123 protein-coding genes, 2 pseudogenes and 2 riboswitches (2 of these 127 running past the window's edge) are annotated in these 114,296 nt (G+C 40.3%); of the genes and pseudogenes, 106 read left to right on the top strand and 19 right to left on the bottom strand.

Annotated elements, in window-relative coordinates; all coding sequences use genetic code 11:
• The 8 genes from hemW to mtaB form a co-directional block, all read left to right on the top strand.
• Positions 1-747, top strand: the 3' portion of a protein-coding gene (gene hemW, locus ACZ5AE_RS21870; protein ID WP_464566655.1) for a radical SAM family heme chaperone HemW. 396 nt of this gene lie to the left of the window's left edge; only the last 747 of its 1,143 coding nucleotides appear in the window; its start codon lies off the left edge, out of view; its stop codon occupies positions 745-747.
• A 77-nt stretch (positions 748-824) separates the two neighbouring features.
• Positions 825-1,859, top strand: a complete 1,035-nt coding sequence (gene hrcA, locus ACZ5AE_RS21865) for a heat-inducible transcriptional repressor HrcA (RefSeq protein ID WP_464573705.1) — start codon at positions 825-827, stop codon at positions 1,857-1,859.
• A 104-nt stretch (positions 1,860-1,963) separates the two neighbouring features.
• A complete protein-coding gene (grpE, locus tag ACZ5AE_RS21860) occupies positions 1,964-2,587 on the top strand; it encodes a nucleotide exchange factor GrpE (protein ID WP_464573704.1) in 624 nt (207 codons plus the stop codon).
• 34 nt (positions 2,588-2,621) lie between these two features.
• Complete coding sequence (dnaK, locus tag ACZ5AE_RS21855) at positions 2,622-4,457, top strand: molecular chaperone DnaK (protein ID WP_464566654.1); 1,836 nt, start codon at positions 2,622-2,624, stop codon at positions 4,455-4,457.
• A gap of 214 nt (positions 4,458-4,671) precedes the next feature.
• On the top strand, positions 4,672-5,808 hold the full coding sequence (gene dnaJ / locus ACZ5AE_RS21850; protein WP_464566653.1) for a molecular chaperone DnaJ: 1,137 nt from the start codon (positions 4,672-4,674) through the stop codon (positions 5,806-5,808).
• Positions 5,809-5,825: 17 nt separating this feature from the next.
• Positions 5,826-6,767: a 50S ribosomal protein L11 methyltransferase gene (gene prmA, locus ACZ5AE_RS21845; RefSeq protein WP_464566652.1), complete on the top strand. Its 942-nt coding sequence runs from the start codon at positions 5,826-5,828 to the stop codon at positions 6,765-6,767.
• Positions 6,768-6,875: 108 nt separating this feature from the next.
• Positions 6,876-7,625 (top strand): 16S rRNA (uracil(1498)-N(3))-methyltransferase, encoded by a 750-nt coding sequence (locus tag ACZ5AE_RS21840; RefSeq protein WP_464566651.1) that lies wholly within the window; start codon positions 6,876-6,878, stop codon positions 7,623-7,625.
• Positions 7,626-7,632: 7 nt separating this feature from the next.
• On the top strand, positions 7,633-9,006 hold the full coding sequence (gene mtaB / locus ACZ5AE_RS21835) for a tRNA (N(6)-L-threonylcarbamoyladenosine(37)-C(2))-methylthiotransferase MtaB (protein WP_464566650.1): 1,374 nt from the start codon (positions 7,633-7,635) through the stop codon (positions 9,004-9,006).
• 1,135 nt (positions 9,007-10,141) lie between these two features.
• Here the strand turns inward: mtaB and ACZ5AE_RS21830 are convergent.
• A complete protein-coding gene (locus ACZ5AE_RS21830; protein ID WP_464566649.1) occupies positions 10,142-11,086 on the bottom strand; it encodes a Na/Pi symporter in 945 nt (314 codons plus the stop codon).
• A 217-nt stretch (positions 11,087-11,303) separates the two neighbouring features.
• On the opposite strand from ACZ5AE_RS21830, the gene rpsU reads away from it, so the two are divergent.
• From rpsU to ACZ5AE_RS21725, 21 genes are all read left to right on the top strand, one after another.
• Complete coding sequence (gene rpsU, locus ACZ5AE_RS21825) at positions 11,304-11,477, top strand: 30S ribosomal protein S21 (protein ID WP_003152957.1); 174 nt, start codon at positions 11,304-11,306, stop codon at positions 11,475-11,477.
• 13 nt (positions 11,478-11,490) lie between these two features.
• The gene (locus tag ACZ5AE_RS21820) at positions 11,491-11,937 is read left to right on the top strand and encodes a GatB/YqeY domain-containing protein (RefSeq protein ID WP_464566648.1); all 447 of its coding nucleotides are present in this window, start codon (positions 11,491-11,493) and stop codon (positions 11,935-11,937) included.
• Between the two features lie 127 nt (positions 11,938-12,064).
• On the top strand, positions 12,065-12,349 hold the full coding sequence (gene yqfC, locus ACZ5AE_RS21815) for a sporulation protein YqfC (protein WP_464566647.1): 285 nt from the start codon (positions 12,065-12,067) through the stop codon (positions 12,347-12,349).
• Positions 12,350-12,364: 15 nt separating this feature from the next.
• On the top strand, positions 12,365-13,558 hold the full coding sequence (yqfD, locus tag ACZ5AE_RS21810) for a sporulation protein YqfD (RefSeq protein WP_464566646.1): 1,194 nt from the start codon (positions 12,365-12,367) through the stop codon (positions 13,556-13,558).
• Positions 13,555-14,517, top strand: a complete 963-nt coding sequence (locus tag ACZ5AE_RS21805) for a PhoH family protein (RefSeq protein WP_464566645.1) — start codon at positions 13,555-13,557, stop codon at positions 14,515-14,517. Before yqfD ends, ACZ5AE_RS21805 begins: the two co-directional genes overlap by 4 nt.
• 396 nt (positions 14,518-14,913) lie before the next feature.
• Positions 14,914-17,085, top strand: coding sequence for an HD family phosphohydrolase (locus tag ACZ5AE_RS21800; protein WP_464566644.1), 2,172 nt, complete (start codon positions 14,914-14,916; stop codon positions 17,083-17,085).
• Positions 17,082-17,552, top strand: coding sequence for an rRNA maturation RNase YbeY (gene ybeY, locus ACZ5AE_RS21795; protein WP_464566643.1), 471 nt, complete (start codon positions 17,082-17,084; stop codon positions 17,550-17,552). The genes ACZ5AE_RS21800 and ybeY overlap by 4 nt, the downstream gene beginning before the upstream one ends.
• Positions 17,530-17,919: a diacylglycerol kinase family protein gene (locus ACZ5AE_RS21790; protein WP_464566642.1), complete on the top strand. Its 390-nt coding sequence runs from the start codon at positions 17,530-17,532 to the stop codon at positions 17,917-17,919. Before ybeY ends, ACZ5AE_RS21790 begins: the two co-directional genes overlap by 23 nt.
• Positions 17,920-18,118: 199 nt before the next feature.
• Entirely contained in the window at positions 18,119-18,520 is a 402-nt protein-coding gene (locus tag ACZ5AE_RS21785) for a cytidine deaminase (RefSeq protein ID WP_464566641.1), read from the top strand.
• On the top strand, positions 18,510-19,433 hold the full coding sequence (gene era / locus ACZ5AE_RS21780) for a GTPase Era (protein WP_464566640.1): 924 nt from the start codon (positions 18,510-18,512) through the stop codon (positions 19,431-19,433). Before ACZ5AE_RS21785 ends, era begins: the two co-directional genes overlap by 11 nt.
• A 156-nt stretch (positions 19,434-19,589) precedes the next feature.
• On the top strand, positions 19,590-19,733 hold the full coding sequence (locus ACZ5AE_RS21775) for a YqzL family protein (RefSeq protein ID WP_213120142.1): 144 nt from the start codon (positions 19,590-19,592) through the stop codon (positions 19,731-19,733).
• 33 nt (positions 19,734-19,766) lie between these two features.
• Positions 19,767-20,519, top strand: coding sequence for a DNA repair protein RecO (recO, locus tag ACZ5AE_RS21770; protein ID WP_464566639.1), 753 nt, complete (start codon positions 19,767-19,769; stop codon positions 20,517-20,519).
• A 289-nt stretch (positions 20,520-20,808) separates the two neighbouring features.
• Complete coding sequence (locus ACZ5AE_RS21765; RefSeq protein WP_464566638.1) at positions 20,809-22,191, top strand: glycine--tRNA ligase; 1,383 nt, start codon at positions 20,809-20,811, stop codon at positions 22,189-22,191.
• Between the two features lie 236 nt (positions 22,192-22,427).
• Positions 22,428-23,063 carry a helix-turn-helix transcriptional regulator gene (locus tag ACZ5AE_RS21760; protein ID WP_464566637.1) on the top strand — a complete coding sequence of 212 codons (636 nt, stop codon included), beginning with the start codon at positions 22,428-22,430 and terminating at the stop codon, positions 23,061-23,063.
• A gap of 28 nt (positions 23,064-23,091) precedes the next feature.
• Positions 23,092-23,901 carry a pyruvate, water dikinase regulatory protein gene (locus tag ACZ5AE_RS21755; protein ID WP_464566636.1) on the top strand — a complete coding sequence of 270 codons (810 nt, stop codon included), beginning with the start codon at positions 23,092-23,094 and terminating at the stop codon, positions 23,899-23,901.
• 670 nt (positions 23,902-24,571) lie between these two features.
• Positions 24,572-26,380, top strand: coding sequence for a DNA primase (gene dnaG, locus ACZ5AE_RS21750; RefSeq protein ID WP_464566635.1), 1,809 nt, complete (start codon positions 24,572-24,574; stop codon positions 26,378-26,380).
• Positions 26,381-26,423: 43 nt separating this feature from the next.
• Positions 26,424-27,566, top strand: coding sequence for an RNA polymerase sigma factor RpoD (gene rpoD, locus ACZ5AE_RS21745; RefSeq protein WP_464566634.1), 1,143 nt, complete (start codon positions 26,424-26,426; stop codon positions 27,564-27,566).
• Positions 27,567-27,916: 350 nt separating this feature from the next.
• The gene (locus ACZ5AE_RS21740) at positions 27,917-29,056 is read left to right on the top strand and encodes an acyl-CoA dehydrogenase (protein ID WP_464566633.1); all 1,140 of its coding nucleotides are present in this window, start codon (positions 27,917-27,919) and stop codon (positions 29,054-29,056) included.
• A 192-nt stretch (positions 29,057-29,248) separates the two neighbouring features.
• On the top strand, positions 29,249-29,617 hold the full coding sequence (cccA, locus tag ACZ5AE_RS21735; RefSeq protein WP_464566632.1) for a cytochrome c550: 369 nt from the start codon (positions 29,249-29,251) through the stop codon (positions 29,615-29,617).
• 79 nt (positions 29,618-29,696) lie between these two features.
• A complete protein-coding gene (locus tag ACZ5AE_RS21730; RefSeq protein WP_464566631.1) occupies positions 29,697-30,419 on the top strand; it encodes a tRNA (adenine(22)-N(1))-methyltransferase in 723 nt (240 codons plus the stop codon).
• Complete coding sequence (locus tag ACZ5AE_RS21725) at positions 30,406-31,521, top strand: Nif3-like dinuclear metal center hexameric protein (protein WP_464566630.1); 1,116 nt, start codon at positions 30,406-30,408, stop codon at positions 31,519-31,521. The genes ACZ5AE_RS21730 and ACZ5AE_RS21725 overlap by 14 nt, the downstream gene beginning before the upstream one ends.
• 34 nt (positions 31,522-31,555) lie before the next feature.
• On the opposite strand, the gene ACZ5AE_RS21720 is transcribed toward ACZ5AE_RS21725, so the two are convergent.
• Together ACZ5AE_RS21720 and vrrA are read right to left on the bottom strand one after the other, a co-directional pair.
• Positions 31,556-32,500 (bottom strand): 4-hydroxy-3-methylbut-2-enyl diphosphate reductase, encoded by a 945-nt coding sequence (locus ACZ5AE_RS21720; RefSeq protein WP_464566629.1) that lies wholly within the window; start codon positions 32,498-32,500, stop codon positions 31,556-31,558.
• A gap of 209 nt (positions 32,501-32,709) precedes the next feature.
• Positions 32,710-33,438 carry a VrrA/YqfQ family protein gene (vrrA, locus tag ACZ5AE_RS21715; protein WP_464566628.1) on the bottom strand — a complete coding sequence of 243 codons (729 nt, stop codon included), beginning with the start codon at positions 33,436-33,438 and terminating at the stop codon, positions 32,710-32,712.
• Positions 33,439-33,780: 342 nt separating this feature from the next.
• Between vrrA and ACZ5AE_RS21710 the strand changes: the two genes are divergently transcribed.
• Together ACZ5AE_RS21710 and ACZ5AE_RS21705 are read left to right on the top strand one after the other, a co-directional pair.
• Positions 33,781-35,094 carry a DEAD/DEAH box helicase gene (locus tag ACZ5AE_RS21710; protein WP_464566627.1) on the top strand — a complete coding sequence of 438 codons (1,314 nt, stop codon included), beginning with the start codon at positions 33,781-33,783 and terminating at the stop codon, positions 35,092-35,094.
• 17 nt (positions 35,095-35,111) lie between these two features.
• Positions 35,112-36,005 (top strand): deoxyribonuclease IV, encoded by an 894-nt coding sequence (locus ACZ5AE_RS21705; RefSeq protein WP_464573703.1) that lies wholly within the window; start codon positions 35,112-35,114, stop codon positions 36,003-36,005.
• Between the two features lie 610 nt (positions 36,006-36,615).
• Here the strand turns inward: ACZ5AE_RS21705 and ACZ5AE_RS21700 are convergent.
• Entirely contained in the window at positions 36,616-36,873 is a 258-nt protein-coding gene (locus tag ACZ5AE_RS21700; protein ID WP_423799111.1) for a DUF2624 domain-containing protein, read from the bottom strand.
• Positions 36,874-37,053: 180 nt separating this feature from the next.
• Between ACZ5AE_RS21700 and ACZ5AE_RS21695 the strand changes: the two genes are divergently transcribed.
• The 3 genes from ACZ5AE_RS21695 to ACZ5AE_RS21685 are packed head-to-tail and all read left to right on the top strand — an operon-like array spanning position 37,054 to position 39,093.
• Positions 37,054-37,821 (top strand): metal ABC transporter ATP-binding protein, encoded by a 768-nt coding sequence (locus tag ACZ5AE_RS21695; protein WP_464566626.1) that lies wholly within the window; start codon positions 37,054-37,056, stop codon positions 37,819-37,821.
• A 1-nt stretch (position 37,822) separates the two neighbouring features.
• Entirely contained in the window at positions 37,823-38,656 is an 834-nt protein-coding gene (locus tag ACZ5AE_RS21690) for a metal ABC transporter permease (RefSeq protein WP_464566625.1), read from the top strand.
• Between the two features lie 23 nt (positions 38,657-38,679).
• On the top strand, positions 38,680-39,093 hold the full coding sequence (locus ACZ5AE_RS21685; RefSeq protein WP_464573702.1) for a Fur family transcriptional regulator: 414 nt from the start codon (positions 38,680-38,682) through the stop codon (positions 39,091-39,093).
• A 54-nt stretch (positions 39,094-39,147) separates the two neighbouring features.
• On the opposite strand, the gene ACZ5AE_RS21680 is transcribed toward ACZ5AE_RS21685, so the two are convergent.
• Positions 39,148-39,750 (bottom strand): 5' nucleotidase, NT5C type, encoded by a 603-nt coding sequence (locus tag ACZ5AE_RS21680; RefSeq protein WP_464566624.1) that lies wholly within the window; start codon positions 39,748-39,750, stop codon positions 39,148-39,150.
• A 371-nt stretch (positions 39,751-40,121) separates the two neighbouring features.
• Here ACZ5AE_RS21680 and ACZ5AE_RS21675 point away from each other — a divergent pair, with 371 nt between their 5' ends.
• Positions 40,122-40,481, top strand: coding sequence for a DUF4190 domain-containing protein (locus tag ACZ5AE_RS21675; RefSeq protein WP_464573701.1), 360 nt, complete (start codon positions 40,122-40,124; stop codon positions 40,479-40,481).
• A 53-nt stretch (positions 40,482-40,534) separates the two neighbouring features.
• Here ACZ5AE_RS21675 and ispG read toward each other — a convergent pair whose 3' ends face one another.
• The 3 genes from ispG to ACZ5AE_RS21660 form a co-directional block, all read right to left on the bottom strand.
• Positions 40,535-41,635: a flavodoxin-dependent (E)-4-hydroxy-3-methylbut-2-enyl-diphosphate synthase gene (gene ispG, locus ACZ5AE_RS21670; RefSeq protein ID WP_464573700.1), complete on the bottom strand. Its 1,101-nt coding sequence runs from the start codon at positions 41,633-41,635 to the stop codon at positions 40,535-40,537.
• 115 nt (positions 41,636-41,750) lie between these two features.
• A complete protein-coding gene (locus ACZ5AE_RS21665; protein WP_464566623.1) occupies positions 41,751-42,080 on the bottom strand; it encodes a hypothetical protein in 330 nt (109 codons plus the stop codon).
• A gap of 94 nt (positions 42,081-42,174) precedes the next feature.
• On the bottom strand, positions 42,175-42,948 hold the full coding sequence (locus tag ACZ5AE_RS21660; RefSeq protein WP_464566622.1) for a DUF1189 domain-containing protein: 774 nt from the start codon (positions 42,946-42,948) through the stop codon (positions 42,175-42,177).
• 413 nt (positions 42,949-43,361) lie between these two features.
• Here ACZ5AE_RS21660 and ACZ5AE_RS21655 point away from each other — a divergent pair, with 413 nt between their 5' ends.
• The 21 genes from ACZ5AE_RS21655 to ACZ5AE_RS21555 all read left to right on the top strand — a co-directional run bounded on the left by ACZ5AE_RS21655 (position 43,362) and on the right by ACZ5AE_RS21555 (position 63,527).
• Positions 43,362-43,970: a superoxide dismutase gene (locus ACZ5AE_RS21655; RefSeq protein ID WP_464566621.1), complete on the top strand. Its 609-nt coding sequence runs from the start codon at positions 43,362-43,364 to the stop codon at positions 43,968-43,970.
• 114 nt (positions 43,971-44,084) lie between these two features.
• Positions 44,085-45,302 (top strand): MFS transporter, encoded by a 1,218-nt coding sequence (locus tag ACZ5AE_RS21650; protein WP_464566620.1) that lies wholly within the window; start codon positions 44,085-44,087, stop codon positions 45,300-45,302.
• Between the two features lie 304 nt (positions 45,303-45,606).
• On the top strand, positions 45,607-47,667 hold the full coding sequence (locus ACZ5AE_RS21645) for a peptidoglycan D,D-transpeptidase FtsI family protein (RefSeq protein ID WP_464573699.1): 2,061 nt from the start codon (positions 45,607-45,609) through the stop codon (positions 47,665-47,667).
• 191 nt (positions 47,668-47,858) lie between these two features.
• The gene (locus ACZ5AE_RS21640) at positions 47,859-48,767 is read left to right on the top strand and encodes a phosphate ABC transporter substrate-binding protein (protein WP_464566619.1); all 909 of its coding nucleotides are present in this window, start codon (positions 47,859-47,861) and stop codon (positions 48,765-48,767) included.
• Between the two features lie 323 nt (positions 48,768-49,090).
• Positions 49,091-50,014 (top strand): phosphate ABC transporter permease subunit PstC, encoded by a 924-nt coding sequence (gene pstC / locus ACZ5AE_RS21635; protein ID WP_464566618.1) that lies wholly within the window; start codon positions 49,091-49,093, stop codon positions 50,012-50,014.
• Entirely contained in the window at positions 50,011-50,898 is an 888-nt protein-coding gene (gene pstA / locus ACZ5AE_RS21630) for a phosphate ABC transporter permease PstA (protein WP_464566617.1), read from the top strand. Before pstC ends, pstA begins: the two co-directional genes overlap by 4 nt.
• A gap of 14 nt (positions 50,899-50,912) precedes the next feature.
• Positions 50,913-51,734 carry a phosphate ABC transporter ATP-binding protein PstB gene (gene pstB, locus ACZ5AE_RS21625; protein WP_464566616.1) on the top strand — a complete coding sequence of 274 codons (822 nt, stop codon included), beginning with the start codon at positions 50,913-50,915 and terminating at the stop codon, positions 51,732-51,734.
• Between the two features lie 11 nt (positions 51,735-51,745).
• Positions 51,746-52,519 (top strand): phosphate ABC transporter ATP-binding protein PstB, encoded by a 774-nt coding sequence (pstB, locus tag ACZ5AE_RS21620; protein WP_464566615.1) that lies wholly within the window; start codon positions 51,746-51,748, stop codon positions 52,517-52,519.
• A gap of 13 nt (positions 52,520-52,532) precedes the next feature.
• Positions 52,533-53,192 (top strand): phosphate signaling complex protein PhoU, encoded by a 660-nt coding sequence (gene phoU / locus ACZ5AE_RS21615; protein WP_464566614.1) that lies wholly within the window; start codon positions 52,533-52,535, stop codon positions 53,190-53,192.
• A gap of 256 nt (positions 53,193-53,448) precedes the next feature.
• Complete coding sequence (locus ACZ5AE_RS21610) at positions 53,449-54,135, top strand: DUF4912 domain-containing protein (RefSeq protein WP_464566613.1); 687 nt, start codon at positions 53,449-53,451, stop codon at positions 54,133-54,135.
• Positions 54,128-55,372: a glycosyltransferase family 4 protein gene (locus tag ACZ5AE_RS21605; protein ID WP_464566612.1), complete on the top strand. Its 1,245-nt coding sequence runs from the start codon at positions 54,128-54,130 to the stop codon at positions 55,370-55,372. Before ACZ5AE_RS21610 ends, ACZ5AE_RS21605 begins: the two co-directional genes overlap by 8 nt.
• Positions 55,373-55,387: 15 nt before the next feature.
• Positions 55,388-56,008 (top strand): hypothetical protein, encoded by a 621-nt coding sequence (locus ACZ5AE_RS21600; protein ID WP_464566611.1) that lies wholly within the window; start codon positions 55,388-55,390, stop codon positions 56,006-56,008.
• 139 nt (positions 56,009-56,147) lie between these two features.
• Positions 56,148-56,297, top strand: a complete 150-nt coding sequence (gene rpmG, locus ACZ5AE_RS21595) for a 50S ribosomal protein L33 (RefSeq protein WP_082692947.1) — start codon at positions 56,148-56,150, stop codon at positions 56,295-56,297.
• A gap of 58 nt (positions 56,298-56,355) precedes the next feature.
• On the top strand, positions 56,356-56,922 hold the full coding sequence (locus ACZ5AE_RS21590) for a 5-formyltetrahydrofolate cyclo-ligase (RefSeq protein ID WP_464566610.1): 567 nt from the start codon (positions 56,356-56,358) through the stop codon (positions 56,920-56,922).
• Positions 56,919-57,701 carry a DUF92 domain-containing protein gene (locus tag ACZ5AE_RS21585; RefSeq protein WP_464566609.1) on the top strand — a complete coding sequence of 261 codons (783 nt, stop codon included), beginning with the start codon at positions 56,919-56,921 and terminating at the stop codon, positions 57,699-57,701. Before ACZ5AE_RS21590 ends, ACZ5AE_RS21585 begins: the two co-directional genes overlap by 4 nt.
• Before the next feature lie 28 nt (positions 57,702-57,729).
• On the top strand, positions 57,730-58,686 hold the full coding sequence (locus ACZ5AE_RS21580; RefSeq protein WP_464566608.1) for an L-lactate dehydrogenase: 957 nt from the start codon (positions 57,730-57,732) through the stop codon (positions 58,684-58,686).
• 92 nt (positions 58,687-58,778) lie between these two features.
• Positions 58,779-58,973, top strand: a complete 195-nt coding sequence (locus tag ACZ5AE_RS21575) for a hypothetical protein (RefSeq protein WP_464566607.1) — start codon at positions 58,779-58,781, stop codon at positions 58,971-58,973.
• Between the two features lie 564 nt (positions 58,974-59,537).
• On the top strand, positions 59,538-60,920 hold the full coding sequence (locus tag ACZ5AE_RS21570; protein ID WP_464566606.1) for a rhomboid family intramembrane serine protease: 1,383 nt from the start codon (positions 59,538-59,540) through the stop codon (positions 60,918-60,920).
• Between the two features lie 67 nt (positions 60,921-60,987).
• Complete coding sequence (locus ACZ5AE_RS21565; RefSeq protein ID WP_464573698.1) at positions 60,988-61,197, top strand: YqgQ family protein; 210 nt, start codon at positions 60,988-60,990, stop codon at positions 61,195-61,197.
• Positions 61,198-61,206: 9 nt separating this feature from the next.
• Complete coding sequence (locus tag ACZ5AE_RS21560; protein ID WP_464566605.1) at positions 61,207-62,205, top strand: ROK family glucokinase; 999 nt, start codon at positions 61,207-61,209, stop codon at positions 62,203-62,205.
• Between the two features lie 185 nt (positions 62,206-62,390).
• Positions 62,391-63,527, top strand: a complete 1,137-nt coding sequence (locus tag ACZ5AE_RS21555; RefSeq protein ID WP_464566604.1) for a YqgU-like beta propeller domain-containing protein — start codon at positions 62,391-62,393, stop codon at positions 63,525-63,527.
• A 33-nt stretch (positions 63,528-63,560) separates the two neighbouring features.
• On the opposite strand, the gene ACZ5AE_RS21550 is transcribed toward ACZ5AE_RS21555, so the two are convergent.
• Both ACZ5AE_RS21550 and ACZ5AE_RS21545 read right to left on the bottom strand, forming a co-directional pair.
• Positions 63,561-63,737, bottom strand: a complete 177-nt coding sequence (locus ACZ5AE_RS21550) for a DUF2759 domain-containing protein (RefSeq protein ID WP_464566603.1) — start codon at positions 63,735-63,737, stop codon at positions 63,561-63,563.
• 103 nt (positions 63,738-63,840) lie between these two features.
• On the bottom strand, positions 63,841-64,323 hold the full coding sequence (locus tag ACZ5AE_RS21545) for a hypothetical protein (RefSeq protein WP_464566602.1): 483 nt from the start codon (positions 64,321-64,323) through the stop codon (positions 63,841-63,843).
• Positions 64,324-64,411: 88 nt separating this feature from the next.
• On the opposite strand from ACZ5AE_RS21545, the gene ACZ5AE_RS21540 reads away from it, so the two are divergent.
• Both ACZ5AE_RS21540 and ACZ5AE_RS21535 read left to right on the top strand, forming a co-directional pair.
• Positions 64,412-65,047, top strand: coding sequence for an MBL fold metallo-hydrolase (locus ACZ5AE_RS21540; protein ID WP_464566601.1), 636 nt, complete (start codon positions 64,412-64,414; stop codon positions 65,045-65,047).
• 182 nt (positions 65,048-65,229) lie between these two features.
• The gene (locus ACZ5AE_RS21535) at positions 65,230-66,327 is read left to right on the top strand and encodes a class I SAM-dependent methyltransferase (RefSeq protein ID WP_464566600.1); all 1,098 of its coding nucleotides are present in this window, start codon (positions 65,230-65,232) and stop codon (positions 66,325-66,327) included.
• A gap of 33 nt (positions 66,328-66,360) precedes the next feature.
• Here the strand turns inward: ACZ5AE_RS21535 and ACZ5AE_RS21530 are convergent, their stop codons facing one another.
• Together ACZ5AE_RS21530 and ACZ5AE_RS21525 are read right to left on the bottom strand one after the other, a co-directional pair.
• Positions 66,361-66,603, bottom strand: coding sequence for a DUF2626 domain-containing protein (locus ACZ5AE_RS21530; RefSeq protein ID WP_213120184.1), 243 nt, complete (start codon positions 66,601-66,603; stop codon positions 66,361-66,363).
• Positions 66,604-66,688: 85 nt separating this feature from the next.
• Positions 66,689-67,387 carry a helix-turn-helix transcriptional regulator gene (locus ACZ5AE_RS21525; RefSeq protein ID WP_464566599.1) on the bottom strand — a complete coding sequence of 233 codons (699 nt, stop codon included), beginning with the start codon at positions 67,385-67,387 and terminating at the stop codon, positions 66,689-66,691.
• A gap of 258 nt (positions 67,388-67,645) precedes the next feature.
• On the opposite strand from ACZ5AE_RS21525, the gene comGA reads away from it, so the two are divergent.
• Genes comGA through ACZ5AE_RS21485 form a run of 8 tightly spaced genes read left to right on the top strand, consistent with a single transcriptional unit; the run spans position 67,646 to position 71,903 of the window.
• Positions 67,646-68,698: a competence type IV pilus ATPase ComGA gene (gene comGA, locus ACZ5AE_RS21520; protein ID WP_464566598.1), complete on the top strand. Its 1,053-nt coding sequence runs from the start codon at positions 67,646-67,648 to the stop codon at positions 68,696-68,698.
• Positions 68,682-69,716, top strand: coding sequence for a competence type IV pilus assembly protein ComGB (gene comGB / locus ACZ5AE_RS21515; RefSeq protein WP_464566597.1), 1,035 nt, complete (start codon positions 68,682-68,684; stop codon positions 69,714-69,716). Before comGA ends, comGB begins: the two co-directional genes overlap by 17 nt.
• A 7-nt stretch (positions 69,717-69,723) precedes the next feature.
• Positions 69,724-70,095, top strand: a complete 372-nt coding sequence (gene comGC, locus ACZ5AE_RS21510; RefSeq protein ID WP_464573697.1) for a competence type IV pilus major pilin ComGC — start codon at positions 69,724-69,726, stop codon at positions 70,093-70,095.
• Complete coding sequence (gene comGD, locus ACZ5AE_RS21505; protein ID WP_464566596.1) at positions 70,092-70,532, top strand: competence type IV pilus minor pilin ComGD; 441 nt, start codon at positions 70,092-70,094, stop codon at positions 70,530-70,532. Before comGC ends, comGD begins: the two co-directional genes overlap by 4 nt.
• A 40-nt stretch (positions 70,533-70,572) precedes the next feature.
• Entirely contained in the window at positions 70,573-70,848 is a 276-nt protein-coding gene (locus ACZ5AE_RS21500; RefSeq protein WP_464566595.1) for a hypothetical protein, read from the top strand.
• A complete protein-coding gene (gene comGF, locus ACZ5AE_RS21495; protein WP_464566594.1) occupies positions 70,823-71,272 on the top strand; it encodes a competence type IV pilus minor pilin ComGF in 450 nt (149 codons plus the stop codon). The genes ACZ5AE_RS21500 and comGF overlap by 26 nt, the downstream gene beginning before the upstream one ends.
• On the top strand, positions 71,269-71,649 hold the full coding sequence (comGG, locus tag ACZ5AE_RS21490; RefSeq protein ID WP_464566593.1) for a competence type IV pilus minor pilin ComGG: 381 nt from the start codon (positions 71,269-71,271) through the stop codon (positions 71,647-71,649). The genes comGF and comGG overlap by 4 nt, the downstream gene beginning before the upstream one ends.
• Before the next feature lie 56 nt (positions 71,650-71,705).
• The gene (locus ACZ5AE_RS21485; protein WP_464566592.1) at positions 71,706-71,903 is read left to right on the top strand and encodes a YqzE family protein; all 198 of its coding nucleotides are present in this window, start codon (positions 71,706-71,708) and stop codon (positions 71,901-71,903) included.
• A 48-nt stretch (positions 71,904-71,951) separates the two neighbouring features.
• Here the strand turns inward: ACZ5AE_RS21485 and ACZ5AE_RS21480 are convergent, their stop codons facing one another.
• Together ACZ5AE_RS21480 and ACZ5AE_RS21475 are read right to left on the bottom strand one after the other, a co-directional pair.
• A complete protein-coding gene (locus ACZ5AE_RS21480; protein WP_464566591.1) occupies positions 71,952-72,743 on the bottom strand; it encodes a YqhG family protein in 792 nt (263 codons plus the stop codon).
• Positions 72,721-74,409 (bottom strand): DEAD/DEAH box helicase, encoded by a 1,689-nt coding sequence (locus ACZ5AE_RS21475; RefSeq protein WP_464566590.1) that lies wholly within the window; start codon positions 74,407-74,409, stop codon positions 72,721-72,723. The genes ACZ5AE_RS21480 and ACZ5AE_RS21475 overlap by 23 nt, the downstream gene beginning before the upstream one ends.
• Before the next feature lie 161 nt (positions 74,410-74,570).
• Positions 74,571-74,659: riboswitch (glycine riboswitch) on the top strand.
• 3 nt (positions 74,660-74,662) lie between these two features.
• Positions 74,663-74,739: riboswitch (glycine riboswitch) on the top strand.
• Positions 74,740-74,890: 151 nt separating this feature from the next.
• Here ACZ5AE_RS21475 and gcvT point away from each other — a divergent pair.
• Genes gcvT through gcvPB form a run of 3 tightly spaced genes read left to right on the top strand, consistent with a single transcriptional unit; the run spans position 74,891 to position 78,815 of the window.
• A complete protein-coding gene (gcvT, locus tag ACZ5AE_RS21470; RefSeq protein ID WP_464573696.1) occupies positions 74,891-75,997 on the top strand; it encodes a glycine cleavage system aminomethyltransferase GcvT in 1,107 nt (368 codons plus the stop codon).
• A gap of 18 nt (positions 75,998-76,015) precedes the next feature.
• Positions 76,016-77,362 carry an aminomethyl-transferring glycine dehydrogenase subunit GcvPA gene (gcvPA, locus tag ACZ5AE_RS21465; protein WP_464566589.1) on the top strand — a complete coding sequence of 449 codons (1,347 nt, stop codon included), beginning with the start codon at positions 76,016-76,018 and terminating at the stop codon, positions 77,360-77,362.
• Positions 77,355-78,815 (top strand): aminomethyl-transferring glycine dehydrogenase subunit GcvPB, encoded by a 1,461-nt coding sequence (gene gcvPB / locus ACZ5AE_RS21460; RefSeq protein WP_464566588.1) that lies wholly within the window; start codon positions 77,355-77,357, stop codon positions 78,813-78,815. Before gcvPA ends, gcvPB begins: the two co-directional genes overlap by 8 nt.
• Before the next feature lie 142 nt (positions 78,816-78,957).
• Here the strand turns inward: gcvPB and ACZ5AE_RS21455 are convergent, their stop codons facing one another.
• A complete protein-coding gene (locus ACZ5AE_RS21455) occupies positions 78,958-79,341 on the bottom strand; it encodes a rhodanese-like domain-containing protein (protein WP_213144868.1) in 384 nt (127 codons plus the stop codon).
• 180 nt (positions 79,342-79,521) lie between these two features.
• On the opposite strand from ACZ5AE_RS21455, the gene ACZ5AE_RS21450 reads away from it, so the two are divergent.
• The 6 genes and pseudogenes from ACZ5AE_RS21450 to ACZ5AE_RS21425 all read left to right on the top strand — a co-directional run bounded on the left by ACZ5AE_RS21450 (position 79,522) and on the right by ACZ5AE_RS21425 (position 87,421).
• A complete protein-coding gene (locus ACZ5AE_RS21450) occupies positions 79,522-80,358 on the top strand; it encodes a lipoate--protein ligase family protein (RefSeq protein ID WP_464566587.1) in 837 nt (278 codons plus the stop codon).
• Positions 80,359-80,686: 328 nt separating this feature from the next.
• A pseudogene (locus ACZ5AE_RS21445) lies at positions 80,687-82,126 on the top strand (vitamin B12-dependent ribonucleotide reductase); the annotation flags it as partial.
• A gap of 209 nt (positions 82,127-82,335) precedes the next feature.
• Positions 82,336-83,271 carry a restriction endonuclease gene (locus tag ACZ5AE_RS21440; RefSeq protein ID WP_464566586.1) on the top strand — a complete coding sequence of 312 codons (936 nt, stop codon included), beginning with the start codon at positions 82,336-82,338 and terminating at the stop codon, positions 83,269-83,271.
• Positions 83,272-83,330: 59 nt separating this feature from the next.
• Positions 83,331-84,449, top strand: a pseudogene (locus ACZ5AE_RS21435) (vitamin B12-dependent ribonucleotide reductase); the annotation flags it as partial.
• A 310-nt stretch (positions 84,450-84,759) separates the two neighbouring features.
• Positions 84,760-84,966 (top strand): copper chaperone CopZ, encoded by a 207-nt coding sequence (gene copZ / locus ACZ5AE_RS21430; RefSeq protein ID WP_464566585.1) that lies wholly within the window; start codon positions 84,760-84,762, stop codon positions 84,964-84,966.
• Positions 84,967-85,006: 40 nt separating this feature from the next.
• Complete coding sequence (locus ACZ5AE_RS21425; protein ID WP_464566584.1) at positions 85,007-87,421, top strand: heavy metal translocating P-type ATPase; 2,415 nt, start codon at positions 85,007-85,009, stop codon at positions 87,419-87,421.
• 240 nt (positions 87,422-87,661) lie between these two features.
• Here ACZ5AE_RS21425 and efp read toward each other — a convergent pair whose 3' ends face one another.
• The 3 genes from efp to ACZ5AE_RS21410 all read right to left on the bottom strand — a co-directional run bounded on the left by efp (position 87,662) and on the right by ACZ5AE_RS21410 (position 89,877).
• Entirely contained in the window at positions 87,662-88,219 is a 558-nt protein-coding gene (gene efp, locus ACZ5AE_RS21420) for an elongation factor P (protein WP_464566583.1), read from the bottom strand.
• Between the two features lie 21 nt (positions 88,220-88,240).
• Positions 88,241-89,302: a M24 family metallopeptidase gene (locus ACZ5AE_RS21415; RefSeq protein WP_464566582.1), complete on the bottom strand. Its 1,062-nt coding sequence runs from the start codon at positions 89,300-89,302 to the stop codon at positions 88,241-88,243.
• 77 nt (positions 89,303-89,379) lie between these two features.
• The gene (locus tag ACZ5AE_RS21410; protein WP_464566581.1) at positions 89,380-89,877 is read right to left on the bottom strand and encodes a YqhR family membrane protein; all 498 of its coding nucleotides are present in this window, start codon (positions 89,875-89,877) and stop codon (positions 89,380-89,382) included.
• A gap of 236 nt (positions 89,878-90,113) precedes the next feature.
• Here ACZ5AE_RS21410 and ACZ5AE_RS21405 point away from each other — a divergent pair, with 236 nt between their 5' ends.
• Together ACZ5AE_RS21405 and ACZ5AE_RS21400 are read left to right on the top strand one after the other, a co-directional pair.
• Entirely contained in the window at positions 90,114-91,058 is a 945-nt protein-coding gene (locus ACZ5AE_RS21405; RefSeq protein WP_464566580.1) for a DUF1385 domain-containing protein, read from the top strand.
• Positions 91,059-91,115: 57 nt separating this feature from the next.
• On the top strand, positions 91,116-91,505 hold the full coding sequence (locus ACZ5AE_RS21400; protein ID WP_464566579.1) for an SA1362 family protein: 390 nt from the start codon (positions 91,116-91,118) through the stop codon (positions 91,503-91,505).
• A gap of 33 nt (positions 91,506-91,538) precedes the next feature.
• Here the strand turns inward: ACZ5AE_RS21400 and ACZ5AE_RS21395 are convergent, their stop codons facing one another.
• Entirely contained in the window at positions 91,539-92,423 is an 885-nt protein-coding gene (locus tag ACZ5AE_RS21395) for a patatin-like phospholipase family protein (protein ID WP_464573695.1), read from the bottom strand.
• A 243-nt stretch (positions 92,424-92,666) separates the two neighbouring features.
• On the opposite strand from ACZ5AE_RS21395, the gene ACZ5AE_RS21390 reads away from it, so the two are divergent.
• From ACZ5AE_RS21390 to ACZ5AE_RS21250, 29 genes are all read left to right on the top strand, one after another.
• Positions 92,667-93,119, top strand: a complete 453-nt coding sequence (locus ACZ5AE_RS21390; protein WP_464566578.1) for a PCYCGC motif-containing (lipo)protein — start codon at positions 92,667-92,669, stop codon at positions 93,117-93,119.
• Between the two features lie 10 nt (positions 93,120-93,129).
• A complete protein-coding gene (locus ACZ5AE_RS21385) occupies positions 93,130-93,783 on the top strand; it encodes a c-type cytochrome (RefSeq protein WP_464566577.1) in 654 nt (217 codons plus the stop codon).
• A gap of 249 nt (positions 93,784-94,032) precedes the next feature.
• Positions 94,033-95,091: a hypothetical protein gene (locus ACZ5AE_RS21380; protein ID WP_464566576.1), complete on the top strand. Its 1,059-nt coding sequence runs from the start codon at positions 94,033-94,035 to the stop codon at positions 95,089-95,091.
• 13 nt (positions 95,092-95,104) lie between these two features.
• A complete protein-coding gene (locus ACZ5AE_RS21375) occupies positions 95,105-95,557 on the top strand; it encodes a cytochrome c maturation protein CcmE (protein ID WP_464566575.1) in 453 nt (150 codons plus the stop codon).
• Positions 95,558-95,582: 25 nt separating this feature from the next.
• Complete coding sequence (locus tag ACZ5AE_RS21370; RefSeq protein WP_464566574.1) at positions 95,583-97,565, top strand: heme lyase CcmF/NrfE family subunit; 1,983 nt, start codon at positions 95,583-95,585, stop codon at positions 97,563-97,565.
• A gap of 1 nt (position 97,566) precedes the next feature.
• Entirely contained in the window at positions 97,567-98,070 is a 504-nt protein-coding gene (locus tag ACZ5AE_RS21365) for a cytochrome c-type biogenesis protein (protein ID WP_464566573.1), read from the top strand.
• Between the two features lie 13 nt (positions 98,071-98,083).
• Entirely contained in the window at positions 98,084-98,455 is a 372-nt protein-coding gene (locus tag ACZ5AE_RS21360) for a hypothetical protein (protein WP_464566572.1), read from the top strand.
• Complete coding sequence (locus ACZ5AE_RS21355) at positions 98,452-99,447, top strand: hypothetical protein (protein WP_464566571.1); 996 nt, start codon at positions 98,452-98,454, stop codon at positions 99,445-99,447. The genes ACZ5AE_RS21360 and ACZ5AE_RS21355 overlap by 4 nt, the downstream gene beginning before the upstream one ends.
• A gap of 25 nt (positions 99,448-99,472) precedes the next feature.
• Complete coding sequence (locus ACZ5AE_RS21350; RefSeq protein ID WP_464566570.1) at positions 99,473-100,177, top strand: ABC transporter ATP-binding protein; 705 nt, start codon at positions 99,473-99,475, stop codon at positions 100,175-100,177.
• Positions 100,174-100,854 carry a heme exporter protein CcmB gene (locus ACZ5AE_RS21345; RefSeq protein ID WP_464566569.1) on the top strand — a complete coding sequence of 227 codons (681 nt, stop codon included), beginning with the start codon at positions 100,174-100,176 and terminating at the stop codon, positions 100,852-100,854. Before ACZ5AE_RS21350 ends, ACZ5AE_RS21345 begins: the two co-directional genes overlap by 4 nt.
• 3 nt (positions 100,855-100,857) lie before the next feature.
• Positions 100,858-101,619 carry a cytochrome c biogenesis protein gene (locus tag ACZ5AE_RS21340; protein WP_464566568.1) on the top strand — a complete coding sequence of 254 codons (762 nt, stop codon included), beginning with the start codon at positions 100,858-100,860 and terminating at the stop codon, positions 101,617-101,619.
• 12 nt (positions 101,620-101,631) lie between these two features.
• Positions 101,632-101,763: a CcmD family protein gene (locus tag ACZ5AE_RS21335; RefSeq protein WP_464566567.1), complete on the top strand. Its 132-nt coding sequence runs from the start codon at positions 101,632-101,634 to the stop codon at positions 101,761-101,763.
• 43 nt (positions 101,764-101,806) lie between these two features.
• Positions 101,807-102,316 carry a TlpA family protein disulfide reductase gene (locus ACZ5AE_RS21330; protein WP_464566566.1) on the top strand — a complete coding sequence of 170 codons (510 nt, stop codon included), beginning with the start codon at positions 101,807-101,809 and terminating at the stop codon, positions 102,314-102,316.
• Between the two features lie 178 nt (positions 102,317-102,494).
• Complete coding sequence (spoIIIAA, locus tag ACZ5AE_RS21325; RefSeq protein WP_464566565.1) at positions 102,495-103,412, top strand: stage III sporulation protein AA; 918 nt, start codon at positions 102,495-102,497, stop codon at positions 103,410-103,412.
• Entirely contained in the window at positions 103,413-103,928 is a 516-nt protein-coding gene (gene spoIIIAB / locus ACZ5AE_RS21320; RefSeq protein ID WP_464566564.1) for a stage III sporulation protein SpoIIIAB, read from the top strand.
• Positions 103,929-103,939: 11 nt separating this feature from the next.
• Entirely contained in the window at positions 103,940-104,143 is a 204-nt protein-coding gene (gene spoIIIAC, locus ACZ5AE_RS21315) for a stage III sporulation protein AC (protein ID WP_007084610.1), read from the top strand.
• A 25-nt stretch (positions 104,144-104,168) separates the two neighbouring features.
• Positions 104,169-104,549, top strand: coding sequence for a stage III sporulation protein AD (spoIIIAD, locus tag ACZ5AE_RS21310; protein WP_284037974.1), 381 nt, complete (start codon positions 104,169-104,171; stop codon positions 104,547-104,549).
• Between the two features lie 32 nt (positions 104,550-104,581).
• On the top strand, positions 104,582-105,790 hold the full coding sequence (gene spoIIIAE / locus ACZ5AE_RS21305) for a stage III sporulation protein AE (protein WP_464566563.1): 1,209 nt from the start codon (positions 104,582-104,584) through the stop codon (positions 105,788-105,790).
• 16 nt (positions 105,791-105,806) lie between these two features.
• A complete protein-coding gene (gene spoIIIAF, locus ACZ5AE_RS21300) occupies positions 105,807-106,436 on the top strand; it encodes a stage III sporulation protein AF (protein WP_464566562.1) in 630 nt (209 codons plus the stop codon).
• On the top strand, positions 106,429-107,091 hold the full coding sequence (gene spoIIIAG / locus ACZ5AE_RS21295) for a stage III sporulation protein AG (RefSeq protein ID WP_464566561.1): 663 nt from the start codon (positions 106,429-106,431) through the stop codon (positions 107,089-107,091). Before spoIIIAF ends, spoIIIAG begins: the two co-directional genes overlap by 8 nt.
• Positions 107,092-107,107: 16 nt before the next feature.
• Positions 107,108-107,668: a SpoIIIAH-like family protein gene (locus ACZ5AE_RS21290; RefSeq protein WP_464566560.1), complete on the top strand. Its 561-nt coding sequence runs from the start codon at positions 107,108-107,110 to the stop codon at positions 107,666-107,668.
• A gap of 138 nt (positions 107,669-107,806) precedes the next feature.
• Positions 107,807-108,322: an acetyl-CoA carboxylase biotin carboxyl carrier protein gene (gene accB, locus ACZ5AE_RS21285; RefSeq protein ID WP_464566559.1), complete on the top strand. Its 516-nt coding sequence runs from the start codon at positions 107,807-107,809 to the stop codon at positions 108,320-108,322.
• A 13-nt stretch (positions 108,323-108,335) separates the two neighbouring features.
• A complete protein-coding gene (gene accC / locus ACZ5AE_RS21280; RefSeq protein WP_464566558.1) occupies positions 108,336-109,691 on the top strand; it encodes an acetyl-CoA carboxylase biotin carboxylase subunit in 1,356 nt (451 codons plus the stop codon).
• 18 nt (positions 109,692-109,709) lie between these two features.
• The gene (locus ACZ5AE_RS21275; protein ID WP_464566557.1) at positions 109,710-110,117 is read left to right on the top strand and encodes an Asp23/Gls24 family envelope stress response protein; all 408 of its coding nucleotides are present in this window, start codon (positions 109,710-109,712) and stop codon (positions 110,115-110,117) included.
• A 300-nt stretch (positions 110,118-110,417) separates the two neighbouring features.
• Positions 110,418-110,816 (top strand): transcription antitermination factor NusB, encoded by a 399-nt coding sequence (gene nusB / locus ACZ5AE_RS21270; RefSeq protein WP_464566556.1) that lies wholly within the window; start codon positions 110,418-110,420, stop codon positions 110,814-110,816.
• A 32-nt stretch (positions 110,817-110,848) separates the two neighbouring features.
• Entirely contained in the window at positions 110,849-111,706 is an 858-nt protein-coding gene (gene folD / locus ACZ5AE_RS21265) for a bifunctional methylenetetrahydrofolate dehydrogenase/methenyltetrahydrofolate cyclohydrolase FolD (protein ID WP_464566555.1), read from the top strand.
• A 124-nt stretch (positions 111,707-111,830) separates the two neighbouring features.
• Complete coding sequence (xseA, locus tag ACZ5AE_RS21260; protein ID WP_464566554.1) at positions 111,831-113,186, top strand: exodeoxyribonuclease VII large subunit; 1,356 nt, start codon at positions 111,831-111,833, stop codon at positions 113,184-113,186.
• Positions 113,176-113,409 carry an exodeoxyribonuclease VII small subunit gene (locus ACZ5AE_RS21255; RefSeq protein WP_213120240.1) on the top strand — a complete coding sequence of 78 codons (234 nt, stop codon included), beginning with the start codon at positions 113,176-113,178 and terminating at the stop codon, positions 113,407-113,409. Before xseA ends, ACZ5AE_RS21255 begins: the two co-directional genes overlap by 11 nt.
• A gap of 2 nt (positions 113,410-113,411) precedes the next feature.
• Positions 113,412-114,296, top strand: the 5' portion of a protein-coding gene (locus ACZ5AE_RS21250) for a polyprenyl synthetase family protein (protein WP_464566553.1). It continues 9 nt past the right edge of the window; the window shows 885 of its 894 coding nt (coding positions 1-885); the start codon lies at positions 113,412-113,414; the stop codon falls past the right edge of the window.

Genomic DNA, 114,296 nt, shown 5'->3' with positions numbered 1-114,296 from the left:
CGTGTTCATCGGGCCGAAGATGTCTATCGAACCATTGACAATGTGAAGAAGACAGGATTTCAGAATATTAGTATTGACCTGATTTACAGTTTGCCAGAACAAACGCTTGAAGACTTTCAAGCTTCTCTTGATGCGGCCTTTTCATTGGACATTCCGCATTACTCAGCCTACTCGTTAATTATCGAGCCTAAGACCGTTTTTTATAATTTAATGAAAAAAGGCCGCCTTCCAGTCCCGGGTGAGGATATGGAGGCACAAATGTATGAAATGGCAATGGAGGCAATGGAAAAACACGGCTTCAAACAGTATGAAATCAGCAACTTTGCCAAGCCTGGTTTCGAAAGCAGGCATAATTTAACCTATTGGGACAACGAAAACTATTTTGGTTTTGGGGCAGGAGCGCATAGCTATGTAGACGGCTTTCGCCGCTCAAATTATGGACCGTTGAAAAAATATATCGACCAGATTAACAACGGAAAACTTCCCATCATTGAGGAACATCAAGTAACATTAACGGAACAAATGGAGGAAGAAATGTTTTTAGGCCTGCGAAAAACGGAAGGTGTTTCCATCTCACGTTTTAAAATGAAATTTGATCGTGATCCCGAGCAATTATTCAAGCAGGAATTAGCTGATTTAATATCAAGACAATTGTTAAATGTACAGGATGGCAGAATATATTTAACTAAAAAGGGCCGCCTGTTAGGAAATGAAGTTTTTCAGTCGTTTTTGGGAGTATGTAATTGACACCATAATTCCTTTTTGATAATTTATTAGTATAATTAGCACTCGTTAATGCGGAGTGCTAACAGAGGTGATGAATGTTGTTAACAGATCGTCAATTGTTGATTCTTCAGGTAATTGTTGATGACTTTATTCGATCTGCACAACCAGTCGGCTCTAGAAGTTTGTCGAAAAAAGAGGGAATTTCCTTTAGTTCGGCAACGATTCGAAATGAAATGGCCGATCTTGAGGAAATGGGGTTTATCGAAAAAACTCATACCTCATCAGGGCGTGTCCCTTCGGAAAAAGGTTATCGTTACTACGTTGACCATTTGCTTTCACCGCAGACTTTGAATCCTCAGGATATTTCAATTATCCAATCCATCTTTGCGGAGAGGATTTTTGAATTCGAAAAAATTATCCAAAGATCTGCAAAAATTTTGTCAGAGATGACGAATTATACATCAATTGTTCTTGGGCAGGATGTCGGCATCAATAAGCTGAAAAGAATCCAAATCATCCCTTTAAACAAAGAAACAGCTGTTGCGATCTTAGTAACTGATACTGGCCATGTGGAAAATAGGACCTTTTCACTGCCGGCTGCACTTGATATGAGTGAATTGGAGAAAATCGTTAACATCCTAAACGAAAAATTATCTGGTGTTCCGCTTGAAGATTTACATGATAAGATTTTTAAAGAGGTGGCGATGCTTTTAAAACAGCATATTCGCCGCTTCGACCTTTTTCTTCATACCATTGCGGAAACCTTTAAAATGCCAGCAACAAATGAAAAGTTATTTTTCGCAGGGAAAACGAACATGTTAAGTCAGCCGGAATTTCATGATATTGCCAAAATACGTAATCTATTAACCATGATAGATCGAGAAGATTGGATTACGAATTTAATCAAAAGCAATCAAAAGGGCATAAGCGTGAAGATTGGCAGTGAGAATCAAAATAGTATCATGGAAGATTGCAGTCTGATCACGGCTACTTATTCTGCCGGTAAAGAAAAATTGGGGACGATTGCGATTCTTGGTCCGACAAGAATGGAATATTCACGTGTTATCAGCTTAATGCAGTTATTAAGCCATGATTTATCGGCAGTATTAACAAAGCTGTATCAATACAAATAACACTGGTAATATTGAGTAAGGGTGAAATCAACCATTTCACCCTCTTACCATGATTATCAGCCATTGAATAAGTGTGATTTGATTCTTTAAGGGAGGTGAATATGTTGTCAAACGAAAAAAACAAAACCTTGAATGAAGAAATGGAAGATTTAAGCGGCAGCGAAAGCGTTGAATATACTGATAATGAAGTTGTTGGGGCTGGACAATCAATTGAACAAACAATTGAAATGGAGTCAGATGCTGCTGAACAGCCTGAATATGCTGATGCTGAAGCGCAATTGCAGGAAATGCAAATGTTAAAGGAGAAACTGGAGGCGGCAGAGAATCGCTACCTTCGCCTGCAAGCAGACTTTGATAATTTCAAACGCCGTACCCGATTGGATCAAGAAGCGGCCGAAAAATATAGAGCGCAAAAACTTGTTACCGATTTACTTCCGGTACTTGATAACTTTGGAAGAGCTTTGCAGATTGAGGCAGACAACGAACAAACAAAGTCATTGCTGCAGGGAATGGATATGGTTTACCGCAGCTTAATCGATGCTTTGAAAAAAGAAGGTGTTGAGCCAATTGAAGCAGTGGGGAAGGAATTTGACCCTCATCAGCATCATGCTGTAATGCAGGGAGACGATGCTGCTTATGGTTCAAACGTAGTGATTGAGGAATTCCAGAAGGGCTATTTACTAAAGGACCGGGTGATTCGGCCATCAATGGTAAAGGTGAATCAATAAGCCTACATATAATTTTATAAGGAGGATAAATACAATGAGCAAAATTATCGGTATTGACCTTGGTACAACCAACTCATGTGTTGCTGTACTTGAAGGCGGGGAACCAAAAGTAATTCCCAATCCAGAAGGCAACCGCACAACTCCATCTGTTGTAGCCTTCAAAAATGGGGAACGTCAAGTAGGGGAAGTGGCAAAGCGCCAGGCTATCACAAACCCAAATACGATTATTTCCATTAAGCGTCATATGGGTACTGCCCATAAGGAAGAAATTGAAGGAAAGCAATATACACCGCAGGAGATTTCGGCTATCATTCTTCAGTATTTAAAATCCTATGCAGAGGATTATCTTGGTGAACCAGTAACAAAGGCAGTCATTACTGTTCCGGCTTACTTTAACGATGCTGAGCGCCAGGCCACGAAGGATGCGGGGAAAATTGCCGGTCTTGAAGTAGAACGGATTATTAATGAACCGACTGCTGCAGCTCTAGCTTACGGTTTGGATAAAACAGACCAAGATCAAACGATTCTAGTTTATGACCTAGGCGGAGGTACATTTGACGTATCCATTCTTGAACTTGGTGACGGAGTTTTTGAGGTAAAAGCAACTGCTGGTGATAACCGTCTAGGCGGCGATGACTTTGACCAAGTAATTATTGATTATTTAGTCGAGCAATTCAAAAAAGAAAATGGCATTGATCTTTCACAAGATAAAATGGCATTGCAACGTTTGAAGGATGCTGCGGAAAAAGCCAAAAAGGATCTTTCAGGTGTGTCTTCAACCCAAGTTTCTCTGCCATTCATTACGGCAGGTCCTGCAGGCCCGCTTCATTTGGAAGTGACTTTAACAAGAGCAAAGTTTGACGAATTAACAGCTCATCTAGTTGAACGTACGATGGGACCTGTCCGCCAGGCTCTGAGCGATGCAAGCATGACGGCTGCAGAACTTGACAAAGTTATTCTAGTCGGTGGTTCTACTCGTATTCCTGCAGTTCAGGAAGCAATTAAAAAGGCAACTGGGAAGGAGCCGCATCGCGGGGTAAATCCAGATGAAGTAGTAGCGATGGGTGCTGCTATTCAGGGAGGCGTCATTACTGGTGATGTAAAAGACGTTGTATTGCTTGACGTAACGCCATTATCTCTTGGTATTGAAACAATGGGCGGTGTATTTACCAAATTAATCGACCGCAATACAACAATTCCAACATCTAAGTCACAGGTGTTCTCAACTGCTGCTGACAATCAAACAGCCGTGGATATCCATGTTCTTCAAGGGGAACGCCCAATGGCAGCGGATAACAAAACATTAGGCCGTTTCCAACTATCCGATATTCCGCCGGCACCACGGGGAATTCCGCAAATCGAAGTATCTTTCGATATCGATAAGAACGGTATCGTTAATGTTCGCGCTAAAGACCTTGGCACTAACAAAGAGCAGCAAATTACAATTAAATCATCTACAGGACTTTCTGATGATGAAATTCAAAAAATGGTCCGCGAAGCAGAAGAAAACGCTGAAGCCGATAAACAACGTAAAGAAGAAGCAGAACTTCGCAATGAGGCAGATCAGCTAGTCTTTACAACAGAAAAAACCTTAAAAGACCTTGAAGGTAAGGTTGACGCTGCTGAAGTAGCGAAAGCAAATGATGCAAAGGATGCCCTAAAGCAAGCTATCGAGAAAAACGATTTAGCAGAAATGCGTGCAAAAAAGGATGCTCTTCAAGAAATCGTTCAGGCTTTAACTGTAAAGCTTTATGAGCAGGCAGCTGCGGCACAGCAAGCTCAGGCGGGCGGCGCTGATGCAGGTGCCTCTGGCAAAAAAGATGACAATGTAGTTGATGCAGAATTTGAAGAAGTAAAAGATGACAAATAATTGATTTTAAAAAAAAAGTCAAAGTCAGGCTAATGGCTTTGGCTTTTTTAGCTAATCAGAATTTATTCGATAAATTCTGAAAGCATAAATACAACTATGCCTCTGTCTTCGTCCTAGCGGACTTGCCAGTCGGTGAGTTTTTATTTATTGCTATACCTTTCCTAGGGTGTTAGAATAAGCTTTATGTGAAAAGATTCGGGAGTGATGGTAATCAATGAGTAAACGGGATTACTATGAGGTGCTTGGTTTAAGCAAAGGTGCCTCAAAGGATGAAATAAAAAAGGCTTATCGCAAACTATCTAAACAATATCACCCGGATATTAATAAAGAGCCGGATGCAGCGGATAAATTTAAGGAAATAGCAGAAGCCTATGAAGTGTTAAGTGATGATCAAAAACGGGCACACTATGACCAATTTGGACATACAGACCCTAATCAAGGCTTTGGAGGATTTGGCGGCGGTTCCGATTTCGGCGGCGGTTTCGGAGGCTTTGAAGATATTTTTAATACCTTTTTTGGCGGAGGCGGTTCACGGAGAAGGGATCCGAATGCGCCAAGACAGGGAGCAGACCTGCAATATACGATGACCATTTCTTTTGAGGAAGCGGCATTCGGTAAAGAGACGGATATTGAAATTCCTCGTGAAGAAACTTGTGAAACATGTAACGGTTCAGGAGCAAAGCCTGGAACGAAGCCAGAGACCTGTAAACATTGTCAGGGTTCAGGACAAGTAAGTGTGGAGCAGAATACTCCATTCGGCCGAATTGTGAACAGACGTACCTGCCACTACTGTAATGGAACCGGTAAAGAGATTAAAAATAAATGTGCTACTTGCGGCGGCACTGGTAAAGTGAAGAAGCGTAAGAAGATCCATGTTAAAATTCCTGCTGGAATCGACGATGGCCAGCAGATGCGTCTCTCTGGACAAGGTGAAGGTGGTATTAACGGCGGTCCGGCAGGAGATCTTTATGTCGTTTTCCACGTTCGTGACCATGAATTTTTTGAGCGTGATGGCGATGACATTTATTGTGAAATGCCAATCACGTTTGTTCAGGCGACACTTGGTGCCGAGATTGAAGTGCCAACTTTGCATGGTAAAGTAAAATTAAAGGTACCTGCTGGTACACAAACTGGAACAAAATTCCGATTAAGAGGAAAAGGCGTTCCAAATGTCCGTGGTTATGGTACGGGTGATCAGCATATACTTGTTCGGGTTATCACCCCAACAAAATTAAGTGATAAACAAAAACAATTGCTGCGCGAATTCGATGAGGCAAGCGGCAATGCTCCTCTTGGAGAACATGAAGAAAGCTTTTTTTCAAAAGTAAAACGTGCCTTTAAAGGCGAGTAAGGATTGGAGCTGGTAGAATGAAGTGGTCTGAAATTAGTATCCACACAACAAATGAAGCGATTGAGCCAATTTCTCATATTTTACACGAAGCTGGGGCAAGCGGTGTTGTAATTGAGGATCCATTTGAATTGACAAAGGAAAGGGAAGATCAATTCGGTGAAATCTACCAGCTTAATCCAGATGATTACCCTGAGGAAGGCGTCATTGTAAAGGCCTATTTGCCGGTCAATAGTTTCCTGGGCGAAACAGTCGAAGCAATTAAAGACTCTATTAATAATCTTATCCTGTTCAATATCGATATTGGCTTAAATAAGGTTACAATCAGTGAAGTGAATGAGGAAGAATGGGCGACTGCCTGGAAGAAGTATTATAACCCTGTTAAGATCTCTGAAAGGTTCACGATTGTTCCTACCTGGGAAATATATAACCCCGTCAGCAGCGATGAATTAATCATTGAATTAGACCCAGGCATGGCGTTTGGCACGGGAACACATCCGACGACGGTGATGTGTATTCAATCTCTTGAAAGAACGGTCCGTCCGGGTGATCGGGTCATTGATGTTGGAACAGGATCAGGTGTTCTAAGTATTGCTGCTGCCATGCTGGGAGCCGAGGATGTAAGGGCTTTTGACCTTGACGAAGTGGCGGTTACACAGGCAAAATTAAATATTAAGTTAAATAAAGTTCACAATAAGGTGAATGTTTCTCAGAATAACCTCCTTGATGGCGTTGAAGAAGGCTCTGCTGATGTCATTGTAGCCAATATTTTAGCGGAAGTCATATTGCGATTTACCGCTGATGCTGCCCGGATTGTAAAGCCGGGAGGTTATTTCATTACTTCAGGTATTATTCAACAGAAAAAGGATCAAGTAAAAGAGGCACTTGTATCATCCGGTTTTGAAATTACAGAAACCATTTTAATGGAGGATTGGGTTGCCATTATTTCAAAAAGGGTATAATGAAGAAGCTAAGGGGGATTTTCATCCCCTTTTTGTATTTCATTCTTTATTAATGCTTTACATTTTAGTAAAATAAGACGTATTCTGTGTTAGAGAGGGTGCAAAGTTGTGCAGCGCTACTTTGTTAAAAATCGAGCAAGTGAAGATCGTTTTATCATAGATGAAGAAGATCGTCACCATATAGTCAAGGTGATGCGAATGGAACTTGGCGATCAAATCATTTGTGTCGATCCGGAAGGTAATCAGGCCGTTTGCCGGCTTGCAGAAATTACCGATGAAAGAGTGGCTGCAGACGTTGTACAATGGAAAGAAGAGGTTTCTGAGCTGCCGATTTCAGTTACCATTGCAAGCGGACTGCCTAAAGGGGACAAGCTTGAGTGGATTATCCAAAAAGGAACGGAATTAGGAGCTCATCAATTTATCCCTTTCTCAGCCGCACGCTCGGTTGTAAAATGGGATGAGAAAAAGGCTGCAAAAAAAATAGAGAGATGGCAAAAAATTGCTAAAGAGGCAGCCGAGCAATCACATCGTGCCATGCTGCCAACAGTTGAAAGAGCGATGAGTTTTAAAGAATTGCTTGCTAAAAGTAAAGAATTTGATTATAAATTAGCTGCGTATGAGGAGGAAAGTAGAAACGGAGAAACATCCGTTTTTTCTGCTGTCCTGAAACAATTACAGCCTGGTGAATCTCTTCTTCTAGTCTTTGGACCCGAAGGGGGTCTTTCAGAAGAAGAGGTACAGCAGCTTAAGCATAATGGATTTGCCCTTTGCGGACTCGGTCCGCGCATATTAAGGACGGAAACGGCCCCATTGTATTCCCTTGCGGCCATTTCCTATCATTTTGAATTACTGAGGTGAACAGATAATGGCAACAGTTGCTTTTCATACTTTGGGTTGTAAAGTCAACCACTATGAAACAGAAGCCATTTGGCAATTATTTAAGCAAGAAGGCTATGAACGCGTGGATTTCGAATCCATGTCGGATGTTTATGTTATAAATACCTGTACGGTTACGAATACAGGTGATAAAAAAAGCCGTCAAGTCATCCGTCGTGCGGTTAGAAAAAATCCTGATGCCGTTATTTGTGTTACAGGTTGTTATGCGCAAACATCACCGGCAGAAATCATGGCCATCCCGGGCGTAGATGTTGTTGTTGGAACACAGGATCGTGTTAAAATGTTGGGCTATATTGAGCAGTATAAAACAGAGCGGCAGCCAATTAACGGCGTCGGCAATATCATGAAGAACCGCGTCTATGAAGAACTGGATGTACCATCCTTTACAGATAGAACACGTGCCTCTTTGAAAATTCAAGAAGGCTGTAATAATTTCTGTACCTTCTGTATAATTCCATGGGCTCGCGGTCTGATGAGATCACGTGATCCGCAGGAAGTTATTCACCAGGCCCAGCAATTAGTGGATGCCGGCTATAAGGAGATTGTCCTTACAGGTATTCACACAGGCGGTTATGGAGAGGACATGAAGGATTATAATCTTGCGATGCTGCTTCGCGACTTAGAAGCACAGGTTAAAGGAATTGAGCGACTGAGAATTTCTTCGATAGAGGCCAGTCAAATTACCGATGAAGTAATTGAAGTCATCAAGCATTCAAATATTGTTGTCCGCCATTTGCATATTCCGATTCAATCTGGTTCAAATACTGTTTTGAAAAGAATGCGTCGTAAATATACGATGGAGTTTTTCGCAGAAAGATTGGAACGATTGAAGGAAATCCTTCCGGGTCTTGCTGTAACCTCCGACGTTATTGTTGGTTTCCCTGGCGAAACGGAAGAGGAATTTATGGAGACTTATAATTTTATAAAAGAACATAAATTCTCGGAGCTTCATGTTTTCCCTTACTCCAAGCGTACCGGAACACCTGCTGCCAGAATGGAAGATCAAGTGGATGAAGAGGTCAAAAATGACCGCGTTCACCGCTTAATCACTCTTTCTGATCAACTAGCAAAAGAGTATGCTTCAGAATTTGAAGGTGAGGTTCTGGAGGTTATTCCGGAAGAGGAGTTTAAAGAAATGGCTGAATCAGGCCTTTATGTGGGCTACACTGATAACTACTTAAAGGTTGTTTTCCCAGCAACTGAAGATATGGTTGGCAAAATTGTAAAAGTGAAGATTACAAAAGCTGGTTACCCTTATAACAAGGGGCAATTCGTCCGTGTGGTAGAAGATACGGTATCGTTGAAGGAAGATGTTTTTAAAACTGAAGAAGCAGCCATATAATAATAAAGGGTGCCCACGGGGACACCCTTTATTTAATTATTCAGAAAATAACTTGTAACAAAAGTATATTGGCGCCCCAACTCTGTGAATAACCCTGGCTTTCAGGAGCCAAAGGCCCGTATTGTCGCCTCAACTCGAGAAATATTCGGTCTATCTGTAGCCAAAGGCCTTTATTAGTGCCCCAACTCGAGAAAAATTCGGTTTTTTGGTAGCCAATAGCCGGTATTGATGCCCCAACTTGAGAAATATTCGGTCTATCGGTAGCCAAAGGCCCGTATTGATGCCCCAACTCGAGAAATATTCGGTCAATCGGTAGCCAATAGCCCATATTGGCGCCCCAACTCGAGAAGTATTCGGTCAATCGGTAGCCAAAGGCCCGTATTGACGCCCCAACTCGAGAAAAATTCGGTTTTTTGGTAGCCAATAGCCGGTATTGACGCCCCAACTTGAGAAAAATTCAGTCTATCGGTAGCCAATAACCCGTATTGACGCCTCAACTAATGAAATACTCGGTCTATCGGTAGCCAAAGGCCCGTATTGACGCCCCCACTCGAGAAATATTCGGTCAATCGGTAGCCAATAGACCGTATTGACGCCCCAACTTGAGAAAAATTCGGTCTATCGGTAGCCAAAGGCTCGTATTGACGCCCCAACTCGAGAAAAATTCAGACTATCGGTAGCCAATAACCCGTATTGACGCCCCAACTAATGAAATATTCGGTCTATCGGTAGCCAAAGGTTCGTATTGACGCCCCCACTCAAGAAATATTCAGACTATCGGTAGCCAAAGGCTCGTATTGACGCCCCCACTCAAGAAATATTCAGACTATCGGTAGCCAAAGGCTCGAATTGACGCCCCCACTCAAGAAATATTCAGACTATCGGTAGCCAAAGGCCCGTATTGGTGCCCCAACTCGAGAAAAATTCAGTCTATCGGTAGCCAATAACCTGTATTGACGCCCCAACTAATGAAATATTCGGTCTATCGGTAGCCAAAGGCTCGTATTGACACCCCCACTCCTGAAATATTCCATCTTTCGGTAACCAATACCCTGTATTGGAGCTCCGACTTCTAATCAGTCGATTTTTGTGATAGCCAATCTCTGTCTGGAATATAAGGTTAAAGTCCAGCCGATTATTTCACAATAGGCTGCTTTGGTTTCCGATCGTGTAAGAATAAGATCATCTCGCCAAATTTAGTTGCAAATGGCAGCACCAGCAATGAGGACACGACATTAAAAATAACGCTGATATGGGCCAATTGAACATCCTTCCTGGCTGCGAGCAACGGGGCATTTTCGGTCAGCAGGGGAATAAGCGGAATAAATAATAAAACGCCAAAAACATTCAGCCACACGTGCGCGTAGGCCGCCAATTTTGACTCTTTACCGCCGCCAATGGATGCGATAATGGCGGTGATACAGGTTCCAATATTAGCCCCTAGAACAATGGCAATTCCCGCATCAAGCTGCAGGAGCCCTGCTGTTAGAAATCCCATTGTAATCCCAGTCATCGCCGTACTTGATTGAATTATGGCAGTAATGATTGTTCCCGTTAGTAAACTCATCAGAATATTATCATTTATGGAAAGAATGAATTGATGGATCATATTCATCGATGTTAACGGCTCAGCTAACCTTTCAAACCCCTTCATTGCCGTAAAAACAGAAGCAATGCCAAACAGTAACATTCCGATACTTCTAGCTTTTTTATTAGGGAACAAAATTAGAATTGCCCCAATTATCGCAAATGGGACAAGAACAGCATCTATGTCAAACGTAATTAATTCTGTCTTAAAGGTAGTACCAATGTTCGTGCCAAGAATAATCCCAATCGATTGAGGAAAAGTCATGATTCTTGCGGAAATTAAGCCAATTGTAATAACCATTACCGCAGAGCTGCTTTGCAAGAGTGCAGTTATAAATGTCCCGGTCAGCATTCCTTTTAAAGGTGTACGGGTTAGTTTAGTCAGCCAAGTCTTAAGTTTGTTAGCTGATAAGTTAAATAGTCCAAATCTGATAATTGTCATTCCAAAAATAAATATTAAAATGCAAAGTACAAATAATAATATGTAAAGCATGGTCTATCCTCCCCTCCCTTCATTGTATGGTTTGATTGGGGGGGACATGCCATCTTTAAAAGGAAAATTAAGACAAGCAAAAAAATAATTTGCATAAAATGTACATTCCTTGTCACATCACTGTGAAATACAGTTGACCTTGCACCTAGGTTATATTATAATTGCAAGGTACATGGATTGATGTAAGTGTGTTGTGTTTCGGAGGGAGGGAAAGAGGATGTCTAAAACCGTCGTTCGTAAAAACGAATCGCTTGAAGATGCTCTTCGTCGCTTCAAACGTTCTGTATCAAAAACTGGTACTTTGCAAGAGGCAAGAAAGCGCGAATTCTACGAAAAGCCAAGTGTAAAACGTAAGAAAAAGTCTGAAGCAGCAAGAAAACGTAAGTTTTAAGAGGGTGTAATAAATGAGTCTTCTCGAGCGTTTAAATAATGACATGAAACAAGCGATGAAAAACAAGGAAAAAGACAAACTTTCTGTTATTCGGATGATTAAAGCTTCGATTCAAAACGAGGCGATTAAGCTTGGTGCAAGTGAGCTGTCCGAAGCAGATGAGTTAACGGTCCTTTCTCGCGAATTAAAACAACGCAAAGACTCCCTCCATGAGTTTGATAAGGCCGGTCGTGAAGACTTGGTTGAAAAATTGCGTACAGAGATCGCTATAGTCGAACTGTATATGCCGAAACAGCTTTCAGAAGAGGAGCTTTCAGAGATAGTAAAAGAAACTATTGCTGAAGTCGGTGCAAAATCAAAAACGGAAATGGGAAAAGTGATGGCTGCTATAATGCCTAAAGTAAAGGGCAAAGCAGACGGGTCACTTGTTAATAAATTTGTACAACAACACCTTTCATAGTATTCTGACACTAAGGCCATAGGTTAACTCCTATGGCCTTTATTTTTGTCCCTGGTTTCAAAACGAAAAAAATGTGCTATAACCCCCATTCATTTCATAATATGAGATGAAAGGGGGTTCTTTTTTTATGGCAAAAAAATGGGGCCAACGAATTCGCAACTGGATGGCTAATAAAATGGATCTTCCTCAAGACGTTTTAATGGATTTGCCCCGAATTACGATGATCGGACAAATCCATATTTATATAGAAAATCACCGAGGCTTGCTCGCCTTTACCGATAAAGAACTCCGTCTACTATTAAAACAGGGGCAGTTGCTGATAAAAGGAAAATCTTTCGTCATTAAAACCATCTTACCTGAAGAGATATTACTCGAAGGAAAAATAGATCAGGTTCAGTTTATTAATGATTAATCTGGGAGGATCGAAATGAAGAATTTGTGGATGGAATATTTATTTGGAATGGTCACAGTAAAAGTAACAGGTAAAGGGATGGAGCGCTTTATTAATGTCCTGATAAGGAACGGTTTTTATATTTGGAAGGTAAAGCGGCATGGAACGGAAACGATCACGTTTAAAATGAGGCTTGAGGATGCCAAGAAAATTAGGTATTTTGTCCGCAACAGCGGATGCCGGGTATCTTTTTTGCGAAGAACCGGTATGCCCTTTTTATTTAAAAGAATGTTGAAAAACAGCGGCTTTTTGATAGGTGCGGGAGTCTTCCTAATCATAATTTTTGTTTTATCAAATGTCATTTGGGGAATTGAAATTAAAGGGGCTAAGCCGGCAACTGAGTATCAAATTCGCAAGGAATTGGACAAAATGGGCGTTAAGATTGGCAAGCTGCAATTTTCGGTGAAAAATGTTGAGGGAATTCAAAGACAGTTAACTAATAACATTGGTGATCTTACGTGGGTTGGTGTGGAATTAAAAGGGACAACCTATCATCTCCAGGTGGTCGAAAAAAACGAGCCGAAGAAGCCTGAACAACTATCTCCGCAAAATCTCGTCGCCAAAAAGAAGGCGATTATTGTTAAAAGATATATTGAAGAAGGACAACCTGTGGTGGATAAGAATGATCATGTGGAAGAAGGGCAATTACTCGTTTCCGGTGTAATTGGGGAAGGGGAAAATTCCAAAATGGTCGCGGCAAAAGGAGAGGTCTGGGGCGAAACTTGGTATATGAGCCATGTTGAGCTGCCATATGAATCCAGCTTTAAAGTCTATAACGGAAACGAGGAACAAAAGCATTCATTATTATTTGGCAAATTTGAGCTGCCCATCTGGGGCTTTGGTAAACCGGATTTCAAGGAATCTGAAACCGAAACGATTGAACATAAAATTCATTTCTTAAAATGGGAGCTCCCCATCTCTTATGTCCATAAAACCATTCGGGAAAGGGAAGAATATACGAGAAATTACACAGAAAAAGAAGCGGAAGAAAACGCACTTGAATTAGCTAAAAAAGAAATAAAAAGCCTTCTAGATGAGGATGCTATTATTAAAGATGAAAAAATTTTACACAAAGACAATAAAAATGGTAAAGTTATACTGGACGTTCATTTTAAAATAATTGAAAACATTGCAGTCGGACAACCGATTTCCAAGGAGACTCATGAATGACAAAAAAGTTAACAACCATTAAGGTACAGCTTGAAAATCCTACAGAAGCAATGGCGCTGCTCGGAACTTCAGATCAACATTTAAAAATCATTGAGCAGGAGCTTAATGTTTCTATTATTACCAGGGGTGAATCACTCAACCTCTCAGGAGATGAAGAGCAGGTTTCTCTTGCAGGGCAAATACTCGACCGATTAATGTTTGTCATCCGAAAGGGAATTGCTATTAGCGGGCGAGATGTCTTATATGCCGTGCAAATGGCTCAAAAGGGAACCCTTGATTACTTTGTGAATCTATACGAGGAAGAAATCGGCAAAAACGTTAAAGGAAAATCTATCCGTGTTAAAACGCTTGGCCAAAGGCAATATATCACCTCCATTAAGAAACATGATTTAGTGTTTGGAATTGGCCCTGCTGGTACAGGAAAAACGTATTTAGCCGTTGTTATGGCCGTTAACGCCCTAAAAAATGGACAGGTTAATAAAATCATTTTAACTCGCCCTGCTGTTGAGGCTGGAGAAAGTCTTGGTTTTCTTCCCGGCGATTTAAAAGAAAAGGTCGACCCATATTTACGGCCATTGTATGACGCGCTCCATGATATATTAGGGGCAGAACATACAGGAAGGCTTATCGAACGGGGGACAATCGAAATTGCTCCGCTTGCGTATATGAGGGGACGAACGCTAGATGACGCTTTCGTTATTCTGGATGAAGCGCAAAATACAACACATGCACAAATGAAAATGTTCTTGACCAGACTTGGATTCGGCTCAAAAATGGTCATCACAGGCGACCAAACTCAAATAGACTTGCCAAAAGGGGCTAAATCAGGCCTGGTTGAGGCAGAGGAACTCCTACAAAATATTAAGGGCATTTCCTTCGCTTATTTTGAAGCGGTCGATGTCGTACGCCATCCGCTTGTCGGAAGAATCATACTGGCGTACGAAAAAAAGGAAAAATAACATGGACTTGAAAGGGACTCACTGCATTTAATAGTGATTCCTTTTTTTGCTAATAACAAAGGATAAATCTTCATAAATTTCTACTTTCCTAACGAATAAATTCAACTGCGCCTTCTGTCTTCGCTCTATCGGACTCGCCAATCAGCGAGTTTTCATTTAGCTAATAAGAAAGTATAAACTTTGTCGAAAGCTTTATACTTTCATAACGCATAAGTGCAACTGCGCCTATGTCTTCGCCCTTAGGGGCTTGCCAATCGGCGAGTTTTCTTTATTTGAGGATGAAACTTGACGGAAAAACTGTTATCATTTTACATAAAGCAAGCTTTCATCTAAAATCAATAAATAACATAAGTGTAAAGACTAGATTATTCAGGGAACGTGGTTGGAGGGATATAGTTGGAGAAACTGCAGGAGCATTTCATTCGAATTCGCAAACTGCTGGATAATACATTCTTTCGGATTCTTTTTTTCTTGGTATTAGGAATTGTTCTTTTCACAGCTATGTTTAACAACGTAAAGCCGGAAAAGCTGGATATTGAATTGTTTTCAGTAGCAGGAAAAACGATACGGTCTCCAGGGACTGTTGAGGATAAGCAAAGCACTGAGAAGAAAAGAAAAGAGGCGCGCGACCATGTTCAGGCTGTCTATACATTAAAAAACGAATATACACAAAACCGCGTTGACCTAATTACCTCCATTTTTAGCGCTGCGGCTGAAGTAAATGATGAAGTAAAGGATAATAAAAAAAAGCAGGCTGCAGAGGCTTCTGAGGAGCCTCCACCAATCATTGAACCGAGTGTTTCTGAAAAAGTGACGATGCTTAAGTCAAAATTAACCCCGACAGTATCGAAAGATTTATCTGATCAGGTTTTTTCCGCATTAGTTCAGGCTAATAATGAAGACTTGTCCATTGCAAAAGATATAACGGTCACGGCTATAAACAATGTAATGACGAAAAGAATATCTGCCGATGAAGTCGAAAATGCTAAAAAAAGAGTTGAAGAAGAGGTAAAATATTCAGCATTGAGCGAGACTATCCGGATGGCGGCAATTGAGCTTGGCAGGTATGCAGTAATCCAAAATGAATTTTATGACCCATCTGCAACAGAGGAGCTTAGGAGACAGGCGGCAGAAAACGTTGAACCCGTTAAGATTCTACAAGGCCAAATTATTGTAGAAGAAGGGAAACTTATCAACCAGGATATTTACCGCCAATTGAAACTTGTTGGACTGTTACATAATGAAAAATCTTTTAAGCCGTTCATTGGATTAGTTGTTTTGATAAGCATTATACTTACATCGCTTTATTTTTACTTTTACCAAATGAAATCGCTCCCCGAAAAGAGACAAAGCTTTTTGTTATTGTTTGGGATGATCTTCATTCTCTCAATTTTTTTATTGAAAATACTCAGTATGCTGCAAGTATTTAATTATTCTGCGATTGGCTATCTATTTCCTGCAGCCTTAGCAGGGATGTTGATAAAAATTTTAATTGATGAAAAGCTGGCTATTTTGACCTCTATCATCCTTGCAGTTTGCGGCAGTGTATTATTTAATGAAGGAGTATCGGGTACATTAAACTTTTCAGAGGGTATCTTTATTTTATTCAGTGCTTTAGGAGGCATATTATTTTTAAGTAATCAAAACCAGCGGTCAAAAATTCTGCAGGCTGGGATATTTTCTGCAGTAGTGAATCTGTTGACCATTTTGGCTTTAATGTATTTGCCAAACGGGCAATATTCCGGCTTGGAATATGGGTATTATTTTATTACAGCGCTTGTATCAGGTATTGCATCTGCGGTGTTGACTATTGGTTTACTGCCGTTTTTTGAAGCGAGTTTCGGCATTCTTTCCACCATTAGGCTGATCGAATTATCTAATCCAAACCATCCTCTTTTAAGGAAAATCTTAATGGAGGCGCCCGGCACATATCATCATAGCGTGATGGTTGCTAATTTAGCGGAGTCTGCATGCGAAGCTATTGGTGCAAATGGTTTGCTCGCAAGGGTAGGAAGCTATTATCATGACATAGGCAAAACACGGCGTCCAAACTTTTTTATAGAAAATCAAATTCACCAAGATAATCCGCATGACCGTCTGCCGCCGGACAAAAGCGCGAGCATCATTATTGCCCATGTAACAGATGGTTCGAATATGCTAAAGAAGTGCCATATGCCAAAAGAAATAATTGAAATCGCGGAACAGCATCATGGGACCACCTTACTTAAATTTTTCTATCATAAAGAGCTTCAAATCAATCCTGAGGTAAGGGAAGAGGATTTCCGTTATCCCGGTCCAAAGGCACAGTCCAAGGAATCGGCCGTGGTTGGAATTGCGGATAGTGTTGAAGCTGCAGTTAGGTCCTTATCACAGCCTACTCCGGAATTGATTGAATCTCTTGTGAAAAAAATTGTGGCTGACCGTCTTCAAGATGGGCAATTAAATGAATGTGATCTGACTATGAAGGAAATAGAAACTGTCACTTTTACATTGTGTGAAACATTAAAGGGGATTTTTCATTCTAGAATTGAATATCCTGAGCTAACAAAGAAGGTGAAACAAGCATGACATTACTTATTGATTCATTAGATGAAACAGAGCAGCTAACCGACCAACAGATGCTTGATGTTGAAAGGTTACTAAATTTTGCAGCAAATAAGCTAAACATTGAAGAACATAGTGAAGTTTCGGTTACCTTTGTGACAAATCAAAGAATCCAAGAAATTAATCGTGAATACCGCGATAAGGACGCACCAACTGATGTTATTTCTTTTGCCATGGAAGAGTTAGGTGAGGGAGAAATAGAAATCGAGGGTGCTGAGATGCCAAGAGTATTGGGGGATATTATCATTTCCGTTGCTAAGGCGGTGGAGCAGGCAGAAGAATATGGCCATCCTTTTGTAAGGGAACTTGGCTTTTTAGCTGTGCATGGATTTCTCCACTTATTAGGGTATGACCACATGACAGAGGAAGAGGAAAAAGAAATGTTCTCTCTGCAGAAGGAAATTTTAAATGAATATGGACTCACTAGATAAGCCTAAACGCAGGAAATTTTGGCATACTTTTGCCTATGCCACAGAAGGAATTGTAACGGCCTTAAAGCAGGAAAGAAATATGCGGTTTCATGCAATAAGTGCGATTATTGTGATTGCCTTTGGCTTGTTCTTCACTATTACCAAAATAGAATGGCTGTTCATTCTCGTTTCGATCGGCGGCATGTTTTCGTTAGAATTGCTGAATACGGCCATTGAACGAGTAGTAGACCTGGCAACAAATGAGTTTAAACCTCTTGCCAAACAAGCTAAGGACATTGCTGCCGGAGCAGTATTCATTTTTGCAATTATTACACTTGTAATGGGTATAGTCATATTTTTGCCCTATGTTTTGAAATTGTTTTTGTAAGCTTTTGATTACAGGATTTGAAATGGCCGTTTGATTTAGGTAAAATGACTAAACAGCTTCTTCTAGTAAAAAACAATTTTTGTGAATATTTCAACTATTTTAAATTTTATATTTTTTTCTTAACAAATAATGTTTTTTTGGAAAATTTGAGGTAAAATAAAGAAACAGCAGGACTCCTGCTGGAAAGGAAAGAAGACTAGTGAACATCGAACAACTGATCGAAGAAGCTAAAAAAGCAAGAGAAAAAGCTTATGTTCCTTATTCGAAGTTTGGCGTGGGAGCAGCGCTTTTAACGACAGATGGCAAAGTCTATCATGGCTGTAATATTGAGAATGCTGCCTACAGTATGTGTAACTGTGCAGAGAGGACTGCTGTTTTTAAAGCGTTTTCAGAAGGCGACCGGCAATATCAAATGATGGCCGTTGTTGCTGACACTGATCGGCCATGCTCGCCATGCGGGGCATGCAGGCAGGTCATTTCAGAATTATGCCCGAGGGAAATGAAGGTGGTTTTAACAAACCTTAAAGGGGATGTTCTAGAGACCACAGTAGAACAGTTATTGCCGGGTGCTTTTTCACCGGAGGATCTAAATGGTAAATAATACGAGTTCAAGAACAGATTATAAATCAGGGTTTATATCCATTATTGGCCGCCCAAACGTAGGGAAATCAACTTTTTTGAATCGGGTAATCGGCCAAAAAATTGCCATTATGAGCGACAAGCCGCAAACGACGCGCAATAAAATCCAAGGAGTTCTTACCCTTTCAGACGCCCAAATGGTGTTTATCGATACCCCTGGTATCCATAAACCAAAACATAAATTAGGCGACTTCATGATGAAGGTTGCCCAAAATACTCTTAAAGAAGTGGACTTAGTTTTATTTATGGTCAATGCCGAAGAAGGCTTTGGGCGTGGTGAAGAATTTATTCTAGAAAAATTTCAAACCATTAATACACCAGTCTTTCTTGTCATTAATAAAATTGATCAAGTTCACCCTGATGAATTGTTGCAGATTATTGAAAAATATAAAGAAAAGTATGCTTTTCAAGAAATTGTGCCAATTTCTGCACTAGAAGGAAATAATGTTGAAAGACTGCTTGAGCAAATTAAAGCGATTCTTCCCGAAGGTCCGCAATACTATCCTCCTGATCAGGTAACCGATCATCCGGAACGCTTTATCATTACAGAGTTAATCAGGGAAAAAGCTCTTCATTTAACAAGGGAGGAAATCCCTCATTCTTTGGCCGTTGTCCTTGATAAGATGGAACGGCAGGGGAATAAAGACATTATTCATGTCATGGCAACCATTATTGTCGAACGTGATTCACAAAAAGGGATTATCATTGGCAAGCAGGGGAGCATGCTGAAGGAAATAGGCAAGCGTGCCCGCGTTGATATCGAAAACCTTCTAGGTTCCAAAGTCTTTTTGGAACTGTGGGTAAAGGTTCAAAAGGATTGGCGCAATAGAATGTCCCAGCTTCGTGAATATGGCTTTAATGAAAATGAATATTAGTGAATCACTTTAACTAAAGTATTAACACTCGTTCAAGAATATGCATAATCAGTATTAACAAAATTTACGTCTTATGATTAATGCGTAGGCAGGCTATGATAATTGTAAGGTTTGAACTGTAAAACGCTAGTCTAAATATTGAAAGGTGGGGTTTTCATGTTGGATTTTACGTGGAAAATATTTAGCCAAACAGGTAATATTGACACATACCTTCTCTTTAAAGAGCTTGAGAAGGAAAACCAAGAAATACCCGGTAATCTGAATGAAGAGCTAGCACAAATCGATTTTCCAGTTTCATAAGCAAGTCGACGCGCCTTGGAGAAGGTGACATTCATGCTTCAGAAATGTGAAGGCATCGTCATTAGAACAACAGATTATGGTGAAACGAACAAAATCATTACTCTATATACAAGGGAATGGGGAAAGGTTGGCTTTATGGCCCGTGGAGCTAAAAAGCCTAACAGCCGTCTTTCTGCTATTACCCAGTTATTCACTCACGGTTACTTTCTCGTTCAAAAAGGAACAGGCCTAGGTGGCCTGCAGCAGGGTGAAGTCATTTCCTCAATGCGATCGATTGGGGAAGATATTTTTCTAACCGCATATGCAAGTTATATTACAGAACTAACGGATAAATGTACTGAGGAGAAAAAGCCTAATCCTTTTCATTTTGAATTGCTTTATCAGACCCTTTACTATATGAATGAAGGCTATGATCCGGATATTCTTGTGAATATCTATGAGATGAAAATGTTAAATGTATTAGGGTTATATCCTATCTTGAATCAATGTTCCGTTTGTGGAAGCACAGACGGGCATTTTTCTTTTTCTATCCGGGAAGGTGGATTTATCTGTCACCGATGTGTAGACAAGGATCCGTATCATATAAAACTATCACAAGCAGCGGTAAAATTATTAAGGTTGTTTTATTATTTCGATTTGTCAAGATTAGGGAATATCTCTGTTAAAGATGAAACAAAGGCAGAACTGAAGAAAGTTATTTCGGTTTATTATGAGGAATATTCCGGGCTTCATTTGAAGACAAAGAAATTTCTTGACTCGATGGGGCAGTTTCGCAATCTTTTATAAATGGATGTTGACATTGTTGATAGTTTTGGTTAATATTAACTTTAAAATTAATATTTGCGTTGACGGAAAGTAGTACTTAGTTCCCTCTATAAAAGCGAACCTAGGACAGTGAAAGCTAGGGTATAGAGCATTAAGGAAGGCGTTCTTGAGCAAAGTTGTATTAAGGTGGCTGCTATTTTGGCAGCAAATAGGGTGGAACCGCGGGTAACTCTCGTCCCTATGCTTATTATAGGCATAGGGACGAGAGTTTTTTATTATTTATTAAGAATATGAAAAAGGAGTTATTACGATGAGTGTAACAATGGAACAGATTGTCTCACACGCTAAGCACAGAGGTTTTATTTTTCCAGGGTCTGAAATTTACGGCGGACTTGCTAACACCTGGGATTACGGTCCGTTAGGTGTTGAATTTAAAAATAATATAAAAGCTGCCTGGTGGAAAAAGTTTGTTCAGGAGTCACCATATAATGTTGGCTTAGATGCAGCAATCCTCATGAACCCAAGAACATGGGAAGCTTCAGGGCATATCGGCAACTTTAACGATCCAATGATTGACTGTAAAAATTGTAAAGCCCGTCACCGTGCTGATAAATTGATTGAAAATGCGCTTGAAGAAAAAGGCATTGAGATGGTGGTAGACGGTCTTCCATTTGACAAAATGGAAGAGCTGATTAAAGAGCATAATATTGCCTGTCCAGATTGTGGCAGCCACGATTTTACCGGCATCCGCCAATTTAATCTTATGTTTAAAACATTCCAGGGTGTTACGGAAACTAGTACGAATGAAATTTTTCTTCGTCCAGAAACAGCACAGGGTATTTTCGTAAACTTTAAAAATGTACAGCGCACAATGCGTAAGAAACTGCCATTCGGTATTGCTCAAATTGGTAAAAGCTTCCGCAATGAAATTACACCGGGTAACTTTACATTCCGTACAAGGGAATTTGAGCAAATGGAGCTGGAATTCTTCTGCAAACCCGGAGAGGAACTAAAATGGTTTGATTATTGGAAGCAATTTGCGGAAACATGGCTCTTGTCATTAGGCCTTAACAAAGAAAACTTAAGGCTTCGTGATCATTCCGAAGACGAACTGTCCCATTACAGCAATGCTACAACTGATTTTGAATATAAATTCCCGTTTGGATGGGGTGAGCTTTGGGGTGTTGCTTCTAGAACGGATTATGATTTGAAGCAGCATATGCAATATTCCGGTGAGGATTTCAATTATATTGATTCGGAAACAAATGAACGATATATTCCATACTGCATTGAGCCTTCCCTTGGTGCAGACCGCGTAACGTTGGCTTTCTTAATCGATGCATATGATGAAGAGCAGTTAGAAGATGGAACATCCAGAACGGTTATGCGTTTCCATCCTGCCCTCGCGCCGTTTAAGGCAGCAATTCTTCCGCTTTCGAAGAAGCTATCCGACGGAGCACGAGAAGTATTTGAACGATTAGCAAAACATTTTAACGTAGATTATGATGAAGCAGGCTCTATCGGTAAACGATACCGCCGCCATGACGAAATCGGTACTCCATTCTGTATCACATATGATTTTGATTCCCAGGATGATCAAATGGTTACCGTCAGAGACCGCGACACAATGGAACAAACCAGGGTTCCAATCGCGGAGCTTGCTGCATTCTTACAAGAAAAGGTATCGTTCTAAGAAAAAGGTGCGGAAACCCGCACCTTTTCCTATTTGGCTAATAGGAAATTTATAAATTTTCACAAATTTATAATTTCCCAACGCATAAATTCAACTACCTCTCATGAACTTCTATCGGGCTCGCCAATCGGCGAGTTTGCATTTATAGTTCATTAGCCTATTCATTTCAATTAGATAGCATTTAGTATATAATATTGCTAAATAAGAGGTTCTGGATACTTTCAGGAATAATAAGGGTGGTGAGGACAATCGAACTGACAAAACGCCAAGAGCAGATTTTAGATATAGTAAAGGAAAATGGGCCGATCACAGGGGAGCATATTGCTGACCAATTGAACTTAACTAGAGCTACCTTAAGACCTGATCTTGCCATTTTGACAATGGCTGGTTTTTTAGATGCAAGGCCCCGGGTCGGATATTTCTATACAGGAAAATCAGGTGCGCAATTATTAACGGAAAACCTCCAACGAGTATATGTGAGGGACTACCAATCCATCCCGGTTGTCGTAAGTGAAAACGTTTCGGTTTATGATGCTATTTGCACAATGTTCCTTGAGGATGTAGGAACTTTATTTGTGGTCGACCAAAATACTGTTTTAGTTGGTGTTCTATCCAGAAAGGATTTGCTTCGGGCAAGTATTGGGAAACAAGAGTTAACGACCATTCCGGTCAATATCATCATGACAAGAATGCCCAATATAACAATGTGCGAGCGGGATGATCTGCTTATTGAGGTAGCGAAAAAGTTGATTGAAAAACAAATCGATGCACTTCCGATAGTCAGAAAAACGGAAAAAGGCTATGAAGTAATCGGCAGGGTGACGAAGACTAACATTACAAAAGCCTTCGTCGCGTTGGGTGATGATGAATAAAAGTTTGTTAAGGAGTTGATTTGGGAGAATGGTCTCGCCAGTGATTTATGTGGTATCAGATTCAGTAGGTGAAACGGCCGAATTAGTAACAAAAGCGGCAATCAGTCAGTTTAACGGTTCCGGAATGACATTAAAGAGATTCCCCTATGTAGAAGATAAGGAAAATATTGATGAAGTTTTATCACTAGTCTCTTTGGATCATGCAATGGTGGCATATACCCTTGTCAAACCAGAAATGCGTATATATATGAAGGAAAGAACAGAAATAGAGGGTATATCTGCTGTCGATTTAATTGGTCCGATTATCGATCAAATTCAAAGTTTCAGCGGCAAAGAACCTTTGTGTGAACCGGGGCTTGTCCGCAAATTAGATGAGGATTATTTTAAAAAGGTGGAGGCAATTGAATTTGCTGTAAAGTATGATGATGGCCGTGATCCAAGAGGGATTTTAAAGGCAGATATTGTCCTAATAGGTGTATCTCGGACCTCGAAAACTCCTTTATCTCAGTATTTAGCCCACAAACGTCTAAAAGTGGCCAATGTCCCGCTTGTTCCAGAAGTTGATCCGCCGGAAGAACTTTATAAAGTCCCCAAGGAGAAATGCTTTGGCTTAAAAATCAGTCCGGAAAAGTTAAATAACATAAGAAGAGAGAGACTACTTTCTTTAGGATTAAATGATCAGGCTAGCTATGCAAACATCGACAGGATAAAAGAGGAGTTGAATTTTTTTGAAAAGGTTGTAACGAAAATAAATTGTCCTGTTGTTGATGTAACCAATAAAGCGGTTGAAGAAACGGCTAATGTTATTTTAAATTATATTCAAAAAGGCAGGCTATAGCACATAATCTTATGATTATGTGTTTTTTGCTCATTAGGTAAAAAAATAATAAATAAAAAATTATGGCAAAATGATAATGAATATACTATAATAAAAAATTGTGATAAAAATATATATTTTTAGGTTTAGACTTGCATTTGAACGAATAAACTATTTACTGTGAGATGTCAAGGGGACCTACAAAAAAAAATTCGACATAAATCCTTTTTTTTGCTATAAGGAATTTTTTTTATGAAATTCTGATTTTATCGGGGGAACTTCTCTATAGCCCGCTTGCCTGCTCGTAAATCGGCGAGTTTTCCCAATAAAATTAATCTGGAAAGAAGGAATATTCGGAGTGATGTAGAATTAATAAAATGGCGAAATACCACCCGACAATTTTATGTCGATGCTGATTCCTGCCCGGTCAAGGCGGGGATTGTCGAAATTGCAAAGAAATTCGCCATTGACGTATTTTTATCACCTCTTATGACTACTACAGCAAGGAGCAGTTCCTACGGATGTGGAAGTTTGTTAATTTCAGAAAGGAAACTGCAGATGGGTATATCTTGAATCATGCGAGATATGCGGATATACAAAAAATACGGCGGAATTAACAAAAATTTTGTCGAATTTTGCAGGAATTTAAAATGAAGGTGTTGAATACCTGTATACCAATGGAGTTGTTTTCATGGCAGACCGTATTGCCGAAGAAAAAATAGAGCAAATTCGTCAGGCTGTTGATATTGTCGAGGTAATCAGTGATTATGTCGGGTTGAAAAAGCAAGGGCGAAATTACTTCGGATTATGTCCTTTCCATGGAGAGAGCACCCCGTCATTTTCAGTATCGCCTGACAAACAAATCTTCCATTGCTTTGGCTGCGGAGCAGGCGGAAATGTTTTTTCTTTTTTAATGGAACTAGAGGGAATTTCATTTCAGGAAGCGGCAATGAAACTGGCTGCTAGAGGAAATGTAAATCTTGAAATAAATTTATCCTCTTCTCATTCCCAGAAAAAAATTTCTGATGAACTTCAGGCCATGCTTGATGCTCACGAGCTGCTACGTAAATTTTATCATCACTTGTTGGTAAATACAAAAGAAGGACAGCATGCATTGGAGTATCTGCTTGGAAGAGGATTTACACTTGAGTCGATTGAAAAGTTTCAAATTGGTTATTCCTTGAATTCGTGGGATTTTGTTTATAAGTTCCTAACGAAACGGGATTTTTCACCCGAATGGATGGAAAAAGCCGGACTCATCATTAAACGTGAAAAGGATGGAACATTCTTTGATCGATTTAGGGATCGAATTATGTTTCCGATATTCAACAGAAACGGAAATACGATTGCTTTTTCAGGGAGGACACTAGGGGCCGATGAGCCCAAATATTTAAATAGTCCTGAAACAGCAATCTTTAATAAAAGCAAAATTTTATACAATTACAACTTGGCTAAGCCCAGCATAAAAAAAAACCAGCAGGCAGTTTTATTTGAAGGGTTTGCAGATGTGATTGCCGCTGACCGTTCTGGAATTGAAAATGGCATTGCGACAATGGGGACATCGTTGACTGATGATCATATCGCCCTTTTGCGCACTAGCGCGCAAACCATCACTATTTGCTATGATTCAGATAAAGCAGGAATTGAAGCAGCGTTTCGAGCAGGCAACCATTTGAACGATTCAGGCTTTCAAATAAAAGTAGCTTTAATGCCTGATGGTATGGATCCGGACGAATATATAAAAAAGAACAGTCCGGAGAAGTTTCGCAGTGAGGTAATTGGCGCAAGTTTAACTTGGATGGCTTTTAAAATTCTTTATTTTAGAAGAGGAAAAAATCTTCAGAATGAAGGAGATAGGCTTGCTTATATCGAACAAATAGTAAAAGAAATCAGCAAATTAACAAAAGCAGTTGAAAAGGATCATTATTTGCGGCAAATTGCTGCAGAGTTTTCCCTTTCATTAGATTCCTTAAAACAGCAGGAACAGCAGATTTATTTTGCGGAGAAGAAAAAGGAAATTAGTAAGAACGAACCAAAATCTAAGCCGATTCTGGTGCAAAAAAAAGTAAGTGAATTAAAACCTGCGTATTATAGGGCAGAAAGATGTCTCATAGCACATATGCTAAAAAGCAGGGATAACGCCTATAAGGTGCAGGAGTTATTGCAGGGAGATACGTTTAACGAAGATGAACATCAGGCAATCATAACTTATCTTTTGGCATTTTATGAAGAACATATTAACCCTGATTCTAGTGCATTTTTATCATATATTCAGGATGAAAATCTAAGAAGAATAGTCGCCAACATCGAAATGATGTCAATTAATGATGAATTAAGTCATCAGGAATTAACTGATTATATCAAACAGGTGTTGAAACATAAAAAATTGTTAAAAATAAAGGAAAAAGAAGCTGAGTTAAAAGAAGCGGAGCGACACAGTGATTTTAGGCTGGCTGCTGCGATTGGAAATGAAATTAATCAATTGCGTAAATCACTATAGATTAATTTAGTGTGTTTGATTATTTGAAGGAGGGGACCCCCGTATGGCTGCTGAAAAATCAGCACGTGCAAGCGAGGTCGAGAATGAATTGACCCTTGAGCAAGTGAAAGACCAGTTAACCGCATTGGGTAAAAAAGTTGGTGTCCTTGCCTATGATGATATTGCTGAGAAAATGGCAAACTTCGACTTGGAATCCGATCAGATGGATGAGTTTTATGAATTCCTTGGCGATCAGGGAATTGAATTAGTTGGTGATAGTGATGATGAAGACGAGGATGATCCAAGCATTAAGGCACTATCAAAAGATGATGATGACGATGAATTTGATTTAAATGATCTTAGCGTACCACCAGGTGTAAAAATCAATGACCCTGTTCGTATGTACTTAAAGGAAATTGGCCGGGTTGATTTGCTTTCCGCAGAAGAAGAAATTAATTTAGCACACCGCATTGAAGATGGTGATGAAGAAGCAAAGCGGCGCCTAGCTGAAGCAAACCTCCGCCTTGTTGTCAGTATTGCAAAACGCTATGTTGGCCGTGGCATGCTGTTCCTTGATCTTATCCAAGAAGGAAATATGGGTCTTATCAAAGCGGTTGAAAAATTCGATTATCGTAAAGGCTTTAAATTTAGTACATATGCTACATGGTGGATTCGTCAAGCGATTACCCGTGCCATCGCCGACCAGGCGAGAACAATCCGGATCCCAGTGCATATGGTAGAGACGATTAACAAACTCATTCGTGTCCAGCGTCAGTTGCTTCAAGATTTAGGCCGCGAACCAACTCCGGAAGAAATTGCCGAAGATATGGACCTGACACCTGATAAGGTAAGAGAAATTTTAAAAATTGCCCAAGAACCTGTCTCACTTGAAACCCCAATTGGTGAAGAAGATGACTCACATCTTGGAGATTTCATCGAGGATCAGGATGCTACATCCCCTTCAGAGCATGCTGCTTATGAGTTGTTAAAGGAGCAGCTTGAAGATGTTCTCGATACCCTGACGGACCGGGAAGAAAATGTACTGCGCCTTCGTTTTGGGCTGGATGATGGCCGTACTCGCACCCTCGAAGAGGTCGGCAAGGTTTTTGGTGTCACCCGCGAGCGTATCCGGCAGATTGAAGCAAAAGCATTGCGGAAACTTCGTCACCCAAGCCGCAGCAAACGCCTTAAAGATTTCTTGGAATAAGGCTCAAGAGATAGTTTACTTCTTATATGAAGTAAACTATTTTTTTTATTTTTTTGAAAGCACTTTCTCTTTTTTCTCTATTTTACTGAATTGTCTCTCATTTTGCAAATAGGCCAATTGGTGTTTTCTCCCAAATGACAACTTAATTATTATCGTAAAAAAGGTGTTATAAAGTCAATATTACCTATTCAGATAAGGTTTATAGTGCTAATTAGCCTATCTGAAGGAGGGATCATCCAATATTCAGATAATATTATATTTTCTTAAACTTTTAAAAGTTGAGAATTGTTAGGAGAAAAGAATATAATATATTTGTAAGCGTATACATAGATGATTAGGGGGAGATAGACTTGAACTTTGACTTAACATCTGAACAACAAATGATTAAAAAGACAATTCGCCAGTTTGCAGAAGAAGAGGTTGCACCAGATGCAATAGAACGTGACAGAACAAAACAGTTTCCGAAAGATGTATTTAAAAAAATGGCAGAAATGGGATTGATGGGACTGCCCTTTCCGGAGGAATACGGCGGGGGAGGGGCAGACACTGTTAGTTTTGCGATTGTGGTGGAAGAGTTAAGCAGGGTTTGCGGATCAACTGGCATCACCTATTCAGCGCATATTTCCTTAGGGGGCGCTCCTTTAAACTTATTTGGTACTGAAGAGCAAAAGCAAACCTATTTAAGACCCATTTGCACAGGCGAATCGTTAGGTGCCTTTGGATTGACAGAGCCAAATGCCGGATCCGATGCCGGGGGAACCAAAACTACTGCAAAGGAAACGGAAGGCCAGTTTGTCATCAACGGTAATAAATGTTTCATCACCAATGCTAGTTATGCCAAGCATTTGGCACTTACTGCCGTAACGAATGAAACAAACAGCAAAAAAGAAATCAGTGCTATCATTGTTCCAACGAATACAGTTGGATTTACTGTTATTGATAATTACGAAAAAATGGGCTTAAATTCCTCCAATACAACTGAACTTGTCTTAGAGGATGTCAAAGTACCTGTGGAAAACCTGCTAGGAAAACGCGGCGAGGGTTTTAAACAATTTTTAATTACCCTTGATGGCGGCAGAATTGGAATCGGCGCCATGGCTGTTGGGATTGCTCAGGGTGCTTACGAGAAAGCGCTAGCTTATGCTAAGGAAAGAAAACAGTTTGGGAAATCAATTTCATCCTTCCAAGCTATTCAATTTAAGCTGGCAGACATGGCGATGAAAATTGAGCTGGCCCGCAATATGGTCTATAAGGCGGCTTGGTTAAAGGACCAAGGAAGAATGTTTTCAAAGGAAGCAGCAATGTGTAAATTATATGCATCCGAAATATGTATGGAGGTTACCAGTCAAGCAGTCCAAATTCACGGCGGCTATGGTTATATGAGAGAATATCATGTGGAGAGAATGATGCGTGACGCCAAGCTCCTGGAAATAGGCGAAGGAACCTCCGAAGTTCAGCGGATGGTGATTTCAAGATTAATTGGTTGTTAAAAAATATATTGGGAAATATAACAAAGAGGCTGAAATAAAATCATTATTTTAGCCTCTTTGTTCTTTTTTTAAAAGATTATAGTGATAAAATAACTTTAGGGCTTTTCCTTCTGTTCATTTTCAAGTAAAATAGTAGTTGTTTGTAGGCGGTTTTATTTATTTACAGATGTTTATACATAGGGAGGTAAAATTATGAAAAAGAATCCGGTAATTCCTTACATTCTCATCATGGTTTTTGGGATTGTCCTTATGTTCACTTTGTCTTTTAAAGGACTAGGGGATAGTAAGGAGCTTGCTGCTGAGAAAGGTGAAGGCAAAGGCAGTGAGAAAACAGAAGTGGCTGCATCCAAGCCAGAAGACATTTATAAAACAACGTGTATTGGCTGTCACGGCGATCAATACCAGGGCGTTGTAGGTCCTCCGTTAAAAGGTGTTGGCGACAAGCTTTCTAAAGAAGAACTTAAAAACATCGTGACTCACGGTAAAGGCTCCATGCCATCCGGTCTTGTTCCCGAGGATAAAGCTGCTGCAATGGCAGATTGGTTATCAAAACTTAAATAATTTGACAAAAGGTCCTTTGCATCTGTAAAGGACCTTTTATATTATAAGAACATACATATTGAGAAGCAGGTGTGTAAAATTGAATGCAGAAAAATTATCAATGCGCTTAACGGCTGTTGCAAAATACGTTCCAAAAGAGGCAAGATTAGCAGATATTGGTTCTGATCATGCCTATCTGCCTAGTTACTTGGTAAAGAATGCCGGCATTCCGTATGCCGTTGCCGGTGAGGTAGCGAAAGGTCCATACCAATCTGCAAAAAGCAACGTAATGGCAGAAGGACTGTCAGATAGAATTTCAGTCAGGATGGGAGACGGCCTCGAGGTTATTGAAGCTGGTGAAATAGACTGCATTACGATTGCCGGCATGGGTGGCGCTTTAATTGTCAGTATTTTAGAAAATGGAAAAGAAAAGCTGGAAACCGTCAAGAGGCTTGTGTTACAGCCGAACATTAGCGCCATATCCATCCGTTTGTGGCTTTTGGAAAATGGATGGGAGTTGATTGCCGAAGAAATTCTTGAGGAAGACGGCAAAACCTATGAGATTTTAGTTGCTGAAAAAGGTAATGCAAAACAACCTTATCAAAAGAGTAAAATGGAGATGGAACTATTAATGGGACCATTTCTTATTCAGCACCAAAATGAAATTTTTAAGAAAAAATGGCAGTCCGAAAGCAGCAATTGGGAAAGAGTTAAAAAACAATTAGATAACGCTGCAGCGACCCCTGAAACAGTTGAGAAAAGGAAGGAAATAGAGTATAAGCTAAAACTTGTGGAGGAGGCACTTAAAATTGAAGAAAGTTAATGGTCATGAAATAATTCAGCTGTTTGAGAAATTTGCGCCAAAAAATTTAGCAATGGAAGGCGATAAAATCGGCTTGCAAATTGGCCGTCTTAATCAAAAGGTGGAACGGGTAATGATTGCTTTGGACGTTCTTGATTCCGTCATTGATGAGGCCATTGAAAAAAAGGTTCAGCTAATTATCGCCCATCATCCGCCGATTTTTCGACCACTAAAAAATATTATTACTGATACTGTTCAAGGTCAGATGATTGAGAAATTAGTCAAACATGATATTGCTGTATACGCTGCTCATACCAACCTAGATGTGGTCAAGGGCGGGGTAAATGACTGGCTGGCTGAAGCTATAGGTCTGAAGGATGCAGAGGTTTTAGTTCCTACCTTCGATACAAAGCTCAAGAAATTAGTGGTGTTTGCACCCTTAAGTCATGCTGATGAGCTAAGACAGGCGCTTGGGAATGCCGGTGCAGGTTTCATTGGGAGCTATAGTCATTGCTCATTTACGGCAAATGGTACAGGCCGATTTTTGCCGGGGGAGGACACGAATCCTTTTATCGGTAAGCCTGGGGAGCTAGAAACGGTTGAAGAGGTTCGGATTGAAACAATTGTACCTGAGCCAATCCTAAAAAAGGTAATCACCGCTATGATTAAAGCTCATCCATATGAGGAAGTGGCCTACGATGTCTATCCACTTGAAAATAAAGGAGAGGTACTTGGGCTAGGCAGAATTGGAAAGATCCCGGAAATGACGTTAGGGGAGTTTGCTGAAAAGGTAAAAGTGGCTCTTGAGGTGGATAGGGTCCGCGTGGTTGGCGATTTGCAGGCAAGAGTCAAGAAGGCCGCTGTATTAGGTGGAGATGGCAATAAATATTATTCCCATGCGAAATTCAAAGGTGCAGACGTGTACGTGACGGGGGATATTTATTATCATACCGCCCATGATGCGATGATGGACGGCTTAAATTTGATTGACCCGGGACATAATGTGGAAAAAGTCATGAAAAAAGGTCTGGCCTTAACGCTAGAGACATTATGCAAGGATGCAGGGTATGAGGTAGAAATTTTTCCTTCAGAAATTCATACGGATCCATTTCAGTTCCTATAAAAAGAGGCTGACATTTGTCAGCCTCTTTGGCAGCTTAGCTTTCTTTTTTAACTTTCGGTAAGATTTTTGCCAGTGGAACGTTTTTCCTGCGTTCCCATGTAGCTTCATTATTTGGATCGAACTGTTCAAGGAATGCGATGACTTCTTTTGTAATTGGGGTTGGAGTTGATGCACCCGCAGTAACGGCTACAGTTTTGGCATCCTTGATCCAATCAATGTCCAGCTCTGAGATGTCAGCAATCCGATACGCTTTTGTGCCGGCAATTTCTTGTGAAACTTGGGCAAGGCGATTTGAGTTGTTGCTTTTCGGGTCGCCGACAACAATGGTGACATCCGCTTGTTTCGCCTGCTCGGCTACAGCCTCTTGGCGAATTTGGGTGGCATGGCATATTTCATTGAAGACTTCCACATGTGGATATTTTTCTTTGACCTTTTCCATCGTATCGAATACATCCCACTGGCTCATTGTCGTTTGGTTGGTGACAATAAGTTTATCATAATCGAGATTTAAAGCTTCGACATCTTCAGGTGTTTCCACTAGGTGGACCATACCAGGTGCTACTCCAAGTGCCCCTTCAGGCTCAGGATGCCCTTTTTTGCCGATGTAAATCGTTTGGTATCCTTCCCTAGCCTTTTCTTCAATAAGGTCATGTGTCCTGGTTACATCCGGGCAGGTTGCGTCAATGGCGACTAGCCCTTTCTTTTTCGCAAGTTCCCTTACCTCTGGAGAGATGCCGTGTGCTGTAAAAATAACGGTCCCTTTGTCAACTTTTTCTAAGATATCAAGACGATTCTTGCCGTCAAGGGTGATGATTCCTTCTTCTTCAAAGGCATCTGTAACATGTTTATTGTGAACAATCATCCCCAAAATGTAGATGGGACGAGGCAGTGTTTTATCTAATGCAGCATTTCTTGCAATGACCATGGCATCAACAACACCATAACAATAACCACGTGGTGAAATTTTAATGATTTGCATATATAAAGTCCTCCAAAAGGAAAAAATTTTTGCTAAATAGACAAGTATAAATTCAACTACGCCTCATGAACCGTCCTATCGGACTTGCCAATCGGCGAGTTTTCATTTAATAGATTATAAGTCCATTATATAAAACTAATAGATATATTACAAAGAGACATTTTTCCTGCCCATAACAGTAAAGAATGCCGGAGGCCGGCATTCTTATGTTAAATATATAATTTTGGTATCGAGGTTCCTTTTGGGTGCTGTTTTTTTTTCGGGCCACTGGTCATTTGTGTGCTTTTTCTACTGCTTTTCTTGTCAGAACTGGTTTGCTGAGTTCCTTTTCGACTCGTTTTTTTAGATGAAGTTTTGGTTGTTCGATTTGTTGATGTTAAACGGCTGCTAGAGGATTCATCCCCTGTATGCTTTTTCTTTTCACTCGATTCTTCCTTATCCGAATCAGAGCTTTTTAAACCGCGATATAACTTCCATAGGGCTGGCAGGTTTTTTACTAATGGACCATACTGCTGGATCATCGGGCCGATTGTCTGGGCTGTCTTTATGACTTGCTGTGTATTGTTAAGAATATTTGATAGTCCACCTGGGTTAGACAAGGATTGGAGCAATCCGCCGCCTCCTGCGGCTCTGCCGGCACCCTGCATCCCCATCAAGCCGCCTGGTCCACCGCCGCCCATCATTCTGCCTGGTCCGCCCATGCGGTTTCCTCCGCCGAGAAGCCTAGAGAGTAATCCGCCGCCCCTGCCGATTTGTTGTCCCCCCATTCCGCCGAAGGGATTGCCTTGCGGGCCCATCATTGGATTTCCTCCACCGCCAAACAGTCCCCCGCCAGGTCTCATCATTTGATTTCCCCCGCCGAATAAACCGCCCGGTCTGCCCATCATTGGTAACGGTCCCATTCCCCCCGGCATTGGGAATCTAGGTCCTGGTTGCATACCATAAAACCTCCTCTCGTTTTCAGCACATGAAGACACCGTTTTCCCATAAAAAAGAAATTAAAAAAGGAAAAAGTGCGGGTGGGGAAAACTTCTTGAACATGTGCGGAATTTCCACTTTTACCCTCTTGTATTACAATATGCACACACCATGTTTTTGTTTAGGTATTATACTCAGAATCAAATGAAATTTATGGTTTTAAAAGCTGCAGGAAAGTAAAAGATGATAATAACTGGAGATTTACCTTGAACTCTACTATAATTACTTGATGGACGCGAAATTGCACGACTTGCAATTTATTTGACTTAAAAATAAGATATTTTTATATAAGGAGTACGTAGATGAAAGAAACTAAATTTGAACGCTTTGATTTTCAAGGCTTTATTATTGAGGCGCTGAACAAGCTGGGCTTTACGCAGCCAACAGAAATTCAGGAACGAATGATTCCATTGGTATTAAAAGGGGAAAGTGCGATTGGCCAATCTCAAACCGGAACGGGAAAAACATTTGCCTATGTGCTGCCAATTCTTGATAAGGTGGATGCATCAAGACAAGAGGTTCAAGCAGTCATCACAGCCCCTACGAGAGAACTTGCCAGCCAGATTTATCAACAAATTTTAAAAATTACTGAGCATTGTCCTCCTGGGGAAACGATTACCACTAAATTATTTACAGGCGGAACAGACAAGCAGAGGACCATCGAGAAGTTAAAAACACAGCCTCATATTGTCGTCGGAACGCCTAGCAGGATTAACGACCTTGTAAAGGAACAAGCGCTATTAGTTCATACAGCCCGGATTTTTGTCGTCGATGAAGCGGATATGATGCTCGACATGGGCTTTATTGAGGATGTTGACCGTGTTGCGGCAAGGCTGCCGGAAAATCTGCAAATGTATGTTTTTTCTGCCACTATTCCGGAAAAGTTAAAGCCTTTTCTTAAAAAATATATGGAGAATCCAAAAAACATCCAGATTGAACCGGCAAGGAAGGCTGCTGAAAACCTGGAGCATTATTTGCTTCCATCAAGGCACCGCGATAAAAAGGGACTAGTTCATGATGTTCTTATCGCCTATAATCCCTATTTAGCCATTGTGTTTACAAATACGAAAAAAATGGCCGATGAAGTGGCTGATTATTTATACCAAAAAGGCTTGAAGGTAGGACGAGTCCACGGAGACCTAAGCCCAAGAGAACGAAAAAAAATGATGAAGCAGATTCAAGATTTGGAATTTCAATATATTGTTGCCACAGATCTTGCTTCAAGGGGAATTGATATTGAAGGGGTAAGCCATGTCATAAACTACGAACTTCCTTCGGATTTGGACTTTTATATTCACAGGGTTGGCAGAACTGCTAGAGCGGGAAATGCCGGGATTGCCTTGACGATTTATGACTTATCAGATGAAGATGCTCTAATTCGTCTTGAAAAGATGGGCATTCAATTTAAGAATGTTGACTTGAAAAATAACGAATTTGTCGAGCTAGAAGGTCGAAACCGCCGGAAAACACGTGTAAAGCCAGAGGATGAAATGGACCATCGTGTTAAGGCTGTCGTTAAAAAGCCGAAAAAAGTTAAACCAGGGTATAAAAAGAAAATGCAAACAGAAATAGAGAATATCAAGAAGCGGCAGCGCAGATTGAATAAGAAGAAATAAAAGAGGGAGTGGGAATGATGTTAAAAATAGGTTCGCACGTTTCGATGAGCGGCAAAGAAATGCTTCTTGCTTCAAGTAAGGAAGCTGTTTCGTACGGTGCCAATACATTTATGATATACACCGGGGCTCCGCAAAACACTAGAAGAAAAAAAATCGAGGATTTAAATATTGAGGCGGGCAGGAGACATATGGAGGAGAATGGAATTTCTGAAATAGTCGTCCATGCTCCTTATATTATCAATATTGGAAATACCTCGAATCCGGATACATTTGAGTTGGGAGTCCGTTTCCTACGGTCTGAAATCGAGCGGACAGAAGCCATTGGCGCTAAACAAATAGTCCTTCATCCAGGTGCTCATGTTGGTGCTGGCGAGGAGGCTGGAATAAAAAAAATTATTGAGGGACTAAATGAAGTGTTAACCGGAAAGGAACAGGTTCAAATTGCTTTAGAAACAATGGCGGGAAAAGGTTCGGAGTGCGGCAAATCATTCGAGGAACTTGCGACAATTATCAATGGTGTCACCTATAATGATAAACTGTCAGTCTGCTTTGACACCTGCCACACCCACGATGCCGGCTATAATATCATCGAAGATTTTGATGGTGTTTTAAATGAATTTGATAAAATTATTGGGCTGGATAAATTGAAGGTACTTCATATTAATGACAGCAAAAATGCATCAGGTACAAGAAAAGACCGTCATGAAAATATCGGATTTGGCCATATTGGATTTAAGGCGCTAAACTATATTGTTCATCATCCACAATTGATGGACGTACCGAAAATCCTTGAAACCCCTTTTGTCGGTGAAGACAAAAACAATAAAAAGGCGCCATATCGGCACGAAATCGCCATGCTTCGCGAGCAGAAGTTTGATGAGGATTTACTGGCAAAAATAATGCAATCATAAAAAAAGAAGGCTGTGCAGAATTAGTAGCAGATTTACTTATGAGGTGCAATACGGTAAATCACAACCCTAACCACATAGGAAATCACATAACCTTTCACAACACACATCACAGTATATTGCACAGTCCATAAGGCTTTGAGATGAAAATATCTCTAAGTCTTATTTTCTTTATTGGACTAAAGCAACCGTAAGTTGTATAAGTTCATTAGACAGAGTTTGATAAATAAGGGGAGAAAATTCCCTTAATTAGCAATTAAGATCAAGAATAACTTAAATAAGCGGAGAAATTTCCCCTATTGACTCAAAAAACTTCAGTATTGGGGATTGTGTTTTGTTTAAGCGAAAAATCTTCCCTTATTTACGCCGGAATGAGCCCTATTCTACATTTAGCGGAAAAATTTTCGCTTATTTTATTACCACTAGTTACTCAATTAAGGATAAGACTTCTTAAGTTTCAAAAAAATCAAGTGAACCTCGTTTAGATGCGAAGTGTGTTGTGCTGTGTGGTTTAATAATTGCACCCCAATATATTTACATTACTATAACAAACAAAATAAAAGGCTATCGAAAGTTTTTCGACAGCCAGTGCTGTGCAGATCCGCAATGTTTTTCATTTTTTTACTAATTCTGCAAAAAGTTTATTGACCTCCCGGGCTGTTTGAGGGCCGGCAGCTTTGGCAATTTCTCTAACCAATTGAGCACGCTGCAGGTCATCAAAAATATTAATGTTTTTTCCTCTTAAGTACTCGGCTATTTTTTTTGCCTGACTGCGGGTTATAGCTATATTAAATTGGTTTGCATATTTTAGCAGTTCATCGGCAGTGATGGTATTTATTTTATGATTGATGATACTTTCAAAAATCTTCACCTTAATCACTCCTCCATGCTAATTTATGAAAAAGCGGCTGGAGTGTGACAGTGGCTTATAGAGGCGGAAAAATAAGCACATTCGTGAATTGCTGTGCTTTACAAACACAAAATAACTATTGTATACTACATTAAGTTAAATCGGAATGATTCTTAAAATTAAAGAGAGTGTGCAAAATTTATGCAATCAATTATTGATATTAAACAGCTGTCCTATCGATATGAAAAGGACATCGTTCTTGAAAACATCAATTTATCCGTAGAAAAGGGTGCGTTTCTCGCCATAGTCGGCCCCAACGGATCTGGAAAATCAACACTATTAAAGTTAGTTTTGGGATTGTTAAAGTTGCAAAGGGGAGAAATTTACCTGTTTGGCCAAGAAATTAATAAATTTAAAAATTGGGACAAAATCGGCTACGTTTCTCAAAAGGCCAACTCCTTTAACACGGGTTTCCCGGCGACCGTATATGAGGTAGTGGCAAGCGGGTTAACTAAAAAGCTGGGACTGTTGTCCTTTTTCAAAAAGGAGCACTCGGAAAAAGTCTTAGCCTCATTGGATGCAGTAGGGATGAAAAAATTTAAAGACCGAAATATTGGAGAGCTTTCAGGCGGGCAGCAGCAGCGGGTATTCATTGCCAGAGCCTTGGTGAGTGAGCCGGAGCTGTTAATTCTTGACGAACCAACCGTCGGGGTTGATGCAGAGAACATTAAGGCTTTTTATGAAATGCTTGATGTGTTAAATAAAAATAAGGCGATTACACTGGTGATGGTCACACATGACATCGGGACCGTTTCTGATAAGGTATCCCATGTAGCCTGTTTAAATAAGCATTTGCATTTTCACGGACTGACAAATGAATTTGAACAGATGAGAATGGAAGACCTGTCATCATTCTATGGACATGATGTGCAATTGCTGACTCATCATCATGAACACGGAGGCATGTAGTATGATTCAAGGGATTTTACATTATGAATTTTTACAAAACGCCTTCTTTACTGGAATGTTAATTGGCATTCTGGCTCCATTATTAGGAGTATTTATTGTAGTAAGAAGATTGTCTTTGATTGCCGATGCGCTTAGCCATGTAACTTTGGCAGGGATTGCGGCAAGTCTGTTGCTTGAGCGCTATGCAGCCGCTCTTACAGGGTTGAATCCATTGTATATGGGCATGGTTTTTTCGGTTGGCGGGGCCTTATTCATTGAAAAGTTAAGAGGAGTCTACAAGCATTATCAAGAGCTTGCGATTCCGATTATTCTTTCTGGAGGAATTGGGCTGGGGGTCATATTTATATCTCTTGCCAAAGGCTTTAATACAGATTTGTTCAGTTATTTATTTGGTAGTGTATCAGCTGTCAACCGTACCGACCTTTGGGTAATCCTGGTAATCAGTATTGCAGTGGTGCTGGCTGTAGTTCTATTGTATAAAGAGCTGTTTTTATTGTCTTTTGATGAGGAATACGCCAAGGCATCTGGTATCGCAGCAAAAAGTATCCATTTCATTTTCATTATTTTAGTCGCGCTGGTCATAGCAGCTTCAATGAGAATTGTCGGAATCCTGTTGGTTTCTTCGTTAATGACACTTCCTGTTGCAGCAAGTATACGAATTGCCAAAGGGTTTAGGCAGGCTATTATTTTATCGGTTATCTTCGGCGAGGCTTCAGTGCTTGGCGGGCTGAGTCTTGCTTATTATTTGGACTTAGCTCCAGGCGGAACAATTGTTATGCTCTCTGTTTTGATATTAATATTGGCGATATATTTTAAAAAAATCTTGGTGAAATAAAGCAAAAGCGAGGTGTGTAAATGATGAATGTACAAGAAGCACTTCAATATTTAAAGGAAAATGGCTTTAAGCAGACAGGAAAAAGGGAAGACATGCTTCAATTATTTGCTGAAAGCGATAAATATTTAACAGCAAAGGATGTTTTAGATCTATTGAAGGATGATTATCCTGGCTTAAGTTTTGATACTATTTACCGTAACCTTTCCCTTTTTGTTAACATGGGAATACTAGAGATGACAGAGTTGTCAGGTGAAAAACATTTTCGCTTTTCATGCTCGCAAACCCATCATCACCACCATTTTATTTGCTTAAGCTGCGGCAAGTCTAAGGAAATTGAGACATGTCCGATGGAGGGCTTAAGTGCAAATTTAAAAGGCTACGACATCTCCGGGCATAAATTCGAAATATATGGGCGCTGTCCCGATTGTATACAATAAAAAGGCTGTCCTATTAAGCGGCGTGACCGCTCATTTGGGACAGCCTTTTTATTATTATTTTATTGACCCAGCCATTTCTCTAATATTTTCCTGTTTATTGAGCCAGTTCTCCACCCAAATGGCTGCTTCCGTCCAGTTATTTACTCGGATGACACCTTGGGGAATGGGTTCCTGATTATACGGAGTATCAAATAAAATGACCGGAATTCCACATTCTTCATGAAGAGCAACGGCGTTGTCGTGTTTATCTTCAAAAAAGAGATCTACTTTCAGATTTTTAGCCGTTTCTACCTTGTCATGAGAGCCAATCAGTTCGATGTGATGGAAGGTTAATCCATGCGCCGAAAACCAATTTTCGGTCACTTCGAGCAGATGCGGTCCTCTAGCACTAATAAAAAACAATTCATGTTCATTTTTCCATTTATTTAAGACCGGCTTTACTCCTTTAGCAAGTGGAGATCTTTCATATATAATTGGTTCATTTTCGGAAAACCAATGGGCAAATACTTTCTCATCCACATTCACAAAAGGAGTTAAATCGTATTGAGTGATGTCCTCATAGGCAATGTTCATCCCGAATGCCTCGTTTATAAAAGGCAATAACGATGTGGGGCAGCTAACTGTTCCATCAATATCAATTCCAAATCTTTTTTTCATTTTTAAATTCACCTTCAGTAGTTTCCTCTGTTCTATTTTTATTTTACCAAAGACCGTGAACTGTTGGGCATGAAATTTTTTGCGGAATATGAAAGAACCAACTAGTTAAGACAAACATTGTCATAGTAAAAAGGCTTTAATGACAAACAATAATAAATGCTCCTACATTGAAAGTGAGGGATTAAAGGATGGCAGATGAACGCGACACGAAGGTGCAAGAAGCTCTTCGTGGCCCGATTATCGGTGAAGATATACCAAATTCTCCATCGGATTATCGTGAGGCCACAACTTCCGAAATCGCAACACCTGTAACAACCCAAGCTTCCAAATTTGATGAAGAAACGGCAGAGGAATTTGGAGTGTCTGCCCCAATGAGGGTATCATTAAAGAAAGATGATCCGCCAATTGGAGCATCAGTGCCAATCCGCTCTTCCTATAATGAAGAAACTGCTGCCGAAATCGCGGCCCCTGTACCTGTTTTAAGTGGCAGGGAAAAAGGCAATATAGATGATAATGGTCGTGAACGTGCGGTCGGTGGTGCCGGACTTGGAACTGTCGCTTTGGTCCTTTCCATTTTATCTTTGTTCGTAATGCCAATCCTGTTTGGTGCAGCAGGGATTATTTTGGGGTTTGTTGCTAGGCGCCGCGGCTCCGAAGGGCTTGGAGCGTGGGCTATTGGGATTGGAGCGGTATCGATTATCATCGGAATCTTTATTCTTCCGTTCTTTTAACATAGGAGCAAAAAAAGAGGCTGTCTTTCGGGACGGCCTCTTGTAGCGTTTACCTATTTGCTTACCTTTTCTTCTGCTTCCTTCTTACGGAAATATTCTTCGGCAATCTGGTCAATTTCCTTTTTTAGTTCTTCGACCATTTGTGATTCTGGAACCTTCCGGACAATCTCACCTTTTCTAAACAAAAGACCTTCACCACGGGCACCGGCAATTCCGATGTCTGCCTCACGAGCCTCACCGGGACCATTAACCGCACAGCCTAGAACTGAAACCTTGATAGGTGCTTTTATATGGGAGATATATTCCTCTACCTCATTGGCGATGCTAATCAGGTCTATTTCAATGCGGCCGCAGGTAGGGCAGGAAATTAAGGTAGCAGCGTTGGAGGAAAGGTGAAATACCTTCAAAAGCTCACGGGCCACTTTAACCTCTTCAACTGGGTCGGCACTTAATGAAACCCTTACTGTATTACCAATACCTTTGCTGATGATTGCACCTAATCCGGCTGCGCTTTTAATCGTTCCTGAGAAAAGCGTTCCAGATTCTGTTATTCCAAGATGCAAAGGATAATCGAAGGTGCGCGCCGCTTTTTCATAAGCTTCAATAGCAAGATTGACATCAGAAGCCTTCATCGAAACGATAATATCGTAGAAGTCCAAGTCCTCTAAAATTTTGATATGATGCAGGGCGCTTTCAACCATGCCATCAGCAGTTGGGTAGCCGTATTTATCAAGAATTCGTTTTTCCAATGACCCTGCATTTACACCGATCCGGATTGGAATTCCTTTATCTTTAGCGGCTTTTACGACGGCTTCAACCTTTTCTTTTCTGCCGATGTTTCCAGGATTGATCCTGATTTTATCAGCGCCGCCTTCAATTGCCTTTAGTGCCAATTTATAATCGAAGTGGATATCAACAACAAGTGGAATGTTGATTCTTTTTTTGATCTCAGGAATGGCATTTGCAGCCCTTTCGTCTGGGCATGCAACCCGGACAATTTGGCAGCCTGCTTCCTCAAGACGTTTGATTTCGGCAACGGTAGCCTCCACATCATGGGTTTTAGTGGTTGTCATACTTTGAATAATGATTTCATCATTCCCGCCGATGGTTAAATTGCCAACCTTTATCGGCCGTGTTTTCGTGCGATGTATAATTTCACTCACGTGGAATTCGCTCCTTTAGTTGGATTCGAATATAGGATTAAAAACAATTCACCTTTTATTGTATCAGCCTGCATCTGATTTTGACAAGATTAAGGATTATCCCTGCTTAGTTTGAGTAATCCGGAAAATGATATGTAGAACCGATTTGGATTTTTTCGGGTGACTTCCCGGGATTTAATGCCTGAAAATCTTCTACTAAGTCAGAAATAGATACAGGAAGAGATTTTCCTAATTGGTGCTCGACAATGGAAATAACAGTTTCACCTGGTCTTACCTTTTCTGTAAATGAAGGGATGTCAGTAGCAGGTTTTGCATTATGATTAACATTTGCTTCTGCCTGAATGTTTGCTGTAGAAGGCAAAGTGCCGACAGTTAAGTCAAAGTAAATCACATATATGACTAAAATGGCAATTATAACACCAATTAATTTTTTCATTGGACAGCCTCCAAACAAAAGTTTCTACAAACCTATGCTTGTCCAACTTTAAATAGAACTCATAAATGAAAAAAGCATCCGTTGAACGGATGCTTTAGCTACTTTTTTTGGGTTTTGGGATTTCATTTATTGCCAAATATAAAACAATGATAACAACAAACCAATTGATCCAAAAGCTGTTTGGTACGGCTGTTTTCAGTGCGGCCATTATCGTAAAAAATAATGTCGGTAATGTTTCACTGTATGCGGCCATTCTCCATAAATGCCGATAGGTAAGCTTTCTTCCAGCGAGATTTTTTAACACAAGTCCGATTAAGGCAAGAACAGAAACTTCAATGAAACTAGCGGCACTTGAAAACAAATAGATGAATAAGGAGACAATCGGGATAATAATGCCCTTTAACCCACTAATAGAGTCAGTAAAATCAACGAGATCTTTCTTTGAAAGTTTCAACCCTTCCATCATGGAATAGGGGTATGTATCGATTTGACCACCTGCCGTCATAACAAACTCATCTTTTAACAAGGCGAACGTATTTCCTTGATCGCCTGCATCTTGACTAGAAACGGCACCAGTAGGGTCCAAAATAATCGTAAAATCATTCTTTTTAATTGTTACAGGGACCTTAGTATCTGCCTCTAATTGGCCGTTTTTTATTGTAAAATCAGGAGCCTCCTCTTCCAGGAAGGTTTTGGCAGAATCCAATCCAGTTGTTAACGCCGTACTGAAATAAACAATCGATGGAAGGACAGATATAAATGTCAATAAGAAAACAAAGAGAATAGTCTTTCCAATACCTTGGAAACGGAATAAGGCTATATCCTTCGGCGAGTAGATACTTTTAAATAATTGCTTGAAAATATTCATATTAACCACCTCATATAGATTCACCATTCTATTGTAGCTTTTGAAGCTATGATAGACAAGAACAAGGTAGTTATCAGTTTAAAAGGAATAAAAATCAACTAGTCAATATGTGTATTTACAAAATATGCAAAAAAAAAGCAGCTTTGGCATCAATTGTTGACAGCAAACAGATTGCATGATTCATGACAATTTATCGAAAAGTGGATTGTTGTGAAAGCTAAATGTAAAAAAGCTGCATAAACCGCTGAAAAATGGATATTTTATATATGGTGGTTTAAGCAAATTATTTGATACTTGCCACCCAACTTTGGTAATCTAAAATCACAAAGCTTTGGAAATATTTTAAAATTCTTTGCGATGAATTTTAGTGTGCCAAGGCCTTTAAAAAATAAGTACATAGGGAGGAATTTTTCATGGCATTTGAATTACCAAAATTACCTTACGCGGAAGATGCACTTGAGCCACATTTCGATAAGGAAACTATGAACATTCACCACACAAGACATCACAACACTTATGTGACTAACTTAAACAACGCTTTAGCAGGCAACGAAGAATTGCTGTCTAAGTCCGTTGAAGAAGTTATCTCAAACTTGGATGCTGTTCCAGAAGCAGCACGTACTGCTGTTCGTAACAACGGTGGCGGACATGCGAACCACTCTTTATTCTGGCAAATTCTTTCTCCAAATGGCGGCGGTGCTCCAAGCGGAGAATTAGCTGATGCAATCAACAGCAAATTTGGCAGCTTTGAAGCGTTCAAAGAAGAATTTGCAAAAGCAGCAACTACTCGCTTTGGCTCTGGCTGGGCATGGCTATCCGTTAATAACGGCGAATTAGAAGTATCCAGCACACCTAACCAAGACTCCCCATTGATGGAAGGCAAAACTCCAATCCTTGGCCTGGATGTTTGGGAGCATGCTTACTATCTAAAATACCAAAACAAGCGTCCAGACTACATCGCTTCATTCTGGAACGTAGTTAACTGGGACGAAGTTTCAAAGCGTTACAGCGCAGCTAAATAATTAATGTCTATAAAAAAGGCAGCTCTTTTGTAGCTGTCTTTTTTCATGCCCAAATTTGAATAAGAACTTGCTGCTTGTTAAAGACTACCTTTTAAGACAAAGGGGAGTTTTTTTATGGCAAAAAAATTTAAGTTTTTAGGGGATGTTGAATTAACGAAGGATTTAACCCTTTTACTGATTATTGGCGGCTTATATTCCTTAAGCGTTGCCTTATCCAACACATTTGTGAATATTTATTTATGGAAGCAAACTGGCCAATACTCCGATCTCGCCCTGTATAACCTTTCTATCGTCGTTCTGCAGCCGCTTACATTTATCTTGGCAGGCCGATGGGCAAAGAAAATTGACCGCGTGATTGTTCTCCGGATTGGAGTTACTTTTTTAGCGCTCTTCTATTTGGCCGTCTTACTAACCGGGACTAAAGCTTCCACTTATTTGCTGCTCCTTGGGGGATTGTTGGGAGTAGGGTACGGCTTTTATTGGCTAGCCTACAATGTGCTGACGTTTGAAATCACCGAACCGGAAACAAGAGATTTTTTCAATGGTTTTTTGGGAATATTATCTTCCTTCGGCGGGATGATTGGTCCTATCGCAGCAGGGTTGATTATTACCCGATTCGAAAAGTTTACCGGCTATACGATTGTTTTCGGCTTGTCGTTAGGATTATTTGCCCTAGCGGTGTTGTTAAGCTTTTCTTTGAAACCTAGACCAGCGAAAGGGAGATATTGCTTCAAACGAATAATTGAAGAAAGAAAACAAAATGAAAATTGGCGTCTTGTCACGAACGCCCACTTTTTTCAGGGCCTCCGAGAAGGGACGTTTTTATTTGTCATCTCTGTCTTTGTGTATATTTCGACAGGCAGCGAAATGGCTTTGGGGACCTTTGGATTGCTAAATTCGGGAATCTCGTTTGTTGCTTATTTTCTTGCTTCTAGGCTGATTAAAAAAAGTTATCGAAAAAAGGCCATACTAATTGGCGGGTTAATGCTATATGCTGCAGTAATTCTGATAGCCTGGGAAGTAAACTACGCAAAGCTGTTAATTTATGCTGCTATGATCGCGATTGCCTACCCGCTTTTGCTCGTTCCGTATATGTCAACAACGTATGATGTGATTGGATCGGGCTGGAAGGCAGCGGAGATGCGGATTGAATATATTGTAGTAAGAGAAATTTTCTTAAATTTAGGCCGAATTGTTTCCGTCCTTGCCTTTCTTGCAGCAGTCACCTTATTTAATGAAGAAAAGAGCATTCCATATTTATTATTGATTTTGGGGGCAGGGCATACGCTGATTTATCTCTTTATCAAAAGGGTCCGACTGCCAGCTGTATAACGGCGATGAGTGAGAATTTGCTCATCGCTTTTTTATTTTGATTGTCTGACTGAAGTTCCTAGGGGGCTCGCAGGTCTCACAGCCAATCAGTCAAGATGGCTAAAAAACAGCATTCTCACCGGCTCGTCTGCAACCTTGTACCCCTGGTCAAGGACATTCAGCTTTTCTTTTAAAAAATGGTAAGTCTTCTCCATAGAAAAAAACTACACTTTCTTATACAATTAATTAGGTTATTGACTTAGGGAGGTGCGTTTTGACCTTGAAGAAGAAAAAGAAGAAGCCGGCGGTTCCTTTTCGCTTAAACATGCTTTTCTTTGTGGTCTTTTTGCTTTTTTCCATCCTTGTTTTAAGGCTTGGGGAATTACAAATTGTATTCGGAGAAGATTTTAAAAGGGAAATTGAACGAACAGACAATATTACCGTTTCAAATCCCGTACCTAGAGGGAAAATGTATGACCGAAACGGGAACGTTATTGTTGATAATTCACCGCTAAATGCGATCACGTATACTAAATATCAAAATACAACACCGGAGGAAATGCTGGAAACAGCAAGAAAATTAGCAAAATTAATTACTATGGATACCTCGAAGGTCCGTGAACGGGATAAAAAAGATTTTTGGATCTTAATTCATCCGGACATGGCAAAAGAAAAAATCACTGATAAAGAATGGACCGAATTTAAAGACAAAAAGCTGGATGATAAAGATATTTATAAACTACAGCTTAAAAGAATTTCTGACGAGGACTTGAACAGTCTGAGCCCGGATGAGTTAGAAACACTTGCAATCTATAGGGAATTTAATAGCGGCTATGCTATGACACCACAAATCGTTAAAAATAAAGATGTAACTCCGGAGGAATTTGCTGCAGTTAGTGAAAATCTGGAAAATCTTCCGGGGATTGATACAACAACAGACTGGGCAAGAAATTATGTCTTTGGTGATACCCTGAAATCTATTTTAGGGGATGTGTCATCTTCAGATTCGGGGCTGCCGAAGGAGCAGCTCGAAAAATATCTCGCCAAGGACTACAGTCGAAATGACCGGGTAGGAAAAAGTTATCTTGAATTAAAATATGAAGATGTCCTGCATGGGGAAAAGGCAAAGGTAAAAAATGAAACCGACAAGTCAGGAAATATTTTATCTTCCGAGGTCATATCGGAAGGCAATCGCGGTAAAGATCTTGTCTTAACCATTGACATGGATCTTCAGGCTCAAGTGGATAAAATTATTGAAGAAGAAATCTGGAATGCAAAAAAGAGCGGGAATACAGCGCTCATGGATCGGGCATTTGTTGTCATGATGAACCCAAAAACAGGTGAAATTCTGGCTTTGTCGGGTAAGCAGCTTGTAAAGAATAAAGAAACAGGCAAACTGGAAATGAGGGATTATGCCCAAGGTACCTTTACTTCTTCATATAACGTAGGATCAGCTGTTAAAGGTGCGACCGTTCTGACAGGATATCAGACCGGTGCTATTAAACCAGGAACTGTTCTGGTTGATGAACCTTTATTAATCGCACACACGAAAGAAAAATCCTCTTGGAAAACCTTTGGGGCTATTAATGATCTGAGAGCATTGCAGGTTTCTTCCAACGTTTATATGTTTAAGACTGCCATTGCAATAGCAGGGGGACATTATGCTCCAAATAAACCACTGCCAATTGATACGAATGCTTTTAATACGATGAGAAGATACTTCAGCCAATTTGGGCTTGGTGTTAGGACAGGAATCGATCTTCCAAATGAAATGACCGGTTTTCCGGGATCCGAGAAAACACCAGGATTACTGCTGGACTTTGCGATTGGTCAGTATGACACTTACACCCCGCTTCAGCTTGCACAGTATGTATCAACGATTGCTAATGGCGGTTACCGGGTTCAGCCTCATGTGGTGAGGGAAATTCGCGAACCAGAAATGGATACTAATGAATTAGGTCCGATTGTTGAAGAAATACAGCCTAAGGTATTAAATCGGATTGATATGAAAGATGAATGGGTCAAGCGGGTTCAAGAAGGATTCCGTATGGTCATGCAGGTTGGGGATGGTACTGGTGTTGGTTACTGGAAAAGTAAATCATATAGTCCAGCGGGCAAAACAGGGACAGCACAGGCCTTTTACGATGGCTCTGATAAATCGAAGCGCGGGACACCTGTTTGGAACTTAAGTCTCGTTAGCTTTGCGCCGTACGATAATCCCGAAATTGCAATGGCTGTAGTTGTACCATGGGCTTATGAAGGTAACAGCGGCAATACCATAAATCATGCAATAGGTACAAGGGCTATGGATGCTTATTTTAATTTGAAGAACTTACGCCAAACTGGAGCCGCTGCAGTCCAAAACAATGGACAAACTGAACAATAATCATGGTGAACACCTGTCTCTACTGAAGAGGCAGGTGTTTTTTTTTGCAAGATTGCTAGATTATGATTTACAAAAACTAAACACTCATTTACATAACCTTTACAAAACATTAAAACTCTATTTACAGTCATCCTTTATTCTTATCATTGTAAGGCAGAACAAACAGACAAACTCTTAGGGGGAATTAGTAAATGAAAAGTTTTAAAAAAATTAGCCTAATGATGTTAATTGCGGCTTTCATGATTATAGCGGTAGCATGTGGAAGTGATTCTTCTTCAGATAAAGATAGTGGTGGAGGGAAAGACTCTGGGGAACTATCAGGCTCAATTTCTGTTTCAGGGTCGTCAGCCATGCAGCCGCTACTTGCTGCTGCTGCTGAAGAATTTATGGCTGAAAATCCAAAGGTTGATATACAAGTTAATGCCGGCGGCTCTGGGACAGGCTTATCACAGGTTGCTGAAGGATCAGTTCAAATTGGTAACTCAGACGTTTTCGCTGAAGAAAAAGAAGGTATTCCTGCTGACGAACTTGTTGACCACAAAGTGGCTGTGGTCGGGATGACCGCTGCTGTAAACCCTAAAGTCGGAATTGATGATGTTAAAAAAGATGATTTAATCAAAGTATTTACCGGAAAAATTACAAACTGGAAAGAGCTTGGCGGTAAAGACCAAAAGATTGTTCTTGTAAACCGTCCTGATTCATCCGGAACTCGTGCAGTATTCAATCACTTTGCTCTTGATGGTGCTGCACCTGCAGAAGGAATTACCGAGGATTCTTCTAACACGGTTAAAAAGATTATCAATGAAACTGAAGGTGCAATTGGATACCTTGCATTCTCTTACTTCACTGACGATTCTGTAACACCGCTTTCGATTGATGGTGTGAAACCGACTGAAGAAAATGTACAATCCGGAAAATTCCCGGTTTGGGCATACCAGCATTCTTATACTAAGGGTGAAGCAGAAGGTTTAACAAAAGCATTCTTGGATTATTTAATGTCAGATGATATTCAAAACACTCTTTTAAAGGAACAAGGATATCTTCCTGTTACAAAAATGAAAGTAGAACGCGATGCCGAGGGAAATCAAAAAAATATCTAATCGAAACATCTAGAATGAACTGTTGAAAAATAAAGGCTCTTTTCTCAGAGATTGTTGCTTTTAACTATATTGAAAACACCGAGTGGATTGGAGCGAAAGGCGCTTGACTCCTGCGGGAAATAGAGGAAAGGTCGAGACCCCGCAGACGGAACGTCGAGGAGGCTCGACTTCCTCCCCGCGGGTTTGCTGAGCGCCTGTAGCGGAAAGGAACGGACAGTGTTATTCCCAAAAACAAAAAACTTTACGAAAAGAGCCAAAATAAAAGAGGGTAAATGCAGAGAGTTTACCCTCTTATGACGTATTCAAGAGGAGTTTGGTTTAATATGGAAAAACTTCTTCCCGCAAAAGATAGATTGCTAAAATCAAAGAGAAGCAGGCCCGATGGGGAATTTAGAGGGAAATCAATTGTCATTTTGTGTGCCATTATCATGATAACGGCTGCGATTGCGATTACGATCTTCCTTGGAACAAAAGGCATGCAATCTTTTACGAAGAATGGGATTAGCATAGTCGAGTTCTTAACAAGCACTAACTGGAATCCAACTGATAAAGCGAGCCCAATGTATGGAGTTCTTCCATTTATTTTCGGATCCTTTGCCGTTACCTTTCTCGCCGCACTTGTTGCCGCACCATTAGGGATTGGCGGAGCGATTTTTATGACAGAAATTGCCCCGTCTTGGGGAAGAAAAATTCTCCAGCCGATCGTGGAACTATTAGTAGGTATTCCTTCTGTTGTTTATGGATTTATTGGTTTATCTGTTTTGGTCCCGTTTGTAAGGGATAATGTCGGGGGGCTTGGTTTTAGTTTACTGTCAGGGACAATTGTCCTTTCCGTTATGATATTACCGACGATTACAACGATTGCAACGGATGCGATGAGTTCACTTCCGAATCATCTTCGTGAAGGGTCCTATGCTCTAGGTGCCACAAGATGGCAGACGATTCGAAAAGTGCTGGTACCTGCTGCTATGCCTTCTTTGCTTACGGCTATCATTCTTGGTATGGCAAGGGCATTTGGTGAAGCATTGGCTGTTCAGATGGTCATCGGTAACGTGAGAGATTTGCCATCAAGTATTTTGGAAGCATCTGCGACTTTAACGACGATTATTACATTAAATATGGGGCATACAACTTATGGCAGCGTGGAAAATAACACGCTTTGGTCGATGGGCCTTATCTTATTAATTATGTCGTTTGCCTTCATTCTCCTCATTCGTTATCTATCATCAAGGAGGAAGTTCCGATGAATAGTAAAGCAGCCGATCGAATTGCAACATGGGTTTTCGTAGCGATTGCCATTACGATCGTGACGATTCTGGCAGGATTGTTTTTCTATATTTTCGTCAATGGATTTAAACATATTTCGCTTGAATTTTTGACATCCCCCTCCAGTAATGTCCGTGCTGGCGGAGGGATTCGCGATCAATTATTTAATTCATTTTATATTTTGTTCATCACGATGCTGATTACCGTTCCGATTGGAATTGGCGGCGGCGTCTATATGGCAGAGTATGCGAAACCGGGTAAAGTAACCGACTTAATCCGAACCTGTATAGAGGTGTTATCGTCATTGCCTTCCATTGTTATTGGCATGTTTGGATTATTGATTTTTGTAAACACAACTGGCTGGGGTTATACCATTTTAGGCGGAGCATTGGCACTTACAATCTTTAATCTTCCGACAATAGTACGTACAACCGAGGATGCCATCCGAGCAGTCCCTCGTGATTTAAAAGAAGCCAGCCTTGCTCTAGGTGTTACCCATTGGCATACGATTAAAACGGTTATTTTGCCAGCGGCATTTCCATCAATCTTAACTGGCGCCATCCTGGCTGCAGGCAGGGTATTTGGTGAAGCCGCCGCATTATTATTTACTGCCGGTCTTTCAACACCAAGACTTGATTATACAAACTGGAATCCTTTTTCTGAACAATCACCACTGAATATTTTCCGCCCTGCCGAGACATTGGCGGTTCATATATGGTCTGTAAATACGCAAGGATTAATTCCTGATGTCGATGAAGTGGCCAGCGGTTCTTCTGCCGTTCTTGTCCTTTCAGTATTGATCTTTAATCTATTGGCACGTTGGATTGGAAGTTTGATTCACAAACGGGCAACAGCAACTAAATAAAGAGGTGGAGTCGAATGTTGACAGCGATAAAGGAGAGAACGAATGTGGAATTACCTTTTCAACCAACGAGTAAATTCCAGCCTGAAACTATTTTAGCTGTGAAGAATTTGGGGGTTTTTTATGGAGAAAAAAGAGCGGTAAACGGTATTTCGTTGGATATAGACAAAAATTCTGTGACTGCCCTAATCGGTCCATCAGGCTGCGGGAAATCAACGTTTTTGAGGAGTATCAACCGTATGAATGATTTAATCCCCGGGGCAAAAGCAGAAGGTGAGATTATCTATGAAGATCTCAATATATTATCTGATGACATCAATGTAGTAGCCTTAAGAAAGGAAATTGGAATGGTGTTTCAAAAGCCAAATCCTTTTCCAAAATCCATTTATGAAAATATTACCCATGGCTTAAAATTTGCTGGGATTAGGAAGAAAAGCAAACTTGATGAAATTGTCGAAGAGAGTTTACGAAAAGCAGCACTATGGGATGAGGTGAAGGATAGGCTTCATAAATCAGCCCTCTCGCTTTCAGGCGGGCAGCAGCAGCGCCTTTGCATTGCCAGAACGATTGCGATGAAACCGACAGTCATCCTGCTCGATGAGCCTTCTTCAGCACTTGACCCAATTTCAAATGCCAAGGTTGAAGACTTAATTGTCGATTTAAAGAGGGACTACTCGATCTTAATTGTTACCCATAATATGCAGCAGGCTTCCCGTATTTCGGATAAAACAGCTTTCTTCTTAAATGGTGATTTAATTGAATTCGACAGCACAGAAATGATTTTTACCAATCCATCAGTTAAAAAGACAGAAGAATACATTTCCGGCCGATTCGGATAAGGGGGAAAACCATGTCCATACAGACATTAACAAGAGATATCTTTGATGTAAAAGACCTAAATTTATGGTACGGTGAGCACCATGCCTTAAAAGGCATTGATTTTCCTATCCAGAAAAAGGAAGTAACCGCAATGATTGGTCCTTCGGGCTGCGGGAAATCAACTTTTCTTAAGACGCTTAACCTGATGAACAAAATGATACCGAGTGTAAAAATAACCGGAGAAGTGAACTTTGACGGTGAAAATATTTTAAATTCAAAAACAGACTTGGTGGAGCTGCGTAAACATGTTGGTATGGTCTTTCAAAAGGGAAATCCGTTTCCACAGTCTATTTACGATAATGTGGCATATGGGCCGAGAATTCATGGAATTAAGAGAAAAACACATCTTGATGAAATTGTCACGAATGCGTTAATCGATGTAGCCTTATGGGACGAAGTTAAGGATCGCTTGCATGCCCCTGCACTCGGTTTGTCGGGTGGACAGCAGCAGCGCCTGTGTATCGCCAGGGCTCTAGCAACAAAGCCAGATGTATTACTAATGGACGAACCAACTTCGGCGCTTGACCCGATTTCAACCTTAAAAATCGAGGAGTTAATCCTTGAGTTAAAAGAAAAGTATACCATTATCATCGTCACTCACAACATGCAGCAAGCTGCTCGTGTTTCGGACAAAACGGCCTTCTTTCTTATGGGGGAATTAATTGAGGCAGATTTAACACCAAACATTTTTTCAATGCCAAAAGATTCTAGAACGGAAGACTATATTACTGGACGATTTGGATAATGGGGTGAAAAGGATGAATACAAGGACTAATTTTGATAACAATTTAAAACATTTAAAAGAAATGCTTCTTAATATGGCCGGGAAATCAGAACAGGCCATTAAAGACGCCATGCTTGCTTTGCTAAATCAAGATCTTGAATTAGCAAACCGTGTCATTAACGGTGATAATGCCATTGATGACTTGGATCAGGAAATACATGAAAAAGCATTAATGTTGATTGCTACAGAATCACCGGTAGCAAAGGATTTAAGAAGAATTAACGTTGCTTTGAAGGTTTCCTCCGAGGTGGAGCGGATGGGGGATATGGCTGTCAATATTGCTAAGTCCGTTGTCCATATTGGTGATGAAAAGTATATTAAAGATCTCGTTGATATCCCGCAGATGATGGAAGCTGCCTTGGAGATGGTGACAGATTCGATAACCGCATTTTATACCGAGGATAACACGATTGCTCATAAATGTGCAGATAAAGACGATGCAGTCGACAATATGTTTGGGAACCTGGTTCATGAACTAATGACCTATATCCCACAAAATCCAAACTCGATGAACCAAATTATCCAATTGTCCTTTATTTGCCGGTTCATTGAAAGAATTGCCGACCACTCAACTAATATAGCTGAAAACGTTATTTACTTAGAAACTGGTAAACGTCTAAATTTAAATAAATAAAATAATCAAGGATGGGGCTTTAGGCTTCATCCTTGATTATTTTATTTTGTTGTCGATTTTTAATTGAAATTCGCATAATTAATAAGTTAATAAAAAATTCCAGCTGAAAAAACGCTTTACATATGGCTTAGGCAAAATACGACAAATTGCGTTCATTGTCTGACTCTCTTTCTGGTGTTACGATTAAATAAAAGACTGATAGGTATAAAATGTTATTTTAATGCATATATTGTTTGTTTGCAGAATGGAGGAACCCATGATTAATGAAATTATCGAATTAAGAAGAAAGGGACTTTCCTTTCGTAAGATTGCCGTTGTACTTAATACTACCGTTGGGAAAGTCCAATACAGCTGGAATAAATGGATGGAAAGCGAGAATCAAGATAATTGTGATAGTCACCATGTTCAAAATAACCTGAACCAGGATAAATCTTCGGTTACTTCTACTCCACAAACCTTTGTTCCTCTTAAGGGTGAGCTAACAGCCAAGCTTGTTACACCACAAAAAATGTTTCTCTATTGGGATCTTTCAGATACACCCAAAAAAATCGTACGTTTATATTTCAATCAACCTTTTGAGGAGTTAGTTACAGTATTAAGGGTTTACGATGTGAAAGATATCATTTTTAACGGAAAAAATGCTCACCATTACTATGAAATAAATGTTCCTTATCAGAACGGGTACTGGTTTGTTAAAGGATTAACAGGAAATAGAAGCTTTTTAGCGGAGTTAGGTGTGCTTTTACCTGGAACGGGATTTTTCCCTTTGTATAGGTCCAATTGTATTCAAACACCAGCTGCCGAAATACCGAGTGGGAATGAATTGTATCAAGATTTACTGCAATTTAAACGGTACGAGGACAGCCCTCCGAAGTGGCGAAGCCATGTTAGTACGTATAGTTATTATGAAGAATCAAGCAATTTGGAGAATAAAAATGCCTAACATACTTGTCCCTGAGGCTGACTTAAAGCAAAGTCCATTATCCGGAAGAAATTTAAAATTGCTGATGCTTTGCTGGGAGTATCCGCCTAATGTCGTTGGAGGCTTAGCAAGACATGTATACGGGTTATCGGTGCATTTAGCGAAAATGGGATACGAGGTTCATGTCATCACTGCCGGAGACAGTAAACTTCCGGACCATGAAATCGTGAACCAGGTAAACATACACCGTGTTTTCCCGATCAATAGACTAGACGAAAACTTCCTGTCATGGATTGGCGGACTTAATTTAGCAATGGCTTTTAGGGTCGAAAAATTGGCAGAAGAAGTCACTTTTGACTTAATCCATGCCCATGATTGGCTTGTTGGTGCCGCCGCCATTGCTTTGAAAGAGTTACTGGACATTCCGCTTTTAACGACCATTCATGCAACGGAGCATGGCCGGAATAATGGAATTTTTACAGAAACCCAAAGCTTTATCCATGAAAAAGAAGAGCAATTAATAAACGAATCCAATCAGCTTATCGTCTGCAGCAGTTACATGAAGGAGCACCTTGCCAGCGTTTTTCAGGCTGATGATAAAAAAGTAATCGTTATACCAAACGGAGTTGAAGAGCCGAGTTCAAATATTGCTGCCGGAGAGGCAATTCCTTGCCTGCAAGAAAAAAAATATATTTTTTCAATTGGCAGAATCGTAAAGGAAAAAGGGTTTGAAACGATTATTGAAGCGGCGGCAATTGCCAAGGAAAAGGGTTTGGATTACTTTTTTGTCGTTGCCGGAAAGGGGCCAATGCTCGATACCTACCGCCTGCAAGTTCAGGAAAGGCAATTGGCCGGCCAAATTGCTTTTGTCGGCTATATTACTGATGAACAGAGAAATGCGTTAATTGACAAATGTTCAATGGCTGTTATTCCTAGTTTGTACGAGCCGTTTGGAATTGTTGCCTTGGAAACAATGGTGCGTGGTAAACCAACTATTCTGTCCAATACCGGTGGCATGAAAAGGATTATCAGGCATTTGCAAACGGGTCTGTTGATGAATCCGGGGGATGTGGAAAGCATGCTTGAACAGATTAGCTATCTCACGGAAAATCCGGCCTTTGCCGAGGAAATCGGCTCTAAAGGCAAAGGAATTGTAAAAAGCTTATATGGCTGGAGCCGAATTGCTTCGGAGACTGGCAAAGTGATGGGAGATCTGGCACTACAGAAAAAAGTAAACGAAAATATGAAAAATAATTAAGTGAAAGGTTTAGTGATGATGGAATTAATCGAGTCCAAAAAAAGTAAACAGAATACAATCCGCCATGGTTTAATAGAGCAGCTGCAAATAGTACTCGGCATTTGGGTAAATGGAAAATACTGCTTTCTGCATAATAGTGCCGAAAAAGTCATCTATGAAGAAGGCTTAATTCTAAGGATTAAACCTGAGCCAATCCATTCTAAAATTCGCTTTTCCAGCGTTTATATTAGTAATCACAGCAATATCAAGAAGGACATTAAGGTCATTGTCATGCATCATTTTTCTAATGTTAACGCAGACAGCCTCACGTTTATTTCACCAGCAGAAAGCAAAATTTTTCATGTCCATGACCATAAGGTATTTCTCGTCAATGGGAATTTTAATGGAGCGGGTTTAGGTGAGTATACAACCATTCCACTTTGGAGTGCGTATACTGACCAAATTTGGAGTTCATTGGAGAATGGAGCCTTGAGATACCAGCCAATGGCAAAAGGACCGGCAGCGAGCATTTATGCCGTTAAAATGTGCCTTGGTTCTCGGGAAACCCAGAAAATGAATACCTGGACGATATCCGGTTCGGGTAAAAAGGAATTAATATTAATGGAGCAAGCACTTCTGAAAAGCATTAACATTTGACTTCAAAAATTGTCTAGCTCCAGCGCCTAGGGAAGCTTCCGCTTTTCTTTTAAAAAACCTACTAGCATTTCCAAACGAAAAATGATATTATAGAAAAGTCGTATGAACGAACAGCTTAATTGTTTGGAGGGAAATAGACATGCGTGTAAATATTACGTTAGCTTGCACTGAGTGTGGAGACCGTAACTATATTTCAAACAAAAATAAACGCAACAACCCAGATCGTCTTGAGCTTAAGAAATATTGCCCAAGAGAAAAGCGTACAACTGTACACCGCGAAACAAAATAAGCAGCAGGGCTTCCTGTTGCTTTTTTTGTTGCCTAAAAAGAAGGGGGGGCGCTCTAAAATGCACGATAAAAATTCAATTCGTCAACAGATGAAAGAATCGTTGTCAAAGCTCACAAAACCTATTTATGAGGATTACTCTTATAAAATTGCTAGCAGACTTTATGAAATGGATGATTGGAAGCAAGCACAAGTAATTGGCATTACCATCTCAAGGACACCTGAAGTAGATACATATCAAATTATTAGAAAAGCATGGGAATCAGGCAAGCAAGTTGTTGTTCCAAAATGTTATCCAAAGGAAAAAAGGTTATCTTTTCGAAGCTTAACTGAGTTTTCTCAGTTAGAATCCGTTTTCTATGGTTTGCTTGAGCCAAATGTAGAACAAACTACAGAAGTCAGTCCTGAAAAGATTGACCTTCTTATCGTACCGGGGCTTGCCTACACTCGTTCGGGATACCGCGTGGGCTTTGGCGGTGGATACTACGACCGGTTTTTATCAGGGTACTCCGGGAACACCTTATCCCTAGCATTCCAAGAGCAGTTGATTCCAGAATTTCCTGTTGAACAATATGATATCCCAGTAGCAAAAATTATTACAACAAATGAGGTTATCAAAACTGTATGATTTCAATCCTTATCATTGTTGTCCTCCTCGCAGGAGGCTTAGCTGGTTATAGAGAGAAATCGCTGACGGCCTCAGGCGCTATTGCAGCTGTTTTTGTCGGTCTTGCCATTTATGCTGGATTTGGGATCAAGGGGCTTGTTATTATAGGGGTGTTTTTTGTTTCCTCAAGTTTCTGGTCAAAATATAAAAGTTATGCCAAAAGAGAATTGGAAGAGAAATTAGCAAAAGGGTCTACAAGGGATTGGCGCCAGGTAATCGCAAATGGCGGCATCGCTGCATTATTTAGTATCTGCCATTATTTTCATCCAGGAGAAGGCTGGTTAATTGGTTTTATTGTTTCATTGGCTAGTTCCAATTCTGATACCTGGGCTTCTGAGATTGGCAGTTTAAGCAAGAAAGAGCCGATTTTTATTCGGACATTTAAGCGGGTTGATAAGGGCACCTCCGGGGCAGTCAGTTTACTTGGCAGTACGGCAGCACTAGCGGGGTCATTGATTATCGCATTGGTTTGTTTTTGGTTATTTCAGTTAAGTCTCGATCATGTATTGTTGGTATTTTTATTTGGCTATCTTGGGAATGTCATTGATACATTATTTGGTGCATTTTATCAACAGGCTTATGTCTGCCAGCAATGCGGAATAGAAACGGAAAAAAGAAACCATTGCAGTCTGCCGACTTCCCGCATTAAGGGCATTTCCTTGGTGGATAATGATATGGTCAATTTTCTATCTGGTTTGTTGGCAGCGGTTATAGCAATATTTGCAGCTCAAATGCTTTAATAATATTTTGTTTATTGGGGGATTTAGTTTGTTGAATCGTGTGAACAGGGTAGTCGTAATCGGAGCAGGGTTTGTGGGTTCAAGCTACGCCTTTGCTCTATTAAATCAAGGTATTACTGAAGAACTCGTTTTAATCGATTTAAATAAAGAAAAAGCCGAAGGAGATGCGATGGATTTAAATCACGGTCTCCCCTTTGCGCCGTCCCATACAAAAATATGGTATGGGGACTATTCTGAATGTGGTGAAGCGGACATCGTAGTTATTACAGCCGGTGCTAACCAAAAGCCAGGTGAAACCCGCCTTGATCTGGTTGAAAAAAACACGAAAATATTTAAAGGAATCGTTGAAGAAATAATGGCGAGCGGATTTAATGGGATTTTCCTTGTTGCTACTAATCCGGTAGACATCCTTACTTATGCTGTTTGGAAATTTTCCGGTTTTCCAAAAGAACGTGTAATTGGTTCGGGGACTATTCTAGATACGGCCCGGTTCCGTTTCTTACTTGGTGATTATTTTGATATTGATACACGTAATGTTCATGCCTATATCATTGGCGAACACGGGGATACTGAACTTCCAGTTTGGAGTAATGCCGATATTGCAGGAACAGCTATCTCAAAATGGGCAGAAAGCAAAGATAGTTTCCGACAGGAAGAACTTGATCAGATTTTTATGAATGTACGTGATGCTGCCTATCATATCATTGAGAAAAAAGGTGCCACTTATTACGGAATTGCTATGGGACTTGTGAGATTAACAAAGGCAATCTTGCAGAATGAAAATTCTGTTCTGACGGTTTCTGCTTATTTGGACGGGGAGTATGGACAAAAGGATCTATATATTGGCGTTCCTGCCGTTGTGAACAGGAATGGTGTAAGAGATATTGTAGAGCTTGAATTAAGCGAAGAGGAACAACGGAAATTTACTCATTCTGTCGATGTTTTAAAGAAGACAATGAATTCCGTATTTCATCTTGGTAAATAAACCTTCTTTTTTCCAGGTGAATTTTTATTTTTTCTGGAATGTTAGGATAATCCTTCAGTTAAAATCACAAAATAATGGCAGGAGGGATAAAAATGTCTCGAATGCTGACTTCTATTTTAATGATTGGTTCACTTGGTTATTTTGCGTATAGGTTTAGATACCGTATTATCAACACTCTCCTTTCTTCCGGTTGGTTGAGGAGAATTGCGGTTAGCTCAATGATGAGTCTGCCCGGAATAAAACGAAGAATGATGCAATCAGTATTTGGAGGACCATCTGAAGGGTGAAAACCGCAGATGGTTTTTTATTTAGGCTCTTTTCGTAAAGTTTGTTGTTTTTGGGAATAACACTGTCCGTTCCTTTCCACTACAGGCGCTTGCTTTCCGCGGGGAGGAAGTCGAGCCTCCTCGACGTTCCGTCTGCGGGGTCTCGACCTTTCCTCTATTTCCCGCAGGAGTCAAGCGCCTTTCGCTCCAATCCACTCGGTGTTTTCAATATAGTTAAAAGCAACAATCTCTGAGAAAAGAGCCTTTATTTATGACAAAAAATCAATATACCAGGATTTAGATCCAATTCAAGCGGTAAAGCCATTGTTTCGTTTATAATGAAAGAAACGAGGCAAAAATGAATACAAATATTCATAAAATTATTGATATGAAAGAAAGCAGGGGAGAGCCATTAATCGAGAGAGATATATTTTTTGGAGGCTTGTCTTTTCTTTTATTTCTGAACAAGACTATCGAATTATTCAATTATTTGAGAACCAAAAGGAAATATGGCTGGAAAAATTAGAAAACAAAAAAGCCCCAATCATTAGAGTCCTTCTTGAAAATCTTGATTGGAGCAATGCTATGCAAAGAGATATCGAGTTTGCGGCAGCCAATGGAGAAAGAGTCCGGAAACAGTTAGGGCGCCCTCAACTGGATATCGTTAATATCTATATCAGTGAATATCCGCCTGTCGATGAGTATGAATTTCGGCTGAGAAATCCCTACCTTTTTCCTGAAGGAAGTAAAACAACCGTCAGTTCTTTTCTATTAACGAAAGGGGAATGGGACACAGGATTGGAGGTTCTTTCAGATCGGCTGCAAAAAGACATCCATTTTGATATCCAAAACGATTATTCGGAAAATGATGTGGAAGATCTTAAAAGAGTAACCTTGGGGACGGCTGTAAATAAAGTAAAAAGGGAAAAGGATGTCCTATCTTATAGCAAGCCTTTCTTTACTTATTTGTTTATCGTAATTCAGCTGGTTGTTTTTGTGTGGCTGGAATTAAATGGGGGAAGTACAAATACTTCGACATTAATCAAATATGGGGCCAAAGTTAATCAGCTAATTTATGAAGGAGAATATTGGAGGTTCATAACACCTGTTTTTCTTCATATCGGTTTTTTGCATTTAGCGATGAATACCTTGGCATTGTATTATTTGGGCACGGCTGTCGAACAAATCTTCGGCAGATTCCGTTTTTTCCTTATATATTTATTCGCTGGTGTATCGGGCGTCATTGCGAGTCTTTTGTTTAGTACGCATTTATCAGCTGGAGCAAGCGGGGCCATCTTTGGGTGTTTTGGTGCCTTGCTTTATTTTGGCATGATGAACCCAAAATTATTTTTTCGAACGATGGGGCTAAATGTAATTGTTGTTCTCGCTATCAATCTTGTATTTGGATTTTCTGCATCTGGCATCGATAATGCCGGCCATTTAGGCGGTTTAGCCGGAGGATTTCTGGCTGCCGGTGTAGTCAATCTCCCGAAGCAATCAAAGCTTCTGGTTCAACTCATCTTTTTACTTATAAGTGCAGGTATTGTTTGGGGCTCCTTAAATTATGGATATAGTGCTGCAGGGCAAAAACAGGATGAAGATTCGCAAATCCTGCTGGCTCAGGAGTATATCAAACAAAATAATTACGATAAGGCCTATCATGTTTTAAAAAATTTTGAAGAACATTCAAAGTCCGAAACAGAGAAAACCTATTTTCTTTTATCCTACGTTGAAATAAAAAAGCAAATGCTTACAGACGCTAAAACCCATTTGCAGAAAGCGATTCGGCTTGATCCTAAATTACATCAAGCTTACTTTAATTTGGCGTTAATAAATCTTGAGGAAAATGATCTAAATGCGGCAAAAATCAATGCCCAAAAAGCAGTCAAGTTAAATCCAAACCAAAAAGAATATACAAATTTAGTTGATGAGATTAATCAACAGATAAAAACTACGGGCAGTGAATAGATTTGCCTTGAGGTCAAATTTGGCATAGGTTATACTTTTTGTTGACTAGCAATGAAGGAGATTCATGATGAAAACGGTTTATGAAATTCAACAATTTCTAAAAAGGTTTGGAACCATCATTTATATTGGCGACAGGGTGGCTGACCTTGAGCTGATGGAGGTTGAACTGAAAGAGCTGTATCAGTCACAGCTTATCGAGCCGAAAGAATATCAAACGGCCCTGTTAATCTTAAGACATGAAATCCAATTTATAAAAGAACAAGGCCAAAAGAAATAGGTGAGTATATTGTCAAAGAAATGGATAGCGGGAGTTGACCTAGGGGGGACAACGACGAAAATAGCTTTTATCACATTGGATGGCGACATTATTCATAAATGGGAAATCCCAACCGATAATTCTGATGAGGGCAAGTATATTACGAGTAATATTGCGAAATCGATAGAAGAACAACTACTTGAGCTTAATAAACCGAGAGATATGCTGGCAGGGGTTGGAATGGGCGCTCCAGGCCCTGTCGATTATGAAACAGGTGTAATCTTAAATACAGTTAACCTGGGCTGGAAGGATAATTTTCCGCTAAAGGATAGTCTGGAGAAAACAACATCACTTCCTGCTGCTGTTGAAAATGACGCAAACTGTGCAGCCTTGGGGGAAATGTGGAAGGGAGCCGGCAGTGGTGCTAAGAATCTGGTTTGTGTCACGCTGGGGACTGGAGTAGGCGGCGGTGTAATTTCAAACGGAAACATTGTTCAGGGAGTAAACGGGGCCGCAGGGGAAATTGGCCATATCACAGCTATTCCATTTGGCGGGGCACCTTGTAATTGCGGAAAAACGGGCTGCCTTGAGACTGTTGCTTCAGCAACGGGAATTGTGCGGCAGGCACTTGCAGGAGTTCAGAAGGATGGAGTTGAAGGTCCTTTAGCGGATGTTTATGTGAAAAATGGGAAGATAACAGCAAAGGATGTTTTTGATACAGCTAGAATGTGTGATAAACTGGCGCTTTCTATCCTTCGGGAGGCTTCCTTCCATTTAGGGCTTGCTTTAGCGAATATTGCTAATCTTCTAAATCCGGAGAAAATCGTTTTGGGCGGTGGAGTATCCAGAGCAGGAGAGATTTTGTTAGAGCCTGTTATTGAGAATTTCCGCCGGTTTGCTTTTACACCTGTGAGAGACTCCACCAAACTGGCAATCGCGAATTTAGGGAATGACGCTGGAGTGCTTGGAGCAGCCTGGCTAATTAGAAATAAATTAGAAAACGAGAAGGATACTTTGAATATACAATAAAGCCGAATATTCTATGCGGCTTTTTTAACGCATAAATTCAACTGCGCCTCTGTCTTCGTCCTAACGGACTCGCAATCGGTGAGTATTCATTTACTATTTTTGTCATGAAATTAATATAATTGAAACATAATAGGCTATTTTTTCGTACTAAAGTATAGAGAGGAAATTGGCGGGGGAGGGGAAAAATGATTCAATTAAAGGAAAGTGCTCCAAGAGGTATAGCAGTAACTGTGTTTTTAATCGTTTTAGCCCTCCTGCTCGGTGCGTGTGCTGACCAGAAGCAGATAAAGTCTAAAGGATCTGCTGGCACAGAAAAGCCGAAGGCGCCAAATACTGAGAAAAGTGATGAGCAGGTCATTCCCATTTCCATTCCGGCTGGTGAATTTTACAAAGATTTTGGCTGGCTGACAGATGAGGAAATAGTTTATATCACCAATGTCGGGCAATCTTCTAATGTATATCGCTATCATCTCTTAACGGGGAAAAGCGAGTTAATTTACAAATGTGAATTTCCGATTGTCACTGCGCAAATTAGTCCTTCCAAAAGCTTTATTTTAATTCATTCTTCGCCATCTTCCTACGAGGGTTTAGTAACAATTATCGATACCAAGGGAAATGAAAAACTTAAGCAGTCGTTTCCATCCTACGAGTTATCATTTGAATGGAATCCATATGATGACTCAAAAGTGCTTGTATCAACTTTCAGTGAAGATTGGGATTTTAACGTTTTCTTATTGGATTTCAAGTCTGGTGAGAAAAAGGAATTATCACTGCCACAACCATTTAATAAATGGATGAGTGCAAATGAACTTGCTTTTCTAAATTGGGATCAAGAACATCCTTCTTTATTTGCCCCGCTGATAAAGAAGGGGTTAAATAATGGGATGGAAAAAACGTTATTTCCGACTGTTTTACAATTTTCAACATTTAAAGATCTTCTTCTTAAAATTGAGATAAATGATCAAAAACAATTAGGGCGTTATTCTTTGATGGATAAAGATTTGCAGGAAATCTATTCCTTTTCAAATCCACTGCTGACGAAATATTCTGATTGGCTCGTCCCTTATTTTGATTATAGCGAGAAAGAGAAGGAATTTATTTCTTTAAACGCAGTAAAAAATGGGGAAGCTGATGTGTACACGGAAGGTTTTAATCTTGTTGCCTATGATTTGAAGAATGACAGCAGCAAAATAATTTTAACCGGCCTTAAAAATGCTCCAATAATGATTTCGCCATCAGGAAAAACGATTTTATATGGAGAGCGGTTTGAAAAAATCATTGATTTGGATACCAAGAAAATTTTTGACTTGGTCAAGGAATAATCATAAAAAAAGACTGCCAAGGGCAGTCTTTTTTTAGTGGGTACCAGTTGGGTAACCTGAGTTGATAAGAGTCATAACTGTAAACCATCCAAATACTACGAAGGAAGCGACTCCCCAGAATGCACCCAATAGATTTTTTCTCTTAAGTGCACGAAATCCTCCAATTGCTGCCAGAATGGTTACTAACGCAAAAATGATGACCAATCCCATGAATAATCCCCCTTTTCAAAAAATAAGGTCGTTACAGGTGCATGATTAGAAAATTATGTAACAATATTATATACATTCGTTTCTTATTTTATATTTTTTTCTTTCATTTGTCGATAGTAAATGAAAGAACAGTTTTATATGCCTTAGCAATATTTTGAATCAGATCTTTATTATGTGTCTCTGAAAAAAATAAAGCTTTCTCATTATGGATGGTTTCAAACACCAAATGCTCTTCGATCTGATACTTGGCCATCTGAATATCATTTGGGTTTCCTGCGGTAAATGAGAAATAAAGTAAATCCGCTTTAAACAAACAATAGGAATCGTCTAATAACTGAATGCCAAAATCCTCGAAATATGGTCCTAATATTCCGTTATTAGTGAGAATGACTTCATGAAGTTCCTCAAACAATTCTGCAGCTGTTAAAATTTCTTTTGCATAGTCGGCATCATCGCCACGGAGAAAAATGAACATGTGATCTTTTTGGAAAGCTATGTTTGTCTCCTTTAATAATAACTCTTTAATCTCAGGTAGAAATTCTATTTCTCCTTTAGCTTCGACCGCAATGGCTGGTTTCATTCTCATTCCCCCATGTGTTTCATTCATTTCTTTCTCCAAGACATGAATATAGTGTAAAATAATTCTAGTGCAATTCCAAATTGGAGGTATAGAAATGAAGTGGCAACAATTTCCCTTAGGGAGCATTCAAACAAATTGTTACATTGTTGAAAATCAAGATAAAACATGCTTAATCGTCGACCCTGGCGGTGATGGAAAAAAGCTGTTGAACCTTTTAAACACAAGAGGATTAAAACCTCTGGCCGTGCTGTTGACACATGCACATTTTGACCATATTGGGGCAGTTGAGGATATCCGAAACGCTTATCAAATCCCTGTTTACATCCATAAACAAGAAGAAAAGTGGCTAGGGGATCCAGCTTTAAACGGATCACAGTTTTTCCCGTTAATCGAACCAATTAAAGCCAAACCGGCTGATCATCTAATCAAGGATGAAGGAGAGATGACCATCGGTGAATTTACATTCCACGTCTATCATACACCTGGGCACTCACCTGGAAGTGTGTCTTATTACTTTGCAAAGGAAGGGGTTGTAATTTCTGGAGACGCCTTATTCCAGGGCAGTATCGGGCGTACTGATCTTCAGGGAGGAAATCATACTCAGCTTCTAAAAAGCATCCATGATAAGCTGTTAACATTACCCGAAGAAACATATGTATTGTCAGGTCATGGACCGGTAACGACCATCGCGGATGAAATGGACAGCAACCCTTTTTTAAATGGTTTTTAATAAAAAAAGCGGATGGCTCCTGGAGCTGGGCATCATAAATAGAAAGACCCTTTTCCATTTAGGAAAGGGTCTTTCGGGGGATGTTCTATTCTTATAATGGGAGGGGATATTGTTAAGCTACTAAATTTACAATATACCAAAGTTAACACCGTGTCAATAGTGTTAACTCAAAAGGAGAAAATATGATTTCGTACATAAAAAGCTTAATTCAACATTCACCCAATCAATTGATTACTTATGCAGATTATATAAGTGCTGCCCTTTACCATCCGAAATATGGTTATTACATGAAAGACCAGCAGAAAATCGGACGGCAGGGTGATTTTATTACAACCAGCAATATTTCAAATCTATACGGCAGGCTGGCAGCTAAATGGTTTGCATATGTTTGCGAAACAACAGGACTTCCTTATGCCTTTTTAGAAATCGGGGCAGGAAACGGCCGGTTTGCCCATGCCTTTTTGCAGGAGTGGAATGAATCTATAAAAAGCCCTTTACAATATGTCATAGTAGAAACAAGCCCCTACCATCGGAGACTGCAACAAAATTTATTAAACCAATATCCGTCAGTCATTCAAGCAGAGGATATAACTGATATAAAGGACTTTGAAGGAATGATTTTTTCAAATGAGCTTTTTGATGCCCTCCCGGTTCATGTCATTGAAAAAATAAACGGTGAATTGCATGAGGTTATGGTAGGTATCCAGAACGAAGAGTTAATTGAGAAAAAGGTTTCCCTTACCAATCCAGCTGTCTTGCAATTTTTGCAGGAAAGCGGGCTGGAATTAAAAGAAAAGCAGCGAATTGAAGTGCCATTAGCGATGAAGGAGATGTTAAGTTTAATCGCGGCTGCCGTTAAGAGAGGGATAATTGTAACGGCAGATTATGGCTATACCAACGAGGAATGGATGCATCCAGCAAGGTCAGCCGGAAGCCTGAGAGGATTTTTTCAGCATCAAATGTATGATAATATTTTAGAAAATCCCGGAGCGATGGATATCACCACGCATATTCATTTCGAATACCTGATTGAAAAAGGGAGACAGTTAGCGTTAGAATTTATCACCATGCTCCGTCAGGATGAGTTTCTGTTGAAGGCAGGAATCCTTCAGGAGCTTGAGAACCATTATGACCCTAATCCATTTTCTGAGGTCAGCAAAAGAAATCGGGCGATCCGCAGTTTAATTATGCCGGGCGGGATGAGTTCTTATTTTCATATTGTTATTCAGAAAAAAGGAATGGAAATGCAGGATATAAATTTATTTCAGAATCAAAAATAAAAACGCCGTATCGAAACGGCGTTTTTATTTTTCTTAGTGTCCTCCACCAAGCGGCATCATGAACGTAGTCCAATATGTAAAGCCAGCAAAGAAAATAGTTAGATATGCTCCGAACACATACATATACATGCGTTCAGACAATTTAAGATAACTAAGCAGAACGAAGAATCCTGTTTGGGCTAGGAAAAGCAATGCTGTTTTGTTTAAATCGCCAAGATATAACATCACAGTAAAAATGCCCGTCCAGAAACCACATACTCTGAACATGCGGTCCATATGTATCCCCTCCTTTTACCCTTTCGATACCATCATTACAATATTATAAGTAAAAGAAGGAATAATGTAAATAATGGTTTCGGAATTAGTTTGTTACATGAGCCTGATAAGAGCAGGTTTCACATCCAGCAATCATATTTTCCTTTTCAATCAGGTCGACGGAATCAAAAAGCGCTTCAAACATTCCCTTTAAAAATTCATGATGCATATTGCAGACAGTTTCAGTATGTTCTTCCGCAATTTCTTTGAATGGGCAATTGAAAATCGAGAAATATATTTTCGTTTCATCCCCATTTGCTTCAAATTCCGGATAGAAGCCTGCCAGCGTGGCTGCATTTTTTAATATGCTTAGCTTTTCATCAAAATTTAATTCATCGCCAAGTGCTTTTTTTGCCTTTTCCTGTTCAATCACTTCAATCCCAAAACGCTTGCCTGTTAAATAAAGTGCATTCCTCCCAGGCTCACCAAGGGAAATCATCGTTTGAATGGCTACTTTTGATAAAAGCATATAATCTCGGAATGGGAAGTGGAGCTGGATCACATCATCTGACAAACGATATAATCTGCTTGGCCGTCCGCCTTTCCCTGTTTTCTTTGTTTCCGAAACCAGCATGTTAACGTCCTCGAGCTTAGAAAGATGCAATCTTGCTACATTCGGGTGGATGTTGAAATTATCCGCGATCTCCTGAACGGTTACTTCTTTGTGGCGTTTTGTAATGTATTGATAAATGTAATATCTAGTTGGATCTGACAACACGTTAGTTATTTTTAACGTTTGTTCCATCTCGTTTCACCTCGGACCCCCATAATTTATTCCATTATAATACAGCGGTAATAAAGTGGGAATGAGGTTAACAACGTATACACTATAAGTTTAGAAAATGTTCACAATTATTGACGATAAATTGTAACAAAATTAGAAAAATACTCCTTTTCTTTACAAAAAAACTTTTTTAAAATAAAGAAGGAAGGATAAGAAGACTGTCGAAATATCAGAAAAGAAAATTAAAAGGCGGTGATTCCCATTGTTAGTTCAATTGAAATGTTAGCTGACAGAATTATTCGTGACGCTGCAAGAAACCAGGCAACTGACATTCACATAATTCCCAGGCAGAATGACACACTCGTTCAAATCCGGTTAACCAACAAACTCATTCCTCGATTATCCCTTCCAAAAGATGAATGTGACAAATTGATTTCTCATTTTAAATTTAAAGCAAATATGGATATTGGTGAAAGAAGACGTCCCCAAAGCGGTGCTATATTTTGTGAGGTTAACGGACAGTTAATGGGACTTAGGCTATCTACCCTGCCATCCAATACACGCGAAAGTCTTGTCATTAGGCTCTTACCTCAGCAGGAACAAATCCCTTTTCATCAGCTTTCCTTATTCCCTGCAATGACCAGAAAACTTCTAGCTTTATTAAAACATGCTCACGGTTTAATAATTTTTACAGGGCCGACTGGCTCAGGGAAAACGACCACTTTATATTCCCTTTTAAATGAAACCGCCCACCTATTCCATCGCAATGTAATTACACTCGAAGACCCGATTGAAAAAAATTACGATTCCGTTTTGCAGGTACAAGTGAATGAAAAAGCTGGTGTCACTTATGCGGCCGGCCTCAAAGCGATTTTAAGGCACGACCCGGACATCATAATGGTCGGGGAAATCAGGGATGCGGAAACGGCAAGGATTGCAGTACGTGCAGCGTTAACCGGGCATTTAGTACTTTCAACAATGCACACTAGGGATGCGAAGGGGGCGGTGTTCCGACTGCACGAATTTGGGGTGAATTGGCTGGAGGTTGAACAAACCTTAATTGCGGTGACTGCCCAAAGACTTGTTGAATTAACCTGTCCATTTTGCGAGGATGAATGCACTCCATTTTGTTATTCGTATGGTAGGTGGAAGAGGGCGAGTGTATTTGAGCTTTTGGCGGGGAAAAATTTGAATAATGCTATGAAAGCTGCAAAAGGAGAGAAGGTTGACACCCATTATCGGACAATCCGGGATGTCATTAAAAAAGGGATTGCATTAGGTTTTATTCAAGAATCTGAATATGACAGGCTGGTTTATGATGAAGAATCATAAATGGTCTGTAACTGAGCAAGCCAACTTCTTAAAGCGGATTGGCGAGCTGTTGGCACGGGGATATCCAATTGCCGAAGCAATTGATTCCATAGCATTGTACTTGCCTCAGAAGAGAAAGGAGGAGTTATATCAATCATTAACAATTTTAAAAAACGGTCAACCGTTTCATGAGGTCCTTGAAAGGCTTGGTTTTCATAAGGATTTAACCGGTTTTGTTTACTTTGCTGAGCAGCATGGGAGTTTTGCAGAAGCGCTGCTTGAGGGCAGCCGTCTCACATTGTTAAAGGAGAAGGATCTGCATAAGCTTTTAAAATTGCTTCAATATCCAGTATTGCTGTTATTAATTACTGGGATTCTCTTCGTTTTCCTAGAGAATACATTGCTGCCAAGGTTTACAGAACTTTTTTCATCTCTTGGTTTGGAGGAGAATTTTTTTACAAAGGTCATCTATACTTTAGATAAAATTTTCCCCATGGTCATTGGTGCTTTGTTTGCATTCTTATTGGCAACAGCAATTTATTATTATTTTATCTTCCGAAACTATCCCATTTTAAAGCAGCGAATGCTGCTCGTGCGTCTGCCTTTAATAGGCAGAATCCTCAAATTGCTGTTTACACATTATTTCTCCATACAATTAAGCTTCCTTTTATCTGGCGGAATTTCAGTTTCAGAGAGCTTGGGTCTCTTTGAAGAAAACAAAAGACAGCCTTTTTACAGCGAACTTGGTAAAGAAATTAAGGCCAAGCTTGTAATGGGCGAAAAATTGGAAACCATATTGGCTTCGATGTCTTTTTTTGACAAGGGTTTTCCGATGATTATTAAACACGGGCAGGAAAATGGCAAATTGGAACAGGAATTACTATTTTTCAGCAAGCACTGTGTGATGAATCTGGAAGGGCTAATTGAAAAAATCCTAAGGACGATTCAGCCCGTTCTTTATCTGTTTATCGGTTTATTAGTTGTTTCCATGTACTTAGCGATCCTTTTACCCATGTTTCATATGCTTGATGGAATTTAATAAAAAAATGGAGGTTAGGAAAGTGAAAAATATAAAAAGAAATAAACAGGCGGGTTTCACACTGATAGAAATGATGATTGTAATGCTCGTGATTTCTGTTATTTTAATCATTACTATTCCAAACGTTGCTAAGCATAACGCAAATATAAAGTCTAAGGGGTGTGAAGGCTTTCAGAAAATGGTTGAAGCTCAGGTACAAGCGTATGAAATGGAAAAAAATGAACCTGCAACAATGGAAAAACTAATAAGTGAAGGATATATAAATAAAGATGCTAAGGGCTGCCCAGGAAAAGAAGTAGTGATTGGGTCGGATGGTTCTGTTTCAATGAAAGATGCCAGCGATACGAAAACTGCCTCTGAAACCACCGCCAATCAATGAAAAACAACCAACAAGCCTTTACCTTAGCCGAGTCTCTAGTAGTCCTGTCCATTTTCATGATTTTGTCCTCGATAACTGTTTTTTCGTTAAAACCACAACATACGATGGTCGAGAATGAAGGCTTATTAACCCAATTAAAAGCTGATTTATTTTATGCCCAGTCTTATGCAATGTCCCACCAGCAGGAGGTGTCGTTCGTCATTTTGCCTAACGAATCAAAATATTCGCTAGTTTTGCGCTCTGACCAGCCGCATCTGCTCGATAGAACTTACCCCTCAAGTTTTCATATCATCGAAGGTTCGATGCCCTTATATTTCAAATTCCAGCCCGATGGAAATGTAAACAAATTTGGTTCCTTCTTCATAGAAACCGAGAAGAAGACTTATCGAATGACCATTTTAATTGGAAAAGGGCGGTTTTATGTTACTGAGCAATAAAGGATTTTTTTTATTAGAATTGCTTCTGTCTTTATCAGCTATGTTTTTGATTTGTTTGGTGTTCATTCCGTTAATAACGGATTTAAAAAAGCAATCAGTAAATTTGGAGATTGAGAAAAAGATGAGGCAGATCATGTATGAGGAACTGGAGGCAAAATTAATTGATAATCTAACATTTGCCAATTATACATTGGTGCAAAATGGGATTAATTATCAAATCATTTGGAAGGATTCCATAGGGCAAAAGGAGGTCTGCGTTAGAGTTGAAAAAACGTTCCTGCATTTGGAAAATGAAATCTGCGGCAGTCTCGAATGAAAAAGGTTTTACGCTCATTGAGGTAATGTTTTCGTTGGTAATTCTTTCAATTATTGTTTTTTATATGTCACCTCTCTTTCAACTTATACTTGACAATAAGGAAAATCAATCGAGCCTTCAGGCAATGGAATGGGAGGTTTTCTGCAGCCAGATAAAAAAAGAAATCCGCTGGTCGACAAAGGCTGAAGTAGTTTCCAATCGGCTGATCCTGACAAAAGACGGGGAAACCATTTATTATGAAATTTACGGCAACAATTTAAGAAGACGGGTTAACTCGACAGGGCATGAAATCATCCTGCAGAATGTATCTCAGCATTCGTTTGCTTTGGTGAATAATGCGGTTAAGGTTACGGTAAAGGATTTGAAAGGAATAGAGTACTCTGTTACCGCCTTTTCTTTAATTGATTGGAATAAGGGCACATGAAAAATAGTCAACAAGGCTTCACCTATCCCCTTACATTATGTCTGTTGATCATTTTTCTGCTGTTTTTTTCCATGGAGGCGGAGAAGCTCCTGTCGGAGAGAAAGCTAGTGCATGAATCTGCCGTTATTTTCCTGGAAGAGTATTATTTCTTGTCATCTGTAAAGAAATTTGAAAATCAGGCTCAGGTGTACGGAACAATCCCGTCTAAAGGAACGTTTGGATATCAGAAGGGGAATATGGATTTTCTCGCCGATTCCCCGTCAGGATATGTACAAAGAGTTTCCTTTACACTCCGCCTTCATTCAGGAGAAATGGTAAACGGGAAAGGATATTTTGACACGAGGTCAAAAAAGCTAATTAAATGGATTACTTATTGATTCGAAAGGATAAACCTTGGACATACTTGTAATGTTAGTTAAAGGCAGGTGTGTACATGAAAACGAATGATTATGTAAAATATATGACCCAAACGATTGTCAAATATGCGGACCAGCCGAAGGATGAAAGAAAACGTCAGCGACTCGAGCGAAAACAGACTAAAGCATCCTTTTGGTATCGATGGTTTGGCATCCTTCCCTATATTGTGTATTCAGAGGTTAAGAGACGGAAAATGAAAGACAAAGGACTTTAAATAGTAAACCCCCAGGCAAAATTCCACTTCAGACCTGGGGGTTTCTTTTTATATTGCTTTTTCTGTTAGGTAAAACAGCCCGCCATTGATAAAGGAAATATGAATTCGCGGCTCATATTGATCCTTGAGGGCCTGTTTTTCTGTCTCATAGCTTTCGTTTTCATCTTCCATGTCCTCATAAAAATGATTCAACAGTTCTAAATCCTTCTCCCAGCGTACTTTTGCCTCATCAGCCCAAGTATGGTCGTCTTGTTCGATTACAGACTTCAGATATTTTTCAATTCGAATCATTCCACTCTTTGGTTTAACCAACGGTGATAATGTAAACGAGTAATCAGGGATTTTCGGGGTCAACGAAATTTTAAGCAAGTAATTATGAAAATCTTCCACCATTTTCCCATTAATAAGCTGAAGCCCGATTGACTTAAAAATGTCGCGTTTACGGTCACATTGATAGGAGATTTTAACATTCATGCACAGCCACGGCAGCAAGGGAGTCTGGACGGCGGTGTTGCCATGACTTTCATAAAGCCTTATATATCTGGCTAAATTTTTTGTAGACTCAAAAATTTGATGCAGGCGCGGAGAGCCAAAATGGATGGTTTCCCCTCTGAGATTTTCAGGTGCTGCTTTTTGGTTGGTGATAAGGGTCAACCTCATTGGATTCGGTATTCCGCCAGTTTTCTCCAAGTAATGCCAGTAAAACGGCCGATTCATTAGTTCCTTATCCATTTCAATTGTTAGTTGGACATCTAAGTATCCAGGGTGATTGGTGACAATTGGACATTCATTTGCCATAAAATAATTTAAAAGAAACTTATGAATTTCCTGCTGCTGCATGTGATTCTCCTTTTTTCATATTTTGTGCAAATTCAATCATCGATGATAAATTCTCCATTTTAATCCGCATTTCCCCTTCAGAGCAGGAGTCGCTAAAGATATCCATTATATGATCTTCAATATTTCCGAATTCTAATTTTGTTAGAATATCATCTAGTTCCCCGATAACCTTTTCAAATAAATCAATCTTTTCGTATAAAAGTTTTAAAATATGCTCTTCAACTGTATTTTTGATGGCAAAATTATAGATCATGACATCTTTTTCCTGACCGAGGCGGTGAATCCTTCCGATGCGCTGCTCCAATCTCATCGGGTTCCATGGCAAATCAAAATTGATAATGTGGTTGCAAAATTGAAGGTTAATTCCTTCCCCGCCCGCTTCCGTCGCAATCAACACCTGGGCATTCTTTTGAAACAACTCGCGCATCCAATCCTTTTTCCCGCGTTTAAAACCGCCGCGGAAAGGAACGGAGGAAATCCCATGCTGCTTTAAGTACCACTGTAAATATAATTGTGTAGCCCGGTATTCCGTAAATATGATCACTTTATCATTTATTTTCTGAATTAATTCAAGGGCTTTTACTGCCTTGGAATTTTGCTCGACGTTCTCCACTTTTTTTATTAAAAAGTTGATTTGTTCTTGATAGGCCTGCGTGGGGTTTTCCTTTTTTAGAAGCATGTTTTTTAAGGTATAGAAAACGGCCTCGCGGCTTGAGCATGCTTCCCGTTGTAATGTCATCACAGAAAAGCTGCTTGTTTGAACCCAGTCCCCCGCATTTTTAAGCTCTAAAATGGAGTCATACAGGTCGCGTTCCGATTTTGTAAATTCAATTGGAATCGTCTCCACATGCCGTTTCGTCCATTCGATTCCTGTGTCGGCCCGGCGGTTGCGGATCATGACTTTATTGACTAGCTCTTTTAGATGCTGGTCATCATTTAAGGAACGGGAGTCACGTTTATATTTTTCGTAAAAGACAGTTTCATTTCCTAAGTGACCAGGCTTTAATAGGGATACGAGGTTAAAAATCTCCTCAATCCTGTTTTGAATAGGTGTTGCCGTAAGCAATAAACAAAACTTCTTTTTTAAGTTTTGAACAAATTCGTAGTTTTTTGTTTTATTATTTTTTAATTTATGGGCTTCATCGATAATGATGAGGTCATAGTCCTGCTTGTAAATAATCTCCCGATGCGGATTTCGTTTGGCCGTATCGATGGAGGAAACAACCACATCACACTGATCCCAAACATAGCTTTTTCTTTGTGTGACAGCCGGTATATAAAATTTGCTATTTAATTCCTGAGCCCACTGGGTGACTAAGGAAGCGGGAACAAGAATTAACACTTTTTTCACTAATCCGCGAATCATGTATTCTTTTAAAATTAATCCTGCTTCGATCGTCTTACCAAGGCCCACTTCATCTGCAAGAATGGCTTTTCCGTTCATATTTTCAACCACCTGCTTAGCCGTTTCAAGCTGATGAGGGAGAGGCGTCAAATTTGGCAGATGCTTTGGGGCTTGCAGACCTTCGAATTCCGGGACCACCAAATGTTTTTCAATATCGATGGCCAATTTAAAAAGCTCCCAATTTCCCCAGGGGCCATCATGATCAATTTTATGTAAAAAATCATCCTGCCAGGAGGAATCAAATTCGATTTCGACATTCATCCGTTTCAGCTCCTTTTTTATGATAAATTATTATTGCCCGATATGTTGTTTTAATGGTAGGATGATATTAGCTTTGAAAGTTTTAAATATTTAAATAAGCTAATCTATTTTTTAAGTATAATTAGTATGACCAAATTGGAAAATAATATTTATAAGTGCGGATGAAAACAAGGGGAGAGACTACCTTTGTAGCGCCGAAGGAGCAAGCAGATGATGTGAATCTCTCAGGCAAAAGTACTCTTGTTGGACGCAGCTCTGGAGAGTGCTGGATGATACCAGCCACCAAAGGGGAAAGCCGATTTAGGTAAACTTTCAGGTGCAAGGACAGAGACCTTCTTTACTGGTAAAGGGAGGTTTCTGTCCTTTTTTGCACCTTTTTGTTGTTTTTAGGAAAATGACAAATGGTTTTCCTATTTTTGTTATTTGGCAATAATTCATTTTTACAAATAATGAACATGTAGTAAATAAAGGGGGATTTATGATGACGGAATTAAAACGCACTCCGCTGTTCGAAGTTTACAAGGAATACGGTGGAAAAACCATTGATTTTGGCGGCTGGGAGTTGCCTGTTCAGTTTTCAAGCATCAAGGATGAGCATGAAGCTGTACGCACGAAAGCCGGTTTATTCGATGTATCCCATATGGGCGAAGTTGAAGTAAAGGGCCCAGACAGCCTCAATTATTTACAAAAATTGATGACAAATGACATTTCTAAAGTGAAAGACGGCGGGGCACAATATACCGCGATGTGCTATGAAAACGGTGGAACTATAGACGACCTGCTTGTTTATAAGCTTGAAGATAATCATTATTTACTTGTTGTCAACGCATCGAATATTGAAAAGGACTACAACTGGCTGGAGAAGCACCTTGAAGGCGATGTAACAATCGAAAACCTGTCTGAATCAACGGCACAGCTTGCGCTTCAAGGCCCCCTTGCAGAAAAAGTATTACAGAAGCTTGCTTCAGAGACGGATATAAGTCAAATCGGCTTTTTCAAATTCCAGCAGGAAGTTGTTTTAAATGGGAAAAAAGCACTTGTATCTAGAACTGGTTATACAGGGGAAGACGGCTTTGAAGTATACTGCGATGCCTCTGATGCTGTCGAACTCTGGACAGCCATTCTAGAAGCAGGAAAAGATGAGGGAGTGATTCCCTGCGGTCTTGGTGCACGCGACACACTTCGTTTTGAAGCAAACTTAGCGCTTTATGGCCAGGAACTATCACCAGAAATTTCCCCGCTTGAGGCAGGAATTGGATTTGCGGTGAAATTGAATAAAGAGACTGATTTTATTGGAAAAGAAGCTCTCGTAAAACAAAAGGAAGCAGGTTTGTCCCGGAAGCTTATTGGGATAGAAATGGTTGACCGGGGAATTCCGCGTCACGGCTATCCAGTTTACAAAGGGGAAGCGCTAATTGGTGAAGTTACCACCGGTACACAGTCCCCAACCTTAAAGAAAAACATCGGTCTTGCCCTCATTTCTTCCGAACATGCAGGACTAGATACCGAAGTGGAAGTTGAAATTCGCGGCAAACGTTTAAAAGCGAAAGTGGTTCCTACACCTTTTTATAAAAGAGAAAAGAAATAGCAGAAGGGAGCAAGGTTTATGAAACATCGCTATTTACCCATGACTGAACAAGATAAGCAGGCAATGCTGGAGACAATTGGCGTTTCCACTGTCGATGAATTATTCAGTGATATTCCTGAAAAAGTACGATTTAAAGGTGAATACAATATTAAACCGGCAAAATCAGAAACAGCTTTGATGAAGGAACTCTTTCAGTTAGCAAGCCGGAATGCTGATTTAAAATCGAATGTGTCTTTCTTAGGGGCCGGAGTTTATGACCACTATATGCCGATTATCGTTGACCATGTCATCTCAAGATCGGAGTTCTATACAGCCTATACACCTTATCAACCGGAGATATCCCAAGGAGAGCTCCAGGCGATTTTTGAATTCCAAACAATGATTTGTGAATTAACAGGAATGGATGTGGCCAACTCCTCAATGTATGACGGCGGTACCGCACTTGCTGAAGCAGCAATGCTAAGCGCAGGTCATACGAAAAGAAAAACCATTCTAGTCTCCAGCGCTGTTCACCCTGAATCCCGTGAGGTTCTTAAAACTTACGCAAAGGGTCAATACCTTGATGTGATTGAGGTCCCTGTGAAGGATGGCATTACTGATGTTGAAGCGCTAAAAGGATTGGTAAATGCTGACGTAGCCGCGGTTGTCGTTCAATATCCAAACTTTTTAGGTCGAATTGAACCTTTAAAAGAACTTGAAGAGATTATTCATGAAAATAAAGCCATGTTTGTTGTTTCCAGCAATCCATTATCACTTGGAATTTTGACACCTCCAGGAAAATTTGGTGCAGATATTGTTGTCGGAGATGCCCAGCCGTTTGGAATCCCGACTGCCTTCGGAGGTCCGCACTGCGGCTATTTTGCGGTTACGACCAAGCTAATGCGTAAAGTTCCCGGACGTCTTGTCGGCCAGACAACAGATGACCAAGGCCGCCGCGGTTTTGTTTTAACTCTTCAGGCACGTGAGCAGCATATCCGCCGTGATAAGGCGACTTCTAATATTTGCTCCAACCAAGCATTGAATGCTCTAGCAGCATCTGTTGCGATGACTGCCCTTGGAAAAAAAGGTGTTCGCGAAATGGCAGCAGCCAATTTACAAAAGGCTAATTATGCGAAAATCGCTTTTAAAGAAGCAGGGTTTGAAGTGGTTAATGATGGTCATTCCTTTAACGAGTTTGTTGTCAATTTAAATAAACCGGTAAAAGAGGTTAATCAGCAGCTGCTTAATAAAGGAATCATCGGCGGTTATGATTTGGGCCGTGACTATCCTGATCTAGCGGGCCATATGCTCATTTGCGTGACTGAGCAAAGAACGAAGGAAGAAATCGATACATTAGTGAAAGAATTGGGGGATTTGCATGCTTAATCAAGACCAGAAGCTGATTTTTGAAGTTAGTACACCAGGCCGGGTCGGATACAGCCTTCCGGAAATGGATGTTCCTGAAGCAGATGTTGCTGCGCTCCTTCCAGAAGGATATTTAAGGGAAGAGGAGCCTCAGCTCCCTGAGGTTTCTGAACTTGATATCATGCGGCATTATACGTCTCTCTCAAGACGGAATCACGGTGTTGACTCCGGATTTTATCCATTAGGTTCTTGTACGATGAAATACAATCCTAAGATTAATGAGAATGTAGCACGCTACAACGGGTTTGCTCATATTCACCCGCTTCAGGATGAAAGTTCCGTTCAAGGTGCGCTAGAGCTTTTATATGACCTGCAGCAGCATTTGAAGGAAATTACCGGTATGGATGAGGTAACACTGCAGCCTGCAGCAGGCGCACATGGGGAATGGACCGGCCTGATGATGATTCGCGCATACCATGAAGCAAATGGCGACCTAAAACGTACAAAAGTTATCGTACCTGACTCCGCTCACGGTACTAACCCAGCTTCTGCAACAGTTGCCGGTTTAGAAACTATTACAGTAAAATCGAATGAAAACGGCCTAGTAGACTTAGAGGATCTACGGAGAGTGGTGGGGGAGGATACAGCAGCACTAATGCTAACTAACCCAAATACACTGGGCCTTTTTGAAGAACACATTGTCGAAATTGCCGAAATTGTCCATGAAGCTGGTGGTAAGGTTTATTACGACGGAGCAAACCTAAACGCGGTTCTGTCAAAAGCTCGTCCTGGAGATATGGGGTTTGACGTGGTCCACTTGAATCTTCATAAAACGTTTACTGGCCCGCACGGAGGCGGCGGACCAGGTTCCGGTCCTGTCGGTGTGAAGGCAGATTTAATTCCGTTTCTGCCAAAACCAGTTATTTCTAAAAGCGGCGATGAGTATGTCCTAGATTATGACCGTCCGCAATCAATTGGCCGTGTTAAGCCATACTACGGCAACTTTGGCATTAACGTCCGCGCTTATACCTATATTCGGTCTATGGGGCCAGATGGCTTAAAAGCAGTGACTGAATATGCTGTTTTAAATGCTAACTATATGATGAGAAGATTGGCGGAGTATTATGACCTGCCGTTTGACAGACATTGTAAGCATGAGTTTGTATTAAGTGGAAGACGCCAGAAGAAATTGGGCGTCCGTACATTGGATATTGCGAAGCGGCTTCTTGATTTCGGCTTCCATCCGCCAACCATTTACTTCCCATTAAATGTGGAAGAATGTATCATGATTGAGCCGACGGAAACAGAATCTAAGGAAACGTTAGATTCCTTTGTCGACATCATGATCCAAATTGCCAAGGAAGCGGAGGAAAATCCGGAAATCGTCCAGGAGGCTCCGCACACAACCGTCGTAGGCCGCTTAGATGAAACTACTGCTGCGCGTAAGCCGGTTTTACGATATCAGAATGCATAAAAAGATAAACAGGCTCTGGATGCTCCGGAGCCTGTTTTTTTAGGTTTTCAATTCACCAATAGAACGTTTAATAGGTCCTATTTTTAAAATAAAGATCAATATAAAAGCCCCCAGAAATGTTCTGGAGACCATTAAATTACGATTATTTTTTTGCTTTCACTTTACCAGACCACTTTTTGAACCCGCCTTGAAGCTGGGTTAGATCCTTGTAGCCTTTTTTGTGTAAAAATTGAGCTGCACGAGCACTGCGCATGCCGCTTTGGCAATATAAATAAACAGGCATGTCTGGTCTGATTTCTTTCATACGCATTCTAATTTGTGACATTGGAATATTACGTGCTCCTAAAATATGTCCGCCTTCAAATTCATTTGGTTCACGAACATCAATCAGCTGTGCCTTTCTGTATCCTGCACGGAATTCCTCTTCTGTTACTGTTTTTACAATCCTTTTTTGATAGAAAAAAGTAAAAACAGAGTAGATGATAACCGCAACGACAATAATTAATAAAACATAAAGTGAATTCAACTTCTATTTGCCCCCTTCAAGCTTGTTGCACTAGTATTTATTATATAAGTCATTTTCTTAAAGATAAAGAAGAATGGACAAAAATCTTCTTAAAAAATTATACCAGAAACATCTTATTTTGAATTTCCCCATCATTTTGATAGACTAAAAAAGGAAATTATAAATAAACGAGGTTTTTCTATGGAAAAGGAAATATGGTGGTTTATCGATTCTGGCAATAGTTCTCCTGCTTTTAATATGGCATTGGATGAAGCGTTGTTAGATTGGCACAGCGAGGGGAAAATTCCACCGGTGATCCGATTTTACGGCTGGAACCCGCCGACGCTGTCCGTTGGTTACTTTCAAAAGGTTGAAAAAGAAATTGATATGGAAGCGGTAAAAGCACACGGCCTTGGCTTTGTCAGAAGACCGACTGGCGGAAGAGGGGTTCTCCATGAGCATGAACTGACATACAGCGTAATTGTTTCAGAGGAGCATCCAGCAATGCCCAAAACAGTTACCGAGGCTTATCGAGTTATTTCTGAAGGGATTTTAAAAGGATTTCATCAACTGGGACTTGAAGCATATTTTGCTGTTCCGAAAACAGCTGAGGAACGGGATGCCTTAAAAAATCCTAGGTCCGCGGTTTGCTTTGATGCTCCCAGCTGGTATGAGTTAGTGGTGGAAGGGCGCAAGGTAGCAGGAAGTGCTCAAACACGGCAGAAAGGTGTTATTCTGCAGCACGGTTCGATTCTTTTGGACCTGGATGAAGACAAGCTTTTTAGCTTATTCAAGTACCCGAATGACCGGGTGAAGGAGCGGATGAAAAAAGCGTTCAAGGACAAGGCTGTTGCTATTAATGCGATTAGTCCGCGAAGGATAACTCTTGACGAGGCCAAGGAGGCTTTTTATAAAGGATTTGCAGAAGGTTTAAATATTGAGCTTGAACCCTATCAGTTGACGGATGAAGAGCTTGCCTATGTTAATAAGCTCGCCAAAGTACGATATGAAGATGATGAGTGGAATTTTAAAAGATGACTTGCTAAAGCGGCTTTGCCGCTTTTTTCCTGTTTTATTGGAGGCAACCGGCGAAAATTGTTAAAATTTCTCGTTTTATGGCGAAAATTACACTAAATCTTTTATTTTCTCGTGAATCTATTTATTTTAGAGTTTGACAAAATAAATGTTTTTTGTATCAAATAACAATATATAGGGGTGTCGAAAATATTTTCGGTACTATATATTGATTTTTAGTTGCCATGCAATGTTCATATATGGTAACTTAAATTTATTAAACCAACTAGATAAGCAAAAGCTTACTAGATTCCTACACAAGATAGAGAATATAGATAAAGGAGTTGTATTCATGTCTGTAGTTTTTAGACAAGAATTGAATATTGATTTTGGGAGGTTGAATGAGGATATCCGCCTTTTTCCACAGGTGCACCCGGTCACCCCAGATATGAAAATAACTCATAAGGGTGTTTCGCGATTAGTTATGTTGGACCGCTACACCTTCAAAGACACTGAAAAAATTACCCTTACAAACGGCGACTTTGTTGTTCTTACGATTAAAGAAGATCCAAAATTCCCGGCACGCGGCTTAGGATACATTCAGGAAATCGATTGGGAGAAGAAGAAAGCTAAGGTTTTAGTAGAAGAGGAATTTAGAGGCGTCCTCGATGGTGAAGCAGCAGAAACTGGAGTTATTTATAGTTCGCTTGATGTCATTGAAAAGCCGTTAGAGCTTTTCTATGAGCAGATTGCTAAACGTGTTGCGACTGGCATTGCTGCCGTAGAAGAGACGGAAGAGAAGCGCATCGAATGGACAGAAAAGTTCTATCAAGAGCTAGTGAACTTGAACTTCATTCCGGCTGGTCGTGTTCTTTATGGTGCGGGCTCCGGTACTGAGGTAACTTATTTCAACTGCTATGTAATGCCGTTCGTAGCGGATTCTCGTGAAGGAATCTCCGACCACCGCAAGCAGGTTATGGAAATCATGAGCCGCGGCGGCGGTGTTGGAACCAATGGTTCGACATTACGGCCAAGGAACACCTTAGCAAGAGGTGTAAATGGTAAGTCATCCGGTTCGGTTTCTTGGCTCGATGATATTGCGAAGTTGACTCATCTTGTTGAGCAAGGGGGTTCGCGCAGGGGTGCCCAGATGATCATGCTCGCGGATTGGCATCCAGACATCATTGAATTTATTATTTCAAAGATGCAAAATCCTAGAATTCTAAGATTCTTAATTGAAAATACATCTGATGAAACAATCAAAAAGCTTGCAAAAGAAAAGCTGAAGTTTACACCATTCACTCTGCAAGAGGAAGCAATGTACCAAGGAATTGTGAATTATAAAAACATTCCTGGCTATGGCGGCTTTAGTGAAGCAATTATTGCAGATGCTGAAGAAAAATTGGCAACAGGTGGTACTTATACAGTTCACAATCCTGAATTTTTGACTGGTGCAAACATCTCAGTTTGCTTAACGAAAGAATTTATGGAAGCTGTCGAAAACGATGGTGAATACGAACTACGTTTCCCTTACGTTGAAAACTACGACCAAGAGGAAATGAAAATCTATAATGAAAAATGGCATGAAGTTGGAGACGTTCGTGAGTGGGAAAGATTAGGCCACAAAGTTCGTGTTTACAAAAAGATCAAGGCAAAAGAACTTTGGAACTTGATTAATATATGCGCAACATACTCTGCTGAACCAGGCATATTCTTCATCGATAATGCCAATGACATGACAAATGCTAAAGCATATGGTCAACAGGTAGTAGCAACGAATCCGTGTGGTAAGGTAGCTTAGTTTGCCTCACGTTAAAAATTGCGGAATAAAGCGGGAAGGCTGAGATGCTAATCCGAACCGAAGGCTAGATCTAAAAGTCTAGTCAGGGGCAACGCATAGATGGTGAACCTGCACTAGCAGAATATAATCCATCCACGAGGCCGCAACATTACACACAAAAAACCCACTCAATGAAGAAACTATGAATTAAGGTGATTACAGTGAATAGGGGTTATGCGGGCTTTTACAAAGGGCATTATTTAAGAAGCTCGTATGAATACGCTTATGCTAAATACCTTGACTTTTATTCGATTCAGTGGGGATATGAGGATCAAGTCTTTGATCTTGGTTATAAAATGTATAAGCCCGATTTTTTCTTTTACGATAAAGATAATAGGCTTGTAAAAATAGTGGAAATTAAGTCAAGAAATAAAGAAGTAAAAAAAAATGCTAGAAGAGACCTTGATACCATTGAAGAAAAATACAACATAGTATGTGAACTTGTTTCTTATGAGGAATTGCTTAAGATTTATAAAGAATTACCATTTTCTTTAACTTCAACCATTAGCGAATGGATAAATTCAAGTGAAACTACCATAAATAAGGCTGCTTTTGGAGAACTTAACGGGCATTATAATCTTAAGCACAATAAAAATTCCAAAAAAAGAATCGGTGAACACACAAAAAAGTTATGGGCTACTGAGGGTACAACAAAGCAAAGAATGATTGAGGGATTAAGAAAATCTGGTTTGGCGCAGAAAGGTAAATTTAAGAAGGAAAGACAAAATAGATTTTGTCAGGTATGCGGGCAAAAATTTATTGTAATAGTAACTTCCCCTCGAAAATTTTGTAGTCAATCATGTGCTGGTAAAGTTGCAATAAAAAAAGCAACAGATATTTATGTTGACAATAGATTAAAGATTCATGAATCTATTAAAGATTATATTATTCAATGGTCAAAGGAAAACAGAGAAATTGTACTTGAAACTCCATTAAATAGAATAAAAACCACTATTAAGCCATTATTAGATGATATCCAAAAACATTTTGGGGTGAAAGATTTCAGAGTCATTTCAAAAGCAGTTTTTGGAGAAGATCGTGGAAGAAAAGAATTGATTAAATACATGAAACAAGTGTGTAATGAAAAGGTATGCTGAACTTACAGGAATAAAACTGTAAGAACTATTGGATAAAAAACCAATGGGATAACAAATTGGAACAACCACTCGCACCATTTTCCGTCTGTAACCTTGCTGCAGTCAACCTTGCAGAAATGGCAGATAAGGAAACTAAAACAGTAGACTTTGAAAAGTTAAAAAATACAGTAGCAGTCGGGGTTCGGATGCAGGACAACGTCATCAACGCTACTCCATACTTCTTGGAAGAAAACAAAAAGCAAGCACTCGGTGAGCGCCGCGTAGGTCTTGGGGTAATGGGTCTGCACGACCTGCTTATCTACTGCGAAACTGAGTACGGTTCACCTGAAGGTAATAAGCTGGTTGATCAAGTATTTGAAACCATTGCAACTACAGCTTATAAACAATCTGTTGAACTGGCGAAAGAGAAGGGTAGCTTCCCATTCTTAACAGGTGAAACAGAAGAGGAAACAAACCGTTTACGCCAAGCTTTCATCAATACTGGATTTATGAAAAAAATGCCTGAAGATATCCGTGAATCTATTGTGGAAAACGGAATAAGGAATTCTCATTTGTTAACTGTAGCTCCCACGGGATCCACTGGTACAATGGTTGGGGTATCCACAGGATTAGAGCCTTATTTCTCATTCTCATATTTCCGCAGTGGACGCCTTGGTAAATTTATCGAAGTAAAAGCTGATATCGTCCAAGAGTATTTGGACCGTAACCCAGAAGCAGATCCGAATAACCTGCCAAACTGGTTTGTGACTGCAATGAATCTTGCTCCTGAGGCACACGCAGATGTCCAATGTGTCATCCAGCGCTGGATTGACAGTTCTATCAGTAAAACAGTAAATGCACCAAAAGGATACAGTGTTGAACAGGTTGAAAAAGTATACGAGCGTTTATACCGCGGCGGTGCAAAAGGCGGTACTGTCTATGTGGACGGTTCACGCGATTCACAGGTTCTAACATTGAAAGCTGAAGAAAACACAAATGAACAATTATCTATTTTTGAAAAAGAAGAAAAGCAGCATGTTGTCCTAGTCGACACCATCACTGATCTTCGTTCCACAGACGTAACGATTGGTTCTGAAGTTGGCAACACATGCCCAGTATGCCGCAAAGGAAAAGTAAAAGAAATCGGCGGCTGTAATACATGTACTAATTGTGGCGCACAATTGAAGTGTGGTTTATAGAATGCTTTTGAGAGGATGGAGATTTACTCCATTCTCTTTTTTAGTATTTCAGAGGGTGAAAATAGTACTGTTAGTTTACCCAAGGTAGGGCAGGGTTTTTTTCATAGTACTTACTCAAAGGGCACCAGCAGTAAAAGTGACGATTCCATGAAGAATAAAAAAACGATATACCGTTTTTACAACAACATAAAGATTGTGTTTGTGGACATTTTGTGAAACCTAAACAAAAATGTTTACATAGGGTAGGGGGGTACAGTAACATAATAATAGAAACCAAAATAACAAATACTTTCTTGAAAGGATGATCAACATGGAAAAAGTAACATTAAACGTAAAAGGAATGTCTTGCGGTCACTGTGTAAAAGCAGTAGAAGGTAGTGTCGGCGCCCTTACTGGCGTTAATGCTGTCAAGGTAAATTTAGATGCAGCATCAGTTGAGGTTCAATTCAACCCTGAAAGCGTCAGCCTCGATAAAATCAAAGAAACAATTGATGACCAAGGTTATGATGTAGTTTAATAAAACAATTTCAACTCACTATATGAGGAGTTGACTTATTATGAGTCAAGCTTTAAAAGAAACAAGCCTGCAAATATCCGGAATGACCTGTGCTGCCTGTGCAGTTAGAATCGAGAAGGGTCTGAATAAGTTAGCAGGAGTTGAGACAGCAACCGTTAATCTTGCATTGGAAAAATCAGCAATTAAATATGACCCTGCCCAGATAAAACTGGAAGAAATCGAACAGAAAATAAAGGACCTCGGCTATGATGTCGTAACTGATAAAGTGGAATTCGATATTACCGGAATGACTTGTGCGGCGTGCTCAGCACGGATCGAAAAAGGCTTAAACAAGCTGGATGGTGTCGTCAAGGCGACCGTTAACCTAGCTCTTGAAAAAGCAACTGTTGAATTTAATGGTTCTGCACTTACAACAGCGGACATCATGAAAAAGGTGGAAAATCTTGGCTACGGGGCAAAACTCAAAGAAGAAGTAAAAGAGCAAGTGGACCACCGCCAAAAGGAAGTCGAAAAGCAATCGAAGAAGTTTATCTTTTCATTAATCCTATCTTTTCCACTTTTATGGGCAATGGCTGGCCATTTCTCGTTTACTTCTTTTATTTGGGTACCCGACATATTTATGAATCCGTGGTTTCAATTGCTCCTCGCAACACCGGTACAGTTCTTTGTTGGCGGACAATTTTACATCGGTGCCTATAAGGCATTAAAAAATAAAAGTGCCAATATGGATGTACTTGTTGCATTAGGAACATCAGCGGCCTATTTTTACAGTTTATATTTATCCATCTTGTCGCTTATCAATAGTTCTCATATGGTAGAACTTTACTATGAAACAAGTGCAGTTCTAATCACCTTAATTATTTTAGGGAAGTTATTTGAAGCAAGGGCAAAGGGACGGTCTTCAGAGGCTATTAAAAAATTGATGGGGCTCCAAGCCAAAACAGCAACTGTAAATCGAGAAGGCCGTGAAATGGAAATCCCTATTGAAGAAGTTATAGTCGGTGACCTTCTTTATATAAAGCCGGGTGAAAAAATCCCCGTTGACGGCAGAATCGTAGAGGGACAATCAGCTATCGATGAGTCAATGTTAACAGGTGAAAGTATCCCGATTGATAAAAAAGCAGGCGATGAGGTGATTGGGGCTACCTTGAACAAAAACGGCTTCCTTAAGGTGGAAGCAACAAAGGTTGGCCGGGATACCGCCTTGGCACAAATTATTAAAGTGGTTGAAGAGGCACAGGGCTCCAAAGCGCCGATTCAAAGGCTTGCTGACAAAATATCCGGCGTGTTTGTTCCGGTTGTCGTTACCATTGCATTGCTCACCTTTATCATCTGGTACTTCTGGGCTGCCCCAGGAGATTTCGCCGAAAGTTTGGAAAAAATGATCGCCGTTTTAGTGATTGCGTGCCCATGCGCATTGGGGCTTGCGACGCCAACCTCCATCATGGCGGGTTCCGGCCGCTCCGCTGAATATGGAATTCTCTTTAAAGGCGGCGAACACCTGGAAATGACTCAATGCATTACAACTGTGGTTTTGGATAAAACAGGCACCGTTACAAATGGGACACCGGTGTTAACGGATGTCGACCACGCCAATTCCTTTACGGAGGAAGAATTCTTAACCTTGGTTGGGTCAGCTGAAAAGCAATCAGAACATCCGCTTGCCCAAGCAATCGTGCAGGGAATTAAGGAAAAAGGGCTTCTACTAAAAGAACCAGCCGAATTCGAAGCCATACCCGGTTTTGGAATAAAAGCAGTTGTGGATGGAAGGCAGTTACTTATTGGCACAAGAAAGCTAATGGCGAAATTTAATGTGGAAATAGAACCGGCACTTTCGCAAATGGAAGAACTGGAAAGGGCCGGGAAAACAGCGATGTTAGCTGCTATCGACGGACAGTATGCGGGCATTGCAGCGGTGGCGGATACCATTAAAGAAACGTCCAAATTGGCCATCAGCCGACTCAAAAAAATGGGTCTAGAGGTTATCATGATTACCGGTGATAATCAGCAGACAGCAAGGGCCATTGCTGCACAAGCAGGAATCGGTAATGTCATTGCTGAAGTGCTACCAGAAGGAAAAGCAGCCGAAATTAAAAAGCTGCAAGCAGAAGGCAAAAAGGTGGCAATGGTCGGTGACGGGATTAATGATGCCCCCGCCCTTGCCGTCGCGGATATTGGTATGGCGATTGGAACAGGCACCGATGTCGCTATGGAAGCTGCTGATATTACACTCATTCGCGGGGATTTAAACAGCATTGCAGATGCGATCTTCATGAGCAAAAAAACGATTACAAATATTAAACAAAACCTTTTTTGGGCAATGGCCTATAATTCCTTAGGCATTCCTATTGCAGCATTAGGGTTCCTTGCTCCATGGCTTGCAGGGACAGCGATGGCATTCAGTTCCGTCTCCGTTGTTCTCAACGCCTTAAGACTGCAAAAAGTAAAACTGTAATCTTGGGGGATTTGCGAAAAAGCATAAAGATACTAGCCGGTAAATTAAAGTTTTAGGATTCAGGGGAGATAAGAGCAGGCAGGAAATCGAAGGGAATGGAATTGGACTGACCATTGTGAAGAATAAATTGCAACTGCATTATGATGTAAACGAGGTGGGGAAGGGGAGCAAATTTACGCTCCGTTTTCCAAAAATAAAAAGGCCTTAAGATGCGTTTAAAGTCTTAAGGCTTATTACATTTTATGCTCTGGATACGTAAGTACCTTCAGCTGTGTTGATGATCAAGCGATCACCTTGGTTAATGAAGAAAGGAACCTGAACAACAAGACCGGTTTCCATCGTTGCCGGCTTGGAGCCGCCTGATGCGGTATCACCTTTAATCCCAGGCTCAGTTTCAGTTACTTCAAGTTCAACCGTGTTTGGCAGCTCAACTCCAAGTGTTTCGCTTTGGAACATCATGATATGAACTTCCATGTTTTCTTTTAAAAACTTTAATTCATATTCAATGCTTGTGGCAGGCAGTTCAACCTGCTCGTAGGACTCCATGTCCATAAACACGTGCTGGTCGCCGCTTGCATACAGATACTGCATTTTACGGTTATCAATTTGTGCTTTTTCTACTTTTTCACCAGCACGGAATGTTTTTTCCTGCATGGCTCCGGTACGAAGGTTACGCAATTTGGAGCGGACAAACGCTGCTCCTTTACCAGGCTTTACGTGCTGGAAGTCCATGACGCGCCATAAGCCGCCATCCACCTCAATGGTTAATCCAGTACGGAAATCATTAACAGAAATCATTGGCAAATCCTCCTAAAATAGTTACAAAATAATTAAGTCTTTTGTAGAATGTGTGAGCCTTTCGTTATGATCCTTCGTAATAAGCGTATCGTCTTCAATTCTAACACCGCCAAGTCCAGGAATATAGATGCCTGGTTCACAGGTTACAACCATGCCTGGTTCTAAGATAATGTCAGACTTAGACGAAAGAGCGGGTCCCTCATGAACCTCAAGCCCAATTCCATGCCCCGTTGAATGGCCAAAGTACTCTCCGTACCCTTTCTCTGTTATGTAGTCCCGAGTTAAAGCATCCGCTTCTTTTCCGGTCATTCCAGGTTTAATTCCATCCATGCCGCGCAATTGAGCTTCGAGGACAACCTGATAAATTTCTTTCATTTTGGCATCAGGCACGCCGACAGCAATAGTCCTTGTGGTATCAGAAACATATCCTTTATAATAAGCACCATAATCTAAAGTGACCATGTCACCTTTTTCAATGACTTTGTCAGAGGCAACACCATGCGGAAGGGCTGAACGATAACCCGAAGCGACAATGGTATCAAAGGAAGAAGATACTGCTCCGGCTTTCCTCATAAAGAATTCCAGCTCATTGGAGACTTCCAGCTCGGTTAATCCCGGTCGCAGGAACCCCAAAATATGTTTAAATGCGGCATCAGCTATATCCGCTGCTTCCTTTAATATCTTAATCTCTGAATCGGTCTTTATCAAGCGTAACTTTTCAATTAAACCTGAAACAGGAACAAGTTCAGCTTCGACCTCTTTCTCATATACTTTAAAGGAGGAGTATGTTAAATAATCCTCTTCAAAGCCTAATTTTTGAATCCCTAGCTTTTTTGCCTGCTCAGCGACTTCTTTAGGAAGCGTATCCGAAAACTTAATGATTTCAAACCCTTCACACTGTTTTTGGGCTTGTTCAACATAACGGAAATCTGTAATAAATAGAGCCTTTTCAGCACTGATTAAAACAATGCCTGCTGTACCTGTGAAATTTGATATGTAACGGCGGTTATAGGGGCTTGTAATAAGTATGCCATCGATTCCCTGTGCTGAAAAACTTGACCTTAATTTTTCCAATTTCTCCATCGTGTCCACTCTCCTTTTTCAATCTGTAACGGACACAATTATTTTATCATAACCGCATTAATACGACTAATAACAGTTTAAGTTGCCGGTTCGTTTTTTTGAACCATTTGATTTTGATATTCATAGCTGATCGAGTAACCAATGAAAATCCCATACAGAATATAGAGACAAAGGGAAGACAGAATAGTATCTCTGCTTAAATCAGAGAATGGTTTCATCCCGGGGAAAAGAGGATTCAGAACAACAAAAACAATTAAAAACAAAATTATTCCATATCCTAAGCCAATCCACATACCTTTCAGCCTTTTTAATAACGCATAATATAGGTAGGCTGCACCAACTGATAGGACGCCCATAATGAGAATGGACAAAATCGTTCCTTTCCACCCATATTTCCAGTTCCCCAGCATCCATGGCTCAAGGATTATATTTGGACGGATTTCAGTTAAACTAAAGTAGCTTGCGAAAAAACCAATCGTTCCCCAAAAAACCCCTCCAAATAAACCAGTCCAAAAGACCATTGCCGGCAGGGACATTGGCTTAGGGTATGTTCCCGGATTTTTCTTAGCAGCCATAAAAACAACCTCCATTAATTTTGATACCAATTAATTTTCTGTTCTAAATAAATACCAATTTTATTATGCCCCCGTAACAACAATCCTTGCATAAAAAAATTATTTTCTAATTTAAATGGAAAACTTATGTCATTTCCTAGAGGTTTTTTCGGTTTTCTAGTAGAATACATTTAAGTACATACAGATTTATCATTTCTGCTATTGTGCTACTTTTGGATAGGTTGGTGTTTTAACTAATGTCTAATACACAAAAGAATGTTTATGGCGGTCAAGCCGTGGTTGAAGGAGTTATGTTCGGAGGTAAACATCATTATGTTACGGCAATAAGGAGAAAGGACGATACAGTCGAATATTTCCATCTGCCGCGTAAAACAAATCCTTATTTAACGAAAATTAAAAAAATTCCGTTTATTCGTGGAATCGTTGCTATAATAGAAGCAAGTGCCAATGGTTCTAAACATTTGAATTTTTCAACTGAAAGATTTGATTTAGATCCAAAGGAGGATGACACCTTAAAGGAAAAAGAAGTTTCAAAATTGACCATGTACCTGGGTGTGGCAGTGATCGGGGTTATCTCATTTTTATTTGGCAAATTTGCTTTCACGCTAATTCCAGTTTTCCTAGCGGAATTGACAAGACCCATTTTTTCATCGGATTTTTCCCAGGTTCTGATTGAAGGCCTCTTCAAGCTTATCCTTCTTCTTTCCTATATTTATTTTGTTTCCTTAACACCCTTGATTAAAAGAGTGTTTCAATATCATGGTGCTGAGCATAAAGTAATAAATACCTACGAGTCTGGAGCAGAGCTAACTGTAGCTAATGTTCAGGCCCACTCAAGGCTGCATTACCGCTGCGGAAGCAGTTTTATCTTATTTACTGTTTTTGTTGGTATTTTTGTTTATATGCTGGTGCCAACATCGCCGCTGTGGCTGAGAATTGTTGACCGCCTTTTATTAATACCGGTTGTGTTGGGTATTTCATTTGAAATCCTCCAATTTACTAATAAATTAAGAGACGTTCCTGTTTTAAAATATCTAGGTCTCCCAGGCCTTTGGCTTCAGCTTTTTACAACGAAGGAACCAAATGACGAACAGGTGGAAGTAGCCATCCTTTCTTTTAAAGAATTGTTAAGAAGAGAAGAGGAAACAGACAGATTCGTCAAACAAGAAGAAATTGTCTAAATTGTTGGTAGGAAGTGTTTAAAAGAATAAAAAAATGCTTATGATGCTCTTAGGGAGGTGGCGTTCTTGAAAAATCGGACATCCGCATATATTGTGGGGGTACTTATTATCCTTTCTTTACTTGGGCTTTATGGTTCTTTTACGGCCGACCCGGCTGCATTTTTGCAAAAAATAGCTGTCTTCGTTTTACTTGGTTTGGTCATATATTTTGTTGTTCGCAAGTTTTCAAATTCGAGCCCTCAGAAAAAAGAGCAGCGGGCATTTCTTAAAGCTGCAAGAAGGTCTAAAAAGCGCTTGCACCATCGAAGTGGAGAGACAAATCCAAAAGGTTCCACTTTAGGTACATTGACGACATTAAAGAAAGGCAAGGCGAAAAAGAAGCCCCCTGCCCATCTTACCGTCATTGATGGAAAAAAAGGAAAAAAGAAAAATCGGGCGTCTTTTTAACCGCTCGATTTTTCTTTTTTTCTAACTGCTTTATTAATAACTCCATTTATTTAAAAATCTTCTCGCCCGTTCCCTGCCTAAGTTCACAAGCTTCTGTTTCTTTTCCTCCGTTAAATGAAACTCAATGGTCATTACCCCTTCTGTAGGGATAAATATAATATTTTCGGCATGTTTTTTGGAAATATATCTGGAATCGTGAGCATCCTTCATTGTTTCAAACAATGCCCCGAAAAGCTCAATCGCGTTATTTATTTTATGCTTTTCATGTTCATATTCATTTGGACTTAATTTAATACCGAGGACAGGTCTTACTTTTTTTATATTTTCCTGGTCAAACAGCCACATTGGAAAATTACTTAATACCCCTCCGTCCACTAAAACATTTGTCCCGTCCTTTGTCTGCAATCTTACTGGTTCAAAGAAATATGGGATGCTGCAGCTCATGCGGATGGCCTTGGCAATCGAAAAAGAGCCTGGTGAAATCCCGTATTTCGGTAAATCATCAGGAATAACAACCATTTGTCCATTAGAAAGGTCTGAAGCGATAATCCTTAACGAATGAGGAGGTAAATCCGAAAAAGTTCTCAGTCCTTTGGCTTCTAATTTTTTCTTAAGCCACCTTTCCAATTCATTCCCTTTGTAGAGTCCTAATCTCCAATAAAGTAACAGCCATTTGGCAAGTTTAAAAGGTATGATGGTTTTGCGGGGATCGAGCAGATTACTTAATTCAACTTCGTCAATGAGCTGATAGATTTCTTTGCTTGTATAACCTGCAGCAATTAAAGCAGCAATTATGGAGCCTGCACTAGTTCCAGCGACCCTGACAAATTTGAAACCTCGTTCTTCAATTTCTTCACACGCCCCAATAAGCGCAAATCCCTTTATTCCTCCTCCGGAAAAAACTCCATCAATATTCATGGCAGCCACTCCCAATGATGTAGTCATTGTTACATCTTTAAGCGTCTGTTTTACAAAATAGTACGGGAGACAAGATAAATATTTTAGTGGATAACCAATTTTGGGGAGCTCGAAGGTTGTTCAATAAATTTGTATTTTATCAAGCTTAAAAACTTCACCAAATAGTAAGAATTAACGTCTGATCGTTGTCGTTCTATTTGTTAAAATGAATTTATGATATCAAGCTGGAAGAGGTGACAACTTTTGAAAAGAATACCTTCGCTTTTTGTTCTTTGCATTGCTATTGTCTTTATAGCGGCAGGATGCGGATCAAATGTCAGTGATAATAAATGGGCCCTTGATAAAAAGCACGAACCGTTGCCTGATTATGTGTTAAATTCATCTGATCAAATTAAAGAAACCTATATTATGGCGGCTACATACCCGAAGGTACTAGCGCAGGTCCCATGCTATTGCGGCTGTTTTGCACAGGATGGCCATGAAAGCAACCTCGATTGCTTTGTTGACCAATTCGGGTCGGGGAATGCAGTAAAAGACTGGGATTCGATGGGAATATCGTGAGACGTCTGTATAGATATCGCCCGGGAGGCGGTAGAGATGCATCTTGACGGTAAAAGCCCTAAGAAGATTTATCAACTAATTACTACGAAGTACGAAGATTTTGGGGAACCGACTCCTACACCTGAACCAAAATAAGGAGCAGCCCATGAAGAATATTTTAGTCGGAACTTATATTTTAATTACAATTGGCATTGTATTTTGCATTGCCAATAGCGGCATTTTCAGCAGTGAAAATTCCATGGCTGTTGCAGCAGGTGAGAAAGTGTACGAAAAAAATTGCCTTGCCTGCCATGGTGAAACAGGTAAAGGTGAAGGAGCAAGGGAAGGTACAGCGATCAATAATCAGCATTTTTTAAGTTCCGTTTCTGATCAAGACCTTTACAATTATGTGAAATATGGGCGGGAAGGGACAAGCATGCCCTCCTATGAAACTCGTTTATCCGAAAAGGATTTGAAGAATCTAGTTGCGTTTATGAGAGAATGGCAGACAGAGGAACTGGACTTAAAAGCATCGGTATCAAAATCAGGAGACCCTGACCGAGGCAAAGAACAATATAAGCTTTATTGTCTCTCCTGCCACGGTGAAAATGGAGCAGGAAAAATCAAAATGGGAACAGCCCTTTCCAGTCCCCAATACTTGAAGTATACAAGTGACAAACAAATTTGGATTGGGACTGCTTATGGGCGTGAAGAAACTCGGATGGGACCATCATTGAAAGGCAAAGAAGGCGCCCGACAACTCACTGAACAGGATATTTCTGACATAACCGCTTATATCCGTTCACTAGAACCGAAATGACGTAAAAAACAGCCTTAAATCTTTTAAAAGATTTAGGGCTGTTTTTTTTGCGTGTAATATATCCTATTTTTACAAATGTGAACAATTTATGGTTGTTTTTTGACGAAAAGGCAACGATTCTTGCTGGTTAACAAAATGTTCAATAGTCCATCAACAACTGGCAACCGAGAAAGATTATATTTATTTCAAAGAGGACTATAGTGAAAAAGTCACAGTTTTAAAGAGCTTTTTGATTCAAGGAGGATAACTATGCGGAAATGGAAATGGATGGCATTATTCGTTATTTTAGCATTTATGACAAGCCTGATTGTACCGAAAGTAAGCGCAGAGACAGTATTTCAGCCGGAAAAGTTTCCATATAAAAGTATGCAAATTCAAGTCATGCCGGAGTTTGATTATCCGGAGGATTGGCCATCGAGGGATATTCCTTCCTTGCTGGTGGGAATGTACGGAACGATTACCAATAAAAGCGGGCAAGATTATGAAGGGAAAATAGAAATTCCTGTTCCCGCAAAGGATAAAGGGTTTGAGGTCTTCCTGGTAGCCGAATTCCCGGAAAAAGATAAGCCAGAGGTTCAGCGCCCTTATGATGTTGACAAAGACAAGGGAGTGGTTGTCTGGAAACCGGGCAAGACCATTAAAAATAACGAAACCTATCAATTCGTTATTGAATACTATACGCAGTCTATTAATGTGAAGGACCAAAAAAGTTTTACATACGAATATAAAAATAGCGCCGAAACAGAACAGCTTGATGTTGTGTTTTACGCGCCGATGAATGCCAAGAATATACAAGCTGAACCACAGGCGCAGGAGAATTCAAAAAACGAATATGGAGAAGAGCTTTATTTCTATCAATATAAAAATGTAAAAGCCGGTGAAAATTTAAAGTACTCCTTTACTTACAAGAAAACGGGAACAGAATCAACGATGGAAGCGATGAGTAAGGTTCAGCCTCCAAATGATGAAAACCATTCTGGCGTGAACGGCAGCGCGACAGATCAAGTTTTAGATAGCGATGGCAATAAGGACACAGTAAAACGTCCTATTATCGGCATCGGTGGAGCATCCATTATCGGAATCGCCCTGATTATTGCCGGCGCATTCGTCTACCTAGGAATGAAGGCAAATGCGGAAAGTATGGCCAAAAGACTGAAACAAACAAAACCTCAAGCTATGAAACAAGCTTCGAACAAAAAAGAAAATAAGTCAATGAATGTTGAAGCCAAAAAGGAACTTAGGAAAAAGCTGCTAACAGGCAAGGTTGACCAAGAAACGTACGATGAAGAAATGAAAAAATTAATTTAATGAGGTGAGAAGAGTGAAGAAAAATACGTTAGTTCTCCTCGGAGGTTTTATCATCGCCGGTGCAATTGTTTTTCTCTTAATGGCCGCTACTCCAGGTTCGAGCGGAATTGAATTAACCTTAAAAGATCTCTTGGCCACCCAAGATGAGCACAAAGATGATTTTGTAACCGTCGAAGGGCTATTAATCGAAGACTCTATTAAATGGAATCCTGACAAAATAGAGCTGAAATTTGATGTGAAAGACAACGAAGGACATATCATGCATGTCATCCATAATGGACCAAAGCCTGACAATTTCTCTGAAGGAGTAATTACCATTCTCCAAGGCTCGCCGACCAAAGAAGACACTTTCGCTGCTGAATCAGTGAAAACAAGATGCCCTTCCAAATATGAAGGAAAAGACATGAAGAACTACGATCCTGAAACTCATAAGGACAAGCTGAATCAGCCGCCGAAAGAAAAATAACAGGCAAACATAAGAAGGTGACGAAATGTATCTATTTGCTAATGCAGCCATTTATATAGGATTTGCGGTTGCAATCTATTCGTTCTTGGTTATTACACTTGGAATCAGTACAAAAAATCAAAAGCTCATAAACAGTGGAAAAAGCGGAACAATTGCATTACTTGTTTGTACGTCACTGGCCATGCTGTCGATGTTCTATCTATTAGCTGCTTCCCAATTCCAATTCGAATACGTAAAAGACTATACCAGCAGCGAACTGCCGATTATTTACAAACTGACTGCCCTATGGGCAGGAAATGCCGGCTCCTTATTACTTTGGACATTCTTCTTAACTTTATATACCGTCATGATTGTGTTTTCAAGGAAGATGAAAGGGAACCCAATGGTTCCATACATATCAGCCATCCTAATGGCCAATGCCGTTTTCTTCTTTCTTATCTTGGGATTTGTCGCAAAGCCATTTGTGTTGCTTGATGAGGTCCCGCTTGAAGGAAAAGGTTTAAACCCAATGCTGCAAAATCCAGGAATGATTATACACCCTGTCACACTTTACCTTGGTTATGTAGGTCTTGCAATCCCATTTGCTTTTGCAATGGCGGCCTTAATCTTGAAAAACGTCGATGACTTTTGGATTAAAATGACCAGACGCTGGACCATTATCGCCTGGTTGTTCCTGAGTCTTGGAAATATTTTTGGCGGCCAGTGGGCCTATGTAGAGTTAGGCTGGGGCGGCTACTGGGCCTGGGACCCGGTTGAGAACGCTTCGTTTATGCCTTGGCTGACAGCCACTGCCTTCCTGCATTCGGTGATGATTCAAGAACGTAAGAACATGCTGAAGATCTGGAATATCTGCCTAATTATCGTTTCCTATGCCCTGACACTATTCGGCACATTCCTCGTTCGAAGCGGTGTATTGACATCAGTGCATGCCTTTGCGAATTCCAATTTGGGATTATATTTCTTAATCTTTATGGCTATTGCGGTAATTGGTGCATTGTATGTGCTGATGAGCCGCTATAATTTGCTAAAACGCAGTGCGGGAGAGTTTCAATCCTTTGTCTCAAAGGAAAGCAGCTTTTTAGTTAATAACCTGCTGCTTGTTGGTGCAGCCTTTGCTGTTTTCTGGGGAACGATTTTCCCCCTCGTTTCAGAAGCAGTCCGAGGCACAAAGGTAACGGTCGGCCTGCCATTCTTCAATAAAGTAGAAGCGCCGATTCTATTGTCCATGATGTTTGTTATGGCAGTTTGTCCGCTCTTGGCTTGGCAGCGTTCAAGTGTGAAAAATCTTCGGAAGAACTTTTTGATTCCCGCCATCCTGGCTGTTATCGCTATGGTTTTAATGGGGGTACTGGGTATTCAGAAAGCTTGGGCCGTCATTGGCTACGGAGTTATTACTCTATTATTTATCACTCACTTTTTAGAGTTTTATAGAGGTGTGAAGGCGAGAAGAAAGATGACGAAGGAAAAAACGTTAACTGCCCTTTACCGCCTGATGATTCGAAACCGTCGGCGTTACGGGGGATATATTGTTCACCTTGGAATTGCCTTTATCACGATGGGGATTATTGGCTCACAAAACTATGATGTTGAAACAATGAAAACGGTACCATTAGGCGGTTCGCTTGAGATTAATAATTATCGGTTAAATTACGAGCGGCTTGACCAAAAACGAGAGGGTATAAACGATATTGTTTACGCTGATGTAACGGTATTTAAAGATGGAAAAAGATTAGGCACTTTCCAGCCCGAAAAAGTTTTCTATGGAAACTGGGAGCAGCCTTCTTCTGAAGTGGCGATTATCTCATCAATAAAGGAAGACTTATATATTGTTTTAAGTGCCTGGGAGGATGATGGGAAGGCTACATTTGTGGTAAAGGTTAATCCGATGATGAACTGGTTATGGATGGGATCATTTATGATTGTCATCGGTGCACTTTTCGCGGTTTGGAACGGAAAATATGGAAATGTTACTCCGAGATACACCGGGGTAGGCAAAGAGGTGGCATAGCATGAGAAATAAAATTTATCTGGGGCTCATCCTTATTGCGTTTATCTTCCAAGGTTCAATCTTTCATGCAGAAGCAAAAGAATTTGACTATAAATCATCAGAATTTAAAGCCGTTTCGCAGCAGTTTGCCTGTACATGCGGGTGCGGACAGGACCATTATGAATGCGATCCTAATACATGCCAATTAACAAAGGATTTTAAATCTGATCTGGCCGATATGATGAATAAGGGCTGGGATAAGGACAAGATCCGTGAATATTACGTGAATATTTATGGCGAAGAAATTTTAACCGCTCCTGAGAAAAACGGATTTAGTTTGACTGTCTGGGTACTGCCATTTGTGGCATTAGGTACCGCTGGTGGTGGATTGTTCTTTGTTATTCGTAAATGGGTCAAACGAAAAGGGGCGGAAGAACTGGTGATGGAAAATCAGACAACTGTGGAAGAAGTGGAAGGGGAAATTCTCTCTTCCATAATTGATGAAGAACGCAAAAAGTATCTATAGGATGTGAACAAAAATGCACGATATCTCCATCATTTCGATGATTTTTTCCGCTGCCTTGGCGTTAACTTGCTTGTTTCTAATATTGACACCGCTATTTAAGTGGGATACGTACTTACATCTCAGTTTGAAAAATCAAGACTTGGCATCAACAAAGGAAGCCCTATTGACAACGTTGAACGAAATAGAGTTTGAGTACAAAATGGATAAGCTTTCCCCTGCTGATTATAAAAATTTAAAAAGACAATATGAAATAGAAATAGCGTGCATTATGAAGGAAGAAGAAATGATCAGCGGCACCACAGATAAAGTTTTAATGGCTGAAGTGGAAAAAGAAATTGAAGAACAAATGAAAAGTTACAAAAGCAAAAGGAGGGATGAAATGTGATTCGTAAAATCACCATCCTCCTCCTTTGGCTGACGATGATTATTCCTGTAAAGGGGTTGGCAGCATCCGGCTCTAATATTTTGATTGATATGCATTATCTGGTTGTCAGTCCGGCCGAAGACGGTTCAACAAATCTGATGAATATGGTGGATTACACTAATAAATCGTCAGAAGAGTATAAAGGTGATAGCCAGAATGAAGCGGTACTAACTGTAACGCTGCCGGAGGGAGCCAAGGATTTAAATTTTCTAGATAACAAAATTGCGTTTAAACAGTCGGATAAAGGATTTATTACAACTACATCGATTTCAGGCAATCAATCCATGGTACTGCCCTATAGCTATCGGATTCCAAAGGATAAAGAAATCAATCTAACGGTTGATTACCAGGTAAAGATGCTGCAAATTCTCGTACCAGAGGGCAGAGGAAGCATCGAGATAACAGGGGCACAGTCAACCAATCAGGGACTTTTCAAGTTTGATGACCAAAATTATTGGGGATACAGCATTGAAAATATAAAAGCGGGTCAAACCTTTACGCTAGGCTATAACCAGGATATCCAGCCCAAAGAAGATAACGCCGCACAAACACAGACAGCAGGGGGAACGGAAAAAAATACGTCTGTTACCCACACGGCTCCGGCTTTCCATAATCCGGGCCACCTCAGGATGTGGGCCCAATCACCGTTGCATCGTGTTAATCCGCATATTTTTCTGATTATCTTAGGAGCAATCATGGTTGCAGGAATTTCCTACTATGCCTACTTTAGAAGAAAAGCGAGATTAGAAAGTGAGCGACTTGGGGCTGATAAGGAGGAAAAAGCCTTTAAGCTGTTGATGTCCAAGCAAAAAGCGATTATGGATAAGATTATCGAATTGGAAGAAACCTTTGGCGATGGAAAGCTGACTGAAGAGGAATTTCACGCCAAGCTTGATGCTTACAAACAGCATTTGGTTCAGGTGAAATTAAATTTACGCAATTTTGTAGAATAGCAGCTGGAATGGGAGGGATACGCAAATGATAGACATTAAAAAGCTGACGAAGCAGGCTGACAACAAGCTAATCTTACGTGGTGTAGACCTCTCTATTGAAAAAGGGGAAACTGTCGGGATTCTTGGTCCTAACGGGGCAGGAAAGAGCACGCTTCTAAAGGTGCTGGCTTCTTTGATTAAACCGACATCAGGAATGATCAAGATCAATGGTTTGGACTTGAAGAACGATACACTTGAAATAAAAAAAATATTAGGCTATCTGCCTCATTCCAGCTTGCTTTACGAACATTATTCCCCATTAGAGAACCTCACCTTCTTCGGGAAAATATATGGGGTTAAAAATGTAGAACAAAAAGCGGCCGAGCTTGTTAAAGAAGTTGGCTTATCCTTCTTTTTAAATGAACCGGTCAAAAACTTCTCGCGCGGTATGATCCAACGAATTGCCATTGCCAGAGCGATAATTCATGAACCTGAAGTATTGCTGCTGGATGAGCCTCATACTGGGCTGGACCAAGGTGCTATTGGCATTTTGAACAACGTGATTCTCTCCATGAAAGAGATAGGAACGACAACCTTAATGGTCACCCATGATTTCAAGCAGGCTGCGGAAATCTGCGACCGCATTGTTATTGTCAAAAACGGCAAAATTGTCGATGACTTTAGAATTGAAAATTCAAACCTGGGATATATTTCACAAAAATATGACCTGCAGGTGGAGGGTGTATCATGAATCTATTTCGCACAGCCTTCTTGCTTGCCCAAAAAGATTTATATTCAGAGTTAAAAACAAAGCAAATTTTGGTTACGCAAATTATCTTTGCCGGACTCGTCATTGTTGTGTTCAGCTTTGCTTTTGACCCGGCCAATAACACGACAAAGGCTGTAATACCTGGGATTATTTGGGTCATTATTGTGTTTTCCGGTATTTTGGGTCTTAACCGGTCGTTCATTTCGGAGCAGCGGAATGATACGATTCAAGGACTGCTTGTTGCACCGATGGAGGCCTCCAGTATTTACTTAGGCAAGTTCTTGGCAAACTTTGCGATGATATTAGTTGTAGAAATTGTTTCTGTTCCGTTTTTGTTCTTATTATTTGATTTTAAATTTTTTGGCAGTTTTCCGCATTTTCTATTGGTGATTTTTTTAGGTAGCTTTGGCTTTATTGCCATCGGAACGTTTTTGGCGGCACTTGCTGCAAATTCCAAAAGCAGTGAAATGCTGCTGCCGCTGTTGTTATTTCCAATTACCACCCCTATTTTAATAGGCGTGGTTCAGGCAACAAAAATCATTTTAACGAACATGGATAAATTTTCAAGCGCTTTGGCGTGGATTCAGCTGGTTACGGCGTATGATGTGATTTTCTTTGTTGTTTGTTTCTTATTAATTGATTATGTGCTGGAGGTTTAAGTGATGAGTATGAATCTCGAACGGGAAAAAGTGGTCATGTCCCCTTCGCAAATGACAGACACGAAAAGTGTTTACCTAGGTAAAATATTGTTTGGCGCAACCATCATATCGATGCTTACGGCACTATATTTTATCTTCTTATTTGCAAATGAAGAAAATACAATGAGGGCTGCGCAAAAAATTTTCTATTACCATGTAAGCTCAGCGTGGCTGGCCTTCTTGGCCTTTTTTATAACGTTTGTTTTTAGCATTTTATTTTTAATAAAGCGGAAAAGAATTTATGACACGTATGCCTATGTTTCCGCAGAAATTGGTGTTGTTTTCACGATTATCGTTCTAACAACAGGTCCAATCTGGGCAAGATCCGCCTGGAATACCTGGTGGGTGTGGGAACCGCGCCTTATTACAACACTCATTCTATTCTTTATTTACATTGCCTATATCATGATTCGGCAAATGGATGGGGTTTGGGATAAGAAAGCAAGACTCGCCGCGGTCTTTGGAATTATTGGCTTTGCCGACGTTCCGATTGTCTTCTTTGCAATCCGCTGGTGGCAGACAAAGTTTCATCCAATTGTTTTTGGTGAAGGACCTTCCCAAAAAGGGGGCGGAATTGAGGATACAATGCTTGTCGCCTTGCTAGTCACGATTACAGCTTTTACTATTCTTTATTCCTATCTGCTTCATAAGGGTGTTTCTTTTGAAAAAATGAAAATAACAGTGGAACAATATAAGGAAAGATTAAGAGAATCATTAGATAAATAGGAGGAACCGATTATGAATTATGAATATATGTTAGGTGCTTATTCTGTTGCTTGGGTTGTGATTTTTGCGTATATGTTAATCATCGGAAAACGGCATGACAAACTAAAAAAGGAAATTAAGTATTTAAAACAACTAGATAAATAGGAAGGAATAAGGCTGGGAGACAGCCCGTCAGGAGGAAGTGCGAATGAACCAGCGGGTTATCAAATCACTCGTGTTGATTCTTATTATCGCGATGTTCGGCTTTTTTGGTTATAGTCTCGTCACCAAAGGAAAACATACCGATGTTGGCGATCATGCCTATAATTTTGAACTGCCTAATTATCAAGGAGGGACAACAAAGCTCTCGGACTATAAGGGCAAAGTTGTGGTCTTAAACTACTTTGCAAGCTGGTGCAAGCCTTGTAAGGATGAGTTTTCGGAGTTAGCAGCCTATCAAAAGGATTATGGCAATAAATATCCACTATTGATGATCAACCGAGGTGAAACCATTGACCGGATTAAAAAGGTAACAAATAACAATAAAGAAGGAATGGTTTACCTGTTCGATTATAATGCCAAAGTTTCCAAGCAATTTAACGTAACTGGCCAGCCTGAGACTTTTGTCATTGATAAGCAAGGAATTATAAGAGAGCACTACAACGGTCCGGTTACCGAAATGCAAATTTATAACTGGATCAAGAAATACGATAAATGATGCACGGGGACAGTTCTTCTGCTTTTGAAGCAGTAGAACTGTCCCCGTTTTTCGTTTCTATTAAATAAATGTAAAAAAATAGAGTGAAAGGAACTTTTAGAAGATTTGATAGTCATAATGTGTCCAAGCAGGCATACATTTTAATTAATGAGAAGGGTAAATCAAGGAGGAAGCTTTCGTGGAAACCTTACTTAATTTTTTACCAAGAAAAATCGCCGACCTGATCAATCATATCCCTCCTATTCAAAAGAATGAAATCGAAGAAATTCGGATTCGTATTAATCGGCCCATCGAATTAACGATGAAGGGAGCGCCAACCTTCCTATCGTATATTATTCAGCCTGAAGATGCGGTTCAGTTAATGAATAAAATTAGCCATTTTTCCATTTATACGCTAGATGAGGAGCTTAAGCGCGGATATATCACTGTTTCAGGCGGCCATCGAATCGGTCTTGCTGGAAAAGTCATTCTAGAGAATGAAAGAGTTAAGGCGATAAGGGATATATCTTCGTTTAATATTCGAATTGCGAAAGAAAAACTTGGCAGCGCAGAACCAATTATTCCCTACCTCTGCGATGGAAATTGGATGAACACGATGATCATCGGGCCTCCGCAGACAGGTAAAACGACATTGCTGCGAGATATTGCGAGAATCATCTCAACAGGTTATCGGAACATCCAAGCCTCCAAAGTAGGCATTGTCGATGAACGGAGTGAAATAGCGGGATGTGTGAATGGAATCCCGCAATTAACCTTCGGGTATCGGGTAGATGTACTCGATGCCTGCCCAAAAGCGGAGGGAATGATGATGATGATCCGCTCGATGAGCCCGGAAGTTCTAGTCGTAGACGAAATTGGCCGCAAAGAAGATGCCGAAGCAATCCAAGAAGCTGTTCATGCCGGCATCAAGTTGATAATGACGACACATGGGACGAGCCTCGAGGAAATCAGTAAAAGGCCTTCGCTAAAGGAAATACTCAGCCAAGGAATCTTTGATCGGTTGATAATCCTTAACCGTAAGGCTGGTCCGGGGACCATAACGGAAATTTTGGATGGAAGCGGAAAAAAATTGAACCAAAAAGTGAGCGTGACATAGATGGTCAAGCTAATTGGTGCCATTTTTATTGTTGTTGCCACTACCTTCACAGGCTTTGAGGCCGCAAAAAACTTGAGTGAGCGGCCGAAGCAGTTAAGAGCATTGAAATTTGCCCTGCAATCTCTTGAAGCTGAGATCATGTATGGACATACACCTCTTCATGAAGCCGCAAGACGGTTGGCCGCCCAAATGGCCAAACCTCTGTCCACGTTTTTTGACAGCTTTGCAGGGAAGCTGACCCATTCGGAGACAACTGTAAAAGAGGCTTGGGAAACGAGTTTACTGGAAATATGGAAATCGACCGCTTTAAAACAGGGTGAATATGAAATTATGAGGCAATTTGGCGAAACCCTTGGCCGACATGACCGCTTTTCCCAGCAGAAACACATCATGCTGACGCTGACACATCTCGAAAGAGAAGAAGCAGAGGCTGTCCAAGCACAGGCGAAATACGAAAAAATGGTCAAGAGTCTTGGATTCTTATCAGGATTATTATTGATAATTTTATTATTTTAGGGGGAAAAGCAATGGGTTTAGAAGTGGATATTATTTTCAAAATAGCCGGTGTCGGCATTGTAGTCGCCTTTTTGCATACAGTTCTTGATCAAGTTGGGAAAAAGGAATATGCGCAATGGGTTACCTTGTTTGGTTTTATTTATATTTTATTTCAAGTGGCATCCATCGTAGATGATCTATTCCAAAAAATAAAATCTGTCTTTTTGTTCCAATAGAAAGGGGGGCTTTGCCATTGAAATTATTAAAATAGTTGGGATTGCCCTCGTCGCTACCTTCCTTGCCTTAATTATTAAAGAACAAAAACCGAACATTGCCTTCCTATTAATTGTCTTTGTCGGCTGCTCGATATTTCTTTTTCTAGTGGACAAGATCTATGAAATCATTCATATGCTCGAAAGACTAGCCGTAAATGCAAAGGTGAATCTTGTTTATGTTGAAACGATACTTAAAATAATTGGGATTGCCTATATTGCTGAATTTGCAGTTCAGATTACGAAGGATGCAGGGCAGGGGGCTGTCGCTTCGAAAATCGAATTAGCAGGAAAAGTGATTATTCTTGCCATGGCCATACCAATTCTTACTGTTTTAATTGAAACCATTATCAAACTAATTCCGAATTAGAGTCGTTTTCGAAGAAGAGGTGTTAGTAAAAGATGAAGCAGTGGCTGCAGATTATTCCAATTATCATTCTCTTAGTCTTTTTTTGCTATAGCCCTAGTGTCCAAGCTGCCGAGGGGACAGAAGCCTCACAGGCGAATTCCAATCCTCTTTCGGCGCAAGAACTAGTTGATTCTCAGCTTGAAAGCCTAGATTTATCGGAGCTTAAACAATTTTGGGAGGATATCAGCGATAAATATGGCGGATTTCTTCCAGAGAGCCAAAAGGGAAGCCTGTATGACTTTATTAAAGGTGAGAAAGAGTTTTCGTTAAAGCAGTGGGGAATGGGATTTCTTAAATTCCTTTTCCATGAGTTCCTGGCCAATGGTAAATTGCTCGGCTCATTAATCATGCTATCGATATTCAGCATGTTTCTGCAATCGATGCAAAATGCATTTGAAAAAAGCAACATCAGCAAAGTGGCCTATGCGATTGTATATATGGTGCTCGTGATTATCGCTTTAAATAGTTTTCATATTGCAATTTCCTATACCAACGAAGCAATTGGAACAATGATCTCCTTTGTGCTTGCCTTGATTCCTTTGCTGCTCGCTTTAATGGCAGCATCCGGCGGACTGGTGTCGGCAGCGTTTTTTCATCCTGTTATCTTGTTTTTGATGAATATGAGTGGATTATTAATGCAATACGTAATTCTGCCGCTTTTGTTCCTAGCAGCTTTATTAAGCATTGTAAGCACGATGTCTGATCAATATAAGGTCACTCAATTGGCCGCGCTGTTAAGAAACTGGAGTATCGGATTAATGGGACTGTTTTTAACCGTATTTTTAGGGGTTATTTCCGTCCAGGGAGCATCTACAGCGGTAACAGACGGAATTACGATTCGGACGGCCAAATTTATTACTGGAAACTTCATCCCGGTTATTGGCAGGATGTTTACCGATGCGACTGATACGGTTGTCAGTGCCTCAGTGCTTTTAAAAAATTCAGTCGGGATTGCTGGAGTCGCCATTTTGCTGATTATTGTTGCCTTCCCAGCATTTAAAATCTTGATGATTTCATTTATCTATAAATTTGCTGCAGCCATCCTTCAGCCGTTAGGTGGAGGGCCCATTATCACTTGCCTAGATATTATCAGCAAAAGTGTCATCTATGTTTTCGCGGCATTAGGGATTGTCTCATTGATGTTTTTTCTAAGTATTACAGTCATAATAGCAGCCGGGAACGTGACGATGATGATGCGATAGGGGGTGGGTGAGTAAAATGGAATTTTTAAAAGAGTGGGTTACAAATATCATTCTATTTATCCTGCTGGCTACGGTGATTGATATGCTGCTGCCGAATTCAAGCATGCAGAAATATACGAAGATGGTGACGGGTCTTTTGTTAATTGCCATTATTCTAACTCCTCTCTTCAAGATTATCTCAAAGGATTTTGAGGGAGCTATTGCAGCTATCCCTTCTTATCAGTCTCCCGGAGAAAAAAATATGAAAAATTTAATAGATTCGAAGAAAAAAGAAATACAAGCCTCTCAGGATGCATATATTTTAAAAGAAATGGCTGTCCAGCTAAAAAAGGGTGTAGAGGGGGAGTTAATGGAGAAGTATGGATTGGAAATCGCACAAATTGATGTAGAAACAAACGTAGAAAGTGACCGAGCATTCCCTGAAAACCTCCAAAAGGTAATGGTTCTTCTGAAACAGCCAGAAACAGGCGGAAAGACAGTCGAAGCAGTTAAACCAGTAGTAATCAACACAGAAGCACCTCTTCCATCTAAAAATCGGGCAGAAGAAACAGAAAAAATTGCCGCATTTCTCTCTAAAAAATGGAACGTAACAGAAGAAACAGTTGATGTTTCGATTGAAGGGGGGATCCAGAAGAAGAATGGGTAATAATCAAGGGCCAATTTCATGGCTGAAAAAACTGCTTAGAATGGATGAGCAGGATGAAAAGACGGGAAAAAAGCCGGGGAAATTCCAGTATATGCTTCTTGTTCTATGTATTGGAGCAAGCCTAATGCTTGTTGGAAATATCGTGTTAAAAAATGAAACTGGCTCCAAGGCCATTCCGGCAGCCACTACCGCAAAGACGGGTGAAGGTGAGGATGTCGCCGCTTTTGGATTGAATAAAAGCTCTGGCAATAAAACCATTGCTGAATATGAAGAAAAATACGAGGACCAATTAAAGAAAGCACTCCAGGAAATGCTGGGTGTCGATGATGTTACCGTGGTTGTTAATATTGATTCCTCAGATAAGAAGATTTTCGAAAAGAATAGGTCAAACAAATCGCAAACAACTGAGGAGTCCGACCAGCAGGGCGGTCAGCGCAAGGTTCAAGATAATACGGTTGATGAACAGCTAGTGATTATCCGCAATGGCGAAAAAGAAGTGCCAGTTGTCGTGGAAACTAAGAAGCCGGAAATACGCGGTGTCTTAGTAGTAGCGAAAGGTGCTGACAATATTCAAGTGAAAAAATGGATTGTTGAAGCTGTTACAAGGGTTTTAGGAGTTTCGAGCCATCGTGTAGCGGTTATGCCTAAAAAATAAAAGGGGGATTTTAAGAATGTTATTGAAAAAGCAAACAGTTTGGTTATTAACAATGTTGAGTCTAGTCGTGGTATTGTCGGTTTATTACATTACATCTCCTGAGCAAAAGAACACAGACCTTGCCTCTGTGGAGAAAAATGTAAAGAACCAAGCGGCTAATAAGGATACTAAAACGAAAACCGAAGCAAAGGACGGAAAAACTGTCGTTTCTACAGTTGCTGGTGATGCGGAATTTGAAGAGCTCCGCTTAAAGCTTGATGAACTGCGTGGCGAACAGAAGGAAGAATTAACAGCCACTATGGCTTCGACTGATCTGCCTGCAGAAGAGCGGATGAAAGCAAAGGATCAAATGCAAAAGCTGAATGACATTGCCCAAAAGGAAGAACTCTTAGAAACAATGATTAAAACAATGGGCTATGAGGATGCATTGGTAAGAGCCGATGGTGAAAAGGTAAGAGTAACAGTTAAATCCAAGAAAAAGCCATCTGCTTCTGCTGCAAATAAAATAATATTGGAAGTGAAAAAGGAGATCGGTGAAAGCAATTTTGTAGCCGTTACTTTCCAGCCATCCAAATAAAAAGAGAGGTTAGGAAAGCGCTTTTGCGCTTTCCTATTTTTGTGTTTTATAATGAAGATGATTGAACTCTGATTAAGTATTAAGGTATAGTATTAGTAGTAAGTAATAATTTTAATTTGAACAAGAGGGTGTTATTCAATGTTAAAGGTTCAAGAAATTCGCGAATTGATTAAACTTGTTGACCAATCCAGTATTGAAGAATTTGTATATGAAAACGAAGGCTCTAAAATTCAAATGAAGAAGAATAATGGTGTAACTGTTGTTCAGCCTGCTGTACAACCGGCAGCTGCTCAAGCTCCTGCTGCTGTTCAAGCAGCCCCTGCGCCAGCCCAGGCTCCAGCACCGCAGGCACCTGTTTCTGCGGTTAAACAGGAAGCACCAAAGGCTGCAACTGTTGAAACAGAGGATACGAATTTACATAAAATCACTTCACCAATGGTAGGAACATTCTATGCTTCTCCAAGTCCAGATGCGGATGCTTATGTAAAAGCAGGTTCAAAAGTAACGAAGGATTCAATTGTTTGTATTGTGGAAGCGATGAAGCTATTTAATGAAATTGAGGCTGAAGTAACCGGAGAAATTGTTGAAGTGCTTGTAAAAGATGGCCAATTAGTCGAGTACGGACAGCCGTTATTTTTAGTAAAGCCAGAATAAGGAGCGTAACGGAATGATAAAAAAACTGTTAATTGCAAACAGAGGAGAAATTGCAGTTCGGATTATCCGCGCCTGCCGCGAAATGGGAATTGAATCAGTTGCGGTATTTTCTGAAGCGGACCGTGAAGCCTTACATGTCCAGCTGGCTGATGAAGCATACTGTATTGGACCTACGGCATCAAAAGACAGTTACTTAAATGTTACTAATATTATAAGTGTCGCAAAATTAACAGGCTGTGATGCGATTCATCCGGGTTATGGATTTTTGGCGGAAAATGCTGATTTTGCCGAGCTTTGCCGCGAATGTAATATTACCTTTGTCGGTCCAAGTCCTGAAGCGATTACAAAAATGGGAACCAAGGACATCGCAAGGGAAACCATGCGGGAAGCAGGGGTTCCAATTGTTCCTGGATCGAAGGGGATTATTAATGATATTGATGAAGCCCTTGAGCTTGTCAAAAAAATCGAGTATCCGGTGATTATCAAAGCTACTGCTGGCGGTGGCGGTAAAGGAATCCGCGTAGCCAGAAACGAGCAGGAATTAATCAAAGGCATAAATATCACACAGCAGGAAGCCGCGACAGCTTTCGGAAATCCGGGTGTTTATATCGAAAAGTTCATTGAAGATTTCCGCCATGTCGAGATTCAGGTCCTTGGTGATAATTATGGGAATACCATTCATTTAGGTGAAAGGGATTGCTCGATTCAGCGCAGACTTCAAAAGCTTCTTGAGGAGACTCCTTCTCCTGCCCTTGATGGAGAGATTCGTGCAGAAATGGGAAATGCTGCTGTAAAAGCTGCAAAAGCGGTTGATTATTCAGGTGCTGGAACGGTAGAATTTATATATGACTACCGCAATCGTAAATTTTATTTCATGGAGATGAACACAAGGATTCAGGTAGAGCATCCTGTTACAGAAATGGTCACTGGAATTGACCTTATTAAAGAAATGATTCGCGTGGCAAATGGTGAAAGACTATCGTTAACCCAAGCGGATGTGATCTTTAATGGCTGGGCGATTGAGTGTCGTATCAATGCAGAAAATCCGGAGAAGAATTTTCTTCCTTCAGCAGGAAAGATTAATATGTACTTACCGCCTGGCGGGCTAGGAGTTCGGATTGATTCAGCTGCTTATCCGGGATATACCATTCCACCTTATTACGATTCCATGATTGCAAAGGTAATTGCATACGGCAGCACCAGGGAGGAAGCAATCGCAAGAATGAAACGTGCCTTAAGCGAATTTGTCGTGGAAGGAATACACACAACCATTCCATTTCATTTAAAGCTTCTTGAGCACGAAAAATTCGTCGAAGGCCAGTTTAATACGAAATTCCTGGAGTTGTATGATGTGATGAAATCAGTATAAATCTGGAGGGATCGCACGATGAGTGAATTTAGCATTTTGGAAATGGAACATGAAAACAATGGCCTGGGGAAAATTGAAATTGCTCCTGAAGTAATTGAAGTGATTGCTGGTATTGCCGCTTCCGAGGTTGAAGGTGTAGCCGGAATGCGCGGAAACTTTGCAACAGGTGTTGTGGAGCGTTTAGGCAAGAAAAATCACGGAAAAGGCGTAAAGGTAGAACTGACAGAGACAGGGATCAAAATTGATGTATACTGTTTAATGAAATTTGGAATTTCCATTCCTGCAGTTGCAGGGGAAATTCAAGAAAATATTCGCCAAGCACTACTTAACATGACCGCACTGGAAGCGGAAGAGGTAAACATCCACGTAGTCGGCGTCCAATTCGAAACCCAGAAAGTAGAACCAATCGTGGATGAAGAAGTATAAAAAGCAAAAAACCAAAGGATTCGCTCCTTTGGTTTTTTGGTTTCAGGGCTAATAAAAAAGAATAAAATTTTCCCGAATTTTATTCTTTCTTAACGCATAAGTGCAACTGCGCCTTTGTCTTCGCCCTTAAAGGCTCGCCAATCGGCGAGTTTTCTTTGTGAAATCGATTTCAAAGTGCGAATCAATTTTAATTATGCTATTATCAATTTATGTCTAAGGTTTCGACATTATTTTAATAATATTAAATGGATGAAAAATAGTCATTACTAACTTAAAATCCCAAAAGGAGTTAACGGTATAATGAAAAGAAGAACTGCAAGAGAAAAGGCTTTACAAGCACTCTTTCAAATTGATGTCTCACAGAGCGAGCCATCCTCTGCAATTGAACATGTATTGGAAGGGGATGCAGGCGACGATTATCTATCCCAGCTTGTTTTGGGAGTCGTCGAGCATAAAGACAAAATTGACAAGCTAATCATCGAGAACTTGGAAAAATGGTCTATTGACCGTTTGGCGGCAGTTGACAGAAATATTTTAAGAATAGCTGCCTATGAATTAAAATTTATGCAGCCAGATGTCCCTGAAAATGTGATTTTAGATGAAGCAATAGAGATTGCCAAAATATATGGAGATGACCAATCAAGCAAGTTTATTAATGCTATTCTTTCAAAAGTAAAGCAAAAGCTAGTTATGGAATAACAAATAGGATTAAGGGAAAGGAGAAAAAGAAAATGACAGCTGTTATTATCAATGGAAAAGAAGTCGCTGACAAAAAAAAGCATGAAATTGCCCAAGAGGTATCCAAGCTAAAAAGCCAAGGGGTAACCCCGGGCTTAGCGGTAATCCTTGTCGGCAATAATCATGCATCCCGAACTTACGTCACCAATAAAGAGAAAACATGTAAAGATCTTGGCATGAACTCCTTATTAATTGAAATGCCAGAAGAAACATCAGAGGCGGTACTTCTTGCAAAGATTGAAGAGCTGAATAATGATGCTGCTATCCATGGCATTTTGGTCCAGCTTCCACTGCCAAAGCATATTGATGAGACAAAGGTCATCGAAACGATTTCTCCTTTAAAAGATGTTGACGGCTTTCACCCCATTAACATAGGCCGAATGATGACTGGACAAAACACGTTTTTGCCATGCACACCCTATGGAATTATGGTACTACTAGAGGAATATGGAATTTCTGTTGCCGGAAAACATGCAGTTGTTGTTGGCAGAAGCAACATAGTCGGAAAGCCGGTTGGCCAATTACTGCTTAATCAGCACGCAACTGTCACCTATTGCCATTCAAGAACGCATGATTTAGTCGAGCAAACAAGACAGGCAGATATTCTGGTTGCAGCCGTGGGAATTCCAAACTTTATTACTGCTGAACATGTTAAAGATGGGGCAGTGGTTATTGATGTTGGTATTAACCGAAATGAGGCTGGAAAGCTTTGCGGAGATGTGGCATTTGCTGAAGTTAGTGAAAAGGCTGGGTACATAACTCCTGTTCCAAAGGGTGTTGGACCGATGACGATTACAATGCTTATGTATAATACGTTACAGTCTGCGAAGGAAAGTATGAACCGCAAATAAGTCAAAGAAAATGTCCTTATCTATGATGATTAGCCATTATGTTCTTTTTGCGGACAAACCAGGGGGCTGATTATATAATAGATAAGGACAGTTTTTATCTTATGGACTTAAAAAAGGAGAACCTATGCAGGAACAAAGATATTTATCTGTGAATGCTTTAACTAAGTACATTAAAAGAAAATTTGATGCAGACCCGCATTTAAGGGACCTTCATGTCCGCGGGGAAATTTCGAATTTTAAGCAGCATTCAAGCGGACATATGTATTTTACGCTAAAGGACGAAAAGGCACGAATTCTAGCTGTTATGTTCTCAAGCCACTCCAAGGCAATGAAATTTCAGCCGGAAAATGGGATGAAAGTAATTATCAAAGGTGACATCACTGTTTATGAGCCAAGCGGACAGTATCAAATTTATATTAAAGACATGCAGCCAGATGGAATTGGCGAATTATTTCTCGCATATGAACAACTAAAACAAAGGCTTGAAGCAGAAGGCTTGTTTGCATCAGAGAGAAAAAAGGCACTGCCTCTGTTTCCGAAAACAGTTGGCGTCATAACCTCCCCGACTGGTGCTGCAATCCGTGATATAATCACAACGATTAAAAGGCGGTTTCCAATCGTCAATATTCTGGTGTTTCCAGCCCTAGTGCAGGGGGATAACGCAGCTCCTTCTATTGCAAAGGCCATTGAAAAAGCCAATAATAAAGACATTGATGTATTAATAGTCGGCCGCGGAGGCGGATCGATAGAGGAGCTTTGGGCATTTAACGAAGAGCTTGTAGCCAGGGCCATTTACCAATCGGCCATTCCAATAATCTCGGCTGTTGGACATGAAACTGATTTTACCATTGCTGATTTCGTTGCTGATTTAAGGGCACCTACTCCGACCGGTGCCGCAGAACTTGCTGTTCCGCATATAGAGGAATTGCTGGACCGAACCTTGCAACGGCAAACAAGACTTATCCGCGCTATGCAGGAAAAATTCCGATATGAGAGAGAACGATTAAATCGCGTACAAAAATCTTATGCTTTTCGTTATCCGCAGCGCCTACATGAACAGAAACTTGAACAGGTTGATAAGGAGACAGAAAGACTTGTGCGTGGCATATCGCGATTATTCTCATTAAAAAATGAGCAGTTAACCAATTTGGATAAATCACTCGAGCGAAACCACCCAAGTGAGGCATTGCTGGAAGCAGGAAAACAGTTCGAACGTACCCATAAAGAATTGAACCGGGCATTAAAGCAAATCCTGACAAAAAAACAAACTGACTTTGATCATATGCTTTCGACCTTGCAGGCGCTTAGCCCTCTAAAAATAATGGAGCGGGGCTACAGCTTGTCTTACACAGGGGATAACCGACTTGTTAAAAGTGTCAATCAAGTGAAAGTGTCTGATCATGTCCAAATTCAGCTGACTGATGGCAATCTATTCTGTAAAGTGGAAGAGATAAAGGAGAGGGATAAAAGTGACAAATGAACAAAAATTAACCTTTGAAGAGGCAATGAACAAGCTCGAACAGATTGTCGGGAAGCTTGAGGAAGGAGATGTCCCTTTAGAGGAAGCGATTATTTATTATAAAGAAGGGATGGAGTTATCTAAGCTTTGCCATGATAAATTGAAAAGTGTTGAGGAACAATTAACGCAAATTATTACGGAGGATGGACGTACGGAGAATTTCTCGGTCGTTGAGGAGGAATAGATTTGGAAACCGGTCAGTTAGGGGCATTTACAAAACAATATAAGCAGCTGCTTGAAAGTAATCTGCGTTCTCTGGTTGGAAAGCTGGACGCACCAGCTATAATAAAAGAATCTATGATCTATTCCCTTGAAGCAGGTGGAAAGAGGATTCGACCTCTCTTGGTTTTTGCTACAATAGATGCATTTGGAATGGATCCGAAAAAGGGGCTTTCTGCAGCAGCAGCGATTGAAATGATTCACACTTATTCTTTAATTCATGATGATTTGCCAAGCATGGATAATGATGATCTTAGACGAGGAAAGCCGACAAATCATAAAGTTTTCGGTGATGCTGTTGCAACTCTGGCTGGTGATGCTCTGTTAACCTACAGCTTTGAGGTGCTTGGAAATATTCCAAATGACTCTATTACTGCAGAAACAAAACTAAAACTAATCGTTGAAATGGCTAAGGCAGCTGGCACGGAAGGTATGGTTGGCGGCCAGGTGGCAGATATGGAGGGAGAAGGAAAATCCCTTACCCTTCAGGAACTTGAATATATTCATATCCATAAAACTGGTAAGCTGTTAGGATTTAGTGTTTTAGCTGGTGCATTGATTGCCGGTGCGAATCAAAGGCAAATAGAGAGTCTATCTGCATTCGCTCATCACTTGGGACTTGCTTTTCAAATACAGGATGATATTTTGGATGTAGTTGGGAATGAGCAGGAGATTGGAAAACCGGTAGGAAGTGACACAACCAATTCAAAAAGCACCTATCCAAAATTGCTATCTCTTGATGGCGCGAAGGAGGCCCTCCGTGTGCAGACTCAACGAGCCAAAGAAAACCTGGCGAAAACCGGTTTAAATACAACTTTATTAATGGAAATTACCGATTTGGTCGCTTCCCGA

The organism is Neobacillus sp. S1227 (genome assembly GCF_055385255.1).
Note: the sequence above shows the minus strand (reverse complement) of the source record. Positions and strands in the feature narration are given on the sequence as shown.

Bases quoted from the DNA above. Each gene is read 5' to 3' on its own strand.
- vrrA (WP_464566628.1), bottom strand. From the start codon at position 33,438: ATGCAACCAGGACCTAGATTCCCAATGCCGGGGGGAATGGGACCGTTA.
- ACZ5AE_RS21525 (WP_464566599.1), bottom strand. From the start codon at position 67,387: ATGGAACAAACGTTAAAAATAACTAACGTGTTGTCAGATCCAACTAGA.
- ybeY (WP_464566643.1), top strand. From the start codon at position 17,082: ATGACATTACTTATTGATTCATTAGATGAAACAGAGCAGCTAACCGAC.
- rpmG (WP_082692947.1), top strand. From the start codon at position 56,148: ATGCGTGTAAATATTACGTTAGCTTGCACTGAGTGTGGAGACCGTAAC.
- ACZ5AE_RS21590 (WP_464566610.1), top strand. From the start codon at position 56,356: ATGCACGATAAAAATTCAATTCGTCAACAGATGAAAGAATCGTTGTCA.
- ACZ5AE_RS21585 (WP_464566609.1), top strand. From the start codon at position 56,919: ATGATTTCAATCCTTATCATTGTTGTCCTCCTCGCAGGAGGCTTAGCT.
- ACZ5AE_RS21290 (WP_464566560.1), top strand. From the start codon at position 107,108: ATGTTATTGAAAAAGCAAACAGTTTGGTTATTAACAATGTTGAGTCTA.
- ACZ5AE_RS21830 (WP_464566649.1), bottom strand. From the start codon at position 11,086: ATGCTTTACATATTATTATTTGTACTTTGCATTTTAATATTTATTTTT.
- comGB (WP_464566597.1), top strand. From the start codon at position 68,682: ATGATGAAGAATCATAAATGGTCTGTAACTGAGCAAGCCAACTTCTTA.
- ACZ5AE_RS21720 (WP_464566629.1), bottom strand. From the start codon at position 32,500: ATGCAAATCATTAAAATTTCACCACGTGGTTATTGTTATGGTGTTGTT.
- phoU (WP_464566614.1), top strand. From the start codon at position 52,533: ATGAATACAAGGACTAATTTTGATAACAATTTAAAACATTTAAAAGAA.
- ACZ5AE_RS21395 (WP_464573695.1), bottom strand. From the start codon at position 92,423: ATGAATATTGATGGAGTTTTTTCCGGAGGAGGAATAAAGGGATTTGCG.
- ACZ5AE_RS21600 (WP_464566611.1), top strand. From the start codon at position 55,388: ATGATGGAATTAATCGAGTCCAAAAAAAGTAAACAGAATACAATCCGC.
- ACZ5AE_RS21530 (WP_213120184.1), bottom strand. From the start codon at position 66,603: ATGGACCGCATGTTCAGAGTATGTGGTTTCTGGACGGGCATTTTTACT.
- copZ (WP_464566585.1), top strand. From the start codon at position 84,760: ATGGAAAAAGTAACATTAAACGTAAAAGGAATGTCTTGCGGTCACTGT.
- spoIIIAB (WP_464566564.1), top strand. From the start codon at position 103,413: ATGGTCAAGCTAATTGGTGCCATTTTTATTGTTGTTGCCACTACCTTC.
- ACZ5AE_RS21350 (WP_464566570.1), top strand. From the start codon at position 99,473: ATGATAGACATTAAAAAGCTGACGAAGCAGGCTGACAACAAGCTAATC.
- ACZ5AE_RS21450 (WP_464566587.1), top strand. From the start codon at position 79,522: ATGGAAAAGGAAATATGGTGGTTTATCGATTCTGGCAATAGTTCTCCT.
- ACZ5AE_RS21805 (WP_464566645.1), top strand. From the start codon at position 13,555: ATGACAAAAAAGTTAACAACCATTAAGGTACAGCTTGAAAATCCTACA.
- efp (WP_464566583.1), bottom strand. From the start codon at position 88,219: ATGATTTCTGTTAATGATTTCCGTACTGGATTAACCATTGAGGTGGAT.
- ACZ5AE_RS21425 (WP_464566584.1), top strand. From the start codon at position 85,007: ATGAGTCAAGCTTTAAAAGAAACAAGCCTGCAAATATCCGGAATGACC.
- comGC (WP_464573697.1), top strand. From the start codon at position 69,724: ATGGAGGTTAGGAAAGTGAAAAATATAAAAAGAAATAAACAGGCGGGT.
- ACZ5AE_RS21275 (WP_464566557.1), top strand. From the start codon at position 109,710: ATGAGTGAATTTAGCATTTTGGAAATGGAACATGAAAACAATGGCCTG.
- spoIIIAC (WP_007084610.1), top strand. From the start codon at position 103,940: ATGGGTTTAGAAGTGGATATTATTTTCAAAATAGCCGGTGTCGGCATT.
- xseA (WP_464566554.1), top strand. From the start codon at position 111,831: ATGCAGGAACAAAGATATTTATCTGTGAATGCTTTAACTAAGTACATT.
- ACZ5AE_RS21555 (WP_464566604.1), top strand. From the start codon at position 62,391: ATGATTCAATTAAAGGAAAGTGCTCCAAGAGGTATAGCAGTAACTGTG.
- accB (WP_464566559.1), top strand. From the start codon at position 107,807: ATGTTAAAGGTTCAAGAAATTCGCGAATTGATTAAACTTGTTGACCAA.
- ACZ5AE_RS21370 (WP_464566574.1), top strand. From the start codon at position 95,583: ATGTATCTATTTGCTAATGCAGCCATTTATATAGGATTTGCGGTTGCA.
- ACZ5AE_RS21415 (WP_464566582.1), bottom strand. From the start codon at position 89,302: ATGGAGAAATTGGAAAAATTAAGGTCAAGTTTTTCAGCACAGGGAATC.
- ACZ5AE_RS21545 (WP_464566602.1), bottom strand. From the start codon at position 64,323: ATGAGAATGAAACCAGCCATTGCGGTCGAAGCTAAAGGAGAAATAGAA.
- ACZ5AE_RS21500 (WP_464566595.1), top strand. From the start codon at position 70,573: ATGTTTTTGATTTGTTTGGTGTTCATTCCGTTAATAACGGATTTAAAA.
- ACZ5AE_RS21775 (WP_213120142.1), top strand. From the start codon at position 19,590: ATGTTGGATTTTACGTGGAAAATATTTAGCCAAACAGGTAATATTGAC.
- ACZ5AE_RS21655 (WP_464566621.1), top strand. From the start codon at position 43,362: ATGGCATTTGAATTACCAAAATTACCTTACGCGGAAGATGCACTTGAG.
- ACZ5AE_RS21385 (WP_464566577.1), top strand. From the start codon at position 93,130: ATGAAGAATATTTTAGTCGGAACTTATATTTTAATTACAATTGGCATT.
- ACZ5AE_RS21405 (WP_464566580.1), top strand. From the start codon at position 90,114: ATGTCTAATACACAAAAGAATGTTTATGGCGGTCAAGCCGTGGTTGAA.
- folD (WP_464566555.1), top strand. From the start codon at position 110,849: ATGACAGCTGTTATTATCAATGGAAAAGAAGTCGCTGACAAAAAAAAG.
- recO (WP_464566639.1), top strand. From the start codon at position 19,767: ATGCTTCAGAAATGTGAAGGCATCGTCATTAGAACAACAGATTATGGT.
- ACZ5AE_RS21675 (WP_464573701.1), top strand. From the start codon at position 40,122: ATGAGGGTATCATTAAAGAAAGATGATCCGCCAATTGGAGCATCAGTG.
- ACZ5AE_RS21695 (WP_464566626.1), top strand. From the start codon at position 37,054: ATGCAATCAATTATTGATATTAAACAGCTGTCCTATCGATATGAAAAG.
- yqfC (WP_464566647.1), top strand. From the start codon at position 12,065: ATGGCAAAAAAATGGGGCCAACGAATTCGCAACTGGATGGCTAATAAA.
- ACZ5AE_RS21820 (WP_464566648.1), top strand. From the start codon at position 11,491: ATGAGTCTTCTCGAGCGTTTAAATAATGACATGAAACAAGCGATGAAA.
- ACZ5AE_RS21480 (WP_464566591.1), bottom strand. From the start codon at position 72,743: ATGCAGCAGCAGGAAATTCATAAGTTTCTTTTAAATTATTTTATGGCA.
- ACZ5AE_RS21685 (WP_464573702.1), top strand. From the start codon at position 38,680: ATGAATGTACAAGAAGCACTTCAATATTTAAAGGAAAATGGCTTTAAG.
- cccA (WP_464566632.1), top strand. From the start codon at position 29,249: ATGAAAAAGAATCCGGTAATTCCTTACATTCTCATCATGGTTTTTGGG.
- ACZ5AE_RS21540 (WP_464566601.1), top strand. From the start codon at position 64,412: ATGAAGTGGCAACAATTTCCCTTAGGGAGCATTCAAACAAATTGTTAC.
- ACZ5AE_RS21535 (WP_464566600.1), top strand. From the start codon at position 65,230: ATGATTTCGTACATAAAAAGCTTAATTCAACATTCACCCAATCAATTG.
- nusB (WP_464566556.1), top strand. From the start codon at position 110,418: ATGAAAAGAAGAACTGCAAGAGAAAAGGCTTTACAAGCACTCTTTCAA.
- ACZ5AE_RS21665 (WP_464566623.1), bottom strand. From the start codon at position 42,080: ATGAAAAAATTAATTGGTGTTATAATTGCCATTTTAGTCATATATGTG.
- ACZ5AE_RS21610 (WP_464566613.1), top strand. From the start codon at position 53,449: ATGATTAATGAAATTATCGAATTAAGAAGAAAGGGACTTTCCTTTCGT.
- ACZ5AE_RS21690 (WP_464566625.1), top strand. From the start codon at position 37,823: ATGATTCAAGGGATTTTACATTATGAATTTTTACAAAACGCCTTCTTT.
- ACZ5AE_RS21360 (WP_464566572.1), top strand. From the start codon at position 98,084: ATGCACGATATCTCCATCATTTCGATGATTTTTTCCGCTGCCTTGGCG.
- ACZ5AE_RS21650 (WP_464566620.1), top strand. From the start codon at position 44,085: ATGGCAAAAAAATTTAAGTTTTTAGGGGATGTTGAATTAACGAAGGAT.
- era (WP_464566640.1), top strand. From the start codon at position 18,510: ATGGTAAATAATACGAGTTCAAGAACAGATTATAAATCAGGGTTTATA.
- ACZ5AE_RS21485 (WP_464566592.1), top strand. From the start codon at position 71,706: ATGAAAACGAATGATTATGTAAAATATATGACCCAAACGATTGTCAAA.
- ACZ5AE_RS21660 (WP_464566622.1), bottom strand. From the start codon at position 42,948: ATGAATATTTTCAAGCAATTATTTAAAAGTATCTACTCGCCGAAGGAT.
- spoIIIAE (WP_464566563.1), top strand. From the start codon at position 104,582: ATGAAGCAGTGGCTGCAGATTATTCCAATTATCATTCTCTTAGTCTTT.
- ACZ5AE_RS21710 (WP_464566627.1), top strand. From the start codon at position 33,781: ATGAAAGAAACTAAATTTGAACGCTTTGATTTTCAAGGCTTTATTATT.
- mtaB (WP_464566650.1), top strand. From the start codon at position 7,633: ATGGCAACAGTTGCTTTTCATACTTTGGGTTGTAAAGTCAACCACTAT.
- dnaJ (WP_464566653.1), top strand. From the start codon at position 4,672: ATGAGTAAACGGGATTACTATGAGGTGCTTGGTTTAAGCAAAGGTGCC.
- ACZ5AE_RS21550 (WP_464566603.1), bottom strand. From the start codon at position 63,737: ATGGGATTGGTCATCATTTTTGCGTTAGTAACCATTCTGGCAGCAATT.
- ACZ5AE_RS21345 (WP_464566569.1), top strand. From the start codon at position 100,174: ATGAATCTATTTCGCACAGCCTTCTTGCTTGCCCAAAAAGATTTATAT.
- ACZ5AE_RS21330 (WP_464566566.1), top strand. From the start codon at position 101,807: ATGAACCAGCGGGTTATCAAATCACTCGTGTTGATTCTTATTATCGCG.
- ACZ5AE_RS21335 (WP_464566567.1), top strand. From the start codon at position 101,632: ATGAATTATGAATATATGTTAGGTGCTTATTCTGTTGCTTGGGTTGTG.
- accC (WP_464566558.1), top strand. From the start codon at position 108,336: ATGATAAAAAAACTGTTAATTGCAAACAGAGGAGAAATTGCAGTTCGG.
- spoIIIAF (WP_464566562.1), top strand. From the start codon at position 105,807: ATGGAATTTTTAAAAGAGTGGGTTACAAATATCATTCTATTTATCCTG.
- ACZ5AE_RS21410 (WP_464566581.1), bottom strand. From the start codon at position 89,877: ATGGCTGCTAAGAAAAATCCGGGAACATACCCTAAGCCAATGTCCCTG.
- comGG (WP_464566593.1), top strand. From the start codon at position 71,269: ATGAAAAATAGTCAACAAGGCTTCACCTATCCCCTTACATTATGTCTG.
- pstA (WP_464566617.1), top strand. From the start codon at position 50,011: ATGAATAGTAAAGCAGCCGATCGAATTGCAACATGGGTTTTCGTAGCG.
- ACZ5AE_RS21605 (WP_464566612.1), top strand. From the start codon at position 54,128: ATGCCTAACATACTTGTCCCTGAGGCTGACTTAAAGCAAAGTCCATTA.
- prmA (WP_464566652.1), top strand. From the start codon at position 5,826: ATGAAGTGGTCTGAAATTAGTATCCACACAACAAATGAAGCGATTGAG.
- ACZ5AE_RS21640 (WP_464566619.1), top strand. From the start codon at position 47,859: ATGAAAAGTTTTAAAAAAATTAGCCTAATGATGTTAATTGCGGCTTTC.
- ACZ5AE_RS21790 (WP_464566642.1), top strand. From the start codon at position 17,530: ATGAATATGGACTCACTAGATAAGCCTAAACGCAGGAAATTTTGGCAT.
- ACZ5AE_RS21380 (WP_464566576.1), top strand. From the start codon at position 94,033: ATGCGGAAATGGAAATGGATGGCATTATTCGTTATTTTAGCATTTATG.
- ACZ5AE_RS21565 (WP_464573698.1), top strand. From the start codon at position 60,988: ATGAAAACGGTTTATGAAATTCAACAATTTCTAAAAAGGTTTGGAACC.
- dnaG (WP_464566635.1), top strand. From the start codon at position 24,572: ATGGCAGACCGTATTGCCGAAGAAAAAATAGAGCAAATTCGTCAGGCT.
- ACZ5AE_RS21680 (WP_464566624.1), bottom strand. From the start codon at position 39,750: ATGAAAAAAAGATTTGGAATTGATATTGATGGAACAGTTAGCTGCCCC.
- ACZ5AE_RS21765 (WP_464566638.1), top strand. From the start codon at position 20,809: ATGAGTGTAACAATGGAACAGATTGTCTCACACGCTAAGCACAGAGGT.
- yqfD (WP_464566646.1), top strand. From the start codon at position 12,365: ATGAAGAATTTGTGGATGGAATATTTATTTGGAATGGTCACAGTAAAA.
- ACZ5AE_RS21570 (WP_464566606.1), top strand. From the start codon at position 59,538: ATGCAAAGAGATATCGAGTTTGCGGCAGCCAATGGAGAAAGAGTCCGG.
- ACZ5AE_RS21475 (WP_464566590.1), bottom strand. From the start codon at position 74,409: ATGAATGTCGAAATCGAATTTGATTCCTCCTGGCAGGATGATTTTTTA.
- pstC (WP_464566618.1), top strand. From the start codon at position 49,091: ATGGAAAAACTTCTTCCCGCAAAAGATAGATTGCTAAAATCAAAGAGA.
- comGA (WP_464566598.1), top strand. From the start codon at position 67,646: ATGTTAGCTGACAGAATTATTCGTGACGCTGCAAGAAACCAGGCAACT.
- rpsU (WP_003152957.1), top strand. From the start codon at position 11,304: ATGTCTAAAACCGTCGTTCGTAAAAACGAATCGCTTGAAGATGCTCTT.
- comGD (WP_464566596.1), top strand. From the start codon at position 70,092: ATGAAAAACAACCAACAAGCCTTTACCTTAGCCGAGTCTCTAGTAGTC.
- pstB (WP_464566615.1), top strand. From the start codon at position 51,746: ATGTCCATACAGACATTAACAAGAGATATCTTTGATGTAAAAGACCTA.
- rpoD (WP_464566634.1), top strand. From the start codon at position 26,424: ATGGCTGCTGAAAAATCAGCACGTGCAAGCGAGGTCGAGAATGAATTG.
- ACZ5AE_RS21575 (WP_464566607.1), top strand. From the start codon at position 58,779: ATGTCTCGAATGCTGACTTCTATTTTAATGATTGGTTCACTTGGTTAT.
- ACZ5AE_RS21755 (WP_464566636.1), top strand. From the start codon at position 23,092: ATGGTCTCGCCAGTGATTTATGTGGTATCAGATTCAGTAGGTGAAACG.
- pstB (WP_464566616.1), top strand. From the start codon at position 50,913: ATGTTGACAGCGATAAAGGAGAGAACGAATGTGGAATTACCTTTTCAA.
- gcvT (WP_464573696.1), top strand. From the start codon at position 74,891: ATGACGGAATTAAAACGCACTCCGCTGTTCGAAGTTTACAAGGAATAC.
- ACZ5AE_RS21340 (WP_464566568.1), top strand. From the start codon at position 100,858: ATGAGTATGAATCTCGAACGGGAAAAAGTGGTCATGTCCCCTTCGCAA.
- comGF (WP_464566594.1), top strand. From the start codon at position 70,823: ATGAAATCTGCGGCAGTCTCGAATGAAAAAGGTTTTACGCTCATTGAG.
- gcvPA (WP_464566589.1), top strand. From the start codon at position 76,016: ATGAAACATCGCTATTTACCCATGACTGAACAAGATAAGCAGGCAATG.
- gcvPB (WP_464566588.1), top strand. From the start codon at position 77,355: ATGCTTAATCAAGACCAGAAGCTGATTTTTGAAGTTAGTACACCAGGC.
- dnaK (WP_464566654.1), top strand. From the start codon at position 2,622: ATGAGCAAAATTATCGGTATTGACCTTGGTACAACCAACTCATGTGTT.
- ACZ5AE_RS21365 (WP_464566573.1), top strand. From the start codon at position 97,567: ATGAGAAATAAAATTTATCTGGGGCTCATCCTTATTGCGTTTATCTTC.
- spoIIIAG (WP_464566561.1), top strand. From the start codon at position 106,429: ATGGGTAATAATCAAGGGCCAATTTCATGGCTGAAAAAACTGCTTAGA.
- ACZ5AE_RS21705 (WP_464573703.1), top strand. From the start codon at position 35,112: ATGTTAAAAATAGGTTCGCACGTTTCGATGAGCGGCAAAGAAATGCTT.
- ACZ5AE_RS21645 (WP_464573699.1), top strand. From the start codon at position 45,607: ATGCTTTTCTTTGTGGTCTTTTTGCTTTTTTCCATCCTTGTTTTAAGG.